113 protein-coding genes (1 of these 113 cut by a window edge) are annotated in these 112,459 nt (G+C 72.1%); 59 read left to right on the top strand and 54 right to left on the bottom strand.

Features of this window, described 5'->3' with window-relative positions:
- The 4 genes from JNK12_10590 to JNK12_10575 form a co-directional block, all read right to left on the bottom strand.
- Window positions 1–283 carry the beginning of a hypothetical protein gene (locus JNK12_10590; protein MBL8776373.1) on the bottom strand. Its footprint begins 743 nt before the window's first position, so only the first 283 of its 1,026 coding nucleotides appear in the window; the start codon lies at window positions 281–283; the stop codon falls past the left edge of the window.
- Window positions 284–423: 140 nt separating this feature from the next.
- Window positions 424–1,344 carry a TIGR03564 family F420-dependent LLM class oxidoreductase gene (locus tag JNK12_10585; protein MBL8776372.1) on the bottom strand — a complete coding sequence of 307 codons (921 nt, stop codon included), beginning with the start codon at window positions 1,342–1,344 and terminating at the stop codon, window positions 424–426.
- Between the two features lie 230 nt (window positions 1,345–1,574).
- The gene (locus JNK12_10580; GenBank protein ID MBL8776371.1) at window positions 1,575–2,330 is read right to left on the bottom strand and encodes a hypothetical protein; all 756 of its coding nucleotides are present in this window, start codon (window positions 2,328–2,330) and stop codon (window positions 1,575–1,577) included.
- A complete protein-coding gene (locus JNK12_10575; GenBank protein ID MBL8776370.1) occupies window positions 2,327–3,199 on the bottom strand; it encodes an LLM class F420-dependent oxidoreductase in 873 nt (290 codons plus the stop codon). Before JNK12_10575 ends, JNK12_10580 begins: the two co-directional genes overlap by 4 nt.
- A 129-nt stretch (window positions 3,200–3,328) precedes the next feature.
- Here JNK12_10575 and JNK12_10570 point away from each other — a divergent pair, with 129 nt between their 5' ends.
- Window positions 3,329–4,360 (top strand): pirin family protein, encoded by a 1,032-nt coding sequence (locus JNK12_10570; protein ID MBL8776369.1) that lies wholly within the window; start codon window positions 3,329–3,331, stop codon window positions 4,358–4,360.
- 148 nt (window positions 4,361–4,508) lie between these two features.
- On the opposite strand, the gene JNK12_10565 is transcribed toward JNK12_10570, so the two are convergent.
- The 4 genes from JNK12_10565 to JNK12_10550 form a co-directional block, all read right to left on the bottom strand.
- On the bottom strand, window positions 4,509–5,045 hold the full coding sequence (locus JNK12_10565) for a GNAT family N-acetyltransferase (protein ID MBL8776368.1): 537 nt from the start codon (window positions 5,043–5,045) through the stop codon (window positions 4,509–4,511).
- Window positions 5,042–6,718, bottom strand: a complete 1,677-nt coding sequence (locus tag JNK12_10560; GenBank protein ID MBL8776367.1) for an acyl--CoA ligase — start codon at window positions 6,716–6,718, stop codon at window positions 5,042–5,044. The genes JNK12_10565 and JNK12_10560 overlap by 4 nt, the downstream gene beginning before the upstream one ends.
- 93 nt (window positions 6,719–6,811) lie before the next feature.
- Window positions 6,812–7,816 (bottom strand): zinc-dependent alcohol dehydrogenase family protein, encoded by a 1,005-nt coding sequence (locus JNK12_10555; GenBank protein ID MBL8776366.1) that lies wholly within the window; start codon window positions 7,814–7,816, stop codon window positions 6,812–6,814.
- 36 nt (window positions 7,817–7,852) lie between these two features.
- Entirely contained in the window at window positions 7,853–8,734 is an 882-nt protein-coding gene (locus JNK12_10550; GenBank protein MBL8776365.1) for a GerMN domain-containing protein, read from the bottom strand.
- Between the two features lie 161 nt (window positions 8,735–8,895).
- Here JNK12_10550 and JNK12_10545 point away from each other — a divergent pair, with 161 nt between their 5' ends.
- The 5 genes from JNK12_10545 (at window position 8,896) to JNK12_10525 (ending at window position 12,939) form a co-directional block, all read left to right on the top strand.
- On the top strand, window positions 8,896–10,029 hold the full coding sequence (locus JNK12_10545; protein MBL8776364.1) for a class I SAM-dependent methyltransferase: 1,134 nt from the start codon (window positions 8,896–8,898) through the stop codon (window positions 10,027–10,029).
- A gap of 125 nt (window positions 10,030–10,154) precedes the next feature.
- A complete protein-coding gene (locus JNK12_10540) occupies window positions 10,155–10,745 on the top strand; it encodes a hypothetical protein (GenBank protein MBL8776363.1) in 591 nt (196 codons plus the stop codon).
- Window positions 10,746–10,812: 67 nt separating this feature from the next.
- Entirely contained in the window at window positions 10,813–11,241 is a 429-nt protein-coding gene (locus JNK12_10535) for a hypothetical protein (GenBank protein MBL8776362.1), read from the top strand.
- Window positions 11,228–12,295, top strand: a complete 1,068-nt coding sequence (locus JNK12_10530) for a DUF2804 domain-containing protein (GenBank protein ID MBL8776361.1) — start codon at window positions 11,228–11,230, stop codon at window positions 12,293–12,295. The genes JNK12_10535 and JNK12_10530 overlap by 14 nt, the downstream gene beginning before the upstream one ends.
- The gene (locus tag JNK12_10525; protein ID MBL8776360.1) at window positions 12,292–12,939 is read left to right on the top strand and encodes a DNA-3-methyladenine glycosylase I; all 648 of its coding nucleotides are present in this window, start codon (window positions 12,292–12,294) and stop codon (window positions 12,937–12,939) included. Before JNK12_10530 ends, JNK12_10525 begins: the two co-directional genes overlap by 4 nt.
- Window positions 12,940–12,954: 15 nt before the next feature.
- On the opposite strand, the gene JNK12_10520 is transcribed toward JNK12_10525, so the two are convergent.
- Genes JNK12_10520 through JNK12_10505 form a run of 4 tightly spaced genes read right to left on the bottom strand, consistent with a single transcriptional unit; the run spans window position 12,955 to window position 16,631 of the window.
- A complete protein-coding gene (locus JNK12_10520; protein MBL8776359.1) occupies window positions 12,955–13,317 on the bottom strand; it encodes a DUF2237 domain-containing protein in 363 nt (120 codons plus the stop codon).
- A complete protein-coding gene (locus JNK12_10515; protein ID MBL8776358.1) occupies window positions 13,317–14,147 on the bottom strand; it encodes a methyltransferase domain-containing protein in 831 nt (276 codons plus the stop codon). The genes JNK12_10520 and JNK12_10515 overlap by 1 nt, the downstream gene beginning before the upstream one ends.
- On the bottom strand, window positions 14,144–15,412 hold the full coding sequence (locus tag JNK12_10510) for a low temperature requirement protein A (protein MBL8776357.1): 1,269 nt from the start codon (window positions 15,410–15,412) through the stop codon (window positions 14,144–14,146). Before JNK12_10510 ends, JNK12_10515 begins: the two co-directional genes overlap by 4 nt.
- Before the next feature lie 10 nt (window positions 15,413–15,422).
- The gene (locus JNK12_10505; protein ID MBL8776356.1) at window positions 15,423–16,631 is read right to left on the bottom strand and encodes a YcaQ family DNA glycosylase; all 1,209 of its coding nucleotides are present in this window, start codon (window positions 16,629–16,631) and stop codon (window positions 15,423–15,425) included.
- Between the two features lie 44 nt (window positions 16,632–16,675).
- On the opposite strand from JNK12_10505, the gene JNK12_10500 reads away from it, so the two are divergent.
- Window positions 16,676–18,412, top strand: coding sequence for an amidohydrolase family protein (locus JNK12_10500; GenBank protein ID MBL8776355.1), 1,737 nt, complete (start codon window positions 16,676–16,678; stop codon window positions 18,410–18,412).
- A gap of 135 nt (window positions 18,413–18,547) precedes the next feature.
- On the opposite strand, the gene JNK12_10495 is transcribed toward JNK12_10500, so the two are convergent.
- On the bottom strand, window positions 18,548–19,624 hold the full coding sequence (locus tag JNK12_10495) for a hypothetical protein (protein ID MBL8776354.1): 1,077 nt from the start codon (window positions 19,622–19,624) through the stop codon (window positions 18,548–18,550).
- Between the two features lie 235 nt (window positions 19,625–19,859).
- On the opposite strand from JNK12_10495, the gene JNK12_10490 reads away from it, so the two are divergent.
- Window positions 19,860–20,798, top strand: coding sequence for a phosphatase PAP2 family protein (locus JNK12_10490; protein MBL8776353.1), 939 nt, complete (start codon window positions 19,860–19,862; stop codon window positions 20,796–20,798).
- Here the strand turns inward: JNK12_10490 and JNK12_10485 are convergent.
- Window positions 20,700–22,043, bottom strand: coding sequence for a PLP-dependent aminotransferase family protein (locus JNK12_10485; protein MBL8776352.1), 1,344 nt, complete (start codon window positions 22,041–22,043; stop codon window positions 20,700–20,702). The genes JNK12_10490 and JNK12_10485 overlap by 99 nt on opposite strands.
- A gap of 100 nt (window positions 22,044–22,143) precedes the next feature.
- On the opposite strand from JNK12_10485, the gene JNK12_10480 reads away from it, so the two are divergent.
- The gene (locus JNK12_10480; GenBank protein ID MBL8776351.1) at window positions 22,144–22,956 is read left to right on the top strand and encodes a helix-turn-helix domain-containing protein; all 813 of its coding nucleotides are present in this window, start codon (window positions 22,144–22,146) and stop codon (window positions 22,954–22,956) included.
- 81 nt (window positions 22,957–23,037) lie between these two features.
- Here the strand turns inward: JNK12_10480 and JNK12_10475 are convergent, their stop codons facing one another.
- A complete protein-coding gene (locus JNK12_10475) occupies window positions 23,038–24,108 on the bottom strand; it encodes a ferritin-like domain-containing protein (protein ID MBL8776350.1) in 1,071 nt (356 codons plus the stop codon).
- A 102-nt stretch (window positions 24,109–24,210) separates the two neighbouring features.
- Between JNK12_10475 and JNK12_10470 the strand changes: the two genes are divergently transcribed.
- The 6 genes from JNK12_10470 to JNK12_10445 all read left to right on the top strand — a co-directional run bounded on the left by JNK12_10470 (window position 24,211) and on the right by JNK12_10445 (window position 28,926).
- Entirely contained in the window at window positions 24,211–25,410 is a 1,200-nt protein-coding gene (locus JNK12_10470; protein MBL8776349.1) for an alkane 1-monooxygenase, read from the top strand.
- A 10-nt stretch (window positions 25,411–25,420) separates the two neighbouring features.
- Window positions 25,421–26,059 carry a TetR family transcriptional regulator gene (locus JNK12_10465; GenBank protein MBL8776348.1) on the top strand — a complete coding sequence of 213 codons (639 nt, stop codon included), beginning with the start codon at window positions 25,421–25,423 and terminating at the stop codon, window positions 26,057–26,059.
- Window positions 26,060–26,176: 117 nt separating this feature from the next.
- Window positions 26,177–26,620 (top strand): hypothetical protein, encoded by a 444-nt coding sequence (locus JNK12_10460; GenBank protein ID MBL8776347.1) that lies wholly within the window; start codon window positions 26,177–26,179, stop codon window positions 26,618–26,620.
- A 52-nt stretch (window positions 26,621–26,672) separates the two neighbouring features.
- On the top strand, window positions 26,673–26,999 hold the full coding sequence (locus JNK12_10455) for an SHOCT domain-containing protein (GenBank protein MBL8776346.1): 327 nt from the start codon (window positions 26,673–26,675) through the stop codon (window positions 26,997–26,999).
- 125 nt (window positions 27,000–27,124) lie between these two features.
- On the top strand, window positions 27,125–28,072 hold the full coding sequence (locus JNK12_10450; protein ID MBL8776345.1) for a TIGR03557 family F420-dependent LLM class oxidoreductase: 948 nt from the start codon (window positions 27,125–27,127) through the stop codon (window positions 28,070–28,072).
- A 68-nt stretch (window positions 28,073–28,140) separates the two neighbouring features.
- On the top strand, window positions 28,141–28,926 hold the full coding sequence (locus JNK12_10445) for a DUF72 domain-containing protein (protein ID MBL8776344.1): 786 nt from the start codon (window positions 28,141–28,143) through the stop codon (window positions 28,924–28,926).
- Here the strand turns inward: JNK12_10445 and JNK12_10440 are convergent.
- Window positions 28,908–29,519: an NAD(P)H-dependent oxidoreductase gene (locus JNK12_10440; GenBank protein MBL8776343.1), complete on the bottom strand. Its 612-nt coding sequence runs from the start codon at window positions 29,517–29,519 to the stop codon at window positions 28,908–28,910. The two genes, JNK12_10445 and JNK12_10440, sit on opposite strands and share 19 nt — an antisense overlap.
- A 50-nt stretch (window positions 29,520–29,569) precedes the next feature.
- Window positions 29,570–29,986 carry a MarR family transcriptional regulator gene (locus tag JNK12_10435; protein MBL8776342.1) on the bottom strand — a complete coding sequence of 139 codons (417 nt, stop codon included), beginning with the start codon at window positions 29,984–29,986 and terminating at the stop codon, window positions 29,570–29,572.
- Window positions 29,987–30,057: 71 nt separating this feature from the next.
- Between JNK12_10435 and JNK12_10430 the strand changes: the two genes are divergently transcribed.
- Window positions 30,058–31,887 carry a chloride channel protein gene (locus tag JNK12_10430; GenBank protein MBL8776341.1) on the top strand — a complete coding sequence of 610 codons (1,830 nt, stop codon included), beginning with the start codon at window positions 30,058–30,060 and terminating at the stop codon, window positions 31,885–31,887.
- Here JNK12_10430 and JNK12_10425 read toward each other — a convergent pair.
- Window positions 31,869–32,435, bottom strand: a complete 567-nt coding sequence (locus tag JNK12_10425; protein ID MBL8776340.1) for an FABP family protein — start codon at window positions 32,433–32,435, stop codon at window positions 31,869–31,871. The two genes, JNK12_10430 and JNK12_10425, sit on opposite strands and share 19 nt — an antisense overlap.
- Window positions 32,436–32,517: 82 nt before the next feature.
- Here JNK12_10425 and JNK12_10420 point away from each other — a divergent pair, with 82 nt between their 5' ends.
- The 3 genes from JNK12_10420 (at window position 32,518) to JNK12_10410 (ending at window position 36,403) form a co-directional block, all read left to right on the top strand.
- Window positions 32,518–33,729, top strand: a complete 1,212-nt coding sequence (locus tag JNK12_10420) for a hypothetical protein (protein ID MBL8776339.1) — start codon at window positions 32,518–32,520, stop codon at window positions 33,727–33,729.
- A gap of 471 nt (window positions 33,730–34,200) precedes the next feature.
- Window positions 34,201–35,502, top strand: a complete 1,302-nt coding sequence (locus JNK12_10415; protein ID MBL8776338.1) for an HlyC/CorC family transporter — start codon at window positions 34,201–34,203, stop codon at window positions 35,500–35,502.
- A gap of 49 nt (window positions 35,503–35,551) precedes the next feature.
- The gene (locus JNK12_10410) at window positions 35,552–36,403 is read left to right on the top strand and encodes a zinc metalloprotease HtpX (GenBank protein ID MBL8776337.1); all 852 of its coding nucleotides are present in this window, start codon (window positions 35,552–35,554) and stop codon (window positions 36,401–36,403) included.
- A 36-nt stretch (window positions 36,404–36,439) separates the two neighbouring features.
- Here the strand turns inward: JNK12_10410 and JNK12_10405 are convergent, their stop codons facing one another.
- From JNK12_10405 to JNK12_10395, 3 genes are read right to left on the bottom strand one after another with little or no spacing between them, the layout of a single operon-like run.
- Window positions 36,440–37,420: a potassium channel protein gene (locus JNK12_10405; protein ID MBL8776336.1), complete on the bottom strand. Its 981-nt coding sequence runs from the start codon at window positions 37,418–37,420 to the stop codon at window positions 36,440–36,442.
- A gap of 10 nt (window positions 37,421–37,430) precedes the next feature.
- Window positions 37,431–37,682 carry a DUF2277 domain-containing protein gene (locus JNK12_10400; protein MBL8776335.1) on the bottom strand — a complete coding sequence of 84 codons (252 nt, stop codon included), beginning with the start codon at window positions 37,680–37,682 and terminating at the stop codon, window positions 37,431–37,433.
- Between the two features lie 59 nt (window positions 37,683–37,741).
- Window positions 37,742–39,097 carry a carotenoid oxygenase family protein gene (locus tag JNK12_10395; GenBank protein MBL8776334.1) on the bottom strand — a complete coding sequence of 452 codons (1,356 nt, stop codon included), beginning with the start codon at window positions 39,095–39,097 and terminating at the stop codon, window positions 37,742–37,744.
- Between the two features lie 96 nt (window positions 39,098–39,193).
- On the opposite strand from JNK12_10395, the gene JNK12_10390 reads away from it, so the two are divergent.
- The 3 genes from JNK12_10390 to JNK12_10380 are packed head-to-tail and all read left to right on the top strand — an operon-like array spanning window position 39,194 to window position 42,562.
- Window positions 39,194–41,410, top strand: coding sequence for a molybdopterin-dependent oxidoreductase (locus JNK12_10390; protein MBL8776333.1), 2,217 nt, complete (start codon window positions 39,194–39,196; stop codon window positions 41,408–41,410).
- Window positions 41,411–41,414: 4 nt separating this feature from the next.
- Entirely contained in the window at window positions 41,415–42,020 is a 606-nt protein-coding gene (locus JNK12_10385; GenBank protein MBL8776332.1) for a phosphatase PAP2 family protein, read from the top strand.
- Window positions 42,021–42,067: 47 nt separating this feature from the next.
- Window positions 42,068–42,562, top strand: a complete 495-nt coding sequence (locus tag JNK12_10380) for a CYTH domain-containing protein (GenBank protein ID MBL8776331.1) — start codon at window positions 42,068–42,070, stop codon at window positions 42,560–42,562.
- Window positions 42,563–42,598: 36 nt separating this feature from the next.
- On the opposite strand, the gene ppk2 is transcribed toward JNK12_10380, so the two are convergent.
- Entirely contained in the window at window positions 42,599–43,447 is an 849-nt protein-coding gene (gene ppk2, locus JNK12_10375; protein MBL8776330.1) for a polyphosphate kinase 2, read from the bottom strand.
- Window positions 43,448–43,451: 4 nt separating this feature from the next.
- Window positions 43,452–43,922, bottom strand: coding sequence for a nitroreductase family deazaflavin-dependent oxidoreductase (locus tag JNK12_10370; protein MBL8776329.1), 471 nt, complete (start codon window positions 43,920–43,922; stop codon window positions 43,452–43,454).
- A gap of 149 nt (window positions 43,923–44,071) precedes the next feature.
- Between JNK12_10370 and JNK12_10365 the strand changes: the two genes are divergently transcribed.
- From JNK12_10365 to JNK12_10285, 17 genes are all read left to right on the top strand, one after another.
- Window positions 44,072–44,482: an Rrf2 family transcriptional regulator gene (locus JNK12_10365; GenBank protein MBL8776328.1), complete on the top strand. Its 411-nt coding sequence runs from the start codon at window positions 44,072–44,074 to the stop codon at window positions 44,480–44,482.
- Window positions 44,479–45,375: a YwiC-like family protein gene (locus JNK12_10360; protein ID MBL8776327.1), complete on the top strand. Its 897-nt coding sequence runs from the start codon at window positions 44,479–44,481 to the stop codon at window positions 45,373–45,375. The genes JNK12_10365 and JNK12_10360 overlap by 4 nt, the downstream gene beginning before the upstream one ends.
- A 106-nt stretch (window positions 45,376–45,481) precedes the next feature.
- Window positions 45,482–46,201, top strand: a complete 720-nt coding sequence (gene ric, locus JNK12_10355; GenBank protein ID MBL8776326.1) for an iron-sulfur cluster repair di-iron protein — start codon at window positions 45,482–45,484, stop codon at window positions 46,199–46,201.
- Window positions 46,198–46,722, top strand: a complete 525-nt coding sequence (locus JNK12_10350; protein ID MBL8776325.1) for a group III truncated hemoglobin — start codon at window positions 46,198–46,200, stop codon at window positions 46,720–46,722. Before ric ends, JNK12_10350 begins: the two co-directional genes overlap by 4 nt.
- Before the next feature lie 22 nt (window positions 46,723–46,744).
- Window positions 46,745–47,791: a hypothetical protein gene (locus JNK12_10345; GenBank protein MBL8776324.1), complete on the top strand. Its 1,047-nt coding sequence runs from the start codon at window positions 46,745–46,747 to the stop codon at window positions 47,789–47,791.
- Complete coding sequence (locus JNK12_10340) at window positions 47,791–50,022, top strand: molybdopterin oxidoreductase family protein (GenBank protein ID MBL8776323.1); 2,232 nt, start codon at window positions 47,791–47,793, stop codon at window positions 50,020–50,022. Before JNK12_10345 ends, JNK12_10340 begins: the two co-directional genes overlap by 1 nt.
- Window positions 50,019–50,678, top strand: a complete 660-nt coding sequence (locus JNK12_10335; protein ID MBL8776322.1) for a 4Fe-4S dicluster domain-containing protein — start codon at window positions 50,019–50,021, stop codon at window positions 50,676–50,678. Before JNK12_10340 ends, JNK12_10335 begins: the two co-directional genes overlap by 4 nt.
- Window positions 50,675–51,184, top strand: coding sequence for a ubiquinol-cytochrome c reductase iron-sulfur subunit (locus JNK12_10330; GenBank protein ID MBL8776321.1), 510 nt, complete (start codon window positions 50,675–50,677; stop codon window positions 51,182–51,184). Before JNK12_10335 ends, JNK12_10330 begins: the two co-directional genes overlap by 4 nt.
- Complete coding sequence (locus tag JNK12_10325) at window positions 51,181–51,384, top strand: hypothetical protein (GenBank protein ID MBL8776320.1); 204 nt, start codon at window positions 51,181–51,183, stop codon at window positions 51,382–51,384. Before JNK12_10330 ends, JNK12_10325 begins: the two co-directional genes overlap by 4 nt.
- Window positions 51,385–51,455: 71 nt before the next feature.
- The gene (locus tag JNK12_10320) at window positions 51,456–52,514 is read left to right on the top strand and encodes a tellurite resistance/C4-dicarboxylate transporter family protein (protein MBL8776319.1); all 1,059 of its coding nucleotides are present in this window, start codon (window positions 51,456–51,458) and stop codon (window positions 52,512–52,514) included.
- Between the two features lie 68 nt (window positions 52,515–52,582).
- A complete protein-coding gene (locus tag JNK12_10315) occupies window positions 52,583–53,542 on the top strand; it encodes an aldo/keto reductase (protein ID MBL8776318.1) in 960 nt (319 codons plus the stop codon).
- Between the two features lie 56 nt (window positions 53,543–53,598).
- Window positions 53,599–54,372 carry a phosphotransferase gene (locus JNK12_10310; GenBank protein ID MBL8776317.1) on the top strand — a complete coding sequence of 258 codons (774 nt, stop codon included), beginning with the start codon at window positions 53,599–53,601 and terminating at the stop codon, window positions 54,370–54,372.
- Window positions 54,373–54,645: 273 nt separating this feature from the next.
- A complete protein-coding gene (locus JNK12_10305) occupies window positions 54,646–55,626 on the top strand; it encodes a zinc ABC transporter substrate-binding protein (protein ID MBL8776316.1) in 981 nt (326 codons plus the stop codon).
- Complete coding sequence (locus JNK12_10300) at window positions 55,623–56,393, top strand: ABC transporter ATP-binding protein (protein MBL8776315.1); 771 nt, start codon at window positions 55,623–55,625, stop codon at window positions 56,391–56,393. Before JNK12_10305 ends, JNK12_10300 begins: the two co-directional genes overlap by 4 nt.
- Window positions 56,393–57,277: a metal ABC transporter permease gene (locus JNK12_10295; GenBank protein MBL8776314.1), complete on the top strand. Its 885-nt coding sequence runs from the start codon at window positions 56,393–56,395 to the stop codon at window positions 57,275–57,277. Before JNK12_10300 ends, JNK12_10295 begins: the two co-directional genes overlap by 1 nt.
- Window positions 57,274–58,278 carry a GTP-binding protein gene (locus JNK12_10290; GenBank protein ID MBL8776313.1) on the top strand — a complete coding sequence of 335 codons (1,005 nt, stop codon included), beginning with the start codon at window positions 57,274–57,276 and terminating at the stop codon, window positions 58,276–58,278. The genes JNK12_10295 and JNK12_10290 overlap by 4 nt, the downstream gene beginning before the upstream one ends.
- Window positions 58,275–59,312 (top strand): hypothetical protein, encoded by a 1,038-nt coding sequence (locus JNK12_10285; protein MBL8776312.1) that lies wholly within the window; start codon window positions 58,275–58,277, stop codon window positions 59,310–59,312. The genes JNK12_10290 and JNK12_10285 overlap by 4 nt, the downstream gene beginning before the upstream one ends.
- 25 nt (window positions 59,313–59,337) lie before the next feature.
- On the opposite strand, the gene JNK12_10280 is transcribed toward JNK12_10285, so the two are convergent.
- From JNK12_10280 to JNK12_10260, 5 genes are all read right to left on the bottom strand, one after another.
- Window positions 59,338–59,547 carry an AbrB/MazE/SpoVT family DNA-binding domain-containing protein gene (locus tag JNK12_10280; protein ID MBL8776311.1) on the bottom strand — a complete coding sequence of 70 codons (210 nt, stop codon included), beginning with the start codon at window positions 59,545–59,547 and terminating at the stop codon, window positions 59,338–59,340.
- Window positions 59,548–59,633: 86 nt separating this feature from the next.
- The gene (locus JNK12_10275) at window positions 59,634–61,070 is read right to left on the bottom strand and encodes an NAD(P)/FAD-dependent oxidoreductase (GenBank protein ID MBL8776310.1); all 1,437 of its coding nucleotides are present in this window, start codon (window positions 61,068–61,070) and stop codon (window positions 59,634–59,636) included.
- A gap of 74 nt (window positions 61,071–61,144) precedes the next feature.
- Window positions 61,145–62,956, bottom strand: a complete 1,812-nt coding sequence (locus JNK12_10270) for an ABC transporter ATP-binding protein (GenBank protein MBL8776309.1) — start codon at window positions 62,954–62,956, stop codon at window positions 61,145–61,147.
- 71 nt (window positions 62,957–63,027) lie between these two features.
- The gene (locus JNK12_10265) at window positions 63,028–64,872 is read right to left on the bottom strand and encodes an ABC transporter ATP-binding protein (GenBank protein MBL8776308.1); all 1,845 of its coding nucleotides are present in this window, start codon (window positions 64,870–64,872) and stop codon (window positions 63,028–63,030) included.
- Between the two features lie 16 nt (window positions 64,873–64,888).
- Complete coding sequence (locus JNK12_10260) at window positions 64,889–66,058, bottom strand: hypothetical protein (GenBank protein ID MBL8776307.1); 1,170 nt, start codon at window positions 66,056–66,058, stop codon at window positions 64,889–64,891.
- 79 nt (window positions 66,059–66,137) lie between these two features.
- Here JNK12_10260 and JNK12_10255 point away from each other — a divergent pair, with 79 nt between their 5' ends.
- The 4 genes from JNK12_10255 to JNK12_10240 all read left to right on the top strand — a co-directional run bounded on the left by JNK12_10255 (window position 66,138) and on the right by JNK12_10240 (window position 71,916).
- Window positions 66,138–66,383, top strand: a complete 246-nt coding sequence (locus JNK12_10255; GenBank protein ID MBL8776306.1) for a hypothetical protein — start codon at window positions 66,138–66,140, stop codon at window positions 66,381–66,383.
- 129 nt (window positions 66,384–66,512) lie between these two features.
- Window positions 66,513–69,056 (top strand): MMPL family transporter, encoded by a 2,544-nt coding sequence (locus tag JNK12_10250; GenBank protein MBL8776305.1) that lies wholly within the window; start codon window positions 66,513–66,515, stop codon window positions 69,054–69,056.
- A gap of 114 nt (window positions 69,057–69,170) precedes the next feature.
- A complete protein-coding gene (locus tag JNK12_10245; protein ID MBL8776304.1) occupies window positions 69,171–71,189 on the top strand; it encodes a molybdopterin-dependent oxidoreductase in 2,019 nt (672 codons plus the stop codon).
- A 52-nt stretch (window positions 71,190–71,241) separates the two neighbouring features.
- The gene (locus JNK12_10240; GenBank protein MBL8776303.1) at window positions 71,242–71,916 is read left to right on the top strand and encodes an HD domain-containing protein; all 675 of its coding nucleotides are present in this window, start codon (window positions 71,242–71,244) and stop codon (window positions 71,914–71,916) included.
- A 21-nt stretch (window positions 71,917–71,937) separates the two neighbouring features.
- Here JNK12_10240 and JNK12_10235 read toward each other — a convergent pair whose 3' ends face one another.
- The gene (locus JNK12_10235) at window positions 71,938–72,933 is read right to left on the bottom strand and encodes an NADPH:quinone oxidoreductase family protein (GenBank protein MBL8776302.1); all 996 of its coding nucleotides are present in this window, start codon (window positions 72,931–72,933) and stop codon (window positions 71,938–71,940) included.
- 35 nt (window positions 72,934–72,968) lie between these two features.
- Entirely contained in the window at window positions 72,969–73,547 is a 579-nt protein-coding gene (locus tag JNK12_10230) for a transglycosylase family protein (GenBank protein ID MBL8776301.1), read from the bottom strand.
- 69 nt (window positions 73,548–73,616) lie between these two features.
- Here JNK12_10230 and JNK12_10225 point away from each other — a divergent pair, with 69 nt between their 5' ends.
- Window positions 73,617–74,006, top strand: a complete 390-nt coding sequence (locus JNK12_10225; GenBank protein MBL8776300.1) for a PPOX class F420-dependent oxidoreductase — start codon at window positions 73,617–73,619, stop codon at window positions 74,004–74,006.
- A 21-nt stretch (window positions 74,007–74,027) separates the two neighbouring features.
- Here the strand turns inward: JNK12_10225 and JNK12_10220 are convergent, their stop codons facing one another.
- Window positions 74,028–74,894 (bottom strand): DUF1295 domain-containing protein, encoded by an 867-nt coding sequence (locus JNK12_10220; protein ID MBL8776299.1) that lies wholly within the window; start codon window positions 74,892–74,894, stop codon window positions 74,028–74,030.
- Window positions 74,895–74,939: 45 nt separating this feature from the next.
- Between JNK12_10220 and JNK12_10215 the strand changes: the two genes are divergently transcribed.
- Entirely contained in the window at window positions 74,940–77,255 is a 2,316-nt protein-coding gene (locus JNK12_10215; protein MBL8776298.1) for a molybdopterin-dependent oxidoreductase, read from the top strand.
- A 24-nt stretch (window positions 77,256–77,279) separates the two neighbouring features.
- On the opposite strand, the gene JNK12_10210 is transcribed toward JNK12_10215, so the two are convergent.
- The 6 genes from JNK12_10210 to JNK12_10185 form a co-directional block, all read right to left on the bottom strand.
- A complete protein-coding gene (locus JNK12_10210) occupies window positions 77,280–78,446 on the bottom strand; it encodes an ABC transporter permease (protein ID MBL8776297.1) in 1,167 nt (388 codons plus the stop codon).
- Entirely contained in the window at window positions 78,443–79,450 is a 1,008-nt protein-coding gene (locus JNK12_10205; GenBank protein ID MBL8776296.1) for an ATP-binding cassette domain-containing protein, read from the bottom strand. Before JNK12_10205 ends, JNK12_10210 begins: the two co-directional genes overlap by 4 nt.
- Before the next feature lie 52 nt (window positions 79,451–79,502).
- Complete coding sequence (locus tag JNK12_10200) at window positions 79,503–80,789, bottom strand: twin-arginine translocation signal domain-containing protein (GenBank protein ID MBL8776295.1); 1,287 nt, start codon at window positions 80,787–80,789, stop codon at window positions 79,503–79,505.
- Between the two features lie 75 nt (window positions 80,790–80,864).
- Entirely contained in the window at window positions 80,865–83,573 is a 2,709-nt protein-coding gene (locus tag JNK12_10195; GenBank protein ID MBL8776294.1) for a peptidoglycan DD-metalloendopeptidase family protein, read from the bottom strand.
- Window positions 83,574–83,693: 120 nt separating this feature from the next.
- Entirely contained in the window at window positions 83,694–84,491 is a 798-nt protein-coding gene (locus JNK12_10190) for an SDR family oxidoreductase (GenBank protein ID MBL8776293.1), read from the bottom strand.
- 34 nt (window positions 84,492–84,525) lie between these two features.
- Window positions 84,526–85,482: an NAD-dependent epimerase/dehydratase family protein gene (locus JNK12_10185; protein MBL8776292.1), complete on the bottom strand. Its 957-nt coding sequence runs from the start codon at window positions 85,480–85,482 to the stop codon at window positions 84,526–84,528.
- A 103-nt stretch (window positions 85,483–85,585) separates the two neighbouring features.
- Here JNK12_10185 and JNK12_10180 point away from each other — a divergent pair, with 103 nt between their 5' ends.
- A complete protein-coding gene (locus tag JNK12_10180; protein MBL8776291.1) occupies window positions 85,586–86,278 on the top strand; it encodes a TetR/AcrR family transcriptional regulator in 693 nt (230 codons plus the stop codon).
- A 142-nt stretch (window positions 86,279–86,420) separates the two neighbouring features.
- Here the strand turns inward: JNK12_10180 and zwf are convergent, their stop codons facing one another.
- Complete coding sequence (gene zwf / locus JNK12_10175) at window positions 86,421–87,896, bottom strand: glucose-6-phosphate dehydrogenase (protein MBL8776290.1); 1,476 nt, start codon at window positions 87,894–87,896, stop codon at window positions 86,421–86,423.
- Between the two features lie 122 nt (window positions 87,897–88,018).
- Here zwf and JNK12_10170 point away from each other — a divergent pair, with 122 nt between their 5' ends.
- The gene (locus JNK12_10170; GenBank protein MBL8776289.1) at window positions 88,019–88,801 is read left to right on the top strand and encodes a hypothetical protein; all 783 of its coding nucleotides are present in this window, start codon (window positions 88,019–88,021) and stop codon (window positions 88,799–88,801) included.
- Between the two features lie 36 nt (window positions 88,802–88,837).
- Here JNK12_10170 and JNK12_10165 read toward each other — a convergent pair whose 3' ends face one another.
- On the bottom strand, window positions 88,838–89,269 hold the full coding sequence (locus JNK12_10165) for a nitroreductase family deazaflavin-dependent oxidoreductase (GenBank protein ID MBL8776288.1): 432 nt from the start codon (window positions 89,267–89,269) through the stop codon (window positions 88,838–88,840).
- Window positions 89,270–89,362: 93 nt separating this feature from the next.
- Between JNK12_10165 and JNK12_10160 the strand changes: the two genes are divergently transcribed.
- The 6 genes from JNK12_10160 (at window position 89,363) to JNK12_10135 (ending at window position 94,922) form a co-directional block, all read left to right on the top strand.
- Entirely contained in the window at window positions 89,363–89,890 is a 528-nt protein-coding gene (locus JNK12_10160) for a DUF1697 domain-containing protein (GenBank protein MBL8776287.1), read from the top strand.
- 126 nt (window positions 89,891–90,016) lie between these two features.
- Window positions 90,017–90,793 carry an acetoacetate decarboxylase family protein gene (locus tag JNK12_10155; GenBank protein ID MBL8776286.1) on the top strand — a complete coding sequence of 259 codons (777 nt, stop codon included), beginning with the start codon at window positions 90,017–90,019 and terminating at the stop codon, window positions 90,791–90,793.
- Window positions 90,786–92,102: an amidohydrolase gene (locus JNK12_10150; protein MBL8776285.1), complete on the top strand. Its 1,317-nt coding sequence runs from the start codon at window positions 90,786–90,788 to the stop codon at window positions 92,100–92,102. Before JNK12_10155 ends, JNK12_10150 begins: the two co-directional genes overlap by 8 nt.
- Window positions 92,103–92,208: 106 nt before the next feature.
- Entirely contained in the window at window positions 92,209–93,105 is an 897-nt protein-coding gene (locus JNK12_10145; protein MBL8776284.1) for an SDR family NAD(P)-dependent oxidoreductase, read from the top strand.
- Complete coding sequence (locus JNK12_10140; GenBank protein MBL8776283.1) at window positions 93,102–94,355, top strand: amidohydrolase; 1,254 nt, start codon at window positions 93,102–93,104, stop codon at window positions 94,353–94,355. Before JNK12_10145 ends, JNK12_10140 begins: the two co-directional genes overlap by 4 nt.
- A 57-nt stretch (window positions 94,356–94,412) precedes the next feature.
- A complete protein-coding gene (locus tag JNK12_10135; protein ID MBL8776282.1) occupies window positions 94,413–94,922 on the top strand; it encodes an SRPBCC family protein in 510 nt (169 codons plus the stop codon).
- 6 nt (window positions 94,923–94,928) lie between these two features.
- Here JNK12_10135 and JNK12_10130 read toward each other — a convergent pair whose 3' ends face one another.
- Window positions 94,929–96,017: an alcohol dehydrogenase catalytic domain-containing protein gene (locus tag JNK12_10130; GenBank protein MBL8776281.1), complete on the bottom strand. Its 1,089-nt coding sequence runs from the start codon at window positions 96,015–96,017 to the stop codon at window positions 94,929–94,931.
- Between the two features lie 39 nt (window positions 96,018–96,056).
- On the opposite strand from JNK12_10130, the gene JNK12_10125 reads away from it, so the two are divergent.
- Window positions 96,057–97,337, top strand: a complete 1,281-nt coding sequence (locus JNK12_10125) for a hypothetical protein (GenBank protein MBL8776280.1) — start codon at window positions 96,057–96,059, stop codon at window positions 97,335–97,337.
- Between the two features lie 86 nt (window positions 97,338–97,423).
- Here the strand turns inward: JNK12_10125 and JNK12_10120 are convergent, their stop codons facing one another.
- Window positions 97,424–98,068 (bottom strand): DsbA family oxidoreductase, encoded by a 645-nt coding sequence (locus tag JNK12_10120; protein ID MBL8776279.1) that lies wholly within the window; start codon window positions 98,066–98,068, stop codon window positions 97,424–97,426.
- 116 nt (window positions 98,069–98,184) lie between these two features.
- Between JNK12_10120 and JNK12_10115 the strand changes: the two genes are divergently transcribed.
- Window positions 98,185–98,742, top strand: a complete 558-nt coding sequence (locus JNK12_10115; protein ID MBL8776278.1) for a TIGR03086 family protein — start codon at window positions 98,185–98,187, stop codon at window positions 98,740–98,742.
- A 13-nt stretch (window positions 98,743–98,755) separates the two neighbouring features.
- The gene (locus tag JNK12_10110; GenBank protein MBL8776277.1) at window positions 98,756–99,655 is read left to right on the top strand and encodes a hypothetical protein; all 900 of its coding nucleotides are present in this window, start codon (window positions 98,756–98,758) and stop codon (window positions 99,653–99,655) included.
- Between the two features lie 164 nt (window positions 99,656–99,819).
- Here JNK12_10110 and JNK12_10105 read toward each other — a convergent pair whose 3' ends face one another.
- The 13 genes from JNK12_10105 to JNK12_10045 all read right to left on the bottom strand — a co-directional run bounded on the left by JNK12_10105 (window position 99,820) and on the right by JNK12_10045 (window position 110,825).
- Window positions 99,820–100,491, bottom strand: a complete 672-nt coding sequence (locus tag JNK12_10105) for a hypothetical protein (GenBank protein MBL8776276.1) — start codon at window positions 100,489–100,491, stop codon at window positions 99,820–99,822.
- Between the two features lie 171 nt (window positions 100,492–100,662).
- Window positions 100,663–101,679: a phosphotransferase gene (locus JNK12_10100; protein MBL8776275.1), complete on the bottom strand. Its 1,017-nt coding sequence runs from the start codon at window positions 101,677–101,679 to the stop codon at window positions 100,663–100,665.
- Between the two features lie 118 nt (window positions 101,680–101,797).
- Window positions 101,798–102,073, bottom strand: a complete 276-nt coding sequence (locus tag JNK12_10095) for a hypothetical protein (protein ID MBL8776274.1) — start codon at window positions 102,071–102,073, stop codon at window positions 101,798–101,800.
- Window positions 102,070–102,987, bottom strand: a complete 918-nt coding sequence (locus JNK12_10090; GenBank protein MBL8776273.1) for a phytanoyl-CoA dioxygenase family protein — start codon at window positions 102,985–102,987, stop codon at window positions 102,070–102,072. Before JNK12_10090 ends, JNK12_10095 begins: the two co-directional genes overlap by 4 nt.
- 40 nt (window positions 102,988–103,027) lie before the next feature.
- A complete protein-coding gene (locus tag JNK12_10085; GenBank protein MBL8776272.1) occupies window positions 103,028–103,897 on the bottom strand; it encodes a hypothetical protein in 870 nt (289 codons plus the stop codon).
- Between the two features lie 16 nt (window positions 103,898–103,913).
- Window positions 103,914–104,750 (bottom strand): ABC transporter permease, encoded by an 837-nt coding sequence (locus JNK12_10080; GenBank protein MBL8776271.1) that lies wholly within the window; start codon window positions 104,748–104,750, stop codon window positions 103,914–103,916.
- Complete coding sequence (locus JNK12_10075; protein ID MBL8776270.1) at window positions 104,747–105,712, bottom strand: ATP-binding cassette domain-containing protein; 966 nt, start codon at window positions 105,710–105,712, stop codon at window positions 104,747–104,749. Before JNK12_10075 ends, JNK12_10080 begins: the two co-directional genes overlap by 4 nt.
- 71 nt (window positions 105,713–105,783) lie before the next feature.
- Entirely contained in the window at window positions 105,784–106,476 is a 693-nt protein-coding gene (locus JNK12_10070; protein ID MBL8776269.1) for a crotonase/enoyl-CoA hydratase family protein, read from the bottom strand.
- A 40-nt stretch (window positions 106,477–106,516) separates the two neighbouring features.
- On the bottom strand, window positions 106,517–106,966 hold the full coding sequence (locus JNK12_10065) for a hypothetical protein (protein ID MBL8776268.1): 450 nt from the start codon (window positions 106,964–106,966) through the stop codon (window positions 106,517–106,519).
- 242 nt (window positions 106,967–107,208) lie between these two features.
- Window positions 107,209–108,114 (bottom strand): haloalkane dehalogenase, encoded by a 906-nt coding sequence (locus JNK12_10060; GenBank protein MBL8776267.1) that lies wholly within the window; start codon window positions 108,112–108,114, stop codon window positions 107,209–107,211.
- Window positions 108,115–108,116: 2 nt separating this feature from the next.
- Window positions 108,117–108,854: a hypothetical protein gene (locus tag JNK12_10055; GenBank protein MBL8776266.1), complete on the bottom strand. Its 738-nt coding sequence runs from the start codon at window positions 108,852–108,854 to the stop codon at window positions 108,117–108,119.
- The gene (locus tag JNK12_10050; protein MBL8776265.1) at window positions 108,851–109,666 is read right to left on the bottom strand and encodes an SDR family NAD(P)-dependent oxidoreductase; all 816 of its coding nucleotides are present in this window, start codon (window positions 109,664–109,666) and stop codon (window positions 108,851–108,853) included. Before JNK12_10050 ends, JNK12_10055 begins: the two co-directional genes overlap by 4 nt.
- A gap of 37 nt (window positions 109,667–109,703) precedes the next feature.
- Complete coding sequence (locus JNK12_10045; GenBank protein ID MBL8776264.1) at window positions 109,704–110,825, bottom strand: DUF2855 family protein; 1,122 nt, start codon at window positions 110,823–110,825, stop codon at window positions 109,704–109,706.
- 50 nt (window positions 110,826–110,875) lie between these two features.
- Here JNK12_10045 and JNK12_10040 point away from each other — a divergent pair, with 50 nt between their 5' ends.
- The 3 genes from JNK12_10040 to JNK12_10030 all read left to right on the top strand — a co-directional run.
- The gene (locus JNK12_10040; protein MBL8776263.1) at window positions 110,876–111,565 is read left to right on the top strand and encodes a hypothetical protein; all 690 of its coding nucleotides are present in this window, start codon (window positions 110,876–110,878) and stop codon (window positions 111,563–111,565) included.
- A gap of 1 nt (window position 111,566) precedes the next feature.
- Window positions 111,567–112,169 carry a hypothetical protein gene (locus JNK12_10035; protein MBL8776262.1) on the top strand — a complete coding sequence of 201 codons (603 nt, stop codon included), beginning with the start codon at window positions 111,567–111,569 and terminating at the stop codon, window positions 112,167–112,169.
- 8 nt (window positions 112,170–112,177) lie between these two features.
- The coding region (locus JNK12_10030; GenBank protein MBL8776261.1) for a haloalkane dehalogenase at window positions 112,178–112,459 on the top strand (282 nt) is incomplete at its 3' end.

The raw sequence follows: 112,459 nt of genomic DNA, 5'->3' as shown, positions 1-112,459 counted from the left end.
CCAACGCGGCTGCCGGGTCGGCCAGGGCGAACACCGACACCAGGCCGTCCTGGTCGAAGTGGTTGTTGGACACCAGGCGGGCGTCGCCGTGGCGATCGAACGACCGCAGGTAGCGGAACGCCATCTGCGCGCTCAGGTCGGCCCGGAGGTCGGCCGGCGTCGGCGTGCCCGGCCAGTGCGAGAGGCACAGCACGGTGCCTTCGGCGGCCGAGCCGTCGACGATCACGTTTGGCCGGCCGGCGAGCTCCGCGTAGGGGACGTACGACAGCGGTGCGCGGGTCATGCCCTCGGACCCTAAGACCTCAAGCACACTCGAGGTCAACCCCCCACCACCTTCGTTCTGGTAGCTCGCGTGCAACAAGGGTGTTGCACGCGAGCTACCAGAACGGGGCAACGGGCGGGGACGCGGCGAGACGAGGCGGGTCAGAAGGCGGCGCGGACCGACTTCAGCAGGGCACGGGTGCGGGCGGCGTCCTCGTCGTTCAGGGTGAACTCCACCGCCGCGAACTCGGTGGCGCCCGCCGCAGCGAACGCGGCGAGGCCCTCGGTGACCTCGTCCTCGTTGCCGATGATGGCCACGTCGGCGGGGCCGGCGGCGCCCTCGCGGTCGAGCATGGCGCGGTAGCTCGGGAGGTCGTTGTAGTTGGCGAGGATCATGGCGACCGTGTCGCGCACGCCCTGGGCGTCGTCGGTGACGCAGACGGGCAGGCTGGCGATCACCCGGGGCGCGGCCCGACCGGCCGCCTCGGCGGCCGCGGCGATGGACGGGGCGATGTGGTCCCGCACCGTGTTGGGGCCCACCAGCCAGAGGATGGTGCCGTCGGTGCGCCGGCCGGCGAGGTCGAGCATCTGCGGCCCGAGGGCGGCCACGATGACCGCCGGCGCGGCGGCGGGCGGCACCACGAACTCGGTGGTGCACGACCAGATGTCGCCGACGGCGTCGACCTTGCGCTCGTGCAGCAGCGGCAGGAGGACGTCGAGGTACTCGGTCATGTGCCGCACGGGCCGCTCGAAGGGCACGTGGTACTTGGCCTCCACACCCGGCTTGTGGGCCAGGCCGATGCCGAGGGCGATGCGGTCGCCCGACGCCGCCTGCGCGGTGAGGACCTGGCCGGCGAGGGTGTCGGGCGAGTGGCCCCAGGTGGGGATCACCGCGGTGCCGAGCTCCATGCGCTCGGTGACGCGGCCGAGCAGGGCCAGGACGGTCATGGTGTCGGTGCCGCTCAGCTGGTTGACCCAGTAGCCGTCGAAGCCGTCGGCCTCGGCGGTGCGGGCGTGCTCCTCGAACTCTGCGATGGGCGTGGCGAAGAGCGTCTGGCCCGAAGCGTTGATGGTGATGCGCATGGTGCCCCCTCTGCGCCGCCCCCTCGGTGCGGCGCCGCTGCCGTCGGTGTCGTGACGCTACCGGGCGATCTCCCCGCCGGCGCCGCCCGACCCGTTCTGGGACCACCCCGCGTCACCGGCGCCTCGGGCATGTACCCAGAACGAGCGTCCACTGCGTTCTGGGACCACCCCCGCGTCACCGGCGCCTCGAGCGTGTACCCAGAACGAGCGTCGTGGGGCGAGCGGTCCGGTCAGTCGAACCAGCCGAAGGGGGCGTGGGGGTCGATGGCGGCGAGGGTGCCGGCGAAGGTGGGGCCGGACGTCCCGCCCTGGTCCGGCGCCGGCGGCGGGAGGGCGGCGGTCAGCGCCGCGTCGACGGTCGACGGGTCCCCATCGAGCCAGGCGCAGGTCAGGCGGAGCCCCGCGGTGGGGCCGTCGTCGGGGACGGCGCCGGCGAAGGTCCACACGCCGGCCACCCCGGCGACGCCGAGCACGGCGTCCGCGAGGTCGGACGGCGCCGGCCCGGCGCCGGCGTCCTCGAGGCGCACGTGCACCCCGGTGCCGGGTCGGAAGGGCACGACCCCCGGCTGCACCAGCGCCGCCGGCGCGGCATGGGCGGACTCGACCCGCAGCGCGCCGGCCAGGTGTGACGTCCGCTGCTGGTGGAAGCGGTCGGCCTTGGCCAGGGCGATGCCGTGGTGGAAGAAGTCGGTGAGGGTGACGTCGAGGGGCTCGGCCAGCAGGTAGAGCGTCACGTAGTGGACCCGGTTCAGCGGGGCGGTCGCCTTGGCGCCCGCAGACGCCGCGAGCGCCGGCGTCAACACCCACCGCTGCCCTCCGACGATCCCGGGCAGCGCATACTGCTCGGGCAGGTGGTCGAACAGGTGCCACTCGTTGTAGGAGCGGTGGGCGCCGGCCTCCACCTCGGTGAAGGAGAAGAAACCCGCCTCGGCCCGCAGCGGCGCCGCCGTCGTGTCGGCGAGGGGCTCGGTACCGGGTCCGCTCACCGGAGCGCCTCGACGCCCGGCAGTTCCATGGCCGCCTCCAGCTGCTCGACGTAGTGGGCGGCCGAGTGGTGCATCACCCGGGCGCTGACGATGGTGGCGCCCGCGTCCGCCATGGCCTCCAACGCGGCCGCCGCCTCGACGGGGTGGTCGACGGGGTCGAGGGGCGGGACGGGCTGCAACACGACGTCGAAGGGATCCGTGCGGGTCTCGCCGGCGTGGCGGTCGAGCAGGGCCCGCACCTCGTCGAGGGACAAGCCGAAGGGCGCCCATCCGTCGCCGAGCGACAGGGCCCGTCGCAGCGAGCGACCCGTCCGGCCGCCCACCCAGACGGGCACGTCCTCGCGCACACCGTGGGGGTCGACCACGACACCCCCGAAGCGGTGGTGGGGGCCGTCGTACTCGGGCTCGGCCCGGCCCCACGACGCCCGCACGGCGCGCAGGGCGTCGTCGGCCCGCTCACCCCGGTCGGCGAACGGCGCGCCGAGCAGGTCGAACTCCTCCTCCAGCGATCCCACACCGACACCGAGCAGGAGGCGACCGCCGGACACGACGTCGAGGGTGCCGTAGCGCTTGGCCAGCTCGAGGGGGTGGTGGTAGCCGAGCACGACCACGAAGGTGGCCAACCGGATGCGCTCGGTGACCGCGGCCAGGTAGCCGAAGGTGGCCAGTGGATCGAAGTACCGGGCGCCCCGGGTGGCGGCCACCTCGACGGGGACGGCGACGTGCTCGCTGCACGTCAGGTGGTGGTACCCGAGGCGGTCGGCGGCCCGGGCGATGGCGACCACCTCCTCCCAGCCCGCCTCACGCTCCCAACGGGCGTGGCCCTTCGGCAGCAGGGTGAGCACCGGGGTCACGATTCCGAGCCGCACGCCGCCATCTTGACCGCCCGCGGTGCGGCCCGGAGCTCCTTCCGGGACCACGGTGGCGTGACACGGCGCCGTGGTGTGCTCCCCGAGCCGGCGGTTCACTTGCGTGTGCACGCACCTAGCCTTGGAGCCATGAGCGACGCCATCCTCCAGACGGTCCCGCTGGGCATGCACTGGCCCACCCTCGACCCGTTCCTCTTCTGCGCCCACCACCACGACGCCTACCCCGAGGGCGACGACGAGCTCGGGCCGCAGGCGTCGCTCGCGGGCCGCGAGATCGGTGCCGACTTCGCCGGCGTGGACGGCTGGAACATGTACCACGGCGACCACGTCCCCGGGTTCCCCCAGCACCCCCACCGCGGCTTCGAGACGGTGACCTTCGTGCGCGAGGGCTTCATCGACCACTCGGACTCGCTCGGGGCCACCGCCCGCTTCGGCGCCGGCGACACCCAGTGGATCACCGCCGGCGCCGGCATCGTCCACTGCGAGATGTTCCCTCTGCTCGAGAAGGACCGGCCCAACCCCCTCGAGCTCTTCCAGATCTGGCTGAACCTCCCCGCCGCCGACAAGATGGCCGAGCCCTGCTTCTCCATGATGTGGGACGGCGACGTCCCCCACCTCGACCACGTCGACGACGCCGGCGGCCACACCCGCGTCACGGTCATCGCCGGCGAGATCGACGGCCACCGGGCCCCGGCCCCGCCGCCGAGCTCGTGGGCCTCGCGTCCGGAGGCCGACGTCGGCATCTGGCATGCGTCGCTCGACGAAGGGGCGTCCTGGACCCTGCCCACCGCCGGCCCGGAGACCGCCCGGGTCCTCTACTTCTACGAGGGCGACGAGCTGGTCGTCGACGGCGTGGCCCTCGAGGGACAGACCGGCGCCGTGCTCGACGCCGACCTGGCCGTGACCCTCACCGCCGGTGCCGGCGGCGCCGAGATCATGGTGCTCCAGGGCCGGCCCATCGCCGAGCCGGTGGCGCAGTACGGGCCGTTCGTGATGAACGACGAGGCCGGCATCCGCCAGGCCATGGTCGACTACCAGCAGACCGCGTTCGGTGGCTGGCCCTGGCCCGACGACGGACCCGTCCACCACCGCGAGCAGGGCCGCTTCGCCAAGCACCCCGACGGCCGGGTCGAGCTCATCACCGAAACCCCCACCCGCTGACAGGCCAACCCCTCGTTCTGGTAGCGACCTGGCAACACCTGCGTCGCCGACGACACACCAGAACGAACCATTTCTCGTTCTGGTAGCGACCCGGCAACACCTGCGTCGCCAACGACGCACCAGAACGAGCCGTGTGCCGGGGTAGGAGTCAGGCGGGGCGGGGGGCGCCGACCTCGCGGCGCATGCACACCCGGGGCCAGGCGTCGATGCCGATCGAGGCCTCGTAGGTGCGGATGGCGGCGAGGCCGGGGGTGATCTCGGCGTCGGCGAGGACCCGGAAGCCCAGTCGCTCGTAGTACGGCCGGTTCCAGGCGACCTCGGCGAAGGTCGTCAGGGTGAGGGCGGGCAGGCCACGGGCCGCGGCCCAGCCCTCGGCGGTGTCGATGAGGCGGGCGCCGACGCCCTGGCCGGCGTGGTCCGGGTGGACCGAGACCTGCTCGACATGGGCGCAGCCGTCGACCTCCTCCACCAACAGGTACGCCACCGGGTCGCCGCCGACGGGCGTCGCGACCCAGAACGACCCCCGGTCGAGGAAGCCCTGGAGCTCGAACAGCGAGAACGGGTCGTGCCGGGCCACGAGATCCATACCCACGTCGGCGAACAGCCGCCCGGCCGCGATCTCCACCTGTTGCACCGCCTTCAACTCGGCCGGTCGCGGCGGCCGGATCATCAGCGGAGCGCTCATGCGTCGGCGACGAGGTCGCGCAGCTCGCGCTTCAGGATCTTGCCGCTCGCGTTGCGGGGCAGCGGCTCGGCCCACAGCACCATGCGGGTGGGCACCTTGAACGCGGCGAGGTGTTCGGCGACATGGGCCTGGAGCTCCTCGACCGTGGCGTCGGCGTCGGCCCGCAACATGACCGCGGCGGCGACCTCCTCGCCGAGGCGGTCGTGGGGGATGCCGAACACCGCGGCCTCGTGCACCGCGGGATGCTCGTACAGGACGGCCTCGACCTCGGCGCAGTACACGTTCTCGCCGGCCCGCAGCACCATGTCCTTGGCCCGGTCCTCGACGTAGACGAAGCCCTCGTCGTCGACGCGGCCGATGTCGCCGCTGCGCAGCCAACCGTCGACGAGCACCTCGGCGGTGGCCTCGGGGTTGTTCCAGTACCCCCGGATGAGGTGGGGGCCCCGGAACCAGATCTCACCCCGCTCGCCGACGGGGAGCGGCCGATCCTCCGGGTCGCGCACCTCCACCTGGAGGATGGGTGTGGCCCGGCCGGTGCTGGTCGGGTGGGTGAGGTAGTCGGCGCCGCCGTTCTGGGGGCCGTAGGCGTTGGTCTCGGTCATGCCGTAGCCGATGCCCGGGCTGGCCGACGGGAAGCCCTTGGCCACCCGCTTCACGAGCTCGGGCGGCGCCGGCGCCCCGCCGCCCCCGACACCCCGCAGGCTGGACGTGTCGAACTCGGCGAACCGCGGCGAGGCCAGCAGGTCCCAGCTCTGGGTGGGAACGCCCACGAAGTTGGTCACCTGCTCGCGCTCGATCAGCTCGAGGGCGCGCTCGGGGTCCCACTTGTGCATCATCACGAGCTTCAGCCCGCCGAGCAGGCAGCTGAGCATGACGGGCACGCAGCCGGTGACGTGGAAGAGCGGCACCACCAGGATGAACGTGGGCGGCAGCGACGGCGGCGCGTCCGGGTCCTTGGGGGCATCGTCGGCCCGCAGACGATCCACCGCGGAACGGCAGGCGAAGCCGAAGAGCGCCTGACCGATGGCCCGGTTGGTCGACACCGCCCCCTTGGGGTGCCCGGTGGTGCCCGACGTGTACAGGATGGTGGCGTCGTCCTCGCCGTCCACGTCGACCTCGGGGAACGGGACGCCCCGCACCACGACGTCGTCCCATGGGTGGATTCCGGCGGTCCCATCGGGGCAGCGGACCCCGATGATCCGGATCCCCCGCGACGCGCACGACGACCGGGCCCGCTCGACCCGCTCGAGGTCGGCGATCAGGACCTCGGGGGCGCAGTCGCCGAGCGCGTAGTCGACCTCCTCCTCGGTCCACCAGGCGTTGAAGGACACCGAGACCGCGCCGATCGACGTGACGGCGGCGAACGACACCACCCACTCGGGGTAGTTGCGCATGGCCACGGCCACCCGGTCGCCCTTGGTCACGCCGTACCGCTCGATCAGCGCGGTGGCCAGCGCCGCCACCTCGTCGTGGAACCGGGCGAAGCTCCACCGCTCGTCCTCATAGACGAGGAAGGTGGCGTCGCCCCGGGCCGCGGTCGTGGCCACCATGGTCCGCAGCGTCCGCGGTGCGTGCCGGAACGCCGTGACCTGCTGGTCGTCGACCTCCAGCGACGTCGTCTCGAACGGCGCCCCCGGGGCGGTGACGGCGGCAACGGCGGCGGCGTAGTCCATCGGGCGGCGACCCTACCCCCCAGGATTCCGCGACCACCCGGTCGCCCCCCACGACGAGCGCGTGGACCCAGGACGAACGAGGGCGAGCAGTGGTCAGGAGGCGACGTGGAGGACGGCGGCGCCGGTGACCCGGTCGTGGGCCAGGTCGGCGAGGGCCTCGTCGGCGCGGTCGAGGGGGTATGCCTCGGTGTGCACGGTGATGCCGATGCGCTCGGCGACGGCCAGGAACTCCTCGCCGTCGGCGCGGGTGTTGGCGGTCACGGACCGGACCTGGCGTTCCTGGAAGAGGTGGCGCTGGTAGTCGAGGGCGGGCACGTCGCTCAGGTGAATGCCGGCGATGGCGCAGGTGCCGCCGCGGTCCAGCGCCTCGAGGGCGACGGGCACGACGTCGCCGACGGGGGCGAAGACGATGGTCGAGTCGAGGGGCTCGGGCGGGACGTCATAGGTGTCGCCCGCCGAGGCGGCGCCGAGCTCGAGGGCGAGGCGCCGGGCGTCGGCCGAGCGGGTGAGCACGTGGACGGTGGCGCCCTGGGCCAGCGCCACCTGGGCGGCCAGGTGGGCCGAGCCCCCGAAGCCGTAGATGCCGAGCCGTCCCCCCTCCGGCAGGGCCGCCCGCTTCAGGGCGCGGTAGCCGATGATCCCGGCGCACAGCAGCGGCGCCACCTCCTCGTCCCCGAAGCGCTCGGGCAACCGGTAGGCGAAGCGCTCGTCGACGACGGCGCGCTCGGCGTAGCCGCCGTCGGCGTCCCATCCCGTGAAACGGGGCGCGAGGCACAGGTTCTCGTCACCGCGGACGCAGAACCGGCAGACACCGCACGTGTGGCGCAACCAGGCGATGCCGATGCGCTCGCCAACGGCGAAGCGCGTGGCCCCGGGGCCGAGGGCGTCGACCACCCCGACCACCTCGTGACCGGGGACCGTCGCCGGCGTATGGGGCGCCAGGTCCCCCTCCGCGAGGTGCAGGTCCGTCCGACAGACCCCGCAGACCGAGACCGCGACCCGCACCTCACCAGGACCCGGCGTCGGCGCCTCCCGCTCCACCAGGCGCAACGGGCGGCTGTCGACCGGCCCCGGCGTGTCGACCACCCATGCCCGCACGACCCGGCCCTCCGCTCGGTCCGACGCGTCCGCCGGTCACCCGAAGGTGACCGGGACCTCGTAGACGTTGACGCGGGACCCGTCCTCGGCGCTCTCCTCGAACGCCGTGACGGTGCCGGCGCCCGTCGGCGAACCGTCGAGGGCGACCGACTCCGAGAAGGTGCCCCACGTCCCGGTCCCCGCGGTGGCGGTGGTGAAGCCGTCAGCCAGGACGGTGCCGTCGGCCGCGGTCACGGTGTACCGGACGTTGGCCTCGAAGGTGTTCGAGAGCCCACCGAGGTCGATGGGTGAGGTGACGGCCTCACCGGGCACGGGGGACTCGACCAGGATGAGCGGCGTCACGTCCTCGAAGTCGGCGCGGGTGAGGTCCTCGGCGGGAACGCCCTCGCCGCCGATGCCGTCGACCGCTTCACCGTCGAGGTGGATGTCGACCTCGGCGACGGTGTCGAACTGCGTCAGGGTGAACACCACCTGTGCCACCCGCAGCTGCATCGAGAGGCTGCCTCCGCCTGAGGCGAACTGCGCCGAGAGGTCCACCGTGGCGGTGCCTTGGTCGATGACGACGCTGTTGAAGCGGGTGCCGTCGGGGATCTCGGTGCTCATGCCGGCGCCACTGGCCACGTCGTCGGGACCGGCCAGGAGCGCGACCAGGGCACCGCCGGCCACGGCGGGGGTGGGCACGGTGGCGCCGGCCGTGGCCACGCCCTCGTCGCGGGCGAAGTACACCAGCACGTCGGCCTCGCCACCGGCGGCGGTCGTGGAGGTGCCCGAAGGCGCGCTGGTGCTGGTCGGCGCCGACGTGGGCGGAGCGGCGGTGGTCGAGGCGGCGTCACCGCCGCCGTCGCTGCCACAGGCGGCCAGCACCCCGACGAGCAGGAAGGCCGTGACCAGGGCCCAGGGTCCGCGGTGTCCTCGCATGTGCTCCTCCTCGCGGGTCCTCGGTCCATCGACCCGTCCCGATGGTACGGGTGGCGGCCGCCCGCGGACAGCGCCGAAGGGCCGCGGCGGTATCCCGGCGTGGTGACGACCGAACCTGGACGATGATGGTGAGGCCCGCACGGGGCACGGAGGGGGACGACATGGCCGAGCACGACGACGCATCCACCGAGGCGGGCACCACCCGGACCGCGGCGGCGGCCGCCAACACGGGCGCCGCCGACCCAGAGGCCGTCGGCCTCTTCGCCTTCCGGGTCTGGGGCTACAAGCAGGGCGAGCAGGTCTCGGTGCTGATCCACCTCGGCGACCGCCTCGGCCTCTACCGGGCCATGGCCGGCGCCGGCCCGATCACCCCGGCGGACCTCGCCGAACGCACCGGCCTGCACGAGCGCTGGCTGCGTGAGTGGCTGCGGGGCAACGCCGCCGCGGAGCTGCTGGCGTCCGAGGACGGCGAGACCTTCGAGCTCACCCCGGAGGGCGTCGAGGTGCTCGTGGCCGAGGACACCAGCCTGGCGTTCGCCGCCGGCGCCTTCACCGCGCCGGTGGACGCCGAGGTGGTCGATGGCATCGCCGAGGCCTTCCGCACCGGCATCGGCCTCTCGTACGACCAGCTCGGCCCGGCGGGTGCCCACCAGACCGAGCGGTCCCTCGGCCCCTGGGCCCGCATCGCCCTCGTGCCCCGCATCATCCCGGCCCTCGACGGGCTCGTGGACCGACTCGAAGCGGGCATCGAGGTGGCCGACGTCGGCTGCGGCGCCGGGGTGGCGCTCACCGCCCTCGCCGAGGCCTACCCGAGCTCCCGCTTCCACGGCTACGAGCTCTCCCACCACGCGCTCGAGCGGGCCGCCGCCCGCGTCGCCGGCCTCGGCCTCGACAACGTCGAACTGCACGAGCGCCGCGCCGAGGAGCTCCCCGACGACGGTCGCTTCGGGCTCGTGCTCACCTTCGACTGCCTGCACGACATGACCCGCCCCGCCGACGCCATCTCGGCCATACGCGGGGCCATCGCCGACGACGGCACGTGGCTCATCAAGGACATCCGCTGCACCGGCTCGTGGTCGGCGGACCGCCACAACCCGATGCTGGCGATGATGTACGGCTTCTCCATCACCTCGTGCATGTCGTCGGCCCTGTCCGAGCCCGGCGGCGCCGGCCTCGGCACGGTCGGCTTCAGCACCGGGGTGGCCGAGGCGATGGTGCGCGACGCCGGCTTCACCCGGTTCACCGTCCACGACTTCGAGGACCCGGCCAACCTCTACTACGAGGTGCGCCCCTGAGCCGACGGGCCACCCGCCCGCACGGGCCGACGACGGGTTGTCGGACGAAGCGTGTAAGGAGCACTTCACACCGAGGGTCGGGCGGCGACTACGCTGCCTCCGACCGCCTCGTCCCCGGAGGACCCATGCGCCGCACCGCCCGCCTCGTCTCGTTGCCCTTCGCCCTCGTCCTGGCACTGGCCCTGCTGGGTGCGGCGTGCACCGATGACGGCGGCGACGTCCGCTCGAGCGGGAGCGGCTCGGGCAGCGGCTCCGGTGCGTCGGCCAGCGGCGCCGGCAGCGGATCGGGTAGCGGCTCGGGCAGCACCGCCGAGGCCGAGTGCGTGCCCGTCGGCGAGGACCTCGACGCCGACACCGACGTGGATGTCACCCTCGACGAGTTCTCCATCGTCACCGATCCGACCGAGGCGCCGGCCGGCGTCGTCTCCTTCGTGGCCAAGAACGACGGCGAGGAGCCCCACGAGTTGGTGGTGGTCAAGGCCACCGAAGACGAGCTCGAGATCGTCGACGGCCAGGTCGACGAGGAGGCGCTGCCCGACGGCGCCCTCATCGGCGAGATCGAGCCCTTCCCGGGCGGGACGTCCTGCACCGGGACGTTCGAGTTGACCGAGGGCGACTACACCCTCTTCTGCAACATCGTGGAGACCGAGGACGACGGCACCGTCGAGAGCCACGTGGAAGAGGGCATGATCACCGGCTTCACCGTCACGGCCTGACCCAGCCAGCCCGAGCCACCCGCGCCGCCCGCTCACAGGGGCCGCGGCGCGGGTACCGTCGGCGCCCATGAGCAGCGAGCGGCCGGCCTCCCGGGCCCGGCGCATGGCGGACGCCGTCCTTTCGGTCGACGAGACCCTCGAGGCCCTCAACGCCACCGTCGACCACATGCACGCCACCCTCAGCAGCCTCGACGGCACCATCGCCAAGCTCGACGCCGCCATCGACCGCTTCAGCCAGGTGGTGGTGGGGGTGGACGACCTGCGCAGCGGCATGGCCGACACCATCGGCGACGTCGGCGAGCTGACCCACCAGGTCGGCCGTCTCGTCGACGCACTGGAGGTGACCGCCGGGCCCGCCCTCTGGGCCAACGACGCCCTCCGGCGCATCGGTCTGCGCGGTGGCCGCGACCCGGAGCACGAAGGTGCACCCGGAGACGTCGCCGAAGTCGCCGACGCCGCGGGCACCGACGACGGGCCGGTCGATGATGACCGCTGACCCGGCGGCGGACGGCGCCGCCACCGAGCGCGAGATCATCACGCCGGTGGACCTCTGCGACGAGGGCGGCCGCCTCGCCGCGGGGGCCGCGGGCTGGTCACGGCGCCCCCTGCACCGGGCCAACCTGAAGGGCCCGTGGGGCCGGCGCAAGCGGTGGGAGTACTGGTGCGTCACCACGCCCCACCTGTACGTCTCGCTCACCTACGCCGACGTCGACTACGTCGGCATCGCCGGCCTGTGGATCTGCCGGCCCGCCGACGGGCTCGTGATCGACGTCGCACGGGTCATCCCGCTCGGCCGAGGCGTCGCCCTGCCCGACCAGCCGTGCACCGGTCGGATGGCCGTCGAAGGAGGCGGGCTGTCGGTCACGATCGACGAGCAGGCCGACCACACCCGACTCACGGCCTGGACGAAGGACGCGACGGTCGGCGCCGTCAGCATCGACCTCACCGTCGAGCGGCCCGCCGACCACGAGACCCTCAACGTCGTCATCCCGTGGTCGCCCAAGCGCTTCCAGTACACGAGCAAGCAGAACACCCGCCCCGCCCACGGCGAGGTCCGCCTGGGTGATCAGGTCGTGGCGGTCGGTGGGGCCCCAGGATCCGCCGACGAGGCCTTCGGCACGCTCGACCTCGGGCGCGGCCTCTGGCCCTACTCCATCCGCTGGAACTGGGGCACCGCCTCCGGGCGGGCCGCCGACGGTCGGACCGTGGGGCTCCAATTCGGCGGCAAGTGGACCGAGGGCACCGGCCACACCGAGAACGGGCTGTGCGTGGACGGGCGGCTCACGAAGATCCACGACGAGCTCGAGTGGACCTACGACTGGGACCGACCCCTCGAGCACTGGCGCGTGCGCGACACCGCCGGCGGGCTCGTCGACGCCACCCTCACCCCCGTGCACGACAAGCACTCGCGCACCAGCCTCGGCGTGCTCTCGATGGAGGTCCACCAGGTGTTCGGCACCTGGGCGGGCACGCTGCGCACGGAGGCCGGTGAGGAGCTCGCCTTCGACGGCGTCGTCGGCTGGGCGGAGGAGGCCCGCAACCGGTGGTGAGCGACGAGCGACCGGGCGTCGAGCGGGGCGCCGACGGCAAGCGCCGCTGCTGGTGGTCCACCGGCACCGAGGACTACGCCGCCTACCACGACGACGAGTGGGGACGCCCCGTCGTCGACGACGTGCGCCTGTACGAGAAGCTCTGCCTCGAGGGCTTCCAGTCCGGCCTCTCGTGGCTCACCATCCTGCGCAAGCGTGAGGGCTTCCGCCGGGCCTTCGCCGGCTTCGACCCTGCCGTGGTGGCGGGCTTCGGCGACGCCGATGTCGAACGCCTCCTCGGCGACGCCGGCATCGTGCGCCACCGGGGCAAGATCGAGGCCGCCATCGACAACGCCGGCGCCGTGCTCGACGTGCAGGAGCGCTTCGGCTCGCTGGCCGCGCTGGTGTGGTCGTTCGAGCCGCCGCGCCGTGGCCGCCCCGTGCCCGCCGGCCTCGGCGACATCGCGGCGAGCACCCCCGAGTCCACCGCGCTGTCGAAGGAGCTGAAGCGTCACGGCTTCCGCTTCGTGGGGCCGACCACCGCCTACGCCGCGATGCAGTCCCTCGGCCTGGTCAACGACCACCTCCAGGGCTGCCACGTCCGCACCGCGTGCGACCGTGACCGCAAGGGCGCCGCGGTGCCGGCCCTGCCCACCGTCAGCTGACGGCGCGGGCGCCGTTCAGTCGGTGACGGCGTGCGCCTGGAGGGCGGCGAGGTCGCACCACTCGAGGGTGCCGACGTGGGTCGCCTCGAGCACCACGGGCGGCGCGACCCCGGCCTCGAACGCCTCCTGCCAGCGCGGTGCACAGAGGCACCACTGGTCCCCCGGTTGCAGGCCCGGGAACTCCAGCTCGGGGTGCGGGGTGGTGAGGTCGTTGCCCTGCGCCCGTGAGAACTCGAGGAACTCGGCCGTCACGCGGGCGCAGACGGTGTGGACGCCCAGGTCGCCGGGGCCCGTGTCACAGCAGCCGTTGCGGTAGTAGCCGGTGCGGGGCGACTCGCTGCACGAGGCGAGCTCGCCACCGAGGACGTTGCGGGCCATCAGGAACCGGCCGGCGGCGGGGTGCCCAGGCCGAGGAGGGCGGTCACGTCGATGCCGCTGCGGGTGCCGCCGGCGTGGCTCACGAGCTCGGCGAACGCCGCCGCTCCGGCCGCGATCTGTGCCTCGTCGAGGATCTGGAAGAGCGGCTGGACCGGTGGCGACCAGGCCGGGAGCTCCCGGAAGAACCCACCCGGGTCGTCCCAGGTCCAGGCGTGGGTGACGGGGTGGACGGCGACGTCGACGAGCCCGGCGCCCCGCAGGGCCGCGCCCAGGCCTTCGGCGTCGCCGATGCGGGCCCAGACCGGCTCGGCCGTGGGGAGGTCGAGATCGGGCAGCGCCTGACGCAGCGCCTCGCGGACCAGGTCGACGAGGCGGAAGCCGCCGAGATCCCAGGTGGCCACGGCCACGCGGCCTCCTGGACGGGTGACGCGGGTCAGCTCGCGCAGCCCGGCATCGATGTCGGGGAAGAAGATGACGCCGAACATCGACACGCTGAGGTCGAAGGTGTGGTCGGGGAGGTCGAGGGCCTGCCCGTCCATGACCGCGGCGCTGCAGTGGTGGTGGCCCTGTGCGACGAAGCGCTCCCGCAGCAGCTCGACCATGCCGGGAGCGAAGTCGGTCGCGGTGACCTCGGCCCCGAGCCGGGCCGCACGCAGGCTGAAAGCCCCCGAGCCCGCAGCCACGTCGAGCACCTGCTCGTTCGCGTCGATGGCCACGATGTCGAGGAGGGCGTCGGCGTAGGCCCCGGTGTACCCCGCGAAGGAGGCGTCGTACCCGGCCGCCACCGAGCCCCAGGTCTCCGGCAGCTGGTCGTGGGCGCGTTCGGTCACGACGCCATGGTCGCGCGCCGGAACGTCCGATACGTGTGGACCTGCTGCGCCGGCACGGTGAGGCCGACCAGGGCGACGATCGCCACGGCGTCGACGTGCGGGCCGACGAGGGCGCACAGCGCCGCCACCGCGGCGACCAGCAGCATCCGCTCCCGGGAGATCCGATGCACGCACTGCCACTGGAGGGCGGCGAGGCCGCCCACGAAGAACGCGACCGAGCCGGCGAGGGCGACGAGGTCGGCCGTGCCGAGCGGGTCGGTCGGGTGGGCCACGACGTGCTTCGCGACCACGGCGTAGAGCACGAGCCCGAACACGACCGGGAAGTGGCCGAAGGTGAAGAGGTCCCGGGCCACCCGCCCACGGTCACGGGGTGCCGCGCTCGCCAGACGGCCTTCGACCACGCCGGGGATGTAGGCGAAGTAGGCCCACCAGAACACGCAGGCCAGGCCGACGGCGGTGACGAGGCCTACTCCGATGGTGGTGGTCAGCTCCGCCTCGGCGGCGGTGGCGCCGACGGCCACGAGCACCTCGCCCAGGGAGATGATGACGAACAGCGCGTGGCGCTCGGCGAAGTGGGTGGGCTCGATGTTCCACTCCCGACCACCGGCCTCGTCCTGGCGCCCGGCCGCGAGGGCGCTGCCCACGTTGAACGCGGCGACGAGCGCCCAGACCGCGACCCGGGCGTCGCCGTCGAGGAACGAGCCGGCGAACAGAGCCAGCGGCGCCAGCGCGGCCAGCGGGATGTACTGCAGCCACGCCGAACGGGACGCCGCGTCGGCCCAGACGTTGCGGCCCTGGATGGCGAGGCACCACAGGTTCACCACGAGGTAGGCCGCCGCGAACTTCGTGCCGGTGGCGCCGTAGGCGTCGGGCAGGGCCACCGCCATGAGCAGCGCGGGAGGGACGGCCAGCAGCACGAGGTACTGGGAGAGCGACCCCCGACCGAGGTCGACCGCCGATCCCAGCCAGGTGAACTGCGACCACAGCCACCACACCAACCACGCCAGGAGCAGACCCCGGCCGAACCCCGCCCAGTGCAGGTCCCCGGCCAACACCGCAGCCACCTCGGTGACCGCGAACACGAAGACGAGATCGAGGAAGAGCTCGAGGTTGGTGGCGTGGCGCCCTTCGGCCACCCGCTGCTCGACCTCCTCGACGGCCTCTACGACCGCCTCCTCGACGGCCTCCTCGACCTCGTCCCGCGGGATGCCGTCGTCGTGCTCCGCCGGCTCGGGCCCCACCGTCGCGTCCCCGCTCCCACCCATGTCGACGACCCTAGGGCGAGGCGGAGCGGAGCGCGGGGGCCAGGTCGCCCCGATCCACGACGGTCACGTCGTCGAGCCCCAGCCAACCCGCCAGGGTGCGGAGCTCGACCGCCAGGCGCTCGGTCACCTCATCATGATCGACCCCTTCCTCGGCGTGCGCGGACTGGACGAGCAGGCAGGAGTCGGCCCGATCGGCCTTGAGGTCGACCCGGGCGACGTAGCGGTCGCCCAACAGGAACGGCAGCACGTAGTAGCCGAAGGTGCGCTTCGGCTTCGGGACGTAGATCTCGATGCGGTAGCGGAAGCCGAAGACGCGCTCGACGCGGTCGCGCTCCCACATCACCGAGTCGAAGGGCGACACGAGGGCGCAGGCGTCCACCTTGCGGGGCACGGCGGCCGCAGGATGGAGGTAGGCCGGGTGCTTCCAGCCCTCCACCGTCACCTCGTGCAGGAGGCCGGCGCCGGCCATCTCGTGCAGGAGCGGCCGCACCTCGGTGATGGGCAGGCGGAAGTAGTCGGCGAGGTCCCGGGCGGTGCCGATGCCGTGACCACGGGCGGACTGCTCCAGCAGGGCGACGAGTGCATCGCGCTCGTCCGGGGTCGGAGCGTCGGCGACGGCGGCGGGGAGGACCAGCCGGGGGTCGCAGTAGACCCGCTCGAAGCTGGCTCGCCGGAGGGCCCCGACGCGCCCCGTGTAGAAGAGGTGCTCGAGGGCCCGCTTCGTGTCCCCCCAGCCCCACCACGGCCCCTTCTTGCGCTCGGCCTCGTCGAGCTCGCCGGCGCTGACGGGCCCACGGTCCAGCACGTCGCGCCACACCGTCTCGATGAGGTCGCCGTTCTCCCGGCCGAACTCGCGCATCCCCGACCCCTGGTGTTCACGGGCCATGCGCCACCGCAGCAGGGGCTGGAGATCGGAGCGGATCAGCGATGCCTCGTGGCCCCAGTACTCGAAGGCCTCGTGCTGGCGGTAGGCGAAGCGGTCGAGCAACGAGCGGTCGTACGGGCCGAGGCGCGAGAACAGCGGCAGGTAGTGGCTACGCACCAGGACGTTGACCGAGTCGATCTGGAGCAGCCCGAGGCGATCGAACATCCGGCGCACGTGACGGCGATCGACCCGACCCGACGGTCGGGGCGCGGCGAAGCCCTGCGCCGCGAGGTGGATGCGGCGGGCCTGGTCGGCGCGCAGGGTTTCCAGGCGGCGGGTGTCCGGTCGGGCCATGGCCCACCGACGGTACGGCGTCGGGCGGGCGGTAGCTTCTCGGTGTGGAAGCGACGGTGATCACGGGCGGCACGGTCTTCGACGGAAGTGGCGCCGACGGGCGTCGGGCCGACGTGCTCGTCGAGGACGGCGTCGTGCGCTTCATCGCCCCGTCCATCGAGGCCCCGGCCGGCGCCGAGGTCATCGATGCCACCGGCTGCTGGGTCACCCCGGGGTTCCTCGACCTCCACACGCACTACGACGCCGAGGTCGAGTTCGCGCCGGACCTCACTGAGTCCGTGCGCCACGGCATCACCACCGTGCTCGTGGGCTCGTGCGGCCTGTCGTTCGCCGTGGGCGAGCCCGAGGACCTCGCCGACATGTTCTGCCGCGTCGAGGGCATCCCCCGGGCCGACGTGCTGCCCAAGCTCCGCCAGATCGTCGACTGGGACTCCCCCGCCGGGTACCTCGACCACCTCGAGGACCTGCCCCTCGGGCCCAACGTGGTCTCGCTCCTCGGCCACTCGGCCATCCGGGCCCACGTCATGGGCTTCGGGCGCTCGGTCGACGACCACGTCATTCCCACCGCCGGCGAGATCGCCACCATGCGGGCCATGGTCGACCAGGCCCTCGACGCCGGCTATCTGGGCCTCTCCATCAACACCCTTCCCTGGGACAAGTGCGACGGCGACCGCTACCGCAGCCGGCCCACCCCGTCGGTGTTCGCCAAGTGGAAGGAGTACCGGACGCTGGTCGAGCCGGTCCGCCGCCGCGACGCCGTCTTCCAGGCCGTGCCCAACATCCAGACCCGGTGGAACCTCGCCCTCTTCCTGGGCCTCGCCTCGAAGGTCCGCCACGCACCACTGCGCACGATGCTGATCTCGATGGTCGACGTGAAGGTCGCCCGCGGCACCCACCGTGCCGTCGGCGCCTTCCTCACCCTCGGCCGGCGCTTCCTCGGCGCCGACCTGCGCATGCAGTCGCTGCCCATGGTGTTCGACATGTGGATCGACGGCCTCGAGAACCCGGTCATCGAAGAGCTCGGCGCCGGCACCGAGGCCCTCCACCTCGACCGCGACCACCGCGGCGAGCTGATGACCGAGCCCGGTTGGCGCCAGCGCTTCCGGGCCCAGTGGTCCAACAAGGTGAAGGGCCGGGTCTACCACCGCGACCTCCGCGAGGCCCGCATCGTCGGCGCCCCCGACGAGGCCCTGGTCGGCCGCACCTTCGCCGACGTGGCCGCCGAGCGCGGCGTCGACCCGCTCGACTGCTTCATGGACCTCATCGCCGAGTACGGCACCGACCTTCGCTGGTACACGGTCATCGGCAACGACCGCCTCCGGGAGCTCGAGTGGATCGCCGCCCACCCCCAGGTGCTGATCGGCTTCTCCGACGCCGGCGCCCACCTGCGCAACATGGGCTTCTACAACTTCGCCCTCCAGATGCTGCGCCTGGCCCGCGACGCGGACCGCCGCGGCCGCCCGTTCCTGAGCACCGGCCAGGCCGTGCACCGGGTCACCGGCGAGATCGCCGACTACCTGGGCGTCGACGCCGGCCACCTGCGTGAAGGCAGTCGCGCCGACGTCGTAGTGGTCGACCCGGTGGGCCTCGATGCGCAGCTCGACGAGTTCCACGAGGTGCCGATGCCCGGCTTCCCCGGCCTCGACCGCCTGGTGCGCCGCAACGACGACGCCGTCCGGGCCGTGCTGGTGAACGGGAAGCTGGCCTGGGACGGCCACGAGGCGGCGCCCGACCTCGGCAAGGCCGGCGGCTACGGCCGCCTCCTACGCGGCTCCTACTGACGCCGCTGGCGGCGGCGCGCCGCCCCCGAGGCGACGAGCGACGACTGACCTGCTGCGAACTGGCTCCCGACTCGATCGCCAGGACGATCGAATCGGGAGCCAGAAGCGGGCCTGCCCGCCGCCGACCGGAGGCGATCAGCCGAGGTGGAGCTGGCGGGCGCCGGTGATGAGGGGGAGGTCGAGCGGGCTCAGGGGGCCGGACGGCGCCGCGCACACGGCGGGGATGGCGTTCACGCAGCGGTTGGCGGCGCTGGCGTTGCCGCCGCCGGCGGCCCCGGGCTCGCCCGGCTCGGTCCCGTGCACCGAGACCACGAGGTTCGGGTGACCCGAAAGCACCACCCGGTGCTCGCCACCGGGTGACGACGAGGAGGGCCAGTCGGGCGCGCAATCGTCGTCGATGCGGGTGATGTGCTCGACCACCAACAGCGGCCGGCCGCCGACCATCCCCTGCACCTCGAAGCGGAACGCGCCCTGCGTGCCGGCCTCGAAGGTCCCCATGCCGTCGACCTCGATGGTGCGCTCGAGGGGCCGGCGCTCCACAGAGATGGCGATGTCGTCGAGGGTCACCTCGAGCTGGTCGGCGAGGATGCGCAGCATCGGCGACCACACCATGTCGAGGGAGAAGTCGAGGAGCATGAGGGGCAGCTCGTCCATCGGGCCACCGAAGCCGATGACCTCGCGCACCACGTCGGGCTGGTCGTAGAGGGCGTAGTTGAACAGCTCCTGCACGCGCACCTCGGTGATGCCGGCGCCGACGCCGCTGATGAGGCCAGGCAGGATGTCGAGGGCCCACCCCGGGTCGATGCCCGAGACGAACACGGAGGTGTCGCCCTCGGCACACGCCGGCTCGACTACGTCGAGCAGCTCACGCGGCGCGCTGGCCGGGTGCAGCAGCGGATAGAACGCCGTCGACACCACGTTGGCGCCGCTGCGAAGGCAGTCGAGCAGGTCGGCGTAGGCCTCCTCCGGCCGGGTGTCGGCCGTGGCCGCGTAGACCACGGCGTCGACGTCGCCGCTCAAGGCGATCGACCGGTCGTCCGTCGCGGCCACGCCGAGCGGCTCGATGAAGGCCAGCTCGCCGGCGTCCTTCCCGACCTTGTCCGGGTTGGCCACGATCACGCCCACCAGGTCCAGGTCCTCGTGCGCCGCCACCGCCCGGATGGCCGGCCGCCCCACGTTGCCCGTCCCCCACACCACCACACGTCGTCCCATGGCGTGACCCTACGGGCCGGCCCGGGCTCGGTGGGTGTTCAGCTGGTGGCGATCGCTCGTCGTGGTGGTCGGCGCCGCAGCGATCCGAGGTGGAGGCGAGAGCGACCGGATTCCGGATGCTGTCGCCTCCACCTCGGTCCTCCGGAGCCACGTCGCCACCGACCGTGACCATCCCGTGCGGCGCCGGCAACCCCGCTGGTCCGCCGTCCCCGAGGCGGGAGTAGCGTCGGCGGGGATGTGGGTGCCCTGGCCGTACACGATGGTGGCCGCCGTGGTGCTGGCGACGGCCGCCTGGCTGGTGCGACCGAAGAGCCGGTGGGGCACCGCCCTGCGACCCTTCGCGCTCGAGGCCGCCCTCGTGTGCTCGCTGTACTCCCTGTGGCGCATCGCCGGGAAGCTCTCGGTGCGCCATGCCGAGGGGGCCGTGGACCGGGCGGTGTGGATCTTCGACGCCCAGGCGTGGCTGCACCTGCCCAGCGAGTTGGCCTGGCAGCAGGCCATCATCGACCACCCGCTCATCGTGCAGTTCGCCAACCTCTACTACGCGATCGCCCACGTCCCCGCGGTGATCATCGTCCTGCTGTGGCTGTTCGTCCGCCACCGCGAGGACTACCCGGCCATCCGCAACGTGCTCGCCCTGCTCACCGGCGCCTGCCTCGTCATCCAGCTCCTGGCCGTGGCGCCACCCCGCTTCCTGCCCGAGCTGGGGTTCGTCGACACGGCCCACCAGTTCGGGCAGTCGGTGTACCCGCAGGTGGGTACGGGCGTGAACAACCAGATGTCGGCCATGCCGTCGCTGCACGTCGGCTGGGCGGCGCTCGTGGCCTTCGCCGCCATCGTGGCCAGCCGCAGCCGCTGGCGCTGGCTGGTGCTGGCCCACCCCGCCCTCACCTGCTGGGCGGTGGTGGTCACCGCCAACCACTGGTGGCTCGACGGCATCGTCGCCGTGGGGATCCTCGCCGTCGCGGTCGCGGTCGAGGCACGTGCCCGCCAGGCCCTCAGCACCGTGCGATGGCGGCCGCCGGCCGCGCTCGTGTCGCCCCTCGGCCCCCGCGACCTTCGTCCCGGTGGGGACTCAGCCGGCCTCGCCGGCCGGGCCATCGACGGCGGCGACGAGGCGCCGGACGGCCTCGGTCAACCGGTCCTCGTCCAGGGTCGCGAAGCACAGCCGTAACCGGCGCCCACCGTCGCCGGCGGGACCGATCCGCTCACCTTCTCCGGCGGCCAACCCGAAGGCCGACCCGGGGACGAAGGCGACGTGGGCGGCGAGCGCGGACGCCAGCAGGGCGTCGGCGGTGAGGCCGAGCGATGGATGCAGCGCCGCCCAGGCGAACATCCCACCAGCGGGCGGGGCCACCTCGAAGCGACCGCCGCCGAGTCGTGCCAGGGCGCCGACGAGGGCCCGGCACCGTCGGCCGTAGACCGCCCGCAGCTCGGCCAGGTGGGCGGCGACGAAGGCACCGTCGGCCAGGACGTCGGCGACGACGAGCTGGTCGAGGGTCGAGGTGTGGAGGTCGACCGCCTGCTTGGCCCGGATCACGGGACCGCGCAGCCACGCCGGCAACGACGCCCATCCGACCCGCAGGCCGGGGGCGAGGGTCTTCGACGCCGTGCCGAGGCGGACGGCGAGGTCGGTGCGATCGGCCAGCGGGGCCAGGGCCGGCCCGTCGAAGCGCAAGGCGCCGTAGGGGTCGTCCTCGACGATCACGAACCCGTGCCCCTCGGCCAGCTCGACGAGGTGGCGCCGCCGCTCGGCCGACAGGGTGGCGCCGGTCGGGTTGGCGAACTCGGGCACGACGTAGACCGCCTTCGGGCGCAGACCGGCGGCGAGCGCGCCGGCCAGCACCTCGGTGTCGAGACCGGCGGCGTCGCCCGGGACCTCGACCAGACGGGCGCCGGCGGCCCGGAACGCGCTCAGCGCGCCGAGGTAGGAGGGGCCCTCGACCACCACGACGTCGCCCCGGTCCACGAGCACGCGGGCCAGCAGGTCGAGGCTCTGCTGCGAGCCGGTGGTGACGACGACGTCGTCGGCCCGATCGGGCGTCGGCGCCACGAGCGCCCGCAGCGCCGCCTCGCCGTCGGTCGGCCCGTACTGGAGAGCGGCGGCGCCATGCCCGGCGAGCACCCGGTCGACCGCCCGGCCCACCCGCTCGACCGGCAGCCGCTCAGCGGCGGGGATGCCGCCGGCCAGCGACAGCATCCCCGGCCGACGGGTCCAGTCGAGCAGGTCGCGGATCACCGACGAGGTGGCCTCCCGCCCGTGGCGGCTCAACAGCCCGAGCGGGTCGGCGGCGGTCGGGTCGATCGGCTCCCGGCCTCTGGCTCCCGAATCGACCGCCAGAGCCGCCAGAGCCGAAGCCGTCGGATCGGGCGCGTGTGCGGGCGGTGCGGATGCGTTCAGGTCCCCCAGGAGCGTCATCGGGGAAGGGTGCGCCGCCGCTCGCGCCGAGGGAAGGGCGCGTCCATCCAGGGACCGCCACCACCACCCTCGCCGACGCCACCTGTGGTCCACTGGCGGGATGCGCCGCAGCGACCTCGCCGAGTTCCTCAAGGCGCGCCGGGCCGCGGTCTCACCCGAGGATGCCGGCCTGCCCACGGGTGGGCGCCGACGCACCCCAGGCCTGCGCCGGGAGGAGGTGGCGTTGCTCGCGGGCGTCTCGGTCAGCTGGTACACGTGGCTGGAGCAGGGTCGGCCCATCAACGCCTCGGCCGACGTGCTCGACGCGGTGGCCCGGGTGCTGCGCCTCGACCCGGTCGAGCGCGACCACCTCTTCGAGCTCGCCGGCCACACCACCCACGGCGTGACCGCCACGACGGCCGACGTCACCGTCCCCGAGGATCTCGACGCACTGCTCGACGCGCTGGAGCCCGCCCCTGCCTACGTCCTCGGCCCCCGCTGGGAGTACCTGGCGTGGAACCGCGCGCAGGCCCGGCTCTACCCGGCCATCGACGCCCTGCCCGACGACGAGCGCACCCTGGTCTGGTCGGTGTTCGCCCGCCCCGAGGGTCGCGCCCTCATCGTCGACTGGGAGGACGAGGCCCGACGGGTGCTCTCGCAGTTCCGGGCCGACATCACCCCGCATCGCGACGACCCCGCCACCGTCGCACTGGTCGAGCGCCTGCGGGCCGCCAGCCCCGAGTTCGACGCCTGGTGGCCGAGCCACGACGTGGCCGGACTCACCTCGAGGCGGCGGCGCTTCCACGGTCCCGACGGCGCCGTGCTCACGTTCGCCTACCAGGTGCTCATCGCCGCGGGAACCCCCGACGCCCGCCTCGTCGTGCAGCTCCCCGCCGACGAGGGCACCCGAGCCTGGGCCGCCGGCGTCACCTGATCCCACCACCCTGACCGTTCTGGTACCTACCTGGCTACGCCAGCGTGGCGAGCCGTGTACCAGATGGGCGGGGTTCGAGGGTCAGCCGGCGGTGCGGGCGACGTCGGCGAGGGACTCGGCGCCGGCGATCGACGCCAGCTCCTCGCTGGCGGTGTCGAGGTGGTCGGCGAACTGGGCGACCTGGAGGTCCTCGAAGCACTGGCGGACCCGCGGGGTCATCAAGCCGAGCTTGTTGACGTTGGGGACGATCTTCGAGAACAGCACCTGGCGGAACATGATCATGAGGGGATTGGTGGCAGCGAAGGCCTTGCCCTCCTCGACGTCGACCTCGAGGCGCTCCCACAACTGCTCGAGCAGGAAGCGGCGGTACATCAGGTCGGTGGCCTCGAGCAGGAACTCCTCTCGGTCGGCCAGCTCGGCCGACGACAGCTGCGGGACGACCTCCTTGAGGGCCAGCACCCCGAAGGCCACGTGACGGGCCTCGTCGCGCATGACCAGATCGGTGATCTGCTTGATGACCGGGTCGTTGAACATCACGTTGCCCATGCCGAACGCGGCGAGGGCGAGGCCCTCCACCATGATCTGCATGCCGAGGTAGGTGATGTCCCAGCGCTTCTCGGTCATGATGTCGACCAGCAGCGCCTCGAGAGGCTTCGAGATCTCGTACTCGTGCCCGGGCAGCTTGGTGTTCAGGTAGGTGGCGTAGGCCTCGACGTGGCGGGCCTCGTCGTTCACCTGGTTGGCGGCGTAGTACTTCGACTCGATGTCGGGCACCGTCTCGACGAGGCGGGCGGTGGCCACCAGCGCGCCCTGTTCGCCGTGCATGAACTGGCTGACCATCCAGGCCTGGAGCTCCCAGCCCACGACGGCGCGCTGTTCCTCGGTCATGCCCGCGAACGGCGAGTCCGGCGCGTCGAGGTTGAGGAAGCTGCCGATCATGGCGCGCTCCTCCTCGCTCAGCGACGGATCAGGCTCACCCCAGCAGACGTCGGGTGACCAGTCGACGTCAGTCGTCGCGTTCCACTGGGACACCTTGCCCTTCTCGTAGAGGCGGGTGAGCTGGACGTTCGACGGCTCGTAGTCCCAGGTGAACTGGGTGACGGACTCGGCCTCGACGAGGAGGTTGTCGGTCTCGGCGGCGACGGGGTGCATGGGTGGGCCTTTCCCGTCCGGGCCGTGCAGCCGGACCTGGACGTAGGTCGGTCGGATGCAAAGCATCTTGACATATGGGTCTGATTTGTACAAGGTGCGGACATGGCGCTCTCCGATGTCCACGCATCCGGCCCCCTGACCGACGACGACGACACCCCCGCCCCGCGCTCCTGGCGCGACCCTCGCCGAGCGTTCTGGCCGCTCGCCCTCGTGGTGCCCCTCCTGCCCTTCGTGGCCGGCGGTCTGGTCGCGCTCACCGGCTGGAGCGGCTTCTGGTGGATCGGCCCGGTGCTCGTCTTCGGGCTGATGCCCCTGTTGGATCAGGCACTCGGCCTCGACACCCTCAACCCTCCCGAGGACGCGACCGCCGCCCTCGACGCCGACCGCTACTACCGCCGCCTCACCTACGCCTACCTTCCCCTCCAGTTCGCCTCGCTGGTGTGGGCGTGCTCGATGTGGGCCTCGGGCGAGCTGTCCACCTTCGCCGCCCTGGGACTCGCCGTCACCGTCGGCTGCGTGGCCGGCATCGCCATCAACACCGCCCACGAGCTCGGCCACAAGCACCCCACCCTCGAGCGGTGGCTGGCCAAGGTCGCCCTCGCCCAGTCCGCGTACGGCCACTTCTACGTCGAGCACAACCGGGGCCACCACCAGCGGGTGTCCACCCCCGAGGACCCGGCGTCCTCGCGCTTCGGCGAGAGCTTCTACGCCTTCGTGCCCCGGACCGTCGTGGGCGCCGTCCGCTCGGCCCTCGAGATCGAGCGTGACCGACGACGACGCGCCGGTGAGCGCTTCTGGTCCCCCCGCAACGACGTGCTCAACGCCTGGGCCATGACCGCGGTCCTCTTCGGCGGCCTCATCGCCGTGTTCGGCTGGGCCGTGGCGCCCTGGCTGGTCGTGCAGGCGGTGCTCGGGTTCCTGCTGCTCGAGGTCGTCAACTACATCGAGCACTACGGCCTGCTGCGCGAGCGCAAGGAGAACGGCCGTTACGAGCGCTGCCGGCCCGAGCACTCCTGGAACGCCAGCAACGTGGCCTCGAACGTGCTGCTGTACCAACTGCAGCGCCACAGCGACCACCACGCGTACCCCACCCGCCGCTTCCAGACGCTGCGCCACTTCGACGACGTGCCGCAGCTGCCCACGGGCTACGCGGGGATGGTCGTGCTGGCCACGGTCCCGCCGCTGTGGCGCAAGGTCATGGACCCCCGGGTCCTGGCCTTCTACGACGGCGACCTGACCCGGGTCAACGTCCACCCTCGCCGGCGGGCGCGACTCCTCGCCGCCCACGGGGCCGAGGCGTAGGGTCGACCCCGTGAGCACGATCGAGGGCGGCGACGAGGCGGGCGGCCCCCGGCGCTTCGCCGACGCGTCGAGGCTCCTGCTGCGCAGCACGGTGTTCGGTGCCATGGACGACCTGGCCGCCGACCGGCCCTGGGGGTCGATCACGATGGCCGAGGTCGCACGCGCCGCCGGCGTGAGCCGCCAGACGCTCTACAACGAATTCGGCTCCCGCGACGAGCTCGCCCAGGCCTACGTCCTGTGGGCGTCCGAGCAGTTCCTCGACGAGATCCAGCGCGTCGTCGGCGCCCGCTCCGACGACCTCGGCGGTGCGCTCGAGGACGCCTTCCGGGTGTTCCTCGAACTGGCCGCCGAGCATCCCCTCGTCCGTGCCCTCGAGGCCGCGACCGGCGCAGAGGGCCTCCACGCCCTCGTCGCCAGCTCCGCCGGGCTGCCCGTCCTGCTCACGAGCACCGACCGTCTCACCGAGTTCGTGCTCGGCAACTGGCCCGAGCTCCCGGTCACCGAGACCCGGCTCGTGTGCGAGTTGCTCGTCCGACTCGCCATCAGCCATGCCACCGTCCCGACGGTGCCACCGGCCGTGGCGGCCGAGCAGGTCAGCACCGTCCTCGGCCCCTTCCTGGCCGAGGTGCGAGCGGCGCTCCCGGGCTGAGCTGGCCCTCGGGCGCCGTGCGGGCGTCTCGTCCATTCCGGGTGGTGACCCGCTGTAATCGCTGGGATACCCTCGGCTCGACGCCAACCTCATGGCCGCGACAACAAGGAGCCGCTGGTGACCACGGACGCCGAAGCGATCGGGCCGATCGACTTCATCCTCATCGAACTCGACCCCGACAAGGTGCGCGGCGAGGCCGCGGCCGCCGTCCTCGACCTCGTGGAGAGCGGCATCATCCGCCTCTTCGACGTGGCCCTGCTGGCCAAGGACCTCGACGGCAACGTCGCCGCCGTCGACCTGGCCGACGTCGCCGCGGAGGCCGCGGGTGACTTCAGCGCCATCGCCGGGGCCCAGTCGGGCATCCTCGACGACGAGGACATCGTCGCCGCCGGCGAGGCTCTCGAGCCGGGCAAGCTGGGCGCCCTGCTGGTCTACGAGAACGCCTGGGCCGCCCCCTTCGTGGGCGCCGTCCGCCGGGCCGGTGGCGAGCTCGTCGCCTCCGCCCGCATCAACGCCGCCGACGTGCTCGACGCGCTCGACGCGCTCGAAGCCGCCGACTGAGCGACCAACCAGACCGACAGAACCGCACGCACGAGACCCAGAGGAGAACGACATGCCAGGACTGCTTCGAGGCGTCGCCCGCACCGCCGTCGTGGCCGGCACCGCCACCGCCGTGAGCGGCCGGGTGCAGCGCCGCCAGGCCGAGAAGTACGCCAGCCGTGACGCCCAGATCTATGCGGACCGCAACGCCGCGTACCAACAGGACGTCTACCAGCAGCAGGCGCAGGCCGCCCCGCCCCCGCCCCCGCCGGCCCCCGCCGCCGCGGCCGCCGACGAGACGCCGGCCGACCAGATCGCCCGCCTGGGCGAGCTGAAGGCCCAGGGCCTGCTCACCGACGAGGAGTTCGCGGCCGCCAAGGCCAAGGTCCTCGGCATCTGAGCCCACCCCACGCCTGACCCGGGGCGACGGTGGCCGTATCCCGGCCGCCGTCGCCTCGTGTCGTTTTCGCTCGCCGACGACCGCCGGGGTTCTGCCCGCCGCCGCCTGCCGGGTAGACGGCGGGAATGGAGATCGGTTCCTTCCTCTCGTCCGAAGAGCACGGCCCGCGGGATCTGGTGGCCATGGGCCGCCAGGTCGAGGAAGCGGGCTTCGAGCGGGTGTGGATCTCGGACCACTTCCACCCGTGGTCCGACCGTCAGGGCCACAGCCCGTTCGTGTGGTCGGTGCTCGGTGCGTTGGCCACCACGACCAATCTGACCCTCACCACCGCGGTGACCTGCCCGACCATCCGCATCCACCCGGCGGTCGTGGCCCACGCCGCGGCCACCACCGCCGTGCTCTCCGGGGGCCGTTTCCGCCTCGGGGTCGGCACCGGCGAGAACCTCAACGAGCACGTCCTCGGCGACGCCTGGCCCGAGGCCGAGGTGCGCATGGAGATGCTCGAGGAGGCGGTCGAGGTCATGCGCCTCTTGTGGGAGGGAGGCGTCCAGAGCCACCGTGGGCGGCACTACACGGTCCAAAATGCCCGCCTCTACGACCTCCCCGACGAGCCCGTCGAGGTCATCGTCTCGGGATTCGGCCCGAAATCGGCCGCGCTCGCGGGCCGGATCGGCGACGGCTACGCCGTGACGGGGCCCGACGCCGATCTGGTGAGCACCTTCCAGGAGGCGGGAGGCGCCGGCAAGGCCGTCGAAGGCGGCTTCAAGGTCTGCTGGGGCGAGGACGAAGCCGCCGCCCGCAAGGTCGCCCACGAGCTCTGGGCGCAAGCCGGGGTCCCGGGTGAGCTCAACCAGGAGCTGCCCATGCCGGCCCACTTCGAGCAGGCCGCCGAGCTCGTGACCGAGGACCACGTGGCCGAGAGCATCGTGTGCGGCCCGGACCCCGAGCGCTACGTGGCGAAGATCCAGGAGTACGACAAGGCGGGGTTCACCGCGGTGCACGTGCAGCAGGTCGGTCCGGACCTGACCGGCTTCCTCGACTTCTACCGCCGCGAGGTCGCCCCCCGGCTCTGAGGCCGGCGCGGCGCAGATCGGGACCGACGGCCATGGTCGGCGTCGATCCGACGTGGTCTCCTCAGGACGTGACCACATCGATGACGGGGCGGGCCCGCATCGGGTGCTCCGGGTGGGTGTACAAGGACTGGCGGGGCGTGATCTACCCGGCGGGGCTCCCCCAGCGACAGTGGTTCGCCCACTACGCCGACCACTTCGACACCGTCGAGATCAACAACACCTTCTACCGGCTCCCCCCGGCGTCCACCGTCGAGCATTGGGCGGAGCAGGCGCCGCCCGGGTTCCTCTACGCCCTCAAGGTGGGCCAGTACGGCAGCCACCGCCGCAAGCTGCGCGACGCTCCCGTGTGGCTGGCCCACCACCTCGAGCGGGTCGACCTGCTCGGTGGGCACCTCGGCCCCAATCTGCTGCAGCTCCCTCCGCATTGGGGCCGTGACGTCGCCCGCCTCGACGAGTTCCTGGCCGCCGCACCCCGCCGCCTGCGGTGGGCGGTGGAGGTGCGCGACCCCTCGTGGCTGCACGACGACGTCTTCGCCACGCTCGAGCGCCATGGTGCGGCCCTGTGCCTCCACGACCTGCTCCCCGACCACCCGTGGCTGCGCACCACCGACTGGGCGTACGTGCGCTTCCACGGCCCCCACGCCCTGACCGAGAAGTACGTCGGCCGTTACGGCGGGCGTCGCCTGTGGCGGACCGCCGACCGACTGGCCGGATGGCTGGACGAGGGCACCGACGTCTACGCCTACTTCAACAACGACTTCGACGGCCACGCCTGGCACGACGCCGCCTGGCTGGCCGATCGCCTCTCGCACCGCTCTGCGCGGGTCGACGCTGTTCAGCCGACCGAGGGATAGGGGTCGCCGGCCAGCAGGCGGGCGAGGTGCACGGCATTGGCGGTCGCGGTCTGGACCGTGGCCTGGACCTTCTCGGGCACCTCGTCGAGGTCGGCGAAGTCGGTCGAGCCCATGGCCTCGCCCACCCAGTACGCCATGCCGTTGGCGGGCACGGTGAAGCCGATGTCGGCGAGACCCTGGTAGAGCTGGGCGCCGACGTGGTGGGCGCCGTCCTCGTTGCCCACCACCGCCACCAGCGCCACCCGGTCGACGGTCGGCATCTGGCCGCGGTCGTCGGTCTCGGAGATGAAGGCGTCGAGACGCTCGAGCACCCGCTGGGCGGGGCTGGCGGGGTGGCCCATCCAGATGGGCGTGCCGAACACGAGGATCTGCGCCCCCAGGATCTGCTCGCGGATTGCGGGCCAGGCGTCACCGTCCCCCTCGTCGTGGCTGACCCCCGTGGCGACCTGGTGGTCGACGATGCGCACGCCCGGGCCGCCGGTCACTCCCGCGTCCAGCAGCTGGGCGCGGACGAGGTCGAGCATCTTGTCGGTGCTCGACGGCGCCGGCGAGCGCTTGAGGGTGCAGTTCAGGTAAGTGGCGGTGAGCTCCATGCCCGACCGCTACCCGCTGAGGACCCCAGGGAGAAGCGACCGGGGCCCGCTCAGGTCCCGAGCCCCTCCCAGAGCGATCGCATCCGCGGCGCCAGACGGGCCAGCTCCTCATGGTGAGCGGCAGCCAGCGCGGCCAGGCGTCGGGCACCCTCGTCGGTGAGACCCACCCGGACGACCCGGGCGTCCTCCTCGTCCGCCACCCGCTCGACCAGGCCCGCCGCCGCCGCCCGGTCCACGAGCTCACCGGCGCTGTGCGGCCGCAGCAGCAGGTACTCCGCCACGTCGCCGACCGTCGGCGGCTCGCCCCCGGGATGACCCCGCACCGCGAGCAGGAGCTGGTGCTGGGCCGGGGTGATCCCCTCGTTCCTGGCCTGCGCCTCACTCCAAGCCAGGAAGCGGCGCAGGCCCGTGCGTAGCCCGAGCAGGCGCTCGTACTGCTCGTCGGTGACATCGTCGGGAACGGTCATCCCATCACCGGTCGATTGCACGAAACCTCGTTCCACGAGCTATTTCTATCGTGCCACGATATGTTTTGGCCGTGCACTCTGCTCTCGTCCGTCACCGGCGCGCGCTCGCCCGTCATCACGGCGATCAACGTACGCCGCCGGCCCGCCTCGCCTTCCTGACCCTGCTGGCCACCGTGCTCGGCCTGCTCGGCGGCGCCGCCGCCTGGGTGCTCGTGCACCTCATCGGCGCGATCACCAACGTCGCCCTCTTCGGCCAGTGGGGCTGGGACTTGCCCGACTTCGCCGACCTGTCCCGCAGCCCCCGCCTCGTGATCGTGCCGATGGCGGGTGGCCTCGTCGTGGCCCTCCTCGCGCGCTGGGCCCCGGTCATCCGCGGCCACGGCATCCCCGAGGCCATGGAGGCGGTCCTCACCCGAGAGAGCCGCATCCAGCCCCGCACCGCCGTGGCCAAGCCGCTCTCCGCCGCCGTCGCCATCGGCACGGGCGGCCCCTTCGGGGCGGAGGGGCCCATCATCGTCACCGGAGGCGCCCTGGGCTCCCTGATGGGCCAGGTCCTCTCCATGAGCGCCGCCGAACGCAAGGTCCTGCTCACCGCCGGCGCCGCCGCAGGCATGGCCGCAACCTTCGGCACCCCGCTGGCGGCCGTGGTCCTCGCCATCGAGCTGCTGTTGTTCGAGCTGTCGTCGCGCGCCCTCATCCCCCTGGTGGTGGCCAGCGCCGTGGCCGCTGGCATGCACTCGCTGCTCCTGGGCGACGGTCCCCTCTTCGCCGTGCCCCACCACGCCTTCTCGGGACTCGGTCAACTGCCCTACTTCGTCCTCCTCGGCCTCGCCTGCGGCCTCCTGGCCGTGGTGATCTGCCAGGGGCTGTTCCTGGTCGAGGCCGGCTACCGCCGCCTGCCCGTCGGCGACTTCTGGCACCCCGTGATCGGCGGGCTCGCCTTCGGACTCGTCGGGCTCCTGGTGCCGCGGGCCCTCGGCGTCGGCTACGGCGTCATCGACGACATCCTCAACGGCCGTCTCGCCGTCGGCGTGGTGGCCGCCATCGCCCTCGCCAAGTTGGTGGCCTGGTGGCTCGCCCTGGGCTCGGGGACCTCGGGCGGCACCCTCGCACCCGTCCTCCTGGTGAGCAGTGGCTTCGGCTACCTCGTGGGTGCCGGCTTCGACCACCTCGTTCCCGGCGCCGGCCTGGCCCCGGAGGTGTTCGCCCTCGTGGCCATGGCCGCGACCTTCGGGGCCAGCACGGGTGCGGCCTTCGCCTCCATCGTGTTCGTGTTCGAGCTGACCGGGGACTACGACGTGATCCTGCCGCTGATGGTCGCCACCGTCCTGGCCGACCTCGTCGGCGGCAGTCTGCTGCGCGACCGGCTCATGACCGAGAAGCTGCAACGGCGCGGGCTGCGGGTCCACCGCGAGTACGAGCCGGACGTGTTCCGGGCCACCTCGGTGCGCTCGGTGATGGCCACCCCGGTGGACACCTTGCCGGTCGACGTGACCCTCACGGAGGCAGAGGCCGCGTTGCGGGCCACCGGCCACGACGCCCTGCCTCTCGTCGACGACGACGGACGGTGCGTCGGCGTCGTGTCGGCCGCCGACCTCCTCGGCGACGGCGGCAGCGATGAGGGCGTCGACGCCGCGACGGCCGCGCGCACCCTGGCCGGGCCCCTCACCGCCGTCGCGCCCGACGACACCGCCCTCGCCGTCCTGCACGCGTTCGTGGACGACGGGGCCGACCACGTCCCGGTCCTCGATGGCGACGACCGTTGCGTGGGCATCGTGACCCGCGTCGACCTGTTGCGCCTGCGAGCCGCCGCCAGCGCGCACGAGCGGCCGGCGGACGGGTGGGCCCGTCGTCTCCGACGACGGGAGGCCGCCGCTGTTGCTCAGACCTCTAGCGCGTAGGCCACCGTGCGCTGCATCGTGTTGCGGTCGGTGTGGTGCAGGAGGTCGGGCAGGTTGCTCATCTTCAGCACCGAGTCCTCCTCGTAGGTCATCTCGCCGTCCCCCACCGTGACGGTCACCTCGTAGTGGACGCACTTGGCGTTGGCGTCGAGGTACGGGTTGGTGGCCATGCCGTAGTCGGTGCCGTCGGCGTCGGCCACGAGCGTGAAGGTGGTGGCGTCGGCCGCCGCCGCCCCGCCGGCCAGGATGGCCGAGCCCCGGGGGATGATGAAGGCCCGCATCACGTGGCCGAGCTCGGCGTCCCACAGCCAGTAGCCCAGCTCCGTGTGGAACGGGTTGACCTCGTCACCACGCCACATGGCCGACTTGTAGTCGAGGCCGTAGAGCACCTGCCGACCGTTCTCCACGGGACCGAAGGGCTTGAAGGTGGCCTTCTCCCGGTAGGGCGTCTCGGCCACCTCCCCGATGTCGTGGTGGAAGGAGACGTCCAGCCCCTGGTCGCCCTCCCACTCGCCGGCCAATGCCTCGAGCGGTCCGAGAAGTGTCATGGCCGGAACGTAACCCGTGGGAACGCCCGGGGGCAGGGGCGAAGGTCACGTGGTCGGCCGACCAGGCACCAGACTGCGGGGCATGAGCTGGCGTTACGAGGACGGCGGACCGCAGCGCCGCCAGGTGGTGGACGGCGGGCTCCACCTGGGCCCGGGGCGCGGCCTCGAGGTCGCGACCCGCGTCGCCCCGGCGGCGACGATGGTCGTGACCGACGAGGCGGGCGCCTACTTCCTGCTGCGCCACACGGCCGGCGACGGCGCAGTCGCCCTGGTCGAACGCATCGACCCGGTCAGCCTCGAACCGGTCGCCGAGTCGCCTGAGCTCGCCGGCGGGCCGGTGTGGCCCGGGGGAATCGGCGTCGCCCCCGACGGCGCGGTCCACGTGGTGTTCGGCAACCACGCCCACCGCCTGGACGCCGAGCTACAGCCGACCCACGCCGCGGAACTCCCCCGCGACCGGCCGTACAACAGCTTCGTGGCGCTGGCCGACGGCCACCTCGTGACGAAGGACTTCGGTGGGTCGCTCCCTGGCCGGCACGTTCCCGCCGCCGAGCGCGAGCCCTGCGAGCTGATCGCCCTCGACCCCGACGACCTCACCGTCGTCGACCGCCTCGTGCTGCCCGAGGCCTCGATCGCCCGTCTCTCGGCCGACGGCCACACGGTCTACGTCGTCGGCGACACGCACCTGCTCCGGGTCGACTGGATCGGGGGTCACCTGCGCCTGGATGAAGGGTTCAGGGCCCGGTACCGGACGCTGGCTGGTCAGACCTACGGCTGGGACTGCGTCCTCGCCGCCGGCGCCGCCTGGTTCCTCGACGACGGCGAGGGCAGTGAGCACTACACCGGCACGCTCCGCGGCCACGGCGTGTCCACCGCACCGCTGCACCTCGTGCGCGTCGACCTCACGACGGCCGAGGTGGCGATGGTCGAGGTGTGCGGTCGGCCGGGTGGTCTCGTCGCCAACCCCCCGGTGGTCGACGAGGCCCGCGGCGTGGTGGTGGGTTACGACAGCGGTAACGGGGTGCTGGCGGGCTTCGACCTCACGACCCTCGAGCGCCGGTGGCGCCACGACCAGGACCACGGCGGCCACCTCCTGCTCTACGCGGGGACCGGTGAGTTGGTCACCGGGGACCATGCCGACGTCGTGGTGCGCGACGTCGTCACCGGCGACGAGCTCGCCCGCGCCGACAACGGGATGGGCATCCAATCCGTCCTCTTCCCGTGCCCCGGGCCGAGCGGAGACTTCTACATCTGCACCTTCCTCGGGGCGTCACGGGTGACCGTCGCCGGGTGAGGCGTCGCCCGTCGGGCCCGCGGCGGTGACCGGTACGCTCGAATCGACCGATGCCCCCGCACCGAGAACCACCCGCACGCTCCGCCAACCCGCTGCTCGCGGTCTTGGCGCTGCTCGTGCTGCTGGTGGCGGGAGCCGGTGCGATGATCGCACCAGCGGCGACCACCGCCCTGGCCTCCACGGGCACCGTCGTCGAGGAGGTGCGGCTGAACGAGCCGTCCAGGCTCCGCCGCCGTCGCCGTCGATCGACCCGAGCCCGGTGCCACCACATCCGGACAGGCCAGCACGGAGCACTGATCGCCTCCGACCGGACGACTCGGCGCTGGCCGCGGTCGCCTGGTGCCGCCTGCCCTCCTGAAGCGGCGCGCTGGTCGAGCCCTCCCCGACGCGGTCCACCCCTCCTCCCCACCTCCGCCTGAGCGGGCGCATGGCGCGCCCGCGCCGCCGAGTCGATGTCCGAGGAGGCATCCCTTGAACGATCTCCTGCCCCAACTGGGCCTGGTCGCCGTCCTGGTCGCGCTGAACGCCGCGTTCGCCGGCACCGAGATGGCCCTCGTGTCCCTACGTGAAGGCCAGCTCCAGCGCCTGGAGGCGCAGAGGGGCGCCGGCGCCGTGCTGGCCGGACTCGCGCGGGAGCCGAACCGGTTCCTGGCCACGATCCAGGTCGGCATCACCCTTGCCGGGCTCCTGGCCTCGGCAGCCGCAGCGGTGTCGCTCGCGGTCCCGCTCGAGGCACCGCTGTCCTTCCTCGGCAGCTTCGCCGAGCCGGTGGCGGTCACCCTCGTCACGCTCGTGCTCGCCTACGTGACCCTCGTCCTGGGCGAGCTCGCCCCCAAGCGGCTCGCCATGCAGCGCGCCGAGCGGTGGGGCCTCGTCGCCGCACGTCCGCTCTCGGCGATGACCGTCATCACCCGTCCCGTGGTGTGGTTGCTCTCGCGGTCGACGGACCTCGTCGTGCGGGTGCTCGGCGGGGACCCGTCCCGCCAGCGCGAGGAGGTGACCGAGGAGGAGCTCCGCGAGCTCGTGGCGGCGCAGCCGAGCTTCACCGCCAAGCAGCGCGACATCATCGACGGGGCCTTCGAGGTCTCCGACCGGACCCTGCGTCGCGTGCTGCGGCCGCGTCGGGACGTGTTCGTGCTCGACGCGTCCGAGCCGGCCGAGCGCGCCCTGGCGCGGCTGGCCGCGTCCGGCCACTCCCGGGCACCGGTGGTGGCGGGAGGCTCCCTCGACGAGGTGCTCGGGGTCGTCCACCTCCGCGATCTCCTCCTGCTCGACCACGAGACCGTGGGTGAGGTCGCATCGGAGGTCTTCGCGCTCCCCGAGTCCGCCGCCGTCCTGGACGCGCTCCACGAGCTCCAGGTCCGCCACCAGCAGCTCGCCGTCGTCGTCAACGAGCACGGGGCCACGGCGGGCATCGTCACCGTCGAGGACCTGATCGAGGAGCTGGTCGGGGAGATCTACGACGAGTCCGATCCCGACGTGCTCGCCGTGCACCCCCGAGCCGACGGCAGCCTCGTCCTGCCGGGCACCTTCCCGGTGCACGACCTTCCCGACGTGGGGGTCACCGGGATCCCCGACGGCCCGTACGTGACCGTCGCCGGCCTCGTCCTCGACCGCCTCGGCCGCATCCCCCGCTCTCCCGGCGACGTGATCGTGGTCGACGGCACCGCCTTCGAGGTGACGGCCACCGAGCATCGGGCCATCACCCAGGTGCTCGTCCGATCCGCGGCGACACCGAGCGAGCGGGAACACACGCGCCGCTCGCAGCGTTAATACCTGTAGCTAGATACATGAACAAAACTTCTTACGAAAGGCCTTTTCCGTGTTCCGCAACACCGTGAAGACCACCATCCTGCTCGCCGGCCTCGGCGGCCTGCTGGTCGCCATCGGGTCGCTCTTCGGCACGATCGGCGCCGTCATCGGCGCCCTCCTGGGCCTGGCCATCGTCGGCGGCTCCTACTGGAAGAGCGACACCCTCGCCATCCGTGCCGCCCGGGCCGTGCCCGCCGACGAGGCCCGGATGCCGGAGTACTTCGCCGTCATGCGCGACCTCTCCGACCGGGCCGGGATCCCGATGCCGCGGTTGTACGTGTCACCTGAGATGCAGCCGAACGCCTTCGCCACCGGGCGCAACCCCGAGCACGCCGCGGTCGCGGTGACCGAGGGCCTCCTCGCCGTCTGCTCCTGGGACGAGGTGCGGGGCGTGCTCGCCCACGAGCTCGCCCACGTCCGCAACCGCGACATCCTCATCGGCTCGGTGGCCGCCGCGGTCGCCACCGGCATCTCCTTCATCGCCAACCTCGCGATGTGGGGGGCCATGCTGGGCGGCGGCGACGACGAGGACGGCAACCCGTTCGCCCTGCTGATCGCGGCGCTGGTCGCGCCGCTCGCCGCCGGCCTGCTCCAGATGGCACTGTCGCGCAACCGCGAGTTCGAGGCCGACCGCAGCGGCGCCGAGCTGATCGGCACGGGTGAGCCCCTCGCCCGTGCGCTCGAGAAGCTCGAGGTCACGGCCGCTCGCGTCCCGATGGACGTGGCGCCCTCCCAGGCGCAGGCTTACATCGTCAACCCGCTGACCGGGCGCGAGGTCCGCTTCGCCAACCTGTTCCGCACCCACCCCACCACCGCCGAGCGGGTGGCTCGGCTACGCAGCGAGACGGTCCAGCCCGTCTGAACGAGGCGCCGTCCGACCGGTGGCGCTGGACGGCGATCAGCCGACCAGCGCCACCAAGGCGTCCAGCTCGTCCTGGGTGCCGATGGCGATGACGACCTGACCTGCCTCGAGATCCGTGTCGGGATCCGGGTTGGTGAGGAAGTTCCCGCGCTCGTCACGGAGGGCGAGGACCAGCGCTCCCGTGCGGTCCCGGATCGAGGCGTCCCGCAGTGACCGACCCACGAGCACCGACGCCGCCCCGATCGGCACCTCCTCGAGCCGGAACTCGAGCGTGCGCTCGTGCATGACGACGTCGAGGAAGGCCGCGACGTGCGGCCGCAGCACGAACGCCGCCATCCGTGCGCCACCGATGCTCTGCGGATTGACGACACGGTCGGCACCGGCCCGGCTCAGCTTGTAATCGCTGTCGCTCGACCGGGTGCGGGCGACGATGAACAAGGTGGGATTCAGGGCGCGGGCGCTGAGCGTGATGAACGAGTTGGCCGCGTCGCTGTCGGCCGCGGCCACCAGCGCCGACGCCCGGTCGATCCCGGCGCGCCGCAAGATGTCGTCCTCGGTGGCGTCGCCCACGACGGCGTGCACGGCGCCCTCGAGCGCCTCGGGCTCGGTGTCGATCACGACGAGGGGACGGCCCGCCTCCGCCAGCTCGGTGCCGATGGACCGGCCCACGCGACCCCAGCCGCAGATGATCACGTGGTCCTGCATCGAGGCGATGGTCTGTTCCATGCGGCGTCTCCCCAGGAGCTCGTTGAGGCGTCCTTCGAGGATGGTCTCCACGAGGACGCTGAAGGCGTAGAGGACGGCGCCGGCACCCACCAGGATCAGCACCATCGTGAAGATCTGCTCGGCCGCGCCGAAGGGCTGTACCTCGCGGAAGCCCACGGTCGCGACCGTCGTGACCGTCTGGTAGAGCGAGTCGAGGACCGTGAACCCGAGCAGGAGGTAGCCGAGGGTCCCGACGGCGAGGACGACCACGAGCGCGGCCACCGCCCCGGCGAGGCGCCGCCCGTGGTTCATGTTGCCGACGCTAGGCGCGGGCGGCCAGGCGGCGGAGCGGTGGGTCGTTCTTCGGGGGCTGCTTGCGAGGAGGGAGGTCGGCGAGCAGGTGGGCCGAGATGTGGGCGATCTCGGCCACGGCCTGCTCGAAGCGCTCCTCCACCGTGGCGTTCGGGTGGGTGATGCCGCTGATCTTGCGCACGAACTGGCGTGCGGCGGCCTCGACCTCCTCCTCGGTGGCAGGCGGCTCGAGACCACGGAGGGTGGTGATGTTTCGGCACATCCCCGCGAGGGTACGGCTCCCACACCGCCCGCGCTCCGGTGCTGCGGGGTGCCGGCGGCTCACACGCCGTCGGGCAGCCAGTTGCCGTGGAACCCGTCCGGGACCCGCACCGGCAGGTGCACCCGGGCGACGGGACCGGCGACCAGATCGTCGGCGGCCACCACCACCAGGTCGCTGCGACCCGCCTCCCGGTCGGTGGCGTAGCCGACCAGCCAGCCCTCGGACTCGGACGCCCCGACACCGCGCGGCACGAAGACCACCTCGCCGAAGGCCCAGCTGGGGCCGAGGTCGAGCGTCTCGGTCGTGCCGCGCTCGACGTCGATCCGGTGCAGCGGCATGTGCACCGACCCCGGCGTGCCGATCTGGACGGCGTAGCCGAGCCGATGGGCCGTCCCCGTGAGGCGCTCGTCGATGCGGGGGAACTCGATCGGGAGGTCGGTCAGGACAGCCACCGCGGTCGTGCCCGCGGCGGGATCGAGCGTCCAGCGCTCGGTGCGACTGGTCCCCTCCCCCGGCCCGAGGCGGTCGACGTCGAACACCTTGGGCCAGACCACGAGGTCGAGCACGATGCGACCATCGCCCACCTCGAACGCGTTGAAGGCGTGGAAGGCGAAGCCCTGCGGGACCTCGCACCACCGCACCGCCTCGGCCGGCCCGTCGAGCGGGAGCACGCCGACGCGCGCCGGCCGTGACGGGTTCCAGGCGTAGGGGAGGTCCTTGCCCGCCATGGCCTCCTCCAGGTCGAAGGTCACGGGGAAGTCGAACAGCAGCACGTGGCGCTCGGTGATGGCGCAGTCGTGGACCATGATGCGGTCGTCCATGGGCACGACCACGTCTCGCTCGACCCGGGCGTCGGGGCCGACGACCACGTGGTGGATCGCCTCCTCCGGCCAGTGGTACGTGACCGCGTGGAAGCGGCCGGTGCGGGGATCCCGGTGCGGGTGTGCGCTGAAGGCCCCCGAGAGGGTGCCGTCGAAGTCGACCGAGGCGATCGTCTCCAGCTCGTCGGTCAGCTCCACCGGCGGGTTGCCGGCCTCGACCAGCGCGAACGTCCGACCGGCGATGGCCACCACGTTCGTGTTCACCGAGCCGCTCACACCCTCGGCCTGGCGCGGCGTCGGGACGGCGGGCTCGCCGAGCGCCTCGGTGACGTTGGCGGTGCGGACGTAGCGGTTGCGGTACCAGCGGGCCTGCCCTCCGTCGAGGCGGACACCGTGGACCATCCCCGCGCCGGTGAACCAGTGCTGGGTGAGCGGGTCGGGGTCGATCGGGTTCGGGCCGTTGCGCACGTAGCGTCCGACCAGCTCCTCGGGCAGCGTCCCGGTGACGGGGAGGTCGGCCACCGTCCGCTCCTCGACCACCGGCGCCAGTGCGCCGTCGACGTAGTTGCGGACGGGAGTGGGGATCGTGCTCATCGTCGGCCTCCTGGGGTCTCCCGGTTGATTCGCCGCCCAAGCATGCCCGGATCACCGCCGCCGACCGGTCGCCCGTCACTGCCTAGGCTGCGACCCATGGGGGAACGACAGGTCCATCTGCGCACGTGTCCGCTCTGCGAGGCAATGTGCGGGCTCGAGGTGCACGTCGAGAACGAGCGCGTGGCGGTCATCCGGGCGGACAAGGACGACGTGTGGTCGAAGGGCTACCTCTGCCCGAAGGGCACCACCCTGGGCCGCCTGCACGAGGACCCCGACCGCCTGAGGGTGCCCCTGATCCGTGACGGTGACGACTTCCGCGAGGCGACGTGGGAGGAGGCGTTCGCCCGCTGCGGCGAGCTGCTGTCGGGCGTCATCGCCGAGCACGGCAAGCAGGCGGTCTCCGCGTACATCGGCAACCCGACGGCCCACAACTTCTCGCTCGGGCGGTACGTCGGGCTGTTCGTGGGCCTGGCCGATCTGCCCGTCATCTACTCGGCGGGCACCGTCGACCAGTGGCCCAAGAACGTCTCCACGATGCTGCTCTACGGGCACATGTGGTGGATCCCGACCCCCGACATCCAGCGCACCGACCACTTGGTGGTCCTCGGCGGCAACCCTCAGGCATCCCAGGGCAGCCTGCTCGCCTGCCCGGACGTCCTCGGCGAGATCGAGGCGATCCAGGCCCGCGGTGGCAAGGTCGTGGTCGTCGATCCCCGCCGCACCGGCACCGCCGACGTGGCCGACGAGTGGGTGCCCATCGTGCCCGGCACCGACGCCGCCCTGCTGCTGGCCATGGTCCAGGTGCTCTTCGCCGACGACCTCGTCGACCTCGGCGGCTTGGCCGACCTGGTCGAGGGCCTCGACGTCCTGGCCGCCGCGGCGGCGGACTGGACGCCCGAGCGCGTGGCCGCCACCTGCGGGATCGACGCCGCCACCATCCGGCGCATGGCCCACGAGGTGGCGGCGGCGCCGACCGCGGCGGTCTACGGGCGCATCGGCACGTGCAACCAGGAGTTCGGCACGCTCGCCTCGTGGCTGGTCGACGTGGTCAACCTGCTCACGGGCAACTTCGACCGAGCCGGCGGCCTCATGTTCGGTAACCCCGTGGCGTGGGGGGTCAACTCCCTGCCGCTGCCCGACTTCGCCGACGGTGTCACCTTCGGGCGCTGGTCCAGCCGGGTGCGGGGCACGCCCGAGGTGCTGGGGCAGGTTCCGCTCTCCTGCATGGCCGAGGAGATCGCCACCCCTGGTGAGGGTCAGATCAAGGCGCTGGTCACCATCGCCGGCAATCCCGTGATCAGTGCGCCCGACGCGGGCCGTCTCGACGAGGCGCTCCCCGAGCTCGAGGCGATGATCTGCGTCGACAACTGGCTGAACGAGACCACCCGCCACGCCGACGTGATCCTCCCGGGGCTCTCCGCCCTCGAGCAGCCCCACTTCGACGACCTCATCACCATGTGGGCGATGCGCTCGGTGGCCAACTTCTCCCCCGCGGTCTTCCCGCCGGCCGACGACCGGCCCGCCGAGTGGGAGATCCTCACCCGCCTCGGCGCCATGATCGCCGGCTTCCCGGCCGACGACATCGACGTGGGGATGCTCGACGACGGCTTCTTCGCGGCACTGTGCGAGGCCCAGGGCGTGGACGCCGCCGCGGCCATGGCGCACTACGACCACGGCGGGCCCGAGCGTCTGCTCGACCTCCAGATCCGCACCGGGCCGTTCGGCGACCGCTACGGGGAGGTGCCGGACGGGCTCACCCTCGACGCGGTGAAGGCACGCCCCCACGGCGTCGACGAGGGCCCGATGGTCCCGCGCCTCCGGGAGCTGCTGAACACGCCGTCGGGCACCATCCCCATCGCCCACCCCTACTTCCTGGCCGACCTCCCCCGCCTGGCCGAGCGCCTGGAGCGACCCGCGACGGGTCTGGTGCTGACCTCCCGCCGCCACCTGCGCTCGAACAACTCGTGGATGCACAACGTCGAGGTGCTGGTGAAGGGCAAGGACCGCTGCACGCTCCTGATCCACCCCGACGACGCCGCCACCTCGGGCGTGGCCGACGGCGAGGTGGCTCTCGTCCGGTCCGAGGCAGGGGCCGTCGAGGTCGCGGTCGAGGTGAGCGACGAGATGATGCGCGGCGTGGTCTCCCTCCCCCATGGGTGGGGCCACGACAAGGCGGGCACCCGTCTCTCGGTCGCCCGCGAGCACGCCGGCGTCAACAACAACCTGCTCGCGCCCGGCCACCTGATCGACCCGTTGAGCAACAACGCGGTGGTCAACGGCATCCCCGTCGAGGTGGCGCCCGCCGGCGCCTGACAACGTGAACGTGACCACCCTCGGCGCCATCGTCCTCGGGCTCTCGCTCCTCGGGCTCTCGCTCCTCGGCGCCCGCCACCCGACGATCCACCCCACGGAGCAACGGGTGTTCCGGGCGGTCAACGGCCTGCCCGACTGGTGCTACTGGCCCCTGTGGCTACCGATGCAGCTCGGCAACCTCGTGGTGGGCACGGCAGCCGGCCTTCTCCTCGCGCTCGTCTGGGGTGATGTGCGCCTGGCCGTCGGCGTGCTCGCGGCCGCCGCGCTCAAGCTCTTGGCCGAGCGACTCATCCGTCGATGGATGGCGCCCTATCTCGCGGTACGGCAACGCCCGGGCACCAGCGAGCCGGGCGCGACGCTGCGCGGCGACGACGTGCCCTCATCGGGCATGAGCTTCCCCTCGGGCCACATCGTGCTCGTCGCCGCCATCACGGCGGTGATCGCCGACGACCTCGCCATCGCCTGGCTGGGGCTTCCCGCCCTCCTCACCCTGGCCGTCATGGTCGGACGGGTCTACGTCGGCGCCCACAACCCCCTCGACGTCACCGCCGGCCTCGGCGCCGGACTGCTCGCCGGCGGGCTCGTCGGCCTCGCGCTGAACCTGTCCTGAAGCGCTCCCGCGGTGCGCCCGGTGCGCCGGCGCACGATGATGGGGTCGTGGCCTCCCAGGGTGTCGAAGTCGAGCGCAAGTACCTCGTGGACGACCTCGACGCCGCGCTCGCCGGAGACCCGCCCGGCGAGCACCTGGTGCAGGGCTACCTCGAGCAGTCCGGTGACCAGAGCGTGCGCGTCCGGTGCTGGCCCGACGGGGGCCGGGCCGTCCTCACGGTGAAGGGCCCCCGCACCGGCGCGTCCCGGCCCGAGGCGGAATGCGAGGTCACCACCGAGGTGGGCGACCTGCTGCTCGCGGCGTGCGGCGACCGCGTGGTCGACAAGACCCGCCACGTCCTCGACACCGGCGAGGCCGACGGCGTCGAGTGGGTGGTCGACGTCTTCCACGGCGCCAACGACGGCCTCGTGCTCGCCGAGGCCGAACAGACCCGCGCCGACGGCCTGCTCGCGCCGAGGCCGTGGTGCGGGCGCGACGTCACCGAGGACGACCGGTACTACAACGACCAGCTCGCCCGGCGGCCCTTCACCACCTGGGGCTGAGCACCGGGCCGGCCCGGGGCCGGGTCGGCGTCGGCGCTAGAAGCGCGCCGGCACCCGGCGCAGCGGCAGGTCGGGCTCGACGTACCCGTCGGGCTTCTGGCGGGACGGGAACCGGACCTTCTCGTGCGGGGTCCGCTCGTAGGGGATCTGGTCGAGCAGGTGACTGATGACGTTCAGGCGCGCACGCTTCTTGTCGTTGGAGTCGACCACGAACCACGGCGCCCAGGCGGTGTCCGTGGCGGCCAGCATGTCGTCACGGGCCCGCGAGTAGTCGTACCAGTGCGTATAGGACTTCAGGTCCATCGGCGACAGCTTCCACAGCTTGCGGCCGTCGTCGGCACGAGCGTGGAGGCGACGGGTCTGCTCGTCCTGGCTGACGTCGAGCCAGTACTTCAGCACGATGATCCCCGAGTCGACCATGGCCTTCTCGACCCCGGGCGCCATCTCGAGGAAGTGGCGCACGTCGTGCTCCGAGCAGAAGCCCATGACCCGCTCCACGCCGGCGCGGTTGTACCAGCTGCGGTCGAAGATCACGATCTCGCCCGCCGCGGGGAAGTGGGGCAGATAACGCTGGACGTACATCTGGGTCTTCTCACGCTCGGTCGGCGCCGGCAGGGCGACCACCCGGAACACGCGCGGGCTGACCCGTTCGGTGATGCGCTTGATGACGCCGCCCTTGCCAGCGGTGTCCCGCCCCTCGAACACGATGCAGACCTTGGCGCCGGTGCGCACCGCCCACAGCTGCACCTGGACCAGATCTTCCTGGAGGCGGCGCAGCTCCCGTTCGTACTCCTTGCGCTTGAGCTTCGGCCGCTCGGCGGGAACCGCCGCGGACCGGCCGGCGTCGTGCTGCTTCGCGTGCTTCTTCGAGTGCTTCTTGGTCACCGCGTCACGCTCCGGTCTCGGTGAGGCGGAAGACCCGGATGTTGCGGTCGGTCCGCTCGACGTAGGTGTGCATCTGCGGGATGGTCTCGGCGATGGCCGGCCAGAGCCGCTCCTTCTCCTCGTCGCTGAGCACCGTGGCGCGGGCAGGGAACGCACGACCCGTCACCTGCACCTCGACGTCGGGGTTGGCCTCGAGGTTGTAGCGCCAGGCCGGGTGACGCTCCTGGCCCATCGCGCTCGCCACCACGAGGTAGTCGTCGCCATCGCGGTGGTAGGCCAGCTGCACGGTGCGGGGTTCACCCGACTTCCGCCCGATCACGGTCACTGCGAGCATCGGCAACGTCGGCTTGCCGGTGCTGGTGAACCGGCCGTTCGTGAGCTTGAAGATCTTGGGGTCGACCTTCGCGGCCCAGTGCTTGACCAGCCACGACCCCGCCCGCGTGGCCGAGAACCGGTTGACGAGCCTCGAGTACATGGGCGCATGGTAGGCCACCCTCGGTCGTCCAATACCCTCCCGGGTATGAGCGGGCAGTCGGAGCAGCCGACCCGGGGACCGGCACCGGGTCCGAGGAGACGGGACCAAGGACCCTGGGGTACCGGCGGCCAATCGTTTAGTCTGAGACTATGCGACTGGAGATCACGCGGCGCACCGACCTCGCCACCCGGGCACTCCTCGCCTTGCGGGGCACCGACGAGCGCACGAAGGCGTCGGCGCTGGCCGAGACCGTGGGCACCACGCCTGGATTCCTGTCGCAGGCCATGTCCCCGCTCGTGGCGAAGGGCTGGGTCCGCTCCGACCCCGGACCGGCCGGCGGCTACCGGCTGACGGCCGACCTGTCCGACGTCAGCGTCCTCGACGTCATCGAGGCCGTCGAAGGCCCGACCGACAACGGGCGCTGCGTCCTCGAGGATCGCCCCTGCGCCACCGAAGGCCCCTGCGCCTTGCACCAGCCATGGGTGCACGCCCGGAGCGACCTGCTCGGACGCCTCGCCGACACCCCGCTCGCCGGCCTCCGGACACGGAGCCGGAAGTGACCGCCCCGGCCCGCGCGACCGGCGCGGCGCAGCGTGCGGTCGCCGACACCCCTCGCTCCACGGCGACCGACCCAGCCGGAGCGGAACGGTCACCCGCGCCGGCCGGGTCGGCGTCGGGGCGACGCCCGTGGAAGGCGGTCGCCCTCCCCGCCGAGCACGGCGGGTGGGGCCTGACGCTCGAACCCTGCCTGCTCGGGCTGCTCGTCGCCCCCAGCATCGCCGGTGCCGCCCTGGCGACCGCCACCTTCCTCGCCTTCCTCGTGCGCACCCCGCTGAAGCTGGCCCTGATCGACCGGCGGCGCGGCCGGCGCCTCGAACGCACCGCCCTGGCCACCCGGATCGCCGTCGTCGAGTCCGTCGTGCTCGTCGGCCTCGCGGTGCTGGCGACGGCCCTCGCCGGGCCGCGCCTCTGGATGCCCGTGGTCGCGGCCGCACCTCTGGTGGCCGTCGAAGCCTGGTACGAGGTCCGTTCACGAGGGCGACGCCTGGTGCCCGAGCTCGCCGGCGCCATCGGCGTGAGCGCCGCCGCCACCGCCATCGCCATCGCCGGCGGCGCACCGCTGCCGCTCGCGTTCGGGCTCTGGCTCGTGCTCGGCGCCCGCGGGGCCACCTCCATCCCGCAGGTCCGGGCCCAGATCTCCTCGCTCCACGGCCGCGCTGTCTCCTCCGCGACCACCACCGCCGGTGACCTCGCCGCCCTCGCCTTCGCCGCCGTCGCGGTGGCGCTCGACCCCTCTCTGCTCGCCGGCGCCCTCGCCATCGCCGCCATCGTGGTGATCCAGCGAGTGAGCGCCCGACGTCCCACACCCGCCCCCAAGGTCGTCGGCCTGCGCCAGCTCGCGCTCGGCCTCGCCCTGGTGCTGATCACCGCGGTCGGCACGTTCCTCGCATGAGCAACACGCCGGCCTCTCGCCACCCCGCCCAGCCAGTCGTCCTGGCATCACCCCCGCCCGCTTCGCGGGCGCCCGTGATACCCGTGCACCGATGAAGGAGCCCACCATGACCACCGCCCCGACCACCGACCGCACGCTCGCCGAGCTCGTCACCGCCGATCCCCGCTCGGCGCGGCTGCTGGAGGGTCACGGGCTCGACTACTGCTGTGGCGGCCGACGCACCTTGGCTGAAGCCTGCTCCGAGGCCGGCGTGGACCCGGCCGTCGTCGTCGATGCGCTGACTGCTGCCACACCTCAGGACGGCCCCGACTGGGCCTCGATGGCGCCGGCCGAGCTGGTCGACCACCTCGAAGCGACCCACCACGCCTACCTGCACACCGAGTTCGGCCGGCTGACCGCGCTGGCCGACAAGGTGGCGTCGGTGCACGGCGAACGCCATCCGGAGCTCGTCGAGGTGCAGACGACGTACGCCGAGCTCCGCGCCGACCTCGAGCCCCACCTCATGAAGGAGGAGAACGTGCTGTTCCCGCTCATCAGGGAGATCGTGGCGTCGGCCGGCGCCGCGGCGCCCCACTGCGGGTCGCTCGAGATGGGACCGATCCGCGTGATGATGATGGAGCACGACCGCGCCGGCGAGCTGCTCGCCGAACTGCGCCGGCTCACGAACGGGTACGAGGTCCCCGACGACGGCTGCGCCAGCTACCGGGCGCTCTACGAGGGGCTCGCCGAGCTGGAGGCCGACACCCACCTCCACGTGCACAAGGAGAACAACGTGCTGTTCCCGGCGGTGATCGAGCTCGAGCACGGAGCAGCGGCCCGCCCGTGACCGACGATCGGCGCGGCGAGCAGGGCGGCGACCCGGCCTGCTGGGCCCACGTCCTCGGCGAGGACGAGCCGCCCTCGAGGGACCTGACCGACCGGTCCGACCTGGAGGTGCTGGTGCGGTCCTTCTACCGACAGGCCGCCACCGACGACCTGCTGGGCCCCGTGTTCGAGGCGGCGCAGGTCGACTGGGCGGACCACATCCCCAAGCTCGTCGACTTCTGGGCCGGCCAGCTCTTCGGTGAGCGCGGCTACGAGGGCAACCCCCTCCAGGCCCACCGACCACTCCAGGCCGACACGCCGTTCCGTCCCGAGCACTACCAGCGCTGGCTGGCGCTGTTCGAGGACACCGTGGACGACTGGTTCGTCGGCCCCACCGCCGACATCGCCAAGGGCAAGGCCCGCAAGATGGCCAACGCCCTGGAGCGGCTGATGGATGGCGTCAGTGCCGCAGGCAGCGTCCCCATCGCGGTGACCGTGGTGGCGACGGTCGGCTCGCCAGCACCGACTCGAGTCCGGTCCTAGGGTGTCGGATCGAGGAGTGGCCATGAGCCGACAGGCAACACTGGATCGTCGGGGCGTCGCCTGGGGGCTGGTCGGCGTCGCCGTCGTGCTCGCCCTTACCTTCATCGGGAGCGACGGCCTCGTGTGGTTCGACGCCGCTCTCGTCGGCTACCTGTTCGGCACCGTGTTCGCCGTGTTCGGCATCACCTACCGGTACCTCGTGTGGCTGCGGCGCCCGCCCACCGCCATGTTGAACCGCCGGGGGTGGGAGGCGTTCCGCGCCCGGAAGGGCCGCAACGTGGCCGAGCTCCCGGCGCTGGTCACCACCCAGCTGGTCACCCAGGGGTTCATCCGCCGTCGCTCGGTCTCGCGGTGGATGGCCCACCAGTTCGTCTTCTGGGGGTGCATCCTCGCCGCGCTGGTCACCTTCCCGTTGACGCTCGGCCTGTTGCACTTCGAGAGCGTCGGCCAGGAGGCCGACCGCTACCAGGTGTACCTGTCTCGGGTGGGAACGCTGCGCTTCGACGCCCAGAGCATCATCGGCTGGCTGATCTTCCACGCCCTCGACATCGCCGCGGTGCTGGTGCTGGCCGGGGTGTTCATCTTCCTGCGCCGGCGCCTGCACGACCCGGGCGCCCTCGCGGTCGAGCGCAGCAACGACTTCCTGGCCCTGGCGGGCCTCTTCGCGGTGTCGGTGACGGGCCTGTTCCTCACCGTGTCCAGCGTGTGGCTGGAGGGTCGCTACTACTCGGCCCTCAACACCGTGCACGCGCTGACCGTGATCCTGGGCCTCATGTACCTGCCCTTCGGCAAGCTGTTCCACATCTTCCAGCGCCCCGGGAACCTGGGGGTGGCATACTACAAGCAAGCCAACGCCGAGGGTCCGCCGGCGACGTGTCGGCGATGCGGTGAGGGGTTCGCCAGTGCCCAGCAGATGACGGACCTGAAAGCGGTGCTACCGCAGGTGGGCTTCGACTACGGCGTCGACGACAGCCCGGAGGACGGGGACAACTACCAGGACACGTGTCCCCGGTGCCGGCGGGCCGGCGTCACCCTGGCCCAGTCCGCCCGGGTCGGAGGATTCGGCTGATGGCACGACCACCGCTCAGCGACGATGAGCTCATCGCCCGCTTCGGACCGCATCTCAACGAGGCCCCGCCCGGCGGCTGGGACGCCGGGCTCGAGATCGACCGCGTCGTCGAGACCCACTGCTGCTTCTGCGGCCAGCAGTGCGGCATCAAGCTGAAGGTGCACGACAACGAGGTCGTGGGCTTCGAGCCCTGGTACGACTTCCCGTTCAACGAGGGAAAGCTGTGCCCCAAGGGCGTCAAGCGCTACCTCCAGGGCAGCCACCCCGATCGCCTGCTGCACCCCATGGAGCGCGACCCGTCGGCACCCGGAGGCTTCCGGGAGATCAGCTGGGACCAGGCGCTGGGCCGGGTGGTCAGCGAGATCCAGCGCATCCAGGAGGAGTACGGCGACGACGCCTTCGCCATGTTGTCAGGGGTGTCCCTGACCAACGAGAAGAGCTACCTGATCGGCAAGTTCGCCCGGTTGGCGCTGCACACCGCGAACCTCGACTACAACGGCCGCTTCTGCATGGTGTCGGCCGGCGTGGGCAACAAGCTGGCCCTCGGCATCGACCGCGCGCCCAACCCGTGGAGCGACATCCCGCTGGCCGACGTCGTCTGGGTGGCGGGCTCGAACATCGCCGAGACGTTCCCCATCACCACCAGCTACATCTGGCGGGCCCGCGACCGCGGCGCCAAGCTCATCGTGCAGGACCCCCGGGTGGTGCCCCTCGCCCGCACCGCCGACCTGTTCCTGCCTGTCCGACCCGGCAGCGACTCTGCCCTGTTCGGTGCCGTGCTGCACACGTTGATCCGCAACGACTGGCTCGACCACGACTTCATCGACGCCCACACCGTGGACTTCGACGAAGCCGCCGCTGCGGCCGCCGACATGACGCCGGCATGGGCGGCCGAGATCACCGGGGTGCCCGCGGCCCGCATCGAGGAGGCGGCCGAGCTATGGGGCACGTCGGCGACCGGGATGATGCTGCACGCCCGGGGCATCGAGCAGCAGTCCAAAGGCGTCGACAACGTGCTGGCCGCCATCAACCTGGGCCTCGCCACCGGCAAGTTCGGCAAGCCCGGCTGCGGCGTGTCCACCATCACCGGCCAGGGCAACGGCCAGGGCGGGCGAGAGCACGGCCACAAGTGCGATCAGCTGCCCGGCAACCGCGACATCTCCAACCCCGACCACCGTGCTGCGGTGGCGAAGGTGTGGGAGTGCGACGAGTCCGAGATCCCGGGCAAGGGCCTGCCCGCCGAAGCGATCATCGAAGCCATCCACGAAGGCAGCATCAAGGGCCTGCTGTCGATCTGCTTCAACCCGCTGGTGTCGGCGCCGGACTCGAACTTCACCGCCGAAGCCCTCGACAAGCTGGAGTTCTACGCGGTCATCGACTTCTTCCTGTCCGAGTCGGGCCAGCACGCCGACGTGGTGCTGCCCGGCTCGCTGCACGAGGAGGACGAGGGCACCTCCACCAGCGGCGAGGGGCGCATCATCAAGATCAACGCCGCTGTGGAGCCACCCGGCGAGGCCCGACTGGACTGGCAGATCCTCCTCGAGATCGCCGAGCGGCTCGGCCGGGGCGAGCACTTCCAGTACGACGACACCCACCAGATCTTCGAGGAGCTGTGCCGGGCGTCCTCGGGCGGTACCGCCGACTACACCGGCGCCACCTGGGAGCGCATCGAGGCCGAGAAGGGCCTCTTCTGGCCCGTCCCCGAGGTCGGGCACCCCGGCACCCCCCGCTTGCACGAGGGGGGCCGGTTCTCGCACCCCGACGGCAAGGCCCGCTTCCATGCGGTGCCCTTCCGGGAGTCCGCCGAGGTCGTCGATGACGACTACCCCGTGTGGCTGACGACCGGGCGGGTGGTCAGCCAGTACCTGTCCGGCACCCAGACCCGGCGCATCGCCGGCCTGGTGGCGCAGTACCCGGAGCCCTTGTGCGAGATGCACCCCCGACTGGCCGAGCGGCTCGGGATCGGCGACGGCGACCAGGTCACCGTCACCTCCCGTCGCGGCACCATCACGCTGCCCGCCCACGTGGTCACCACCATCCGGCCCGACACGGTGTTCATCCCCTACCACTGGCCCGGCGCCAAGGCCGCCAACCAGCTCACCATCCGCGCCGTCGACCCTCGCTCGAAGATGCCCGAGTTCAAGGTGGCGGCGGTACGCATCGAGCGGGCCGGCGAGGGAGCCCCCACGACCGACCAGCGCGACTTCGACCTGCACGAGGGATCCGCATGAGGCCCACGCGGTACGGCGTCGACGACACGCCGGTGTTCGTCATCGACCAGAGCCGCTGCATCGGTTGCGAGGCCTGTGTGTCGGCCTGCATGGAGTGCGGCACCCACCGGGGCCAGTCCCTCATCCACCTCGAGCGCATCGATCGGGCCGCCAGCACCCAGACCGCGCCCATGGTGTGCATGCACTGCGAGGACCCCACCTGCGCGCAGGTGTGCCCCGCCGACGCCATCAAGCAGACCGAGGGCGGCGTCGTGCAGTCCGCCCTCAAGCCCCGGTGCATCGGCTGCTCCAACTGCGTCCTGGCCTGCCCGTTCGGCGTGCCCAAGTACGTGGCCGAGGTCGACCAGATGATGAAGTGCGACATGTGCACCGACCGGACGTCCGAGGGGTACGCGCCCATGTGCGCCTCGGTGTGCCCCAGCGAGGCGCTCTGGTACGGCACGGTCGAGGAGTTCCACGCCACCCGCCCCGGGGCCCTGGTCGACAACTGGCTGTTCGGCCGCCAGTCGGTGCACACCAAGGTGCATGCCGTCGTCGATGACGTCGGCGGCGGCCCGATCGACGTGCTCGGTGGCGCGGCGACCGGCACATGGCTCGACGACCCGTTCGGCCTGGACGAGGGCATGCACGATCGCTCTGGCGGGGTGGTCCGATGACCGCCGGCACCCCCGTCCCCGACCCGCAGCCCATCTGGAAGCGCGACTTCCCGTACGAGGCCGCGGCCGAGGAGGAGGTGACCCGCCGGGAGTTCGCTCGCTACCTCGTGGCTGGTGCCGGGGTGATGGCGGCCGGCAACGTGGGGCTCGCCATCTGGACCCAGCTGCGGACCATCAACGCGGGCCGACCGAGGGCGATCGTGCCGTTGGACGACGTGGTCGTGGGCGACACCTTCCTCTTCCGCTACCCCACCGAGAACGACCCCGCCGTCCTGCTGCGGGTCGACGACCGGAACGTGGTGGCGTTCAGCCAGAAGTGCACCCACCTCGGCTGCGTGGTGTTCTTCGAGGCCGACGAGCAGCGCTGGCACTGCCCCTGCCACGAGGGCAACTTCGAAGCCCTCACCGGCGCCGTGCGCTCGGGCCCCCCGACGCGGCCGCTCGGACGCATCGACGTCGAGATCCGCGACGACGGTGTCATCTGGGCGCTCGGGGCGAAGGCATGAGGACGTCGGCGCGGAACCGCCGGGCCACCTCGGCCATCGTCCTCTACGTCATCATCCTGGTCGCGTTCCAGGTGTTCCTCATCACGGTCGCGGTCGAAGCCTTCCAGACCGACGAGGAGGCCCTCGCGTGGGCCACCGCCGGCGTGTCGGTGGTGCTCGCTGCGTTGTCGGCCGTCCTGTTGCGGTACCTCCAGCCGTGAACGGCACCGGCGCGACGGCCCCACCGGACGATCCTTCGCGCGACGCTCCACCGCCCGACCGCCCGTCGCCCGTGGCCACCCTCTTCCCGGGCTACTTCGCCCTCGTGATGGCCACCGGCATCGTGACCATCGGGGCCGAGCAGCAGGAGCTGTCGCGGCTGGCCGACGGGCTGTACGTGGTCGCCGGGGTGGCCTACGTGATCCTGGTCGTGCTCACCGTGGCTCGGCTGGTCCGTTTCCCGAGACGACTGATCGACGACCTCACCAGCCACGCCAAGGGCTTCGCCTTCCTCACCATCGTGGCCGGCACCAACGTCCTCGGCAGCGCGTCGGGCATCACCCAGGGCTGGTGGGACCTGGCCTGGGTGCTGTGGTGGATCAGCATGTGCCTGTGGGCGGTCCTCGTCTACGCCACGCTCATCGCCGTCGTGCTGCGCTCCCCGAAGCCCGGTCTCGGCGCCGGCATCAACGGCACGTGGTTCCTGCTCACCGTGTCCACCGAGTCGGTGGCGGTGCTCGGCGCGCTGCTCCTGCCGTTCCATCCCAGCGAGACCCTGGCCTTCCTGTGCCTCGCTGCGTTCCTGCTGGGCATCGTGCTGTACCTGATCGTGATGACCATGGTGTTCCTGCGCTGGACGTTCCACGAGCTCGAGCCCACCGAAGCGGCACCGCCGGCATGGATCGCCGCCGGCGCCGTGGCCATCACCGTCCTGGCGGGCTCCAACCTCCTGGGCGTGGCCGGGACCCTGGGCGAGGCGCTCTCACCCGATGTGGAGGCGGTCGTCGGCCGCATCGACCGGGTCGCCCCCGTCATCGAGGGCATGGTCGTCCTCGCCTGGGCGACCGCCACCTTCTGGTTCCCACTGATGATCGCGATCGGCGTCTGGCGCCACCTCATCCGACGGGTGCCCCTGCGCTACGACCCCGCCTACTGGGCGCTGGTCTTCCCTCTCGGCATGTACAGCGTGGCCACGTTCAAGATGCTGGCCGTCCTCGGCCCCTCGACGCTGGACTGGCTCCCGAAGGTCGCGTTGATCGTGGCCGCCGCGGCCTGGACGGCGGCGTTCGTCGGTCTCGTGCACCGCGGCGCGCTCGGCGTGGCCCGACGCCGTCACCCGAGCCCGACCTGAGCTCCGACCGGTGCCCCACGATCTCGTAGGGCTCCGGCGCTCACACCTCTAGCGTTGGCGCCATGACCATGGAATACCGCCGCCTCGGACGATCCGGCCTGAAGCTCAGCGTGCTGTCGTTCGGCTCGTGGGTGACCTTCGGGCGCCAGGTCGACCGCGACCTCGCTCTCGAGTGCCTGACCACCGCACGCGACGCCGGCGTGAACTTCTTCGACAACGCCGAGGGCTACGAGGGCGGCGAGTCCGAGCGGGTCATGGGCCAGGCCCTAGCCGACCTGGGCTGGGACCGGGACACCTACGTCGTGTCCACGAAGCTCTTCTTCGGCATCAAGGACGACGTCAACATGAAGGAGACGCTGAACCGCAAGTACCTGTTGTCGGCCATCGACGGCAGCCTCGAGCGCTTCGGGCTCGACTACGTCGACCTGCTGTTCTGCCACCGGCCGGACCCGCAGACGCCCATCGAGGAGACGGTGTGGGCGATGCACGACATCGTGGCGTCGGGCAAGGCCCTCTACTGGGGCACATCGGAGTGGAGCGCCGAGGACATCCGGACGGCCTGGAAGATCGCCGACCGTCACCACCTGCACAAGCCGGTGATGGAGCAGCCGCAGTACAGCCTGCTCGTGCCCGGCCGAGTCGAGGACGAGTACGCCCCGCTCTACGACGAGATCGGCCTCGGCCTCACCACGTGGAGCCCCCTGGCGTCGGGCCTGCTCACCGGCAAGTACCTCGACGAGGTGCCCGACGGCAGCCGCCTCGGCCTCGAGGGCTACGAGTGGCTGCGGGACGTGCTCCTCACCGAGGACGCCAACCAGAAGGTGCTGGCCCTGAAGGCCATCGCCGACGACCTCGGGTGCAGCCTCACCCACCTCGCCATCGCCTGGTGCACCCGCAACCCGAACGTCTCGACGGTGATCCTCGGCGCCAGCCGGGTGAGCCAGCTCGAGGAGAACCTCGCCGCCCTCGACGTGGTCCCCCTCCTCGACGACGAGGTCCTCACCCGCATCGCGGCGGCGCTGGCGTAGCCCGGAGCGCCACGCCCACAGCGAGGAGGTGAGGGGGAGGCGTAGCGTCGGCGGGGATGGAGGTCGACGAGCGGCGCACGCCGGAGGATGAGCTCGGGCCGGTGCTGGCCGCCGGCCGGGACGCCGCGGTTCACGCCCTCGGTGACGACCGGGTGCTGCGGCGGACACCCTCGGCGGCGCGTGACCTGCGAGCGGAGGCCGCCATCATGGAGCACGTGCGGGCGGCGGGCTACCCCGCCCCGCAGGTGTTCCGGGTGGGCCCGGGCGAGATGGTCCTCGAGCGCATCGAGGGCCCGACCATGCTCGAGGCCATCGAGGCCAAGGTGTGGCAGGTCGATCGCCACGCCCGCACGCTCGCCGATTTGCACACGCGGCTGCACGTCCTTCCCCCGCCGGCCGACCTGGCCCACCACGCCGAGTCGGCACTCGCCGGCGACGCCATCGTCCACCAGGACCTGCACCCCGGCAACGTCCTGCTCTCCGCCGCCGGCCCGGTGGTGATCGACTGGACCAACGCCCGGCGGGCCGATCCGGACGCCGACGTCGCCCTCACCTGGCTGCTGATGGCGGCGTTCGACCATGACCAGCCACCGCCGGCAGGCTCGCTGCCCCACCGCCTCGTGACGATGGTCGAACGAGCAGCGGAGCCCCGCCTGCGCGCCCGATTGGTGCGCACCTTCGTCCGTTCGTCCGGCCGCGAAGCGGCCGCCCGGGCCCTCCTCCCCGCCGTCGCCCGCCACCGCCTGCACGACCCCAACGTCCGCCCCGGCGAGGCCGACGCCATCCGCACCCTCGTCGCCCGTGAGACCGGGGACTCGCTCCCGACGTAGACCCAGGAGGGGCTGGTCGCGAGAGTCTCAGCGGCGCACGGTGATCACGGCAGCGGGTCGTGGCGGCCGCCGGCTTCGATCACCCCTTCCAACATGTCGGGCCGGCCGGGCTGGGGACCGAGGTCGCCTGCACCCGCGCCGCGACCGCGGCCAGCGAACGAGCAAACCGGCTCCGAGGCCGCATCCGGCCAGAGGCGATCGGCAGCTGATTTGGCCGGCCCCTTGACCCACTGATAAGAATGATTCCTATTCTTAACCAGATAGGACGCCGTCATGCTTTCTGCCTTTCTCACCGCCCGTGCCCTCCGCCCCGCGATGATCGTCCTCGCCCTCGCCGTGTCTGCGTCGTGCGCGTCCTCCGAGGAGGATGCCGGGGACTCGGAGGTCGGCGCCGACAGGGAGCAAGTCCAGGCGGCCGCCGCCTTCTATCCGCTGGCCGAGGCACTCGAGCGCGTCGGCGGTGATCGGGTCGAGGTGACGAACCTCACACCGCCCGGTGGGGGCCCTCACGACCTGGAGCTCACGCCTCGGCAGGTCACCGACCTCGCCGACGTCGACCTCGTCCTGTACCTGTCGGGTGGGTTCCAGCCTCAGGTCGAGGATGCGGTGGGTGGCCTCGGCGACGACGTCACGGTCGTCGACGGTCTGGAAGGGATCGACCTCCTTCCGGCCGCCGATCAACTCCAGGGCACCCAGGGCGAGGCCGACGGCGAGGTGCTCGCCGACGGCTCCGATCCTCACGTCTGGGTCGACCCCCTCCTCCAGGCGCAGATCGCCGAGGACGCCCACGCCGCCCTTGTCGATCTCGATCCGGACGGCGCCGCCGACTTCGACGCGGGCCTCGCCGCCTACCAGGACGAGCTGAACACGCTGGACGCCGACTATCGGGCGGGCCTCGCCGACTGCGACTCACGGGTCATCGTCACCAGCCACCGCGCCTTCGAGTACCTGGCCCGACGTCACGACCTCGTCCAGATCGCGATCGCCGGGATCACCCCGGACGACGATCCGGACCCTCGCACCCTCGAGGCCGTGGCGGACGCAGCCCGCGAGAACGACGTGCAGGTCATCTTCTTCGAGGAGCAGGTGCCGCCGGACCTCGCCGAGACCGTGGCCGACGAGATCGGCGCGAGCACCGACGCCCTGGACCCGGTCGAGAGCATCACCCAGGACCGCCTCGACGACGGGGCCACCTACGACACGATCATGCGGGAGAACCTCGACTCGCTGACCGAGGGCCTCGGCTGCTCGTGACGGGTCGCGCCGGCGGGCCCCCCGCCGCGGTCCTGGCCCGTGACGTCTCGGTCACCTACGGCACCCGGGTCGCCTTGCGCTCCGTCTCGTTCGCAGCCGGATGGAGCGAGCTCATCGCGGTCATCGGGCCGAACGGTGCGGGGAAGTCGACCCTCTTCAAGGCGCTGTGCGGGTTGGTCCCCGCGGACGGCGAGCTCGCCGTCGGCGGCGACGGCTGCCACCACCAGCGGAGCACACGGGCCAAGGTCGCCTTCCTCCCCCAGCGGGCCGACGTGGACCTTCACTTCCCCATCACGGTCGAGCAGCTCGTCCTCACCGGCCGCCGGCCACATCTGCCTCCGTGGCGCCGACCCCGTCACATCGACCGCCAGGCGGTCGCCGGCGCGCTCGAGCGCGTGGGGCTCACCGATCGCGGCCGGGATCCCATCGGCACCCTCTCCGGTGGCCAGGCGCAGCGCGCCTTCGTCGCCCGAGCGCTCACGCAGGAGGCGGGAGTCCTGCTGCTCGACGAGCCGATGGCCGGTCTCGACCTGCCGAGCACCACCGACCTCATCCACCTCCTCCGGTCGCTCGCCGACGACGGGCGCACCGTGCTCGTCGCCACCCACGACCTGGCCCTCACCCGCCACCATTTCGCCCGCTGCCTGGCCATCAACGGCCGACTCGTGGCCGACGGCTCGCCCGACCAGGTCCTCGACGCCGACACCCTCGATGCCACCTTTGGCAGCGGCACCGACCTCGCCGACCTGACCGTGGCGGCCGTCTGATGGCGTCGTGGCTGCTGGACCCCTACCAGACCCAGTTCATGCGCCACGCCCTGGCCACGGCGGCCATCATCGGCGTCCTCTGCCCGGTGGTGGGTGTGTGGGTGGTGCTGCGCCGCCTGGCCTACCTCGGCGACGCGATGTCCCACGCCACGCTCTCGGGGGTCGCGGTCGCCTATCTGGTCGGTGCCAGCATCGCCGCGGGCGCGCTGGTGGCCGGGCTGGTGATGGGCGGCCTCATCAGCGTGCTCGGAAGCCGGCGGCGACTCGGGGATGACACGGTCATCGGCGTCGTCGAGACGATCCTCTTCGCGGTCGGCGTGCTGATCATCTCGCGCAGCGACGGGATCGGGGTCGACCTCTCCCACTTCCTCCTCGGCCAGATCACCACGGTGAGCGTGAGCGAACTGCGGGTGAACGGCGTGCTCGCCCTGAGCGCGCTCGTCGTCGTCGCCGTCCTGCACCGGGACCTGCTCGCCGCCACCTTCGACCCCACCCACGCCCGCCAGGTCGGCATCGACGACCGCAAGCTCCGCCTGGTCGTCCTCGCCCTCGTGTCCGTCAGCGTCGTGGTCTCCCTCCAGACCGTCGGGCTCCTGATGAGCGTCGCCATCCTCGTCACGCCGGCGGCCACGGCCCGCCTCGTCACCCATCGCCTGTCGACCATGACGGCGGTGGCCGTCGTGGGCGGGCTCACCTCGACCGTCGGCGGCCTGACCGCCAGCTACCACCTCGACACGCCGCCCGGGGCGACCATCGCCCTGACCGCCGCCGGCATCTTCCTCGTCGTGTTCACCGCCACCGTGCCGGCCCGTGTCGAGCACCGGTTCCGACGCCAGCCCGCCGAACCACCACCGATCGCCCCTCACAACGGAGTTCCGACATGACCGACACAGACACCACCACCGACCTCGTGCCCGTGACCGTGCTCACGGGCTTCCTCGGCTCGGGGAAGACGACGCTGTTGAACCACATCCTCACGGCACAGCACGGGCGCCGCATCGCGGTGATCGAGAACGAGTTCGGCGAGATCGGCATCGACGACGCCCTCGTGCTCGATGCGGAGGAGGAGATCTTCGAGATGAACAACGGCTGCATCTGCTGCACGGTGCGGGGCGACCTCATCCGCATCCTCGGCAACCTGATGCGCCGCCGCGAGCGCTTCGACCACATCCTCGTGGAGACCACCGGCCTCGCCGACCCGGCGCCGGTCGCCCAGACGTTCTTCGTCGACGACGAGATCCGCAGCCAGCTCCGACTCGACGCCATCGTCACGCTGGTCGACGCCAGGCACATCGGCCAGCACCTCGACGAGGAGAAGCCCGAAGGGGTCGAGAACGAGTCACTGGAGCAGGTGGCGTTCGCCGACCGGATCGTTCTGAACAAGCTCGACCTGGTGACCGAGGAGGAAGCCGACGCTGTCGAGCTGCGCCTGCGGTCCGTGAACGCGCTCGCCGACATCCACCGCGCCACCTACGGCCAGGTGGACCTCGACGCCATCCTCGACGTGGGCGCGTTCGACCTCGATCGCGCGCTCGATCTCGACCCCACCTTCCTCACCGACACCGACCACCAGCACGACCTGAGCGTCACCTCCGTGGGCATCGAGCTCGACGGCGAGCTCGACGGCGAGCGGCTCAACGACTGGCTCGGCACCCTGCTGGCCGAGCAGGGCATCGACATCTTCCGCATGAAGGGCATCCTCGCCATCGCCGGCGACGACCGCCGCCACGTGTTCCAGGGCGTACACATGCTCTTCGACTCACAGCCAGACCGACCGTGGGAGTCGGGCGGTCCCCGCACCAACCGCCTCGTGTTCATCGGCCGCAACCTGGACCGGGTGCAGCTCGAGTCCTCGCTCCGCGGATGCCTGGCGGGTCCCCGATGAGCGCGCTGTCCCGCCTGCCCACGACCGTGACCCGGCGATGGGCGACCCGACTCGACGACTACGTCACCTCGGTCTCGCCCGCGCCGGATGGCCGCCATCTCCTGGCCACGTCCCTGTCAGGAGAGGCCACCCTCCTCGACACGGCGTCAGGTGAGGCGACCGCCCGGCTCCCGCTCCACCCTCTGGGTGCTCTCTCCGGAGCATGGTCGTGCGACGGGCGCGTCGTAGCCACGGCGGGCCAGGACAACTGCATCCGACTGGCGCTCGCGGAGGGTGGCCGGGCCGTGGCCGAGGTCGGCCTCGACGGCTGGGGGGCGGCCGTACGGTGGTCGCCGGTCGACCCGCTCGTGGCGGTCGCCGCCGGTCGATCGCTGACCGTGCTCGACGCCGAAGGCGCGATCGTCCACCGCTGGTCGGACCTCGAGTCGACGGCGACCGCGCTCGAGTGGTCGGCGGACGGCGTGTCGGTCGGCGTGGCCTGTTACGGCGGTGTCCGGTGGTACCGCCCAGGCGACCCCGATCGCCCCACCACCCACTTCGCCTGGAAGGGCTCGCTGCTCAGCCTCGAGCGCTCACCGGACGGGAAGTGGGTGGCTGCCGGCGGCCAGGACGCGACCGTCCACGTGTGGCGGCTGTGGTCCGGCGACGACCTGGCGATGACCGGCTATCCCGCCAAGATCGAGCACCTCGCCTGGGACCCGTCGTCGCGCTACCTCGCCGTCGGCGGCGTCGGCGACGTGACGATCTGGGACTTCGCCGGTCGAGGCCCGCGCGGTACGCGGCCCGCGACCCTCACGGGACCCACCCGCCACATCGCCGCGCTGGCCTACCGCCCGGACGGCCGGGCGCTCGCCGCGCTCGACGGCGCCGGGGGCCAGTACCTCTGGGCGACCCCGAAGCGAGCGCGACCGGTCGCTGATCATGACCTCGGCGAGTCGGGCGCCTGCATGGCCTGGAGCGGTGACGGGTCCGCCCTCTACGTCGGCGGCGCCGAGGGTCTGGTGGTCGGCCAGGACCTCGCGATCGACGTCTGAACGCGCCCTTGGGGACGCCGACGCCTCACCCGAGCGGGGCGAACCGCCCGGCGGGCGAGACCACCACCGGGCCTTCCGGCGTGTCAGCGAAGACCATGTCGACGGGCACCGGGGTGATCTCGATGACACCGTCCCGCTCCTCGACCTCCACCTCTCCACCGCCGAGCAACTGCAGGCGGTCGCGGATGGCCTTCGGCACCACGATCCGCCCGGCGCGGTCGATGGTCGTTCTCATGCCATCGAATCCACCATTGCACCTGCCATCACCTCAGCTCCCGGGACGGAGAGTGGCCGGGCGATCGCGGGACTGCGGCGGGTGGCTCAGCGGCGCTCGTAGGCGGCGAGGTCGGGGGCGGCCATCGCCGCCCGGAAGTCCTCGAAGGGCCAGGGCCACGTCGCCGGGATGCCCCGGTCGTCGAGGTACCAACTGGAACACCCCGTCACCCAGATGGTGTGGCCCATCTCCGCCACCCGGGCCTCCTCGTGGGCGTCCATCGCCTCCTGGGTAGCGCAGATCTCGGTGCAGCGGCCGGCGGCGAGCTCGTCGATCAGGCCCATCGAGTACGCCATCTGCAGCTCGGCCACCTCGATGAGCGAGAAGTTGCCGACCGGGCCGTTGGGACCGTTGAGCATGAACAGGTTGGGGAACTCAGGGATGGAGATGGAGAGGTAGGCGTTGGGGCGGGGGTCCCAGGCCTCGGCCAAGGTGACGCCACCCCGCCCGACGATGTCCATGGGCCGCATGAACGCATCGGCCTTGAAGCCGGTGGCGCACACGAGCACGTCCAGCTCGTGCAGCTCGCCGTCCTTGGTGCGCACCCCCTCGGGCACCACGCACTCGATGCCCTCGGTCACTACCTCTGCGTTGGGCTTCTGGATGGCCTCGTAGTAGTCCCCGGACATGATGAGACGCTTGCACGCCGGCGCGTAATCGGGCCGAAGGCGCTCGCGCAGCTCCGGGTCGGTGACGCTGTTCTCGAGGTTGGCCACGCAGGCGGTGGCGATGCCCTTGTTCTGCTCGGACTCGGCGTCCGTGACCGCCGCCGCAAAGCCGGAGAAGAGGTCGGCGAGGGTGTCGTGCAGCTGGGTGAGGCGCTCGGGGTGGTCACGGAAGGCGGCCAGCTCGTCGTCGGTGTAGGCCGTGTTCTGCACCGGGAAGATCCACGGGGGCGTCCGCTGGAAGACGTCGAGGTGGCCGACCTCGTCGACGATGGCCGAGACGATCTGGACCGCGGTCGAGCCCGTCCCGATCACGCCGACCCGCTTGCCGGCGAGGTCGACGCCATGGTCCCAACGGGCGCTGTGGAAACACGGCCCGGCGAACGTGTCGAGACCGGCGACGTCGGGCATCCGCGGATGGTGCAGCACACCGGTCGCGGCGATGACCACGTCGGCCTCGTCGGTGCGGCCGGCGCCGGTCTCGAGGTGCCAGCGGCCGTCGCGCCACTCGGTGTGGGTGACCTCCTCGCCGAAGCGGATCCGGGGCGTGACGCCGTAGTCGTCGGCCACCTTCTCGAAGTAGCCCTCGATCTCGTCGCCGGGGGAGAACTGGTGCGACCACCCCGGGTTCGGGGCGAACGAGTAGCTGTAGAGGTGGGACGGGACGTCGCAGGCGATGCCCGGGTAGGTGTTCTCCCGCCAGGTGCCGCCGAGACGGTCGGCCTTCTCGTAGATGACCTGGTCGTCGTGGCCGGCCTCGCTCAGCTTGATCGAGGCCAGGATGCCGGACATGCCGGCGCCGATGATGGCGAAGCGCACTGGACCACCCCCAGGGGTCGGGACGTCGGCGTCGAGTCTTGCAGGTGCCCGACCCCCCTCCGGACGGGCCGGCGTCAGCGGTAGGCGCCGGCTTGGATCTCGTAGAGCTCGGCGTACTGGCCGCCTCGGGCCATCAGGTCCTCGTGCGAGCCGACCTCGACGACGTGGGCGCCGTCGAGCACCACGATCAGATCGGCCATGCGCACCGTCGAGAACCTGTGCGACACGAGCACGGTGATGCGGCCGTCCCCGCGCTCGTCCTTCGCACCGGCGGCGTAGCGCTCGAACAGGGCGTGCTCGGTCTCGGCGTCGAGGGCCGCAGTGGGCTCGTCGAGCACGAGCAGCAGCGGCGACTCGCGCATGAAGCCACGAGCGAGGGCCAGCTTCTGCCACTGCCCGAACGACACCTCGACCCCCTCGGGCCACGTCGGGCCGAGCTGGGTGTCCAGGCCCCGCTCGAAGCCCTCGACCACGTCGTCGGCGCCGGCCCGCTCGACGGCCGCTTCGACCGCCGGCCGGTCGTCCAGATGCGGCACGTCGCCCACGCCGACGCTCTGTCGGGCGAGCAGCTCGAAGCGGAAGAAGTCCTGGTAGGCGCCGGCCAGCCGGTCCCGCCACTCCTCGGCGGCCATCCGTGACAGCTCGGCGCCGTCGACGAGGATGCGCCCCGCGGTGGGCTCGTACAGCTTGGACAGCAGCTTCACGAGGGTGGTCTTGCCCGCGCCGTTCTCCCCCACCACGGCCACCACCGCACCCGCCGGCAGCTCGAGGTCGACGTCCTCGAGCACGAGCCGGTCGGTCCCCGGATAGGCGAAGCTGACGTGCTCGAGGCGGATGCCCTCGTGCAGGCGGTCGGGCACGTCGACGTCGGCGGCCGACGCCACCGACGCGGCGTAGTCCTCCAGCCAGGCGAGCCGCTGCGACCCGTCCATCCAGATGCCCCGCAGGAAGCCGATCTCCCCGACGGTCGCCCCGATGTAGGCCGACAGGCGCGAGCCGGCGCCGAGGACGAGGAGCACCTGCGCGACCGGCGCGTCGAGCACCGAGGCCACGTACACGACCGAGCCCACGAAGCCGAGGCCGAACACGAGCCATCCCAGGCTGTGCCAGACCGCGGACGCGGTGCGGGTCGCGGCGAGCGGGCCGTACCACCGCTCCCACGCGTCCCGGCGGTCGACGACGAGACGGGGCCCGATGCCGGTGACCCGCACCTCCTTCGCCGGCGGTGCGGTGGTGGCCGTGGCGAAGAGGTGACGGGCCAGGCGCTCATGGGGCGCCCCCGCCTCCCGCGCGGTCCGTTCGACCCCGGGCCGCCACGAGGACGTCAGCACGGTGGGCAGGGCGAAGAGCACCATCAGGATGAGGACGGGGCTGATGGCCACGAGGAGGGCGATGGTCACGCCGAGGCGCAGGATCCACCCGGCGGTCGAGAAGACCGACATGTACATGTGGTCGAGCACGAAGATCTGGTCACGCAGCACCGAGAGCCGGTCGAGGTGCTCGGGTCGCTCGTGGTGGGCGATGGTGGTCACCGAGGCCTGGAGCCGGGCCACGTGGGACTCGAGGGCGATGGTCACGCGGTCGCGGAAGCGCCGCTGCACGCGCGCCGAGACCGTGGTCAGGAACCAGGTGGCGACCGCGGCCACCCCGAGCAGGAGCAGCACCACCCGGATGCGCTCGGCGTCGCCGTCCTCGACCGCGTTGGCCAGCACGGCGAACCCGAGCGCCAGCATCGCCTCGGGGAGGGCGGCCAGCAGGGCGAGCCCGAAGGCGACGCTCATCAGCGCCGGCTCGTGCTGGTAGCCCAGCTTGCAGAGCCGCCACATCGACTTCAGTGCCGGCGGCAGCTCGTCGTCCTCGCCACCCCCGTGGCCGAGGTCACGCATCGAGCGCCACCTCCTCGCCCTCGCGCCCGTCTGGTCGGGCTCGTCGGCGGCCGATCCGGGCCAGTCGACGATCACACATCGAGGGCCACCTCCTCGCCCTCGGCGGGAGCGTCGCCCTCGGCGGTGAGGCCGTCGGCGAAGCGCTGCGCCTGGAGGTCGAACATGGTGCGGTAGCGCCCGCCCTGGGCCATCAGCTCGTCGTGGGTGCCGAGCTCGACGACGTGGCCCTGCTCGAGCACGCAGATCCGGTCGGCGTGACGCACGGTGGAGAACCGGTGCGAGATGAGGATGGTCGTGCACTCGCGCGTGGCGGTGAGGATGCGATCGAAGATCTCGGCCTCGCCGCGGACGTCGAGCTGCGCCGTGGGCTCGTCGAGCAGGACGACCCCGGCGCCGAGGGAGACCGCCGCGAGTGCCCGCGCCAGCGCCACCCGTTGCCACTGCCCGCCGGACAGGTCGGTGCCCCCCGGATAGCCCTTGGCCAGGATGGTGTCGAGGTCGGCCAGGCCGTCGGCGCCGGCGTCGCTGAGGGCGGCGAGCACCACCTCGTCGATGACCTCGGCCGTCGCTCCGCCCGGAACCACGTTGTCCCGCAGGGGCAGCTCGAACTTGATGAAGTCCTGGAACACGGCCGTCACCTGGCGGCGCCACGACGCGAGGTCGAGGTCGCGCACGTCCACGCCGTCCACCTCGAGTGCACCCTGCTGCGGGTCGTAGAGGCGGCAGAGCAGCTTCGCCAGCGTGGTCTTGCCGGCGCCGTTCTGGCCCACGATGGCGAGCGACGTGCCGGCGGGGATGGTGAGGTCGAAGCCGTCGAGGACGGGCAGGCCGTCGCCGCTCGGGTAGGCGAAGGTGACGTCCCGGAAGCGCAGCTCGCGGGCGGGCAGGCCGCCGGCGGGGCGGTCGCCCGACACCAGCGACCCGGCCGGCGCCATCGCCGCCCGCAGGCGCAGCACCGCCGCGACCGGTGCGGCGGACCCGTCGAGGGCCCAGTTGAGCCCCCCGAAGGCGATCAGCGACGCCCCCAGGGCGGCCGAGCCGTAGGTGACGAGGCGGCCGAGCCCGAGGTCGCCGCTGATGGTGGCTTCCGCGAGCGCCCAGAACACGACCAGGTTGGCGGCGAGCACCACCACCAGGCTGGAGAGCACCGAGCGCTCACGCAGCTTCGTGGCCTCGTACTGGAGCTCGTGGAGTCGGGTCCGGCGGGCGATGAAGCGGTCGATGGTCCAGTCCGCCAGACCGAACATGCGCAGCTCCTTGGCCGCGGGCGGATCGACCGCGAGGCGGTAGGCGTAGTCGGCGTCACGCTGCGCGGCCCGCACCTCGTCGGTGTTGCGGTCCTTCCAGACCCCGCTCTCCCGGAGCAGCCAGTGCGTCGCCAGCCAACCGCCGGCCAGCACCAGCGGCGCCCACCAGGCGAACCCGAAGAGCAGCGCCGCGGAGACCAGACCGGCCAGCATCTGCGCCAGCCCCTGGGCGATGAAGTCCATCGACACCGAGAGCGGCGGGCCGGTCATGCCCAGGTCGAAGTCGCGGGCCACCTGGAGGTCGTTGGCCAGCTCCGTGTCCTCGAGGTGGGCGAGGCCGGGCGGCGCCAGGCACGCCTCGGTCAGCTCGTCGTAGAGCCAGGCGGCGGTGCGGTCACCGAGGTTGGCGCTGATGGCCGCGTGGATGGGGAACACCACCTGCAACAGCAGGAAGACCACCCCCATGAAGGTGAGGGGCAGCGCCAGGGAGGAGCCGTCCTGCACCGCAGCGGTGACGACGCCCATCGCGACCGCGAACGCGGCCGGCAGCACGCCCCGCAGGCCGAGCGCGGCCCACCAGCCCGCGGCGAGCTTGGCGTCGGCCTTGGGGAGCACGCCGAAGAAGGTCCACTCCTGCCGCCGCCGCAGTCGTGTGAGGGGTGACGTCACCCCCGCAGTCTGTCCGCTAGAGGAAGGAGTCGTCGGCGGTGGGGAGGCCCCATGCGGGGAAGGCACCGAGGGCCACGGTCTGGCAGTTGCCGATGCCCACGCCGCCGCCGACCGGGTCGGTCACCTTCACCACGCAGTCGCGGATCTGGTGCACCCGCTCGGCGGCCTCGCGGGTCGTGCAGTCGGGCACCAGCTCGCCGTCGACGTTCAGCTCGCCCCGGAAGCTGCCGTGGTGCCATCCGTCGAAGCCGTGGTAGAGCCCCGTCCCGAGGTGGAACCCCGTGTCGCTGACCACCTCGACGTCGACCGGCCGCGCCGTGCCGTCGGTCATCGTGAAGCCGAACCGACCGCCCCGAAAGCGCCGGTTCACCGGATCGAAGCGGATCTCGGGCGTGTGCGTGGCGAACAGCTCCTTGCGGCCGTCAGGGTGCTCGATGCCGCCCTGGAAGCGCTCGTCGCGGTAGAGGTCGGGGATCTCGATGCGGCGCAGGTAGTGGTGGAGCGCGTACTGCGAGCCGTCGTCGCGGGTGAGCAGCACGGGGTTCCAGATGGCCAGCACCGCCAGCTCCGGCGGACGGTCGGGGTGCTCGACGTCGCCGAGCGGAAGGCCCACGTCGGGCCGGACCCCCCACGAGTGGTCCCTGGTCGAGACCCAGCCGTCGGGCGTGATCGCCGTCCGCTCGCCGTCGACCTCGACCCACCCACTCCCGACTCCCGTCTGGTGGTAGCGGATCTGGTGGGCCTGGTGGCGGTAGCCGTTGGGCACCCGCCAGTCCTCGCGCTCTTCCAGGAAGCACGGCACCACGCCTTCGAAGGTGAGGTCGAAGGCGATGGGCTGGACGTCGGTGGGCTCGAGGCGCACCCGCACCCTGCGCAGCGGCTCGAGCACCTCGTAGTGCAGGGGGCCGATGCGGGTGGTCGACGGGTCGGGCGAGAGCCGCCGGCTGGCACGCACGGTGCGCTGCTGCACGCCCATCGAGATGCCGCCGTAGCCGTCCATCACGTCGCGGTTCGTGTACTTGCCGAAGCCGAAGGCGACCTGGAGCGAGCCGTCGCGGGCACAGGCCATGCCGCACACCTTCTCGGTCCAGCCGGGGTCGGTCTGCGCGACCGTGGCGAAGGTGTCGACGATCTGATGGTCGAAGCGCTCGTCCGCGGGCAGCAGTGGCCCGATGCTCCCGCTCATCATGTCCCCCTCGTCGCGTGTCGGCGCCCTACCGGCCGCCCCGGCACGGTAGCGCCACCCTCTGGGTAGGTTCGCCGCCATGTCCGACTACGTGATCCCCGACCCCGAGCCCAAAGAGATCGACGAGAAGCTGGCGATGGAGCTCCGCATCCTCTCGTCCAACGCGGTGCTGAAGGGCAGCCCGTCCGGCGAGGAGAAGTGCGACAACTGCCTCTACTACCTGGAGAACACCGCCGACATCTCGTACTGCTGGCACCCGAAGCTGCGCATCCTGGTCGGCGCCGAGTGGTGGTGCCAATGGTGGGAGGCGATCCCGGAGGGGTGAGCCCGGGGCGCGGGACGCGACCGGTCGCGCGACCCGAAATCGCTGTGGTCCGCGGCCTGCGGCGCCGGTAGCCTCCACGAGCGGCCCATGGCGGCGCCCCGATCGGGGCAGGGGCGCGAGACGCCACCGATGAATTCCAGAGCGGTCGCCGGTCGAACCCGTGTGACCGCAGACGAAGGAGCCCCGCAGGTGACCGACACCCCCTCCACCCTCGACGCCGGGTCGGCCAGCCGGAACGGCGGCGCCAACGGCAGCGGCGGCGGCGACGACGACGCCCCGGACCTCGGGTGGTTCGCCCGCATCGGCCCGTTCTGCCACGACCGGCGCCGGTGGGTGCTCGCGGCCTGGGTGCTGTTGTTGGTCCTGGCCAACGTCGGCGCCGGCGCCATGGGCAACGCCTTCCGGGATGAGTTCAACCTCCCCGACGTCGAGTCCAAGCGAGGCCTCGACACCCTCGACGAGCAGTTCGGCGGCCAGGGCGCCGGCATCACCGGCACCATCGTGTTCGAGGTCGACTCCGAGCAGGGCGTGACCGACCCCGAGGTCGAGGCGGCCATGCAGGAGCTGTTCGACGAGGTGGCCACGTACGAGGACGTCGTCCGCGTGCAGAGCCCGTACGCCGAGGGAGGCGAGCTGCAGATCTCGTCCCAGGGCGAGCGGGCCGGCCAGATCGCCTACGCCAACATCGAGCTGCCCGACGACGTCGAGTGGGAGCGCGGGCAGGAGATCCGTGAGGACATCCTCGAGGCCGCGCCCGAGATCGAGGGGCTCAACATCGAGCTCGGCGGCTTCATCTTCGCCGAGTTCGAGGAGCCGTCGTCCGAGATCATCGGCGTCGGCTTCGCCATCATCATCCTGATCCTGGCCTTCGGGTCGGTGCTCGCCATGGGCCTGCCTCTCGGCGTGGCGCTGTTCGGCATCGGTATCGGGTCCGCCCTCATCACCATCCTCAGCAACGTGCTGACCATCCCGGACTTCGCCACGTTCCTCGGGATCATGATCGGCCTCGGCGTCGGCATCGACTACGCGCTGTTGATCGTCACCCGGTACCGCGAGCAGCTGCACGCCGGCCACACCTCGCGCGAGTCGGTCGCCATCGCCATGGACACCGCAGGCCGCTCCGTCGTGTTCGCCGGCCTGACCGTGGTCATCTCGCTGCTGGGCATGCTCTTGATGGGCGTCAGCTTCGTCCAGGGCCTCGCCGTGGGCGCCTCGTCGGTCGTCGCCGTCACCGTCCTGGCCTCCCTGACCTTGCTGCCGGCACTGCTCGGCTTCGCCGGCGAGAAGGTCGAGCGCACCCGGTGGCGCGGCCTCATCGCCGCCGGGTTCGTGGCGATCGGGCTCATGGCCACCGGCCTCAACCTCGGACCGGTGGCCCTCGCGGCGTTCTTCCTGGCCGTCGTCACGCTGCTCGTCAGCATCCTGGGCCGCTGGGTCGGGTTCATCGCTCCGCTCCGGGCCGACGTGCCCCGCCGGGCGGTCAAGCCCCGCCACGAGACCACGGCCTACCGCTGGAGCCGGGTCATCCAGCACCACCCGTGGATCAGCGCCATCGCCGGATCGCTGGCCCTGATCATCCTGGCGCTGCCCGTGCTCGGGTTGCGCCTCGGCTTCTCGGACGAGAGCAACTTCGCTCAGGAGACGACCACCAAGCAGGCGTACGACCTGCTCGTCGTCGGGTTCGGCGAGGGCTTCAACGGGCCGATGGTCCTGGTGGCCGAGCTACCCGACGGCACCACGGTGGACGACGTCGCGGCCGTCCAGGAGGCGGTCGCCGCCGATCCGGACGTGGCCTTCGCCTCTCCGGCGGTCCCCAACGATCCCGAGAACCCCACCGCGGTGGTGTGGAACGTGGTGCCGACCACCGGTCCCCAGGCCGAGGCCACCACCGAGCTCGTCAACCGGCTGCGCGACGACATCCTGCCCCCGGTCGAGGAGGCCACCGGCATCGACGTGAACGTGTCGGGTGCGGTCGCGGTCAACATCGACTTCTCGGACTACCTCACCTCCCGGCTGCCCTACTTCTTCGGGGCCGTGCTGCTGTTGTCGTTCCTGCTGCTGATGGTCGTGTTCCGGTCGCTGCTGGTCCCGTTCAAGGCCGTGATCATGAACCTGCTGTCCATCGGCGCGGCCTACGGCATCATCGTGGCGCTGTTCCAATGGGGCTGGCTGAGCGACATCACCGGGGTCCAGCCGGCGCCGATCGAGCCGTGGATGCCGATGATGCTCTTCGCCATCGTGTTCGGCCTGTCGATGGACTACGAGGTCTTCCTGCTCTCCCGCATCCGTGAGGAGTGGCACCGCACCGGTGACAGTCGGGGCTCGGTGGCCGACGGCCTGGCCGCGACAGCCAAGGTCATCACCGCCGCCGCCGCGATCATGGTGTTCGTCTTCGGCAGCTTCATCCTCGAGCAGGACCGCACGGTCAAGCTCATGGGTGTCGGCCTCGCCACCGCGATCCTGCTGGACGCCACCATCGTCCGCATGCTCCTCGTGCCCGCCACCATGGAGCTGCTCGGCGACAAGAACTGGTGGCTCCCCCGGTGGCTCGACCGGATCTTGCCCAACATCGACGTCGAAGGCCACCTCCAGGACGCGTCGGACGACCTGCCGGCCGACGGGTCCGTCGAGGTCCCCGGCGACGAGCGCGAGCCCGTCGGCGCCGACCGCTGAGATCGGCGGCGCCGGTCGGTTCTTCCGGCCGGCGCCGTCGCTCACCCTTCGCCGAGGGACGAGGGGCGAGGGAATCCGGGAGCGCTGCGTCGCCCTGCTCCCTAGGGTCTGGGCATGGCCCTCCCGACCCAGACCTCGGCCACGACGGTGCGCACGGCGTGCCCGCTCGACTGCCCCGACGGGTGCTCACTCGACGTCACCGTCGAGGCGGACCGCATCACCGCCATCGACGCGGTTCCCGTCGGTGAGGCGGCCAACGCCCTGACCGACGGCTGGATCTGCCGCAAGGTCCGGCGCATGACCCAGCGGGTCCACGGGCCGCAGCGACTCACCACGCCGCTCGCCCGCACCGGCCCCAAGGGCGCCGGCGAGTTCGCCCCGATCTCCTGGGACGACGCCCTGGACCGCATCGCGACGGCCATCGCGACGGCCATCGCCGAGGACGGCCCCGCATCAGTGGTGCCCTACCTCTACAACTCCTCGGCGGCCGTGTTGGCGTCGGCCGGGTTGACCCCGCTGCTCTTCGAGGCCCTCGGTACGGCCGAGGTGGACGAGACGATCTGCGCGGCCACCGCCTCCGAGGCCTGGCGCCTCGTGCTCGGCTCGATGCCCAGCGGCGACCCCCTCGACGTGGCCCACAGCGACCTCGTGGTCATCTGGGGCGCCAACCCCACGGTGTCGAACTCGCACCTCGCCACCCTCCTCGAGCAGCGCCGGCGCGCCGGCGCCCGGATCGTCGTGGTCGACCCGCGGCGCACCCCGCTGGCGGGCAAGGCCCATCGTCACCTCGCCCTCCTCCCGGGTACCGACGTGGTCCTCGCGCTCGCCCTCTCGGCCGAGCTCGAGCGCCTCGGCGGCGTCGACACTGCCTTCGTGGCCGCCCACGTCGAGGGGGCCGACGAGTACCTCGCCGCCTGCCGAGCCTGGTCGGTCGACCGTGCCGCCGAGGTGTGCGGCATCCCCGCGGCCGACATCACCGGACTCGCCCGCGACATCGCCCAGGCCGAGCGCCCGCTGCTGCGGGTGGGCTGGGGGATGGAGCGCAACCGCAACGGCGGCAGCGCCCACCGGGCGGCGCTGTCGCTGTGGGCCCTCGCCGGGGCCTTCGGCCGACCCGGCACCGGCGTGGTGGGCTCGACGAGCCCGAAGGAGAGCGCCACCGGCGGGGTCCGCGACGCGGTGCTCGGCAAGGGCTTCGCCGGTCCCGATCGCCGGGTCGTCAACATGAACCGACTCGGCGCCGTCCTCGCGGGCGAGGGTGGGCCCGTTCGGGTGCTCTTCGTCCAGGGGTCGAACCCCGCCGCCACCTGCCCCAACCAGGAGTCGGTGCTCGACGGCCTGGCCCGCGACGACCTGTTCACCGTGGTCCACGACCAGGTCCTCACCGACACCGCCCGGTTCGCCGACGTGGTGTTGCCGGCCACCACCCACTTCGAGGCCGACGACCTCGTGGCGGGCTACGGCAACTACGTCGTCCAGGACGCCCCCGCGGTCATCCCCCCGGTGGGCGAGAGCCGCACGAACAACGAGCTCGCCCACGGCCTCGCCGTGCGTCTGGGGCTGGAGGACGACGCCTTCGACCCCGCCCCGGCGCGCCTCCGGGACGTCCTCCTGTCCGGACTGCCCCTGCCGCTGCGCCTCCAGGCCGAGGGGTTCGTCCAGTTCGCCGACGTGTGGCCGGCGCACGCCGACGGCGGCGCGCCCACCGCCCGCCTCGTGGCCACCGACGCCGAGGTGGCCGCCGGCGCCGACCGGCTGCCGACCTACCGGGACAACGACGCCGTCGGCGGGCCGCTCACCCTGCTCACGCCGGCCACCAACCGCACCATCACCTCGATGTTCGCCGAGTACGACCCGCCCGATCCGGCGGTGCGCATCCACCCCGACGATGCCGCCGCCCGAGGGCTCGCCGCCGGCGACGCCGTCGTGGTCACGAACGGCCGCCACGAGGTCCACGTGCCGCTCGCCATCGGGAGCGACGTCCGCCCCGGCGTGGCGGTGATGCCCAAGGGCCTGTGGTGCACGGCGACCCCCGAGGGCTGGACGGCCAACGTCTTCGCGCCCGACTCGTTGTCCGACCTCGCCGGCGGCGCCCGCTTCAACGACGCTCGCGTCGAGGTGCGACGCGCCTGACCGGGACAGGGGCGGTGGCCGTCACGGCTCCCCCGTACGGGAGGATGTGACCGTGAACGATCCGTCCTCCGACGCCACCAGCCACGATCTCCCGGCTCGGGCCCGCTCCCTCGCCCTGGAGCTGCACGCCGGCCAGGTGCGCAAGGGCACCGGCACCTCCTATGTGGAGGGTCACCTCGACCCCGTGGCCCACCTGGTGCGCGCCGCGGGCGGCACCGACGCCCAGGTCGCCGCCGCGTACCTGCACGACGCCGCCGAGGACGCCGGGGGCCGGGCGACGCTCGATCGGATCGCCGTCGAGGTCGACCCCCACGTGGCCGAACTGGTCGCCGCCTTGTCCGACAGCCTCGTGGACACCACCGACGACATCACGAAGGTGCCGTGGCTGGACCGCAAGCCCGCCTATGTCGCCAAGCTGGCCGACGAGCCGGACGAGGTGCTCGAGGTCTCCGTGGCCGACAAGCTCCACAACGCCCGGTCGTTCCTGGCCGACTACCGCGACGCCGGCCCCGAGACCTGGGCCAAGTTCAACGAGCAGCGGGCCGAGTACCAGCTCTGGTACTACGAGGCGCTGGCCCAGCTGTTCCGCCGGCGCCTGCCCGACCACCCGCTCACCGTGGCCCTGACCGCCTGCCTGACCGACGTGCGCGACCGGGTGCGGGCCGACGTCCCCGACATCGACGCCCGGATCGAGGCCGCGTTCGCCGACATGGCGGGCCGAGGCTGAGCCCGGCCACCAGCTGGGGGCTCAGGGAACGGTGACGACGACCTTGCCCTCGGCGCGCCGCTCGGCCAGCTCGGTGATGGCGTCGGCGGCGCGCTCGAGGGGGAACCTCGCGGAGATGTGCGGCTTGATCTTCCCCTCGTCGTAGAGGGCGAAGAGCTCGGCCAGGTTGGCGGCGTTGGCCTCGGGCTGGCTCATCACGAACGCACCCCAGAACACGCCGACGATCTGGCACGACTTCAGGAGGGTGAGGTTGAGGGGGAGCGCCGGGATGCCGGCGGGGAAGCCGACCACGAGGAAGCGGCCCTCCCAGTTGAGGGCGCGCACCGCGGGCTCGGCGTAGTCGCCGCCCACCGCGTCGTAGACGATGTCGACGCCCCCACCGCCGGCGGCCTTGATCTCGTCGGCCAGCGCCTTCTGCTGCGCCCGCTCGAGCGGCTGGCGTGGATAGACGATGCCGGCGTCGGCACCGTTGGCCAGGCACAGGTCCACCTTCTCCTGCGAGCTGCACCCGGCGATCACCCGGAGCCCCATCGCTTTGCCGAGCTGCACCGCGGCGAGACCGACGCCGCCGGCGGCACCGAGCACGAACAGGGACTCGCCCGGTCGGGCGTGGGCGCGGTCCTTGAGTGCGTAGTGGCTCGTTCCGTAGGCCATGACGAACGCGGCGGCGTCGTCCGCGGGCATCGAGTCCGGGATGGGGATGCAGGCGTCGGCCTTCACCGCGAGCTGCTCGACCATGCCGCCGAAGCCGGGGACCGCGAGGACACGGTCGCCCACCGCGGGGGTGGTCACGCCGTCGCCGACCGACGACACCGTCCCGGCCACCTCCGCGCCCGGTGCGAAGGGCCGGCGCGGCTTGAACTGGTAGAGGTCCTCGATGATCAACACGTCGGGGTAGTTGACCGCGACCGCCTCGACGTCCACCACCACCTCGCCCGGGCCGGCCTCGGGGGAGGGGACGTCGGTGAGGGCGAGGGTGTCGGGCCCTCCGGTTTCGATGGACAGCACGGCGCGCATGGCCCGATCCTACGGAGCCGCCCGCAGGCGGGCGCTCAGGTCAGGCCGAGCTGCGCGGCGCACTGGGGCCAGGCGACCCAGCCCTGGTCGGCCTGCAACATGCTGGCCCGCATGATCTGCTCGTTCTGGGTGGCGTCCGCCGGGTTCCCGGTGCCCCCCTCCATCTGCCAGGAGTCGAGGGTGAACTGGAGCCCCCCGTAGAAGCCGTTCCCCGTATCGGCCGACCAGTCGCCACTCGACTCGCACATCGCGATCGAGTTGAACGATTCCACCCGCTGCGGCGACATCGACGCCACGTAGCTGTCCGCCTCGGCGTTGGCGACGGTCGTCGACGTGGTGGCGCCCGGCGCCGCGCTCGTGGAGGGGGCCGCCGCCGGACCCGCCGCCGCTGCGCCCTCGGCCGCCGCGTCCTGCGACCCGCTGCCGTCGTCGTCGTCGAGCACGAGGTAGCCGATGACGCCGGCGACGAGCACGAACAGGACCACGATCGCGATGGCGACCTCGCGGCGACGCAGGAGGCTCATCCCCCACCACGCGTCGGGGAGGAAGGGCGCGGTGCCCTCGGGGTGGTGGTGCTCGCCGGGCGCGTCGGACGCGCCGTGCCCGTCGTCCATCCCCCGATCTTGGCCGAGACCGTGCCGGATCGGGAAGCCGGGCCCCGTCGCCGGTAGGTTCGGCCGGCGATGGCCATCGCTCCCGACGCCCCTGGACCCGACGTGCTGGCCTTCCTGGCCGAACGCCACCTGGCCACCCTCACCACCTTGCGCCCCGACGGTTCGCCCCACGTCGTACCCGTCGGCTTCACCTACGACGCCGACGCCCACCTCGTGCGCATCATCACCGCCCGCTCGTCGCGCAAGGCCAGGAACATCAGCGGCGAGCCGCGGGTGGCGGTCACCCAGATCGACGGCGGTCGCTGGCTCAGCCTGGAAGGCACGGCGGTCGTCACCGATGAGGAGGCGCGGGTGGCAGAGGCCGAGCGCCGCTACGGCGAGCGCTACCAGGCCCCGCGCCCCCGCAACGACCGGGTGGCCATCGAGGTCCAGGTCACCCGCATCCTCGGCCGCGCCTGACCCTTCCGGACCGCACCGCGCTCAGGAGGGTGCCGACGACCGGGGCGGACGGGGGACGAGGACCGAGGTGCGGCGCCGGTAGGCCTCCCAGGCCGGCCGGCGCTCGGCGCTGCGCTTCTCGAGCATGGGGATGGACGCCGCCGCGAACATGATCGTGATCGACACCGCCCCGAGCACGGTCCACCAGTAGCCGGGGGCGGCGGCCAGGCCGAACAGGAACAGCGACCACCAGAAGCAGAGCTCGCCGAAGTAGTTGGGGTGCCGGGACCAGGACCAGAGGCCGACGTCGCAGATGTCGCCCGGGGACTTCGTTCGGTTGAAGCGTCGCAACTGCTCGTCGCCGAGCGACCGGGTGCCGACGGCCAGCGCCGGCACGAGCGGCAGGCAGCCGACGTACACCTCGATCGTGGGCACGAGGTGCAAACCGAAGAAGCTCTGCACCCAGTACGGGTGGCCGTTGGTGCGCATGGCGGTGTAGCGCCAGTCCTCGTGGTCGAGGCCCGGCCAGCCGCGGGCCCAGTTCGAGGTCAGGCGGATGGCCCACGCGAACACGACCAGCAGCACGAGCGCCTGGCGAACCACGGGCACGTCCGGCTCGGCGACGACCACCAGGTAGACGGCCACGACGGGCGGGGCGAGGCTCCAGTAGGCGTCGAACATGGACGTGTTGTTCACGGCGCGGCTGAACACGAAGATCACCACGGTCCCGGCGAACATCCCGGCGGCGACGGCCAGGTAGGGCGAGCCGTCGTCGACCGCCCCGGACACCACGCCGGCGACGAGGGCGAGCAGGTAGGCGATCGCCACGACGCCGAACGACGCCCGGCGGGACAACGCCCGCTTCGGCCCGACGTACACACCCGCCCCGCTCGATCCCGTGTCGCCCATCACCCCTGTCTACCCTGACCGCAGCCGACGAGCAGGAGCACAGGGGTGACCGACATCGCCACGGGGGGCCCGGGGGGCGCCGCCGAGACCCACCACACGTTCTGTCGAATCTGCGAGTCCCTCTGCGGGCTCGAGGTCACCGTCGAGGACGGGGCCATCACGAAGATCCGCCCGGACGACGAGCACGTGGCCACCGGGGGGTTCGCGTGCATCAAGGGCATCCGCCAGCACGAGATGTACACGTCACCCGACCGGCTCACCCACCCCATGGAGCGCACCGGCGACAGGTGGCAGCAGGTGGGCTGGGACCACGCCAACGCCGAGATCGGCCGGCGGGTGCGGGCCATCGTCGACGAGCACGGCCCCGATTCGGTGGCCATGTACGTCGGCACCGCCGCCGGCTTTGGGGTGCTCCACCCGGTGTTCGCCCAAGGGTTCATGGACGGCCTGGGGTCGACCTCGATGTACGCCAGCGCCACCCAGGACTGCGCCAACAAGTTCGCCGCGGCCCGCGAGGTGTACGGCTACCCGTTCACCCAGCCCTTCCCCGACGTCGACCGCACCGAGTGCCTGATCATCGTCGGGGCCAACCCGGTGGTGTCGAAATGGAGCTTCCTCCAGGTGCCCGACCCCACCAAGCGCCTCCGCGAGATCGAGGCCCGCGGCGGCCGGGTGATCGTGGTCGACCCCCGGCGCACCGAGACGGCGCGGGTGGCGACCGACCACGTCTTCATCCGGCCCGACACCGACGTGTTCTTCTACCTCTCGTTCCTCCACGAGCTGCTGGCCGCCGGGGGCGTGGACGCCGAGCGGGTGGCCGCCCACACCACGGGCTTCGACGAGGTGGAGCAGCTGGTGGCGCCCTGGTCGCCCGAACGCACCGAGGAGGTCACGGGGATCACACCCGAAGTGCTGCGTGACCTCGTGGCCGCCTACCGCGGGGCCGACGGCGCCGCGCTCTACAGCTCGACCGGCGTGAACATGGGCACCAACGGCGTGCTGGCCTTCTGGCTCCAGGAGGTCATCAACGCGGTCTCGGGCAACCTCGACCGCCCCGGCGGCACGCTGGTGGGCAAGGGGGTCATGGACTTCGCCAAGTTCGGTCTCCGCACCGGCACCCTCATGAAGGACGACACGTCGCGCATCGGAGGCTTCCGCAAGGTCAACGACGCCTACCCGGGCGGGATCCTCGCCGACGAGATCCTCACCCCCGGCGACCGCCAGGTCCGGGCCCTGTTCGTGACCGGTGGGAACCCGTTGATCACCATGGCCAACGCCGGCCGGCTGCGCGAGGCCTTCGAGTCCCTCGACCTGCTGGTGACCGTCGACATCTACCGCAACGAGACGGGCTCGCTGGCCCACTTCACCCTGCCCGCCACCGACCCGATGCAGCGGCCGGACCTGCCTTTCATCTTCCCCCTGATGCTCGGCCTTCAGTCCCGGCCCTACCTCCAGGCCACCGAGGCCCTCGTGGACACGGTGGGCGAGCAGCGCGACGAGGCCACCATCTACCTCGACCTGGCGAAGGCGTGCGGGGTCGGGCTCTTCGGGTCGAAGGTGGCCCAGCGGGCGCTGGAGCGGGCCACCGACCGGCACACCCGCAAGCGCCGCAAGGTCGACCCGACCGCCGGACGCCGGGTGCCCCAGGAGGCCCTGCTGACCTGGCTGCTCCGCCTCACGCGGCAGCCGAGCTTCGCCAAGCTCCTCGCCCATCCCCACGGCCTCGCCCGCGCCGGCCACGAGGCCGGGACCTTCCTCGGCGACGGCGGGCGCATCGTCACCGGGGACAAGCGGGTGCACCTCGCGCCCGAGCGCCTGGTCGAGCGGGCCGACCGGCTCGAGGCGGACTTCGCCGCCGAGCAGGTACGCGCCGCCGACGGAACGCTCAAGCTCATCACCAAGCGACGCACCAAGACCCACAACTCGTGGACCCACAACCACCCCGGCATGGTCAGCGGCCCCGACGGCGACACGAACCACCTGTACGTCCACCCCGACGACGCGGCCCGCCTCGACCTCGACGAGGGCGCGGTCGCCGACGTCACCTCGGCGACGGGGACCGTGCGGGTCCCGGTGCGCCTCCTGGAGGACCTGCTCCCCGGGACGGTGGCGCTCCCCCATGGCTGGGGACACCAACACGCCACCGGCCTGTCGGTGGCCTCGCAGACCCGCGGCGTGAACGTGAACCTGCTGGCCGCCGACGGGGTCGACGGCGTCGACCCGGCGTCGGGCATGGCCCACCTCACCGGCATCCCGGTCACGGTGGCGCCGGCCGCAGGGCCGCGCGACACCACCGACTGGTCCGGACTACCGGCGGCCGAACGTCAGGGATCGGTCACGTCGGTCTCGATCGGCACCTGACCGTTCGACGACGCCCGCTCGGGTTCACCCGTCCGCCAGCACCTCACGGAGCTTCAGTCGGCGCCCGGTCCGCACCACCGCCCGACCGAACACCACCGATCCGAAGCGCACGACGGCCACCACCGACGCCGCCAGCAGGAGAAGCGAGACGGCGATCTCGACCGGGCTCGAGACCCCCGTGGCGATCCGGGCCGGCTCCATCACCGGCGAGGTCAGCGGGACGTAGGCCAGCACCGTGCCGAGCGGCGTGTCGACACCGCTCTGCGCCGCGATGAAGGTCCCGATCAACGCCGCCATCAACGGGCTGAGGACCGACCCCGCCTCCTCTGGCCGCTCGACGAGCGCGGCCAGCGAGCCGGCCAGCGACAGGTAGAGGATCGAACCGAGCCCGAACCACGCCGCGCCCGCCAGGAGCGCGCCGCCGAGGCCGTCAGGGACGTCGCCGCCGGTGACCTGCTTCACGGTGATCGGGATGGATCCGATGACGAGCCCGATGGCGCCGGTCGCGGCCACCCCGAGCACCTTGCCGTAGAGCAGGGCCCCGGGCCGGACGATGGCCAGGAGGACCTCGCTGATACGGCTCGCCTTCTCGATCGCCACCCCGTTGGCCACCTGCATCATCAACGAGAACAACAACAGGTAGAGGACGAGCGAGATGGCGAACGAGGCGACCCGCCGTGCGTCGGACCCCTGGTCGACGTCGTCGACGCGCACCTCCGGGGCACGCAGCACGTCGGCCACCTCCGGGTCGGACAGGCCGGCCTCACCCAGCCGGTTCGCCAGCGCCGCGCCGGCTAGGGCCTGGCGGGCCGCGCCGACCAGTGCGTCGTTCTCCCCGGACCGGACGATGATCGAGGGCGTCTCCCCGCCACTGGCGGGGACCACCGCGACGTCGGCGCCCTCGGCTTCCACGCGATCACGAGCGGCGCCCACGGTGCGTACGTGGCTCACGTCGATGTCCGCGTCGAGGTCACCCTGGAGACGTTCCAGGGCCCCTTCCACGCCGGGCGACGGGCCCACCAGCACCACGTCGTAGGTGGTCCGGTCGTCACCGGCGAGGACCGCGGGCAGGACCATCACCGCCAAGGAGCCGAAGAAGAAGACACCGATCACGACCCAGGTGCCCTTGCGGCGCAGGGCTTCACGAACCTCACGGCCGGCGACCAGGAGGGTCGCCCGGGGCCGGCTCATCGTGCCGCCACGGGCTGTCGCCGGGGCCCCTCACCGCCCGCCCGCCCCCACCCGTCGTCGCCGCCGGCATCGGGTGCGTCGTCGTCGAGTGCACCGTCGCCCGCCGCGTCGAGGAAGAGCTCGGACAGGGTCGGGGACTCGACGCCGAAATCGCTCACCGTCGCCTTGTGGCGGATCAGGTCGAGCACCTCGACGGCCGAGCTGCCGGGCGCCAGCCGCAGCCGTGAGCCGGATGCATCGGTGGTCTCGACCGTGGCACCCGTGCCGGCGGCCCATGATGGCTCGACGGCGACGTCCACTCGCAGGAACCGGTCCGGGCTCTCTGCCTTCAGGTCCGTGACGCGTCCGTGGAGCACGGTGCGGCCGTGGTGGATCATGGTGATCACGTCGCACAGCCCCTCGACCAGATCGAGCTGGTGGCTGGAGAAGAGGAGGTGCCGTCCGGCGCGCACGTGGTCGAGGATCACGTCGGAGAGGAAGTCGACGGCGCCCGGGTCGAGGCCGGCGAAGGGCTCGTCCAACACCAGCACCTCGGGCTCGTGGACCATCGCGGCCGCGAGCTGGACCCGCTGCGCCATGCCGCCGGACAGGTCCTGGACGGTGTCGAGACCCCGGTCGCCGAGCCCGAGCCGCTCGAGGAGGGCTGCTGCCCGGGACCGGCCCGAGGCGCGCGACAGCCCGTGGAGGCGGGCGATCCACGTCAGGAGGTCCAGCACGCGCATGTCGCGATAGATCCCGCGCTCCTGGGGCATGTAGCCCCAACGCTGCCGATCCACCGCGGTGGCGGGCCGACCCCGCCACGTCACCGCCCCCTCGTCGGGGGGCAGGACGCCGAACAGCACCCGCATGAGCGTGGTCTTGCCGGCACCGTTGGGTCCGAGCAGGCCGATCACCTGGCCGGCGGGCACCTCGAGGTCGACCCCGTCCAGTACGACCCGGTCCCCGAAGCGCTGGCGCACCCCATGGAGGGCGAGAAGGTCGGCGGAGGGGTCCGGACGCGACACGCGCGGCCCCTACCCGTCCTCCTCCCCCGATAGCCGCGTGGCCCGGGCGCCCTCAGGCCACGTGGTTCGGGTTGCGGCAGATCTTGGCGGGCTCGGGGGTGAAGTCCGGGAGGGTGATGGGGTCGCGCTTGATGGAGAAGTCGAGCGCGTCGGCGAGGTTCTTGGCCTTGCGATCGCGCACCGTCATGGGCTCGAGGTCCCAGCGCCACTCGATCATCTTCAGCACCGAGCTGTGCTCGTAGGGGCCGGTCTGGTCGAGGCGCTGCTTGGCGAAGGGGCCCATCACGACCGCAGGCACGCGGAAGCCGAGGCGCTTGAGGTCGGGCTTGGGGCCCGTCCCCGGGAGCACCGTGTGGTCCTCGACCCGGGGCGGCGGGACGTGGTCGTAGAAGCCGCCGCTCTCGTCGAAGTTGAGGACGAACACGAGCTTGTCCCAGTGGGGGCTGTTGGCGAGGGCATCGTGCACCTTGGCCACGAAGGCCTCGGCCACCTGGACGCTGCCGTAGGGGTGGTAGTCGTTGGACGTGCCGTTGAACTCTGCGTGCGCCGTGTAGTCCGGGTCCACGAACACGACGTTGGGCAGCGTCCCCGCCTCGGCATCGTGGAAGAACTTCTCGATGCGGTGCGAGATGTCGTCGTAGCGCTGACTGGCGAACAGACCCGTCATCGGCTCACCGAAGTAGTAGTAGCCCGCGGTCAGCCCGGCGTCCTTGACCCGGTCGAAGATGGCGAGGTCGAGGTTCACCGGCCGGGGCTCTCCCGGGGCGGGGTAGTCGAGGGTCTCGTCCAGGTCGGTGGTGGCGCAGAGCTGGTAGAGCCGGTTGGGCCACGTGGGGCCCAGCATCGACGCGAAGTACTTGTCGAAGGCGGTGTAGCCCTGCATCAGGGCGGCGAGGATGGGCAGGTCCTCGGCCTCGTAGTAGCCGATGGGGAAGAGGTCGCCGTTGGGCTGGGTCTTCAGGAACCCGTCGCAGGCGCCGTCGTTGTAGTGCGACTTCATCGCCTGCCAGATGTGGAAGGGGTCCTGCATGTCGCAGCCCTGCCAGTCGGGGGCGAGTCGGTACGTGTCGTGCGAGTCGCCCTTCTGGTCGACGTAGCTCAGCCCGGCCTGCTTGCCGTCGGCGCCGGGCAGCCACCCCACCATGTGGTCGAACGACCGGTTCTCCATCATCAGCACCACGACGGTGTCGAAGGGGGCATCGCTCGGGTCGGGCAGCGTCGCGGTCGACTGGTCGACGGTGCCGCCTTCGTCGGACGAGCCGCACGCGGAGACGCCGAGCGCCGCCAGCGCGGCCGCGCCGGCACTCCCGGCGAGGAACGTGCGTCGTGAGATGCCCAATGGATTTCGCCTCCTCCCGCCCGAGACCCCCGTCCCGGAACGACTCATCCTACTGACTGGGAGGAAGGCGTCTCGTCACCGGGACGCAGGGTCTCGATCGCGGGAGCCGACGTTCCATCGGAAGGCCAGCAGGCGGCCAGATCCTGAGTCGGCGACGAGGAGTCGTCCTGTCTGATCGACGACGAGCGCCTCGGGACGCTCGAGCTGCGCACGGCCCCAGGACGCCCGCAGGTGGCCACCGGCGTCGTACTGCAGCACGGACCCTTCCGCCCGGTCGGCGACGATCAGCAGGCCCTCGGCGGTGACCGCGACGGCGGCAGGTCGGCGCAGGCCTTCGCTCCATTGCGCCACCGGCTCGCCCTGCGGAGTGAGACGCTGCACCCTCCCGTTGAAGCGATCGGCCACGTACAGGTCGCCGTCGGGCCCGACGGCGATGCCGACCGGATCGGCGAAGCGTCCGGGATCGTCGCCGAACCCGCCCCAGGTCCGCACGGGCTCGCCGTCGGGGTCGAACACCCGCACCTCGCTGTTCAGCGAGTCCAGGACGTACACCTGGTCGCCGTCGACTGCGACGGCCACCGGTCGGGCCATCGGCCCCTCCGGGGTGTCGGCGCCGTCCCACGACGCGAGCAGCTCGCCCTCGCCGGTGAAGCGCTGGATCCGGGCGTTGCCTGTGTCGGCGACGTAGACGGTGCCGTCCGGACCCACGGCCAGACCGCGCGGCTCGTGGAGACGGCCGTCGGTGCTCCCGGCCCCACCCCACGACCGGATGATCGACCCGTCGGCGTCGAGCACGACGATGAGGTCGGCTCCGGGATCGGCGACCAGGACCGTGCCGTCCGGGGCCGATGCGACGGCGGTGGGACGGGCCAGCCCTTCGACCAACTGCCCGGCATCCCCCCAACCGGCGGCTACCTCGGGCCGGGCGCTCGCCGGACCCGTCGGTCCGGGTGTGACGGTCGAGCTCGCGGTCGACGACGTCGCCGCGGTCGTGGCGGTGGTCGTCGTGGTCGACGAGGCCGACGGTGCGGTCCCGTCGGAGGAGGGGTCCTCCACGGGGTCGCGCACCGTCGAGCCCGCGGCCCGGAGCATCGGGTACGCGTCGATGGCCGGACCGCCTCCCGGGTGGACCTCGAAGTGCAGGTGCGGTGGCGTCGTCCGGGCGTTGCCGGTGTGGCCGACGTACCCGATCACGGCGCCGGCATCGACGACCAACCCGTCGGTGACCCCCGGGGCGAACCCGCTGAGGTGGGCGTAGTAGTACTGCGTCCCGCTCTCACCGACGAGCCAGAGCTTGGTCCCACCCAAGGTGTCGTGGCCGACCCGGGCGAGGACCCCGCGCTCGACCGAACGCAGCGGCGTCCCCTCCGCAGCGAACAGGTCCGTGCCCTGGTGGAGCCGCCCCCCTGAGCGGGGTGCGTGCCACGTGTCGCTGAAGTCCGTGGGCCCCCCCACCGGGAAGCGGAACCCCGTCACCGCGACGTCGGCGCCGAGATCGAAGGCGGTGAGCAGTTGCTCGCCATCCGCCACCCGGGATCGCAGGGTCCGGGTGCGGGCCTCGGCCCGATCGAGCGACTCCCACCCGTCGGACCGACGGGCGGCCACCGACCGGAGCTGGGCGTCCACGTCGGCCTGGCGCGCGAGCAGCCGCAGGTAGGTCGAGGTGCCCTGCTCGAGCGCGGTGCCGAGCACGATCACGTCGTCGCTGGTGGCCGCCAGGCTCACGTACGCGTCGACGGCGGCCACGTACGCGGCCGCCGCGAGGCGCTCCGCCTCGTCTCGGTGGTGGTCGACCTTGGCGGCCAGCCGGCGGCGCTCGGCCGCGAGGTGGCGCTCCCGTCGCTCGAGCGCGGCCGCCTGCTGCTCCATCGCCTCCAACTCCCGGGTCGAGGCCGTGAGGTCCACGCTGGCGCGGTCGAGGCGGGCCGCGGCGCCTCCCACGCCGCCGGTCACCACCTGGCTGGCGGCCATCGGGTCCGGTGGCGGCGGCAGCGCGGGGATGTCGACGGGGTCGAGGGGCGGTGGCGACGGGGCATCGCCCCCGGCGGCGGGGTCACTCGGCCGCGTCGTGGACGTCACCGCCGACCACGGTCGGGTCGTCGGCGTGGTCGGCGTCGTGGTGCTCGTGGTGGGCGTCGTCGTGTCCGTGGTGGGCGGGGTCGCCGGGACCACGGCCACACGCACCAGCGAGGGCACCGGAACCTCCGGCGCGCACCGTTGGTCGCCGCCGACCGCGGCGCCGCCGACCACCAGCTCCTCCGGGGCACCGAAGGACACCACGGTGGGGGCCAGCCCTGGGCTCAGGTCCATCGACGCCATCACGGTCGCCCCGACCGAGGTGGACTCCTCGACCAGGCTGAGGTCGACGGTCAGTCGTCCGCCCCCGGTGGACCATGCCGTGCCGTCGACGCCACTCGCCACCACGTCGACTGCGGGCACGGTGGACACCTCCGCAGGAACCGGGAAGGAGACGGCGATCCGGTCACCGAGTCCCAGCTCGTCGGCCGCCGGCGTGCCGAGCGCCCAGGTGACCGTCACCGTGCCGCCGTCGACCACCTCACCCGGCTCGAGCAGAGCCTCCACGGTCATGGGCACCGATCCGGTGTCACAGGCGAACACCAGCGACGCAGACGCGGCGCTGATGGCCACTTCGGGTGTGCCCGTGTCCAGCGCCCGGGCCAGCGGTCCCGCCGGCAGGACGAGTGCGGCCACGAGGACGAGGACCAGGCCACCACCGAGGAGCGCCGCTTGCGGTGAGCGAACGGCTCGGTGATCCCGGCGCATCGCCCCGACCTCCTCTCGCGGAGTCCCAGGTGCCTTGACGACACCTGGATCGTCCTCCCGGTCGCCGTGTGGCGGAAGGGCCGAAGGTCGGTTCGCTGAGCGAGGCCGGCGTTCGGTTCGCTACCAGCTGAGGCCGAGCGTGGCCCGCATCGTGGCCTCGAACACGGCGTCATCGCTGCTGGACCGCACTGCCGCGATCATCTCTGCATCGGGGCCGACCGGGATCCGCAACGGTGGGTCGGCGGCCTCGACGGCATCGGCGATGGCGGTGGCCACCAGCTCGGGTCCGGGGACGTCGCCGCCGCCACCCAGCACCTCGGAGGCGGCATCCCACTGGCGCCGGAGCTCGTCGTAGGGGGCGGTGTCCTCGCCGAAGCGCTGGACGTTGTCGCCGAAGTTCGTGGCGATGTTGCCGGGCTCGACGATGACGACCCGGATCCCGAAGTGCCCGAGCTCGTAGTGCAGGCTCTCGGAGAGGGCCTCGACCGCGAACTTCGAGGCCGAGTAGTAGGCGTTGAGCGGCGCGGCGACCCGGCCGGCCATCGACGAGACGTTCACGATCGTGCCGGCACCTTTCGCCCGCAGATGGGGCGCGACGGCCTGCACCATGCGCGCCACCCCGAAGACGTTGGTCTCGAACATGGCCCGCACCCGTTCGAGGGGCACCCGCTCGACGGGCCCGCCGGCCTCCCAGCCGGCGTTGTTCACCAGGACGTCGAGGTCCCCGGCCGCGGCCACCGCGGCGGCCACCGAGGCGTCGTCGTCGACGTCGAGCGTCAGGGTGGCGGCGACGTCGAGGCCCTCGAGGGCCTCGACGCGGCGAGCGGTCGCCACCACCTCGTGACCCCGGGTGGTGAGCTCCACGGCGGTCGCCCGCCCGATACCCGTCGAACACCCCGTGATCAGCACCCGTGCCATGTCGCCACCCATCGTCGCTCGTCGTCCGTCGACGTCATCCAACCACGCGACCACTTCTCGTCGTGGCCGTTCCGCGTTCGGCTGCGACCGTGACGGCGAGCGACTCCGCCAGGGGCGTGGCGTGGTCCCCGCAGTGGGCGGCGTAGGCCGAGTGGTCGACCACGAAGTCGTGCTCGAACTCGTAGAGCATCTCGACCGTCTCGCGAACCGGTGGCACGAACAGGCCGACGAGGCGGAGCTGCCACCGGGCGAAGGTGCGCAGGCGGGGCGTGGTACCCGCGAGGAGCGCGGCCTGCTCGGCGAGGGTGCGGGTGGTTCCGGTCGGGGCGTTCGGCACGTGCCAGGCCCGGCCCCACGTGGCCGGCGTCTCGGACAGGCGGACGAGCGCCTCGCCGAAGTCTCCGACGTAGGTGTAGGTGTGGAGGCGATCGGGGTCGCCCGCGATCTCGGCGGCCTTGCCCGCCGCGAGCGGGCCGAAGAACCGCTCCCCCACGGCCGAGCCCTCGACCCCGGGACCGAAGAAGTCGGAGGCCCGACCGGCGACGACCCGGAGGCGCCCGGCCTCGTGGGCCGCCTCGAGGTCCCGCCACATCCGGGCGCGCACGGCGCCCTTGCGGGTGGTGGCGGCGAGGGGCAGGCCCTCGGTGAGGGGCCCGTCGTGCGGCCCGTAGCCGTAGAGGTTCTCGGCGACCACCAGCAGTGCCCCGGCCGCCGCGGCGGCGTCCACGATCCCCGCCTGGAGAGCCGGGAACTCCTCGGGCCAGCGGTGGTACTCGGGCTGGGCGCATTGGAACACCACGTCGGCACCGGCCACCGCTTCAGCCACCTGGGCCGGGTCGCTGACATCGGCGATGCGGCTGCGAGCGCCGGGCACGCTCGCCCCCGAACGGGTGACGACGACCGGGTGGATGCCCCGGGCGACGAGCGACGCGACGACCGCCCGCCCGACGGGTCCGGCACCGAGCACGACGTGGGTGGGATGGGGGCTCATGGGGACTCCTGAGGTGAGGTTCCCGAACGCTGTTCGGCTTTGTGCTCTCACTATTCTCGAACAATGTTCGGAAAGCAAGGGTCGTTCGAGTAACATCGGTCACATGGACGACGTGGGCACGTCACCGCCGGCCGGGGGGCGGCGGGCACAGCAGCGCCGTCAGCTTCTGGCGGACATCGAGGCTGCCGCCCGACGCCTGCTCGACGAGGGCGGCGCCGCCAACGTGTCGATGCGGGCGATCGCCCGGGAGGTGGGCATCGGGCCGGCGTCGCTCTACACCTACTTCGACGGGCTCGACGCCGTGCTCACCATGCTGCTGCTGGCCAGCTATGGGCGACTGGCCGAGGCGACCTCTGCGGCCGCCGCGCACTTCGCCGACGACCCGGCAATCGATCGGGCCCTGGCGGTCACCCTCGCCTACCGCCGCTGGGGCCTCGACCACCCCAACGAGCTGAACCTCGTCTTCACCGACCAGCTTCCTGGCTATGCCGCCCCCGAGGGCGGCCCCACCATCGACGCCCAGGTCGAGGTCTTCCGCCCGCTCACGGACGCGGTCGCCGAGCTGTCCAGCGCACCGAAGTCCCAGGTCGACGACTCGGACGAGGCCCGCGCCGGCGTCTGGGCGGCCTTCCACGGGTTCGTGCTGCTCGAGGCCAACCACCACCTCGTCTGGCTCGATGACCCCGGCGCCGCCTACGAGAGGGCCGTACGCCGCGCCTTCGCCGCCACCGGGCTGCCCACGCCGTCGTCCGACGTCCGCCCCCGCTTCGACCGCTGGGCCGGCGCCCCCTCCTGAGCGGACGCGGACCGGAGATGACGCACGCCTGCGCCCTCCGACCTACCGACCCCACCCGACCGCCGGCGCCGGGGGCCGACGCCGCCCCGAAACGGCGCCGGCGCCCCGACGGCGGGGCTGGGGGATCGTGGGCGGGGCGGCCTCAGCCGTTCTCCCGCCAAGGGCGCTCGAACGGGAGGCGCCAGGCGTAGGGGGCGATGAGCTGATGGATGGCGTTGGGGCCCCACGACCCCGGGGCGTAGGGCCGCACGGGTGGGGGGCTCTCCAGCAACGGCTTGGAGATCTCCCACAGGCGCTCGATGCCGTCGGCGCTGGTGAACAGCGTGCGGTCGCCGATGATGGCGTCGTAGATCAGACGCTCGTAGGCCTCGAGCACGTCGCCCTGGTGACCGGTCCCGTGCAGCGAGAACTGGAGGCTCAGCTTGTCGAGCTTCATGCCGGGGCCGGGGCGCTTGCCGTAGAACGAGAGCGAGAGCTTCGGGGCGTCGGCGAGGTCGAAGGTGAGGTGGTCGGGGCCGTGGGCGCCGACGCCGGACCCTGCCGGGAACATGCTCCGCGGAGGCTCACGGAAGGCGATCGAGATGATGCGCTGGCCCTCGGCCAGGCGCTTGCCGGTGCGCAGGTAGAAGGGCACCCCCGCCCACCGCCAGTTGTCGATCTCGCACTGGAGGGCGATGAAGGTCTCGGTCTCGGACTCCGGGCTCACCCCGGGTTCGTCCCGGTAGCCCTGGTACTGGCCCCGCACCACGTGGTCCGGCGTGATGGGTCCCATCGAGCGGAAGACCTTGTTCTTCTCCTCGCTGATGGCGTGGGGCTCGAGCGCAGTCGGCGGCTCCATGGCGACGAAGGCCAGCACCTGGAAGAGGTGGGTCACGACCATGTCTCGGTAGGCCCCGGTCGACTCGTAGAACGCCGAGCGCTGGCCGAGGCCGAGGGTCTCGGGGACGTCGATCTGGACGTGGTCGATGTGGGACCGGTTCCAGATGGGCTCGAAGAGGCCGTTGGCGAACCGGAAGGCGAGGATGTTCTGCGCCGCCTCCTTGCCGAGGAAGTGGTCGATGCGGAAGATCTGGTCCTCGTCGAAGGTGGCGTGCAAGGCCCAGTTCAGCGCTCGCGAGCTCTCGAGGTCGGTCCCGAAGGGCTTCTCCATGATGATCCGCGAGCGGTCCACGAGGCCTGCCTCGCCCAGGGTGGCGACCACCGCCCGGGCGGCGCTGGGCGGGACGCTCAGGTAGTGCAGGCGCCGGCACGGCCCGCCGAGCCGGTGCTCGGCGTCGCGTACCGCGTCGCCGAGGGCGGTCGGGCCGTCCCCTTGGCCGACGAAGCTGACCTTGTCCTCGAAGGCCTCCCACTCCTCGGTGCTGAAGCTGCGGTGGCTGAACTCGTCGCAGGCCATCCGGGCGACCTTGCGGAACGCCTCCGTGTCGAGGTCGTCGAGGGAAGTGCCGATGATGCGGACCTCGGGGACGAGACCCTCGAGGTAGAGGTGGAACAAGCCGGGAAGCAGCTTGCGCCTGGCCAGGTCCCCGCTGGCCCCGAACAGGACGATCACGTGGGCGTTGACCGGCGCCATGAGGGTGGGGTCGATGTCGATGGGGTCTGCCGTCACGTCCACCACGAGGTCTCCCCTCCGTCGGATCGAACGTAGGCAGCACGCGTTGCCGGGACGTTTCGGCCCGGGGAGCGCACCGTGAACGCCTCACCAAGGGCCACGAGCGTCGCGATTAGCGTCGGACGGCGATGAGCCAGCCCTTCGCCTCGCCCGACCCCGCCGGCCTCCCGGTCGAGGCCCCGCGTCGGGTCTCGAAGCTCTGGTGGGTCCTGTGCGCGCTGCTGTTCATCGCCGCGTGCGGCCTGGGCATCGGCGGCTGCGCTCAGTTCATCGGCGCGAACACCCCGGACGAGGCGTCCACGTTCGACGTGCCCGGGCGGGGATCGATCCTCGTCGAGGAGACCGGCACCTACCGCATCCGGTACCAGTCGGACCGCTTCACCGAGACGGGGGTGTGCCGGATCGAGCGCCGCCAGACCGGCACCGGGTCCGATCGCCGGACGACGACCGACACCATCTGCGATCCGAGCCTGCTGGCCCTCGAGGGTGAGCCCGTGGTGCGCCCGCCGGGCGGTGGGGACCGTCTGGCCCTCGACAACGGCGACGCCGGCGTGCTGCGCATCAACGACGAGATCACGGTCACGGTGTGGACCTTCGAGGCGGACGAGGTCGGCACCTACCAGGTGGAGTCCGACGCGCCGCTCGGCACCCAGCGCCTGGTGGTCGAGCCCGACGAGTTCGGCCTCGAGGGCCTCCTCCTCGTCCTGCTGGCCGTGCCCGTGTTCCTCGCCGCCGTGGTGCTCCTGATCGTCACCGGGCTCCGCTCCAGCAGCCGCAAGCGCCGACGCAACCAGGCCGCGTTCCAGGCGGCGGCGGCCCACCCGTCTCCGATGGGCACGGCACCGCCTGGCAGCGCCCCACCCGGACCGTCTCCCCCGAGCAGCTACCCGCCGGCGCCGCCGCCGCCCTGAACGGACCGGCACCCCGAGCCGGGGTCGGGCGGTCGTTCAGCCGGCGGGGTGGAGCAGGACGACCGGGATCTCGCGGTCGGTCTTCGTCTGGTAGCCGGCGTAGTTGTCGTGGTCGGCCGTGATCTTCGGCCACAGGCGGGCGCGGGTCTCGGCGTCGGCGATCTCGGCGCGGTAGGGCTTGGCCGGACCTCCCTCCAACGCCACCTGCACGTCGGGGTCGTCGCGCAGGTTGAGGAACCAGGCGGGGTGGGTGTCGTCGCCGCCCCGGGAGGCCACGATCACGACGGTGTCGCCCTCGACCACCGGCGCGGTGAGCATCACCGACCGGGGCTGGCCGGACTTGCGGCCCTTCGTGGTGAGCTCGAGCACCGGCATGCCCAGCAGGTTGTTCCCCACCTTGCCGAACGTGACCGTCCGCACCACCCGGTGCACCGCGTTCATGGCCTTCAGGGCGAAGTCGCTGGGCATCCCCGCACCCTACCGACCCCGCCCCGAGGGCCGCCGGTGCTCCTCGCCCGGTCGGCCCGTCCCAGGACGGATGAGGCGTGGGATCATCACGGCGTGACCACCCAGATCGCATTCCTCCGAGCGGTGAACGTCGGCAAGCGTCGGGTGCCGATGGCCACCGCGGTCTCCGTCCTCGAACGGCTCGGGTTCACCGACGTCTGGTCCTACATCAACAGCGGCAACCTGGTCTTCGACGGGTCCGGGCCCCGAGCGAGCCTCGAGGCGACGATCGGCGCGGCGCTCGAGGAGGAGTTCGGATTCGAGATCACCACCTTCGTCCGCACTGCGGCGGAGATCCGCAAGATCCTCGCCCGCGAACCATTCACCCTGGCCGACGGCGACACCTACTTCATCACCTTCCTCCAGGCCGCCCCTCGGGAGGCGGCCGCCAGGGAGCTCGAGGCCTGTTCGAACGACTACGACACGCTGCTGGTCGAGGGTCGCGACGTGCACTGGCTCATGCACGGGCTGTCGTCGGCGACCACCGTGAGCCAGAAGAAGTGGCGAGTCGTCGGCGACCTCAGCACCAGCCGCAACACCACGATGCTGCGCAAGCTCGTGGCCAAGATCGACGAACGCTGACGAGGGAGCGCGATCGGCTTCGGCGAGCCGTTGGCGAGCTCGCGGACGTGCACGCCGTCTGCCATCTGTAACAGTGTTCAGAGACGCTCCGGCCCGTCGGCCGGGGGTCCGATCGGGGGATCACACATGTCTGTTCGCTACGGGGCCAAGGCGGTGCAGCGCAGTCGGGAGATCGAGGCCACCGCCGCCGAGATCTGGTCGACCGCGGTGACCGCGGTGTGGGAGACCGACCCGGACGCCATCGCCGCGGTGCTGCCCGCGCCGTTGTCGCCGGCAGCGCGCCCACTGGTACGGCTCACGATCACGTCGGTGCAGATGCCCGGCTACCCCACGTTCGGCGCCGGGTGGTTCGGGGTGGCCGCGAAGCACGGCGACGACGAGGGCGAGTACCCGATCTTCATGCCCATGACCACCGAGCAGTCGGTGATGGGCGGGCGGGACCACTACGGCGAGCCCAAGAAGATCGCCGATGTCTGGGCCACGCGCGACGGCGACACCATCGACGCCGGCATCGCCCGCATGGGCTTCACGGTGTGCGAGATCCACGGCACGGTCACCGACGCCCGCGAGCCCTACGAGAAGACCAAGCGGGACTTCTGGTTCAAGGTGTCGCCCTCGGCCGAGACCCCGGGCGAGCTCGACCAGGATCCGCTGCTCGTCTACGGCGAGAAGACCGAGAAGGCCCGGGTGCACGAGACCATCGAGGGCGAGGTCATCCTGAAAGAGGCGCCCCTCGACCCCATCGCCGACCTGGCCATCGTGCGCATGGTCGACCTCAACTGGACCGAGCGGGCATCGACGCAGGTCGGGCGCATCATCGGCCCGGTCCCCCGGGGGAACCTGGTCCCGTTCCTGCACCAGCGCTACGACGACTTCTCGGTGCTGGGAGGCGGCGATGACTGACCCGACCCCCGACGCCGTCATCACCGGTGAGCCGAGCGGCATCCTCGACGCCGCCGGCGGTCGCTACACGATCATCTCGGCCGACTCGCACTGCGGCCTGCCCGCCCCCGACTACCGGGACTACCTCGACCCGGCCTTCCACGCCGACTTCGACCAGTACCTGGCCCAGCAGCAGGCCCAGCGGGACGAGGCCCTGACCCTCAACTACGACTACATCATGGGGTGGGAGACCGAGAACGAGGAGGGTCTCCGCGGCAGCTACGACGCCGCCCAGCGCGACAAGGAACTCGACGCCGACGGCGTGGCCGCCGAGGTCATGTTCGCCGACGCCGACGCCATCACCGGCTTCGCCTCGCCGCCGTTCGGCGCCGGCCTCGGGGCGGGCATGATCGAGCGCCCCGATCTCGCCTTCGCCGGGGCCCGGGCCCACAACCGCTTCCTGGTCGACTTCTGCGCCACCAACCCCGAGCGGCGGGGCGGCGTGGCCCTCGTGCCGGTGGCGTTCGACATCGACGCAGGTGTGGCCGAGGTCGAGCGCCTCGCCGGCGAGCCCGGCATCCGGGGCGTGATGATCCCGACCATGTGGCGGGAGAAGCTCCCCTACAACGACGCCGCCTACGACCCGTTCTGGGCGGCGTGCGAGGAGGCCGGCTTCCCCGTCCACACCCACTCGGGCGAGGCGCCACGCGAGGAGATGGGCGACCACATCGGCATCTACCTGGCCGAGGTGGTCTGGTGGGCCACCCGCCCGATGTGGCATCTGCTGTTCTCGGGGGCGTTCGAGAAGTTCCCCGGCCTCAAGTTCGTGGTCACCGAGGCCGCCGCCTACTGGTCCACCGACATGATGTGGAAGTGGGACCAGTACCTGGGTGGGGGCCACACCACGAAGAAGATGGCCGCCCTCATGAAGGGCAAGATCTCGAAGCTGCCGTCTGACTACTTCGGCGAGAACATCTTCATCGGGGCCTCCACCATGTCCAAGGAGGAGATCCGCCGGCGCCATGTCATCGGCACCGACGTCGTGATGTGGGGGACGGACTACCCGCACCCCGAGGGCACGTGGCCCCACACGCTGGCCAAGCTCCAGTCCGACTTCGCCGACGTCCCCGTGGAGGACACCGCGGCGATGCTCGGCACCACCGCGGCCCGCTGCTACGGCTTCGACCTCGACGCGCTGGCGCCCGTCGCCGAGCGGGTCGGCCCGACGCCGGCGCTGCTGGGCCAGGACACCAGCCGGCGCACCGACCCCGCCGTGGTCGAGTCCGCCCGCTGGTGGAAGGACGAGTACCAGGTGAGGCCGCCGGTATGAGCGGCGTCGACGTCCGTCGGGTCCCGCCCGCTGTCCGTTCTGGCCGCGGATTCTCTGGCGTGACAACAGGTCGCCGCGGCCAGAACGAGGGAATTGGGGGTCGGGCGTGACGATGGAGGAGCTGAGCGGGAAGGTCGCCGTGGTGACGGGCGGCGCCGGCGGGATCGGGCGGGGCATCGTCACCGCCCTGTTGGAGGAGGGCGTGCGGGTCGTCATCGGCGACATCGAGGCGCCCGTGCTCGACGCCGCGGTGGCGGAGCTGCGCGAGCAGTTCCCCGAGGGCTCGGTGCGGGGCGTGCGCACCGACGTGTCCGACGCCGCCTCGTTCGAGGCACTCGCCGCCGACGTGTTCGCCACCGAGGGCGCCTGTCACCTGCTGTTCAACAACGCCGGCGTCACCTCCGGTGGCGGGGGCAAGCCGTGGGAGCAGGAGGCCAACGACTGGCGCTGGTGCTTCAGCGTCAACGTGTTCGGCACCGCCAACGGGGTCATCAGCTTCCTGCCCCGCATGATCGCCTCGGGCGAGCCCGGTCTCGTGGTCAACACGTCGTCGGGCGACGGCGGCATCGCCCCGGTGCCCTACGCCTCGGTGTACGCGTCCAGCAAGGCCGCCGTCTCCTGCCTCACCGAGGCCGTCGCCCACCAGTTGAAGGGCGAGACCGGGGACCGCGTGAGGGCGGCGATCTTCTATCCCGGCGGCGGGCTGCTCGACACCGGCCTGTGGACCGCCCAGCGCAACCGCCCCGCCGAGCTGGCCCGCCAGAAGGAGCGGGCGGCGGCGCCGGGCACCACCTTCGCCGAGTTCAAGGCGCAGCTCGAGGCCGCCGGCCGCCCCGCCGACGTGGTCGACCTCGTCGAGCTCGGGCGCTTCGTGGTCGCCGGCGTGAAGGCCGGCCACTTCATCATCGGCCACGACCTGGACCGCGCCGGCCGGCTCCTGCACGCCCGCGCCGACGCCATCGCAGAGGGCACCCTGCCCCCCAACATGATGGAGATGCTGTGAGCACGACCACCGACACCACCCCCGACGCGCGCCGGTACGCGGTCGTGTCGTCGGACGGGCACGCCGGCGCCGACCTCTACGACTACAAGGCGTACCTGGCGTCGTCGTGGCACGACGACTTCGACGCGTGGGCACCCACCTACGTCAACCCGTACGCCGACCTCCAGGCCCCCACCGCCTACCGCAGCTGGGACTCGGCCCGTCGCCTCGAGGAGACCGAGGCCGACGGCATCGTCGCCGAGGTGCTCTTCCCCAACACCGTCCCGCCGTTCTTCGAGTCGAGCCAGCTCACCGCTCTGCCCCCGACGCCGGCCGACTACGACCGGCGTTGGGCCGGCGTCCAGGCCCACAACCGCTGGCTGGTCGACTTCTGCAAGGAGACCCCCGGCCGCCGTGCCGGCGTGTTCCAGGTGTTCGCCAACGACATCGACGACGCCGTCGCCGAGGTGCGCTGGGCCGCCGATCAGGGCGTCCTCACGGGCGGCGTGCTGTTGCCATCGGTGCCCCCGAACGCCGGCCTGCCCGGCTTCTGGGAGCCCTACTACGACCCGCTCTGGGCGGTCTGCCAGGAGCTCGACCTGCCCATCCAGGTGCACGGCGGCGGCGGCCTGCCCGACTACGGCGAGCACATCGCCGCCCGGGCCATGATGCTGATCGAGCTGCCGTGGTTCGCCCACCGCCCGGTCTGGCACCTGATCTTCGGTGGCGTGCTCGAGCGCTTCCCCGACCTGCGGGTGGTCCTCACCGAGCAGGGCATGGCGTGGCTCCCCCGCGGCCTCGAGACCCTCGACTGGTTCCACCGGCGCATGACCCTGCCCGACTCGGCCGAGTCGCTCTTCTTCGGCGAGGTCGCCGCGGGCATGGCCATGAAGCCGTCGGAGTACTTCGCCCGGAACTTCTGGATGGGGGCCAGCTTCCTGCGCCCGTCCGAGGCACCCATCGCCGGCGACCTCGTCGCCACCGACCGGGTCATGTGGGGCTCGGACTACCCCCACTCGGAGGGCTCGCTCGGCTTCACCACCGAGGCGCTGCGAGCGGCCTTCGGGGGCAAGCCCGAGGCCGAGGCCCGGGCGATGATCGAGACCAACGCCGCGGCGTTCTTCCGCTTCGACCTCGACGCCCTGCGCCCTGTGGCCGACCGCATCGGCCCCACCCCGGCCGAGGTGGCGGCGCCCCTCGCCCCCGCCGACTACCCCAAGGCGTCGACGTGCAACGCCTTCGACACCGCGCAGGTGATGCGAAGCTGGTGAGACCGGCGTTCTCCTGTACGCCACGGTCCAAGATGACGACGTCGACGGGAACGCCCCATGCCTGAATCCTGCGAGAAGGTCGGACTCGACTACTTCGACACCGCCCCGGTTCGCTTCACCGCCAGCGAGACCATCGAGGCCACGCCCGAGCAGGTCTTCGCGGTCTTCCTCGACGCCGAGGCGTGGACGAAGTGGGTGTTCGCCATCACCAGAGTCGAGTGGACCTCGCCGTTCCCCCTCGAGGTCGGCTCGACCCGCACGGTCCACATGCTCGGCGGGTTGGCGGCCTACGAGGAGTTCATCGCCTGGGAGCCGGGGGTGCGCATGGCCTTCCGCTTCAACGAGATGTCGAAGGCCGCCGCGGCGGCGTTCGGCGAGGACTACCAGGTGACCGACCTCGGCGACGGCCGCTGCCGGGTCGACTGGGTGATGGCCATGACCCCGAAGGGGGCCAGTCGCTACACCATGCCCCCACTGAAGCCCGTGATGGGCGCCTTCATCCGCAAGACCCTCGCCAACTTCCGCAAGTACGTCGAGGCCCACCCGCCCGCCATCACCGACAACTGACCTGTCTCAGGGGGCCAGGAGGATCTTGACGTCGTCCTTGGCCGTCTTCAGAGCGTCGAAGCGGGCGGGCAGGTCGTCGAGGCCCACCTGCCCGGTGATGAGGCGATCGCCCGGCAGCGAGCCGTCGTCGAGGGCGGCGACGGTGGCCTCGAAGTCCTGGCGGCGGTAGTAGAAGGCGTAGGCGAGGTCGAGCTCCTTGGCCATGGCCGTCATGGGGACAATGGTGTCGGGCCCCATGCAGACGCCCACGACCACCACCCGGCCATCGACCGCGCAGGCCGCGGCGGCGCCCTCGATCAGGCCGGGCAGGCCGACGCACTCGAACACCACGGACGGGGCCGTCCCGTCGGCACCCTGCACCGGGCCGGCGGTCGGGTCGACGACCGCGTCGACACCCAGGGCGAGAGCGGTCTCGCGTCGGCCTGCGGCCGGGTCGCTGACGGTGACCGAGGCGGCACCGAAGAGCGGCAGCCACAGCGACACCGCCAGCCCCACCGGGCCACCGCCGATCACCAGGGTGTGCCGACCCTCGACCCCGCCGGCGCGCTCGACGGCGTGGCGGGCCACCGACAGCGGCTCGACCAGCGCCCCGAGGGCGGACGTGAGGTTGGCGGGCAGGTCCACCAGATCGTGGGCGGGCAGCGCCACGTACTCGGCGAAGGCACCGGGGCGCTCGACGCCGAGCATGGCCACGGTCGCGCACTTGCGCACGCGTCCGGCCCGGCAGTGGTCGCACTGCCCGCACGACGCCAGCGACAAGCCGGCGGCGAGTCGACCGGGCGCCCATCCGTCCACCTCGGTGCCCACGGCGACGACCTCGCCGGCGAACTCGTGGCCGAGGACCAATCCGGGCAGATCGAAGGCGTCGTGCAGGTGCAGGTCGGACCCGCAGATGCCGCAGTGACCCACGCGCAGCACAACCTCGTGGGGTGCCGGCGTGGGGTCGGGGACGTCGATCACGTCGAGGGGGGCGCCGAGACCCGCCATCACCGCCGCCCGCATCAGCGCCCGCCCCCACGGAGTGAGCACCCAGGGGACGTCGGAGCCGTTCGACCGGCGGCGCAGGCCGGGCGCACGACGGGTCCGTCCGTGCAACTGTCAGACGAGATCGCCATGTCGTAGGTTCTCACAGCCATGGGCGTCGGTCTCGGGGTTCGCACCGGTGCGTTGGCGTTCATGCTGGTGCTGTCCGCTGGAGTGAGCGCGGCCTGCTCGTCCGACGCCGACACAGATGCCGCCGCGGGCGGCCCCGCGACGACGGCCGCCACCCAGGATGGCGTCCGGGTCGACACCCTCGAGCGCGACGGCGACGGCTGGGCCGTGCCCGATCCCTTCCCCGCCGGCGAGCCCGGCGAGGTGATCGCCGTCGGCGAGACCGCTCCGAGCGAGGAGTTCGAGGGCGCCACCCGCACCGACCTGCTCTACCACTCGACCGATCGCACGGGCGCCGACCGGGCCGTCAGCGGCACCCTGATCGTCCCCGACGGCGAGCCGCCCGAGGGTGGGTGGCCGGTGCTCTCCTGGGCCCACGGCACGTCCGGGGTGGCCGACGCCTGCGCCCCGTCGCTGCACCCCAACCTCTTCTACAACGAGTACGCCCAGCAGGTGCGCTGGTTCCTCGAGGCGGGGTACGCCGTCGCCGCCGGCGACTACGTCGGCCTCGGGACCCCGGGCCTGCACTCGTATTCGGTCGGCGAGGACCTCGGGAACGCGGTCGCCGACATCGTGCCTGCGGCGCGCTCGTTGGACGCCGACCTCGCACCGACCTGGTTCGCGGTCGGCCACTCCGAGGGCGGGCAGGCGGCGCTCTTCGCCACCCGGGCCGCGGCGCGCCATCCCGACCTCCACCTCGCCGCCACCGTGGCCATCGCCCCGTCGAGCAACCTGGAGCTCGCCCTGCCCGGCATCGCCCTCGGCGCGGTCCCCGCCGACGTGGCCTACGGCGTCTACTTCCTGGCCGGGCTCAGCACCGTGGACCAGGGCCTCGACGTCGCTTCCCTCCTCGGCCCTGCCGCCCGACCCCACGCCGATCTGCTGCTCGAGTCGGGCTGCCTGCTCGAGGCCCTCGACGCGTTGAGCGACGCTCCGCCCGGTGACCTGTTCGCCATGCCCGACGCCGAGATGCAGCGCCTGTCCGACCTGCTGGCCGAGGTGGGCAACCCCGACCTCGAGCCGACCGAGGGGCCACTCCTCGTGGTCCAGGGCAGCGAGGACCACGACGTCCCCCAGTTCCTCACCGACGACCTGGTGAACAGCCTCGAGGCACAGGACGTCGACGTCACTTACCGCCTCTACGCCGGCGAGGGCCACGACACGGTCCTCGGGCCCAGCGTCTGCGAGACCCTCACCTGGCTGGCCGACCACGGCGGCCCCCCGCCGACCACCTGCGAGCCCGCCCCCACCGACCTCAGCTGACCCCCTTCTTCGGGGTAGGCGTTCCGGTCTCGTGATCGCGACGTGGACCTCACGATCCTGGTCCCGGGACGATCGGCGTGAGGTCGTCAGGCGCCGGCGGTGAGGCGCTCCCGGGCGCGCTGGAGGAGCAGGACCATGGTGTCGACCTCCTGCGCACCCGGGATGGACAACCGGTCCTCGATGACGAAGTTGGGCACGCCGTGGATGTCGCGGTCGCGGGCGGCGTCGAGGTCCGCCTGCACCTCGCCGGCGAAGGCGCCGGCGGCGAGCACCTCGGCGGCCTCGTCGGGGTCCAGGCCGGCCTCGGCCGCCAGCCGCACGAGGGTCTCGTGGTCGGCCACGTTCGCGCCCTCGGTGAAGTAGGCGAGGAAGAGTCGGTCGTAGAGGGCGCCCTGCTCCGCCACGCCGGCGGTGTGGGCCCAGGAGAGCAGGCGGTGGGCGTCGAGGGTGTTGACCCGCAGCGCCAGGTCGAAGCGGTAGTCGATGCCCTCGGGGACGCCCAGGGCGGTGAGGCGCTCGGTCATGCCGTCGAAGGAACCTGGGCCGTACTTGCGGTTGATGGCCTCACGCAGGTCGCCGGGCTCTCGGGAGGTGGACGGATCCAGCTGGAAGGCCCGCCAGTGGATCTCCACCTCCTCCTGCCAGCCGAGTTGGTCGATCGCCCGGTGGAGGCGACGGGCACCCAGGTAGCACCACGGACAGATGACGTCGGACCACACATCGATGCGCACGGCGGGTCCAACCCGGGGCGTGGACGGAGGATTCCCGTCTCGGGCGGCGCTCGTCAGCCTCGCCCGGCGCCCCGTCGTAGGGTGGCGCCCGCACCACGACCCCCGAGGAGCCAGACATGTCGACCCAGCCGCTCGAACAAGCCATCGCCGCCACCCGATCGGTGCTCGCCGGCGTCGCCTCGGACCAGCTCGACGCACCCTCGCCGTGCGCCCAGTGGAAGGTCCGCGACGTCGTGAACCACATCGTCGGCGGCCAGAAGTTCTTCACCACGGCGATGCGCGGCGAGCAGCCCGGCGGCGACGAGGTCGACTACGCCGCCGGCGACTTCCTCGCCAGCTTCGATGACGAGTCCCGCCAGTGCATCGAGGCCTTCCAGGCCGACGGTGCCCTCCAGAAGACGGTCTCGCTGCCCTTCGGCGACATGCCCGGCGCCGCGGTGATGGGCCTCCTGACGACCGACACGTTCACGCACGCATGGGACGTCGCCAAGGCCACCGGCCAGGACACCGACCTCGCGCCCGAGCTCGCCGTACAGCTGCTGGAGACCTCGAAGGTGATGATCCAGCCGGCATTCCGCTCGGAGGAGGGCACCGTGTTCGGCCCCGAGCAGCCCGCCCCCGAAGGAGCCAGCGCGGCCGACCAACTGGCCGCCTTCCTGGGCCGGAAGGTCTGAGGCGCACGCCCCGGTGTCCCCGCCCTCGACCGACGCGACGACCGCCCCCGACTGGCTCGAGCTGAGCCGCCGCGCCGGGAAGGCGTCGCACCGCCTCGTGGGCTGGATCTACTGGGATCCGGAGGCCATCGCCGGCTACGCCGACCTCGGCGTGCCCGACGGCCTGGGTTACTACATCGCGTCACGCGGGGCGCCGCTGGGAGCGGCGGGCAACGACGTCGTGACGGCCGCCTTCTACTCCATCCACCCCGCCTTCGTGGCCGTCTCGCTGGACCTCTGCTGCCAGCACACGACCTTCGCCGAGGCCGCCCGAGTGCGCGACGAGGCCGTGGTGGGCGGCCTGCGCCGCCACGTCCCCGAGCTCTGCGACGGCCTGGCCGAGCTCGCGGAACCGCTGTGGGACGCCGCCGACGCGCTCCCCGTCGCGGGTCGGGCACTGTTCGCCGCCCACCGGGCCTGGCCGCGCCCGGCCGACGATCCGCTGCTGTCGGCGTGGCTGGCGGTCAACTGCGTCCGAGAGTGGCGAGGCGACACCCACTGGGCCATCCAGATCGCCGAGGACCTCACGGGCGACATGGCCGGCGTGCTCGACGGTGCGTGGCGGGCCTACGACGACCATTGGGTGGCCCGCAGCCGCGGCGCCGACGACGACGCCCTCACCGTGGCACTGGCCGAGCTCGAACGCCGGGGCCTCGCCGAGGACGGGGTCGTCAACGCCGACGGCATCGCCTACCGCCAAGGCCTCGAGGACCGCCTCGACCAACTCTGCGCAGCGGCGTGGCAACACCTCGGCGAGGACCGCACCCGGGCCTTCCTCGACCTCGTCGAGCCCGCCGGCCCGACCCTCATGGCCCGCATCGACGCCACCGCCGGCCCCAACTGGATGCCCGCCGGCCGCGACCGCCGCGCCTGACGCACCCCGACCCGACAGCTCCGGGGTCTCTGAAGGGTCGTCAGAGTGACCACGGAGACCGACGATGAGCACCATCGTCCACCGCACCACCCGCGGACTGACACCGCTCATCCGGGTGCAGCCGCGACGACCGCCCAACCGAGTTGCCGTGGAGGCCGAGCCGGTCAGACCCGCCAGAGCCACACGATCCGGTCGACGGTGATGCTGGTGGGATAGGTCGTCGGCTTCCCCGTGGGCAGGTTCTCGGTGTCGACGGCCGCCACGAAGCGCCGCTCGGCCTCTGGGACCGGCGCTTCCAACCGCATCAGGATCTGAGGCGTGGATCTTTCGAAGAGCACCCCGACCAGTTGGCCCGGCATGGTGGCGGCGGCACCCTCGACCGTCCCCAGCGCGTTGTCCTCGGTCGTGCGGTCCAACAGGCTGAAGACCACGAGCGCGTTGTCGGCGGCACCCGTCCACGACACGCCGACGAACTTCACCCCCACGAGGCGAGCGGCCGACGTCGGCGCCCGCGGTGTCAGCCAGTAGCGACCGAACAAGCCGGTGGTACAGGCGACCGTCGGGATCCAGAACGTCCGCGATCCCGTACGATCCCGGTCGACCCGGTCGAAGTCACCGATCGGGTCGTGCGGCGTGTGCGGAGGGGTGACCATGATCGGGAACGGGAAGTCGTCGACGGGCCGACCGCACCGATCCTCGATGGTCCGGGTCACCCGATTCGCATACCCCGGCGAGACCTGCGCACGGGCGGTCGGCGGCACGACCACCAGGCCGACGAAGAGGACCGCGAGGACAACCACCAGAACCCCCCGGACCGGGCGGCGGAGGCGGCGCATCGTGGGACCTTCCTCTCTCCCGGAGAGCGGTTGCTCTGCTCTCCACCGAGATCGTCCTCCCGCCGCGACCTCAGGAGAAGGGTCGAAGGTCCAGGGCCGGGGCCGTGGGCGCCGACGGGACGAGCGCAGCCCCGGTGGGGACCGACCGTCCGTTCTCGCGAGCGCCTGCGGTCAGAGGATTGCGAGGCCTTCCTCGGCGCGGTCGCACCACCAGCCGAGCTCGTCGGCGTCGCCGTAGGCCTTCTCCCAGCCGAACTGCACCAACGTCCCCAGCAGGGCGAGGGGGAGCTGACGGGACCACCAGCCGTCGGTGGCCACGCCGGCGGCCTCCAGCGCCGAGCGGAACTCCTCGATGACGTCCTCCTTCGACCGGTCCGCCGGGATCAGGTCGCGGTTGAGGGCGAGGTACCAGCCGAGCTCGTGGCAGGCCGGGCCGGCGCCCAGGTACACCCAGTCGATGAGCACCACCCGGCCGTCGGCGCCGAGGCCGATGTTGCCGTTCTTCCAGTCACCGTGGAGGAAGCAGGACGGCGTGGCGGCAAGGGCCTCGGCGAGCGGGCCGACGTCGCTCCAAAGCGCCCGCACCCCGTCGGCCACCGGCGCCGGGGCGCCGGCGAAGAAGCGTCGCCACCCCTCGTCGGCGATCTCGGGCACCCGCTCGGGCCACCCCAGCGCCTGCTCGCCGACGAGGGTCGCCTCGGCGAAGAACTCCCATCGCCGGGGATAGGGAAGCAGGTCGAGGTGGTCCTCCCAGCCCCACGTCGCCGCGCACATGGCGGCCATCGCCCCGAGGAAGGCCACGTGCTCGTCCTCGGTGAAGGGACGGTCTCCGGTGGATGCCAGCGAGGCGGACAGATCGCGCATGAGCAGCGCCGTCCCCCAGCCGTTGCGCCCGTCGCCGGCGGCCACCCCCACCACGCCGTGGTCGATCCGGTCCGGAGCGACGTCGTAGAGACCCGCCTCCCACGCACGAAGCGGACGGCAACCGATGTCGCCGGTGGTGCGACCGATGAAGTCGTCGTCGAGGTGCAGGTGCTTCACGAGCATCGGCTCGCCGTCGATCCACACCCGCTCGAACGCGGTGTTCGAGCGCGACGCCGCCGGCGCCCACGACTCGCGGCGGGATGCGCCCGCCAACACCTCGTCCACCGACCCCGCCACCGGGCGGGGCGTCAACACGACCCCCACCCCGTCAGCATGCGCCGATCCGGACGATCCCGCCAGTGCCTTCGCGTGTTCGTCGGATCGGCCGGTGGTGCTCAGGCCGTCATGACGACGAGCCGGCCGAGGCAGAAGCCGCCCGGTCTCAGACCTCGACGAGGCGCTCGAAGAGGAACTCGTGTTGGAGGTAGCTGGTGCGACGCTCGGCCCCGGGCGCCGGCGGTTGCAGCGGCGACGCCTGGAAGAGGCGCCAGCCGTCGCGAAGGGCGTCGACGCCGGTGGCGTAGGGGGCGCTGGGCTTGTCGGCCACCGGTGGGGTCGGCCCGGGCTGGTCGCCGTCGTAGCGGGCCCAGCCGACCACGGCACCGTCCAGCGCGCTCGAGGCCAAGTAGAGGACGAGGACCTGTTGACGAGTGCTCATCGGACCGCGTCTCCCCCGGCCGAGCCCACGCCGGCCGTCGCCGCGTCGAGGCCCTGCCTGCCGCTCGTGCGGGTGAGGTACCAGTCCGAGTCGAACTGGTCGTCACCGGTCAGGTAGCGCCACAGCCGCGAGCGGTTGACCGTCTCGAGGCGGCTGGCGCCGTGCTCGAACCACGGTTGGGGTGCCCGGAACATCGCCGCCGCGGTGCTGTCCTGATAGGTGGCGAAGATGTGGTCGTGGGGGTGGCCGTTCACCTCGTCGAAGTCGGCGAGGTCCCAATGGCGCACCTGGGGCTGGGTCGGGTTCAGACGGATCTTGTACATCCACCGCTGCGAGTCGCCGGCGTTGGCCCGGCCCCGGTGCCAGAGCCCCTGGTGGAACACGGCGACGGTGCCGGCGGGGCCGACGACGTCGCGCTGGCCGACCAGGTTCTGGTACCGGGCGACGTCGAACTCGTTGACCACACGCAGGTGCGAGCCCGGGATGTACCCGGTGCCGCCCTCCCCGGGGCGCACCTCGTGGGGGAACCAGAACAGCTGGACGTCGAAGGCCAGGGTCGTGTCGATGATGGCGTCCTGGTGCAGGTGCTGGTCGACCAGGTCGCCGGGGAGACGCACGTGCACCCAGTCGTGGTCGTAGCGGGGATCGGGGCCGACGAGGCTGGTGAGGATGCCCTGGATCTGGGGCAGACGCAGCATCGCCCCGATGGGCGAGGGCTCGGGGTAGAGGTCGGCGAAGGGCGTGCCGCTGTTCGGCTTGGGGCGGAACATGTCGGCCATGCCGGTCTGGCTGAAGAGCTCGAGCGCGGCCTGGTTGATGTCGTCGGGCACGAGGGCCTCGAAGCGGAGCATCCCGTCGGCCACGAACCGGGCCATCTCCGCGGTGGTCAGCAGGTGCGATCGCTCGTCGGGCACGGCCAGACGCTAACCATCGCGGCGCTGGGCCGCGGCACGATCACACTGCGCCCACCAGGACGTCCGCGAGCACCTCGGCGGTCTCGGGCGCGCGGTCGAGGAAGAGGTCGGGCTCGATCAACTCGAGCTCGATGAGGCGCAGCACGCCCTCGTGGCGCACGAGGTCGATCCGCGCGTACGCCGGCACCTCGTCGAGGGCCGCCAGCACGTGGCGGGCGACGGCTTCGAGCTCATCGTCCAGGTCGATGCGCTCGTCGGTGCCGCCGAAGTTGACCTGCACGCGCCAGTCGCCGGCCTTCGGTCGCTTCCGGACCGCGTGGGTCGGTACCCCCGCCGCCGCCATCACCGACACCTCGCCCTCGGTGGCCACCGAGGCGACGAAGGGCTGGACCAGCACGTCCTCGCCCGCCAGGACGGCGTCGAGGTGGGCTGCCGTCGCCTCCGGCCCCTCTCGGGCCTCGTGCACGGTCAGGCGAGCGGTGGCGCCGATGGCCGGCTTCACCACGACGTCGCCCCAACCGGTGGCGCGGCGGACGTCGTCGAGCGTCACCGGGCTGGAGCGGGCCAGCAACCGCGTGGGCACGATCGGCACGCCTCGGGCCTCGAGGTCGTTGAGGTAGCGCTTGTGCAGGTTCCAGCGGACGGTCGGGGTGGGGTTCGCCACCGCCGCCTCCTGCTCGTCGAGGTGGTCGAGCCACCGCACGAAGCGCTCGGGGTCGTCCACGTAGTCCCAGGTCGCCCGCAGCACCACCGAAGCGCCATGCGGCACGGGACCACCCCACACCACCGGGACCACGGGGCGCCCCCGATGCTCGAGCGCCTCGCGCAGGATCTCGTCGGACGGCGAGAGGCCGCCGGCGAAGTAGCCGTACGCGAGGTCGCTGGTGGCGAAGAGGACCTCGGGGGCCACGACGGCGGTGTGGGCCCTAACGCTCGGTGTTGTAGAGGCGCATGGTGACCGGAGCGAACACCAGGATCAGGCCGGCGCTCCAGAGCAGCACCCACCCGACCTCGGTGCCGACGGGCAGCCCGTGCATCAGGCCGCGGGAGGCGGTGGTGAGGTGGGTGACGGGGTTCACCCGAACGAAGGCCTGCACCCAGCCCGGCATGGTGTCGACCGCCACGAACACGTTGCTGGCGAAGGTGAGCGGGAAGAGGACGGTCATGCTGACCTGGAGCACGGTGTCGGGCTTCTGCACCTTGAGGCCCACCACGGTCCACACCCAAGAGAGGGCGAACGAGAACACCAGGAGCAGCGCCACCGCGGCGACCACGCCGAGCGGGCCGCCGTCGGGACGGAAGCCGAGGATGACGCCCACGGTGATGACCACGACCGAGGCGATCGTGTAGCGGACGGTGTCGGCGAGGAGCATCCCCACCAGCACCGCCGGCCGCCACATCGGCAGCGAACGGAAGCGGTCGAACACGCCCTTGGAGATGTCGGTGTTGAGGGCCTGGCCCGTGTACATCGTGATCCAGGTGACGGTCATGACCAGGATGCCGGGCAGCAGCAACTGGAGATAGGCGCTGGGTGACCCGGCCAACGCGCCTCCGAAGAGGTACGTGTACAGCAGCACGAACATGATCGGGAAGGCGGTCACGTCGAACAGCTGCATGGGGACGTGCTTGATCTTGCGCATGGCGCGCCAGGCGAACGTGAGCGAGGCAGACAGCGCTCCGGGCTGGGACGGGCGGGCGGCGGTGGAGACCGCCGAGCGCAGGGCCGACTCCTCGAGCGGGGTGTCGGTGTCGAGCACGGTCATGCCGCCACCTCCTCGGTGGGCTCGGCCGGATGGCCGGTCAGGGTCAGGAACACCTCGTCGAGGCTGGGCTGGCCGAGCGAGAACTCGTCGAGGGCGACGCCGGCGTGGGACAGGTCGCTCAGCGCATGGGCCACGCGGTCGGGGTCGGCCACCCGAGCGGTGAGGACGGTGGGGTCGCCCCCGTCGACGATGGGGGCGTCGAGCGCCGCGGCCAGCACCCGTGAGGCCTCCTCGCGCAGGGCGGGGTCGTGGAGGCGGACCCGCAGGCTGCCGGTGCCCACCTGCTTCTTCAGCTCGCCGCTGGTGCCCTCGGCGATGACCTTGCCCCGGTCGATGATGGCGATGCGCCCGGCCAGCTCGTCGGCCTCCTCGAGGTGCTGGGTGGTGAGCAGCACGGTGGTGCCCTCCCCCACCAGCACCCGCACGATCTCCCACACCTGGTTGCGGCTGCGGGGGTCGAGGCCGGTGGTGGGCTCGTCGAGGAAGAGGAGCTGCGGGGTGATCACGATGCTGGCGGCGATGTCGAGGCGACGGCGCATGCCGCCCGAGTACTCGCTGGTGAGGCGGTCGCCGGCCTCCGACAAGCCGAAGGCGTCGAGGAGCTCGTCGGCCCGGTCGTCGACGGCCGACTTGGTGAGCCCGAGGATGCGCCCCAGCAGCACCAGGTTCTCGCGACCGGTGAGCTCTTCGTCGACCGAGGCGAACTGACCCGTGAGGCTGACCGATCGCCGCACCGCGTCGGCCTCACGCACGACGTCGTGGCCGAGCACCCGTGCCGACCCCGAGGTGGGCTGCAGCAGGGTGGCGAGCATGCGGATGGTGGTGGTCTTGCCGGCGCCGTTGGGGCCGAGCACACCGAACACCGTGCCCTGCTCGACGGTCAGGTCGATACCGGCGACGGCGTGGGTCTCACCGAAGCTCTTGGCGAGCGCCTCGGTCTCGATGGCGGGGGGAGCGGTCATGGACATGTCGACCCCATACAAGCCCAAGACTCATCGGCGCGCCCGCTGCTTTTCCGGGCGGCAGGGTCACGTCAGCTCGGAAACTCCGCCTCGACCGCGGCTCGGATGGCGGCGAGAGCCTGGCCGCGGGTGCGCTGCTTGGCGATCTGGTGGGCGCTGCGGTCGAGCCCCGCGAGGCGCTCCGCCACCTCGCGCGCCGCTGGGAGGAGCTCGGCGGCCGGCACCACGCGCTCGACGATGCCGGCGGCGACGACGTCCTCCGGCCCGAACACCTCGGCGAGCGGGATGGCCCGGGCGAACGCCGCCGGGCTGAGGCGCTGGCGGCAGATCTCCACCGCGGCGGTGGGGATGGGCAGGCCGATCGCCACCTCGTTGGCCGTGAACTTGTAGGGGCCGTCGGCGGCGAGGCGGTAGTCGCCGGAGAGCAGGAGGAAGAGACCGCCGGCGATGGCGTGGCCGGTCGCGGCCATCACGACGGGGTGGGGGAAGCCGAGGAGGCGCTCGCAGAGCTCGAAACCCGTGCGCACCTGGTCGACGAAGGCGGCGGGGTCGCCGCTGAGCGACAGGTCGTAGCCGGCGGAGAACCGGCCTTCACGCCCGACGAGGAGCACCGCATCGCCCGCGGCCTCGGCGACGTCGAGGCCTCCGTGGATGGCGGCCTGCATGGCCGGCGAGAGGGCGTTCACCTTGCCGTCGTCGAGGGTGAGGGTGGTGACCCCGCCCTCGCTCGTGGTGCGGACCAGGTCGCTCGCTGCCTCGCTCACGCCGGCGAAGCTACCGGACGACCGGACGGCCGGCCTCCGGTCAGGCGGCCTGGCTGCCGGTGAGCTCGACCTCGATGGCGAACGTGGCGCCGCTGCAGCCTTGCGGGGCCGAGGCGTCCATGCTGACCACGTCGGCGAGCACCGCCGGGACGTCGGCGGCGCCGGCGGGGACCAGCACGTCCACCGTCGCGTCGTCGACCTGCACGGCGTCGGTCGGGCAGGCCGTCGTGTCCGGCGTGACCGCGCCACCCTCGAGGAGGGTGAACCGCACCGGATAGGGGTTCGGGTTGTCGATCCGCACGGCCAGGTCGCCGGCGGTGAACCCGGGGTAGAGGTCGGCGTCGGCGGCGCCTCCGCGGACCACGATGGTCTGCGCCGCCCCCGCGGTCACCGAGCCGCCGCCCACGGCGTCCGACGACCATTGGGCCACGGCCACGCCCGCTCCTGCGGTGAGTCCGAGCACCGCCGCTGCTGCCACTCGCTGTCGCATCCGCTGGGTCATGACCGCCTCCCTTCGCCGAGGCACGTCTGACGCTCGATCGGGGATCGGGTGTCGGTGCACCACAGGTATCGACCACCGGGGACGGTGAACGAAGCGCTGGTTGACCGAATTCCCGAAATAGGGCCCTTTGCACTAATTCGACCGGGGCTCGGACGAATCACCCCTGATCGACCCCCCATGTTGGGGAGCGGAGCACGAGCCGAGCGACGGTCGGAGGGCGAACTCCCTGGTCAGGCTCTCGCGAACCCGTCGAGTATTTCGACGAGCGCGTCGGGGGCGTCCTCCTGGATGAAGTGGTTGGCGCCGTCGATCACCTGGTGCGACTGGCCCGCCGCGCCCGGCACCAGGCGCTGGAACTTGCGGTGGGCGCCGGGCTTGTAGGAGATGGCGTCTTCGGAGCCGAACACCGTGAGGAACGGCTTGGTCCATGTCTCGAGGTACGCCCAGGTCTCGACGCACATCGGCACCCCGGGGTTGTCGGGCTGCAACGGGATGAGCAGGGGGAACTGGAGCGGGGAGGCCTGATACGAGCCGTCGGGGAAGGGCGCGTCGTACGCGGCCTGCTCCTCGGGCGACAGCGGCCGGGTCGTGCCGCCGGCGAGCAGCGAGCCCACGGGCAGCTCGTCGACGCCCTGGCTGAAGTCGAGCCACTGTTGCATGAACTCGTTGACGCCCTCGCCGACGGGGATCCCGGTGTTCGAGGCCAGCACCCGGTCGAACCGGTCACCGTGCTCGCGCAGGGCGCAGAGCCCGATGATGCCGCCCCAGTCCTGGCAGAACAGGGTGGCGCTGGTGACGTCCTCGGCCTCGAGCCACTGGCCCACCCAGTCGACGTGGGCGGCCAGGGTGTAGTCGCTTCGGGCCGTCGGCTTGTCCGAGCGGCCCATGCCCATGAGGTCGAGCGCCAGCACTCGGTGGCCCCGATCAGCGAGCCCCCGGATCATGTGGCGGTACAGGTACGACCACGACGGGTTGCCGTGCAGGAGCAGGATCGGCGCGGCGTCACGGGGGCCCTCGTCCACGAAGTGGAAGCGCAGCTCGGTGCCGTCGGCCGCGGTGACCGTCCCGTAGTGCGGGGCGAAGTCCCAGTCGGGCAGACCCTCGAAGCGCTCGTCAGGGGTGCGAAGGACGTCCACGGTCAGGCCTCCCGCTTCGGTGCGTCGTCGGCGGTCTCGATGGACTCGACCAGCCGGTCGTACGGGGCCGTCGGCGTCACCACGACGGCGAAGCCCTCCTCCGTGCCGGCGAGGTCGAGCAGCGCCTCGCCGTCGGCGCCCTCGGCCACGTGGTCGAAGCGGACCTCGTGCCACGTGCGGTCGTCACCGACGATCACGCCCTCCACCGCGAAGCGGCTGAGCGGGGTGATCCCGTCGGGCAGCCGCTCGTCGGCGGGCGCTTCGCCGGGGAAGCGTCGTACCCGCAGCACCACCGTGCCGCCGTCGGGGGTGGCCGCGAGCGGCGCCCCCTCGACCGGCAGGCACGACATCACGATGGTCGCCTCCATGCCCGCCTCCTTGTGGACGTGCTGGTCCTTGAAGTCGTCGCGCTGCTGCATGGCGAAGAACCCGGCGCGGTGCGGGTAGCGCACGATGCCGATGCGGTCCCACGTGGGGCTGCTCCCCCGCTGCTCCACGACGTCGCCGGCGAAGGCGATCATGGCGCCGATCTCCGCCAGCGGGCCGTAGGGCGTGTAGGCGTCGTCGGCCTCGCGGCCGGTGCGGCCCTGGTCCCCGTCGTCGCCGTAGTCCGCCCGCGCCTTGTACTTCATGAGGTTGACGGCCCAGAAGGGGGTGTCGTCCTCGGGAGGCAGCTGGAACCAGCGGCTGATCATCTCGAAGTTCGGGGTGCCGTAGCTCGGCCCTCGACGTTCGCTCATCGGACACCTCTCGGGATGCGGCCGGCCTCGAGGTCGGCGTTGCGGCGCTTGACGCGGTCGAGCGTGGACTGGTGGGTGAGCACCCAGAAGCGGCCGGCCTTCACCGCGTAGGCGACGTCGGCGGCGACGTCGGCCGGATCCATGGCCACGGTCTGCATCCACTGCTCGACCTGGTGGATGTCCACCGGCGGCGGGTCGCCCAGGCCGAGCTCGGCCGGCGCGTTGCGGGTGGACTCGAACACGAGGGTGTCGACCAGCTCGGGGCACAGGCAGGACACGCCGACGCCCGTGCCGTTCAGCTCGAGGGCCAGCGACTCGGACAGCCCCACGACCGCGTACTTGGTGGCGTGGTAGGCGCCGAGGAGCGGCGACGGGGTGAGACCGGCCTCGGAGGCGGTGTTGACGATGTGGCCCTCGCCCTGCTCGACGAAGTGCGGGGCGAAGGCGCTCACGCCGTACGCGACGCCGAGCAGGTTGACCTCGGTGACCCAGCGCCACAGCGCCGGGCTGGTGGACACGTTCGGCCGGGGCGAGCCCACGCCGGCGTTGTTGCACAGGAGGTGGACCGCCCCGAAGCTGGCGATGGCCTGGTCCCGCAGGGCCTCGACCTGGTCAGCGTCGGCGACGTCCATCTCGACCGCGTGCACGGCGGCGCCCGCGGCGGCGAGCTCGTCCGCCACGCCCTTCAGCTTGTCGCCCTCGATGTCGGCCATGACCACCGACATGCCCTCGGCCACGAACCGTTCGCTCATGGCCCGCCCGATGCCCGAGGCCGCTCCGGTCACCACGGCCACTCGTCCGTCCAGCTGCATCTCGTTCGTTCCCTCGTGTCGTCGGTTGGTGGGTCGTTCAGTCGGCGCGGGCCAGGGTGCAGAGGTGGCCGGTGGCGGGGTCGGCCTCGTTGGTCAGCAGCGACCGGTAGGCGGCCTCGACTGCCTCGGGGCCCTCGGCGCGCTCGAAGCGCAGCCAGCCGTCGATCCAGTCGGCGAAGGTGGACCATGCCGCACCCATGCGGGCGTCGAGCTCGTCCTGGCCCCACTCGTGGGACCGCTTGGCCAGCTGGTTCGGGGCGAAGAAGAACTCGGGCGTCGGCCCGGGCAGTCCCTCGGCCGGCGGCGCACCGGCCTGGTGGTCCCAGTGGGTGCCGCCGACGCGCATGCTGTAGGCGAGGGCGTCGCCCAGGTGGGTGTGGACCGCACGGGTGACGTCGTCGTTGCCCGCGATGTCGACGTACACGGCGGGCGCCGGATCGACCTCGGCCACCTCGTCGTACGTCACGACCCGGTCGTAGATGCCCAGGCCCTCGACGAAGGCCTGGTTGCGCTCGGAGGTGAGCCCGATCACCGTCGCCGCCTGGCGCTGGCGGGCGAGGAAGGCGATGCCGATCGACGTCTTGGCCGAGGCGCTGGAGATCCAGAGCTGCTCGGCGCTGTAGTCGTCGTTGTCGTCGAGGAAGTCGTCCACCACGAAGGCGGTGAAGAACAGGGGGTAGAGCAGGAGGTGGTGGCCCTCCCGGTCGGCCCGGTAGGAGGGGTCGGCGTCGACGAAGACGTACCGGTTGTAGGCGGCGGCCATGCCCGACCGGTGGGCGGCGAGGTCGGTGAAGCCGCGCTCGTCGAAGCGCCCCGGGGTGAAGGTGACCTCGGACGACATCGGCAGGTAGCCGAAGACGCGCCGGCCGACGGCCAGCTCGTCGCACCGGCTCTCGACGACCCGGCCGTACCCCCACACCGGGATGCGCCCCCAGGGGGTGCCGTCGGCGCCGGCCGGCGCGGGGAAGAACTCCCAGTAGCGCAGCAGGTCGCCGAAGGCCGCGTAGCTGATGTTGTTGGCCGACAGCGCGAACTGCTCGACCTCGATGCGGGCGGCGCCGTCGGCCAGGGGCGCCGGCGGCTCATCACGTACCTGCACCCGGTCCAGGTGGCTGCGATCGACCTCGAGATCCACGACGCTCCCCCAACGGCTCGGCATCACACGACGAGACAATTGACAAAGGTAGTGACAATACTTAGCCTGTGCAAGTGGAACGAGCCGCAGGCGTCGCCGTCCGCACCGTGGCGCTGACCGTGGTGCTGGCGCTCAGCGCGTGCGGCGGACAGGGGGACGACGTGAGCGATCCGGGGACCGAGGCAGCGGCGGCCGGTGGGCCGTCCACGACCGCCAGCCCGGCGACCAGCGCCCCGTCGCTGACCGCCGACGACATCCCCGTCGCCCACACTCCGGAGGGCGGGTGGCACGGGACCATGCCCGCGCCCGTCCTCGCCGGCTGCACCCAGCCGCTCGTCGACGGGGCCCCCGAGCTGGGTGGCCTCTGGCAGATCGTCGAGGTCGAGTCCGGCGGCGCGGTCGTCCCCGACCACCGGGCCCTCGGCAAGGTGCAGCGCATCGAGCAGTGCGGCGACCGCCTCGTCGTCACCGCCGGCGGGATCATCCACGACATGCGGGTGGACGGCACCGAGGAGAACGGCGTCCACGACGTCGCCGAGATGGACTACGCCACGCCCATCACGGTGGTGGCCACCTACGAGGACGGCGTCCACGTGCTGCGCCCGGTGGGCCTGCCCGTGGAGGTGCGCCGGCGCCGCGACGGCGACCAGCTGGTGTGGGACTACCTCGGCTTCACCGCCCGGCTCGACAAGATCGGCGACGCCGACGCCGACCCGGGTGCCACCATCGACGAGCTCGAAGCGACCGCCCCGGAGGCGAACTGACATGACCGACGCGACCGCCGCCACGACCGCCGCCCCTCCCGCCGACCTGCTGCTCGACAGCCTCCGCCGGCGCATGGCCACCATGCACGGCCTCTACTACCAGGCCGTCGGCTCGATGGGCCTCGAGCACGTCAACCACTTCGAGCGCGAGGGCGTGCTGCCCATCGCGTTCTCGCTGTTCCACTACACGAACATGGAGGACTCCACCTTCATGGTCATCACCGGCGAGATGCCGGTCTGGAACGAGGAGTGGTACGAGCGGGTCAAGCCCACCATCAACGACCACGGCAAGCACCGCACGGTCGAGGAGATGGTCCACCAGCGCCTGGGTGACTGGGAGGCGTTCAAGGAGTACCAGCGCACCGTGTTCGACCGCACCGAGGCGCACCTCGCCGCCATCGACCCCGCCGACCTCACCCGGGTGCTGATCGCCCCGCCGTACCCACCGCAGGTGGCCAGCACCTACAGCGCCCGCTGCGCCGGCCCGCAGGGCATCACCGTGCTCGACGGCTTCGAGTGCTGGCACTACCAGCACGGCCTGCGCCACATGGGCGAGATCGAGCTGGCCCGGGGCCTCGTCGGCCTCGGCGGGATGACGTCGTAGCTCGCCCCATGGCTGGCGTCGACGTCGTGCGCACCCCCGACGAGCGCTTCGCCGGTATCGGCTGGGAGTGGTCGCCCCGGTACTTCGAGCACCCCGACGGCCTGCGCCAGCACTACGTGGACGAGCGGCCCGCCGGCATCGCCGCCGGGGAGGAGCGGGGCACGTTCCTGCTGCTGCACGGCGAGCCCAGCTGGGCCTACCTCTACAAGGACTGGATCGGGCCCCTGGTGGCCGACGGCTACCGGGTGGTCGCCCCCGACCACCTCGGCTTCGGCCGCTCGGACAAGCCC

This window comes from Acidimicrobiales bacterium, assembly GCA_016794585.1.
GTDB lineage: Bacteria > Actinomycetota > Acidimicrobiia > Acidimicrobiales > DATDAH01 > JAEUJM01.
Note: the sequence above shows the minus strand (reverse complement) of the source record. Positions and strands in the feature narration are given on the sequence as shown.

Excerpts from the sequence above, each read along its gene's own strand:
- JNK12_10330 (MBL8776321.1), top strand. The coding sequence starts at position 50,675 with ATGACCGCCGGCACCCCCGTCCCCGACCCGCAGCCCATCTGGAAGCGC.
- JNK12_10180 (MBL8776291.1), top strand. The coding sequence starts at position 85,586 with ATGGACGACGTGGGCACGTCACCGCCGGCCGGGGGGCGGCGGGCACAG.
- JNK12_10345 (MBL8776324.1), top strand. The coding sequence starts at position 46,745 with ATGAGCCGACAGGCAACACTGGATCGTCGGGGCGTCGCCTGGGGGCTG.
- JNK12_10390 (MBL8776333.1), top strand. The coding sequence starts at position 39,194 with ATGGGGGAACGACAGGTCCATCTGCGCACGTGTCCGCTCTGCGAGGCA.
- JNK12_10185 (MBL8776292.1), bottom strand. The coding sequence starts at position 85,482 with ATGAGCCCCCATCCCACCCACGTCGTGCTCGGTGCCGGACCCGTCGGG.
- JNK12_10155 (MBL8776286.1), top strand. The coding sequence starts at position 90,017 with ATGTCTGTTCGCTACGGGGCCAAGGCGGTGCAGCGCAGTCGGGAGATC.
- JNK12_10475 (MBL8776350.1), bottom strand. The coding sequence starts at position 24,108 with ATGCACCCCGTCGCCGCCGAGACCGACAACCTCCTCGTCGAGGCCGAG.
- JNK12_10335 (MBL8776322.1), top strand. The coding sequence starts at position 50,019 with ATGAGGCCCACGCGGTACGGCGTCGACGACACGCCGGTGTTCGTCATC.
- JNK12_10125 (MBL8776280.1), top strand. The coding sequence starts at position 96,057 with ATGGGCGTCGGTCTCGGGGTTCGCACCGGTGCGTTGGCGTTCATGCTG.
- JNK12_10210 (MBL8776297.1), bottom strand. The coding sequence starts at position 78,446 with ATGAGCCGGCCCCGGGCGACCCTCCTGGTCGCCGGCCGTGAGGTTCGT.
- JNK12_10035 (MBL8776262.1), top strand. The coding sequence starts at position 111,567 with ATGACCGACGCGACCGCCGCCACGACCGCCGCCCCTCCCGCCGACCTG.
- JNK12_10270 (MBL8776309.1), bottom strand. The coding sequence starts at position 62,956 with ATGCGTGACCTCGGCCACGGGGGTGGCGAGGACGACGAGCTGCCGCCG.
- JNK12_10225 (MBL8776300.1), top strand. The coding sequence starts at position 73,617 with ATGGCCATCGCTCCCGACGCCCCTGGACCCGACGTGCTGGCCTTCCTG.
- JNK12_10150 (MBL8776285.1), top strand. The coding sequence starts at position 90,786 with ATGACTGACCCGACCCCCGACGCCGTCATCACCGGTGAGCCGAGCGGC.
- JNK12_10230 (MBL8776301.1), bottom strand. The coding sequence starts at position 73,547 with ATGGACGACGGGCACGGCGCGTCCGACGCGCCCGGCGAGCACCACCAC.
- JNK12_10165 (MBL8776288.1), bottom strand. The coding sequence starts at position 89,269 with ATGCCCAGCGACTTCGCCCTGAAGGCCATGAACGCGGTGCACCGGGTG.
- JNK12_10480 (MBL8776351.1), top strand. The coding sequence starts at position 22,144 with ATGCGCCGCAGCGACCTCGCCGAGTTCCTCAAGGCGCGCCGGGCCGCG.
- JNK12_10055 (MBL8776266.1), bottom strand. The coding sequence starts at position 108,854 with ATGAGCGAACGTCGAGGGCCGAGCTACGGCACCCCGAACTTCGAGATG.
- JNK12_10095 (MBL8776274.1), bottom strand. The coding sequence starts at position 102,073 with ATGAGCACTCGTCAACAGGTCCTCGTCCTCTACTTGGCCTCGAGCGCG.
- JNK12_10560 (MBL8776367.1), bottom strand. The coding sequence starts at position 6,718 with ATGGACTACGCCGCCGCCGTTGCCGCCGTCACCGCCCCGGGGGCGCCG.
- JNK12_10170 (MBL8776289.1), top strand. The coding sequence starts at position 88,019 with ATGAGCCAGCCCTTCGCCTCGCCCGACCCCGCCGGCCTCCCGGTCGAG.
- JNK12_10520 (MBL8776359.1), bottom strand. The coding sequence starts at position 13,317 with ATGGCCCGCAACGTCCTCGGTGGCGAGCTCGCCTCGTGCAGCGAGTCG.
- JNK12_10450 (MBL8776345.1), top strand. The coding sequence starts at position 27,125 with ATGGAGATCGGTTCCTTCCTCTCGTCCGAAGAGCACGGCCCGCGGGAT.
- JNK12_10565 (MBL8776368.1), bottom strand. The coding sequence starts at position 5,045 with ATGAGCGCTCCGCTGATGATCCGGCCGCCGCGACCGGCCGAGTTGAAG.
- JNK12_10105 (MBL8776276.1), bottom strand. The coding sequence starts at position 100,491 with ATGCGCCGCCTCCGCCGCCCGGTCCGGGGGGTTCTGGTGGTTGTCCTC.
- JNK12_10370 (MBL8776329.1), bottom strand. The coding sequence starts at position 43,922 with ATGTACTCGAGGCTCGTCAACCGGTTCTCGGCCACGCGGGCGGGGTCG.
- JNK12_10485 (MBL8776352.1), bottom strand. The coding sequence starts at position 22,043 with ATGACGCTCCTGGGGGACCTGAACGCATCCGCACCGCCCGCACACGCG.
- JNK12_10235 (MBL8776302.1), bottom strand. The coding sequence starts at position 72,933 with ATGCGCGCCGTGCTGTCCATCGAAACCGGAGGGCCCGACACCCTCGCC.
- JNK12_10470 (MBL8776349.1), top strand. The coding sequence starts at position 24,211 with ATGGCGCTCTCCGATGTCCACGCATCCGGCCCCCTGACCGACGACGAC.
- JNK12_10250 (MBL8776305.1), top strand. The coding sequence starts at position 66,513 with ATGAATTCCAGAGCGGTCGCCGGTCGAACCCGTGTGACCGCAGACGAA.
- JNK12_10550 (MBL8776365.1), bottom strand. The coding sequence starts at position 8,734 with ATGCGAGGACACCGCGGACCCTGGGCCCTGGTCACGGCCTTCCTGCTC.
- JNK12_10405 (MBL8776336.1), bottom strand. The coding sequence starts at position 37,420 with ATGAACCACGGGCGGCGCCTCGCCGGGGCGGTGGCCGCGCTCGTGGTC.
- ric (MBL8776326.1), top strand. The coding sequence starts at position 45,482 with ATGACCACCGCCCCGACCACCGACCGCACGCTCGCCGAGCTCGTCACC.
- JNK12_10190 (MBL8776293.1), bottom strand. The coding sequence starts at position 84,491 with ATGGCACGGGTGCTGATCACGGGGTGTTCGACGGGTATCGGGCGGGCG.
- JNK12_10050 (MBL8776265.1), bottom strand. The coding sequence starts at position 109,666 with ATGCAGCTGGACGGACGAGTGGCCGTGGTGACCGGAGCGGCCTCGGGC.
- JNK12_10195 (MBL8776294.1), bottom strand. The coding sequence starts at position 83,573 with ATGCGCCGGGATCACCGAGCCGTTCGCTCACCGCAAGCGGCGCTCCTC.
- JNK12_10420 (MBL8776339.1), top strand. The coding sequence starts at position 32,518 with ATGAGCTGGCGTTACGAGGACGGCGGACCGCAGCGCCGCCAGGTGGTG.
- JNK12_10045 (MBL8776264.1), bottom strand. The coding sequence starts at position 110,825 with ATGCCGAGCCGTTGGGGGAGCGTCGTGGATCTCGAGGTCGATCGCAGC.
- JNK12_10490 (MBL8776353.1), top strand. The coding sequence starts at position 19,860 with ATGTGGGTGCCCTGGCCGTACACGATGGTGGCCGCCGTGGTGCTGGCG.
- JNK12_10260 (MBL8776307.1), bottom strand. The coding sequence starts at position 66,058 with ATGAGCGGGAGCATCGGGCCACTGCTGCCCGCGGACGAGCGCTTCGAC.
- JNK12_10245 (MBL8776304.1), top strand. The coding sequence starts at position 69,171 with ATGGCCCTCCCGACCCAGACCTCGGCCACGACGGTGCGCACGGCGTGC.
- JNK12_10325 (MBL8776320.1), top strand. The coding sequence starts at position 51,181 with ATGAGGACGTCGGCGCGGAACCGCCGGGCCACCTCGGCCATCGTCCTC.
- JNK12_10395 (MBL8776334.1), bottom strand. The coding sequence starts at position 39,097 with ATGAGCACGATCCCCACTCCCGTCCGCAACTACGTCGACGGCGCACTG.
- JNK12_10305 (MBL8776316.1), top strand. The coding sequence starts at position 54,646 with ATGCTTTCTGCCTTTCTCACCGCCCGTGCCCTCCGCCCCGCGATGATC.
- JNK12_10510 (MBL8776357.1), bottom strand. The coding sequence starts at position 15,412 with ATGGGTGGGAGCGGGGACGCGACGGTGGGGCCCGAGCCGGCGGAGCAC.
- JNK12_10255 (MBL8776306.1), top strand. The coding sequence starts at position 66,138 with ATGTCCGACTACGTGATCCCCGACCCCGAGCCCAAAGAGATCGACGAG.
- JNK12_10540 (MBL8776363.1), top strand. The coding sequence starts at position 10,155 with ATGCGCCGCACCGCCCGCCTCGTCTCGTTGCCCTTCGCCCTCGTCCTG.
- JNK12_10295 (MBL8776314.1), top strand. The coding sequence starts at position 56,393 with ATGGCGTCGTGGCTGCTGGACCCCTACCAGACCCAGTTCATGCGCCAC.
- JNK12_10570 (MBL8776369.1), top strand. The coding sequence starts at position 3,329 with ATGAGCGACGCCATCCTCCAGACGGTCCCGCTGGGCATGCACTGGCCC.
- JNK12_10075 (MBL8776270.1), bottom strand. The coding sequence starts at position 105,712 with ATGACCGCTCCCCCCGCCATCGAGACCGAGGCGCTCGCCAAGAGCTTC.
- JNK12_10340 (MBL8776323.1), top strand. The coding sequence starts at position 47,791 with ATGGCACGACCACCGCTCAGCGACGATGAGCTCATCGCCCGCTTCGGA.
- JNK12_10455 (MBL8776346.1), top strand. The coding sequence starts at position 26,673 with ATGCCAGGACTGCTTCGAGGCGTCGCCCGCACCGCCGTCGTGGCCGGC.
- JNK12_10315 (MBL8776318.1), top strand. The coding sequence starts at position 52,583 with ATGGAATACCGCCGCCTCGGACGATCCGGCCTGAAGCTCAGCGTGCTG.
- JNK12_10065 (MBL8776268.1), bottom strand. The coding sequence starts at position 106,966 with ATGCGACAGCGAGTGGCAGCAGCGGCGGTGCTCGGACTCACCGCAGGA.
- JNK12_10400 (MBL8776335.1), bottom strand. The coding sequence starts at position 37,682 with ATGTGCCGAAACATCACCACCCTCCGTGGTCTCGAGCCGCCTGCCACC.
- JNK12_10585 (MBL8776372.1), bottom strand. The coding sequence starts at position 1,344 with ATGCGCATCACCATCAACGCTTCGGGCCAGACGCTCTTCGCCACGCCC.
- JNK12_10545 (MBL8776364.1), top strand. The coding sequence starts at position 8,896 with ATGGCCGAGCACGACGACGCATCCACCGAGGCGGGCACCACCCGGACC.
- JNK12_10530 (MBL8776361.1), top strand. The coding sequence starts at position 11,228 with ATGATGACCGCTGACCCGGCGGCGGACGGCGCCGCCACCGAGCGCGAG.
- JNK12_10425 (MBL8776340.1), bottom strand. The coding sequence starts at position 32,435 with ATGACACTTCTCGGACCGCTCGAGGCATTGGCCGGCGAGTGGGAGGGC.
- JNK12_10080 (MBL8776271.1), bottom strand. The coding sequence starts at position 104,750 with ATGACCGTGCTCGACACCGACACCCCGCTCGAGGAGTCGGCCCTGCGC.
- JNK12_10285 (MBL8776312.1), top strand. The coding sequence starts at position 58,275 with ATGAGCGCGCTGTCCCGCCTGCCCACGACCGTGACCCGGCGATGGGCG.
- JNK12_10280 (MBL8776311.1), bottom strand. The coding sequence starts at position 59,547 with ATGAGAACGACCATCGACCGCGCCGGGCGGATCGTGGTGCCGAAGGCC.
- JNK12_10135 (MBL8776282.1), top strand. The coding sequence starts at position 94,413 with ATGCCTGAATCCTGCGAGAAGGTCGGACTCGACTACTTCGACACCGCC.
- JNK12_10535 (MBL8776362.1), top strand. The coding sequence starts at position 10,813 with ATGAGCAGCGAGCGGCCGGCCTCCCGGGCCCGGCGCATGGCGGACGCC.
- JNK12_10505 (MBL8776356.1), bottom strand. The coding sequence starts at position 16,631 with ATGGCCCGACCGGACACCCGCCGCCTGGAAACCCTGCGCGCCGACCAG.
- JNK12_10310 (MBL8776317.1), top strand. The coding sequence starts at position 53,599 with ATGGAGGTCGACGAGCGGCGCACGCCGGAGGATGAGCTCGGGCCGGTG.
- JNK12_10115 (MBL8776278.1), top strand. The coding sequence starts at position 98,185 with ATGTCGACCCAGCCGCTCGAACAAGCCATCGCCGCCACCCGATCGGTG.
- JNK12_10495 (MBL8776354.1), bottom strand. The coding sequence starts at position 19,624 with ATGGGACGACGTGTGGTGGTGTGGGGGACGGGCAACGTGGGGCGGCCG.
- JNK12_10365 (MBL8776328.1), top strand. The coding sequence starts at position 44,072 with ATGCGACTGGAGATCACGCGGCGCACCGACCTCGCCACCCGGGCACTC.
- JNK12_10435 (MBL8776342.1), bottom strand. The coding sequence starts at position 29,986 with ATGACCGTTCCCGACGATGTCACCGACGAGCAGTACGAGCGCCTGCTC.
- JNK12_10220 (MBL8776299.1), bottom strand. The coding sequence starts at position 74,894 with ATGGGCGACACGGGATCGAGCGGGGCGGGTGTGTACGTCGGGCCGAAG.
- JNK12_10440 (MBL8776343.1), bottom strand. The coding sequence starts at position 29,519 with ATGGAGCTCACCGCCACTTACCTGAACTGCACCCTCAAGCGCTCGCCG.
- JNK12_10290 (MBL8776313.1), top strand. The coding sequence starts at position 57,274 with ATGACCGACACAGACACCACCACCGACCTCGTGCCCGTGACCGTGCTC.